General features: G+C 53.7%; 102 protein-coding genes and 1 pseudogene (1 of these 103 running past the window's edge). 56 read left to right on the forward strand and 47 right to left on the reverse strand.

The genetic code is table 11. From position 1 onward, the window contains the following. Positions 1-108: 108 nt before the first annotated feature. On the reverse strand, positions 109-1086 hold the full coding sequence (locus ABGA49_RS00005) for a hypothetical protein (protein WP_347664923.1): 978 nt from the start codon (positions 1084-1086) through the stop codon (positions 109-111). Between the two features lie 113 nt (positions 1087-1199). On the opposite strand from ABGA49_RS00005, the gene rluB reads away from it, so the two are divergent. Then, entirely contained in the window at positions 1200-2078 is an 879-nt protein-coding gene (gene rluB, locus ABGA49_RS00010) for a 23S rRNA pseudouridine(2605) synthase RluB (RefSeq protein ID WP_088237634.1), read from the forward strand. A gap of 62 nt (positions 2079-2140) precedes the next feature. Here the strand turns inward: rluB and cobO are convergent, their stop codons facing one another. Both cobO and ABGA49_RS00020 read right to left on the reverse strand, forming a co-directional pair. Beyond that, positions 2141-2731 carry a cob(I)yrinic acid a,c-diamide adenosyltransferase gene (gene cobO, locus ABGA49_RS00015; RefSeq protein ID WP_061496204.1) on the reverse strand — a complete coding sequence of 197 codons (591 nt, stop codon included), beginning with the start codon at positions 2729-2731 and terminating at the stop codon, positions 2141-2143. Beyond that, positions 2728-3486, reverse strand: a complete 759-nt coding sequence (locus tag ABGA49_RS00020) for a YciK family oxidoreductase (protein ID WP_061496203.1) — start codon at positions 3484-3486, stop codon at positions 2728-2730. The genes cobO and ABGA49_RS00020 overlap by 4 nt, the downstream gene beginning before the upstream one ends. A gap of 226 nt (positions 3487-3712) precedes the next feature. Here ABGA49_RS00020 and sohB point away from each other — a divergent pair, with 226 nt between their 5' ends. Further along, a complete protein-coding gene (gene sohB / locus ABGA49_RS00025) occupies positions 3713-4759 on the forward strand; it encodes a protease SohB (RefSeq protein ID WP_347665126.1) in 1047 nt (348 codons plus the stop codon). A gap of 34 nt (positions 4760-4793) precedes the next feature. Here sohB and ABGA49_RS00030 read toward each other — a convergent pair whose 3' ends face one another. Beyond that, positions 4794-5045: a YciN family protein gene (locus ABGA49_RS00030; RefSeq protein WP_061496201.1), complete on the reverse strand. Its 252-nt coding sequence runs from the start codon at positions 5043-5045 to the stop codon at positions 4794-4796. A gap of 398 nt (positions 5046-5443) precedes the next feature. Between ABGA49_RS00030 and topA the strand changes: the two genes are divergently transcribed. The 6 genes from topA (at position 5444) to acnA (ending at position 12944) form a co-directional block, all read left to right on the forward strand. Next, complete coding sequence (gene topA / locus ABGA49_RS00035; RefSeq protein WP_061496199.1) at positions 5444-8041, forward strand: type I DNA topoisomerase; 2598 nt, start codon at positions 5444-5446, stop codon at positions 8039-8041. A 182-nt stretch (positions 8042-8223) separates the two neighbouring features. Further along, positions 8224-9198, forward strand: a complete 975-nt coding sequence (cysB, locus tag ABGA49_RS00040) for an HTH-type transcriptional regulator CysB (protein ID WP_088237632.1) — start codon at positions 8224-8226, stop codon at positions 9196-9198. Positions 9199-9515: 317 nt separating this feature from the next. Further along, on the forward strand, positions 9516-9677 hold the full coding sequence (locus ABGA49_RS00045; protein ID WP_082794169.1) for a YmiA family putative membrane protein: 162 nt from the start codon (positions 9516-9518) through the stop codon (positions 9675-9677). Between the two features lies 1 nt (position 9678). Further along, the gene (locus ABGA49_RS00050) at positions 9679-9849 is read left to right on the forward strand and encodes a hypothetical protein (protein WP_088237631.1); all 171 of its coding nucleotides are present in this window, start codon (positions 9679-9681) and stop codon (positions 9847-9849) included. Between the two features lie 154 nt (positions 9850-10003). Next, on the forward strand, positions 10004-10084 hold the full coding sequence (gene ymiC / locus ABGA49_RS00055) for a small membrane protein YmiC (RefSeq protein WP_276326309.1): 81 nt from the start codon (positions 10004-10006) through the stop codon (positions 10082-10084). Positions 10085-10268: 184 nt separating this feature from the next. Then, positions 10269-12944, forward strand: a complete 2676-nt coding sequence (acnA, locus tag ABGA49_RS00060; RefSeq protein WP_347664924.1) for an aconitate hydratase AcnA — start codon at positions 10269-10271, stop codon at positions 12942-12944. A gap of 49 nt (positions 12945-12993) precedes the next feature. Here the strand turns inward: acnA and ribA are convergent, their stop codons facing one another. Then, entirely contained in the window at positions 12994-13581 is a 588-nt protein-coding gene (gene ribA, locus ABGA49_RS00065) for a GTP cyclohydrolase II (RefSeq protein ID WP_061496194.1), read from the reverse strand. Positions 13582-13777: 196 nt separating this feature from the next. Between ribA and pgpB the strand changes: the two genes are divergently transcribed. From pgpB to yciH, 5 genes are all read left to right on the forward strand, one after another. Continuing rightward, the gene (gene pgpB / locus ABGA49_RS00070) at positions 13778-14542 is read left to right on the forward strand and encodes a phosphatidylglycerophosphatase B (RefSeq protein WP_061496192.1); all 765 of its coding nucleotides are present in this window, start codon (positions 13778-13780) and stop codon (positions 14540-14542) included. 141 nt (positions 14543-14683) lie between these two features. Then, positions 14684-14992: a LapA family protein gene (locus ABGA49_RS00075; RefSeq protein WP_061496190.1), complete on the forward strand. Its 309-nt coding sequence runs from the start codon at positions 14684-14686 to the stop codon at positions 14990-14992. A 6-nt stretch (positions 14993-14998) separates the two neighbouring features. Next, the gene (gene lapB / locus ABGA49_RS00080) at positions 14999-16168 is read left to right on the forward strand and encodes a lipopolysaccharide assembly protein LapB (protein ID WP_088237629.1); all 1170 of its coding nucleotides are present in this window, start codon (positions 14999-15001) and stop codon (positions 16166-16168) included. A 189-nt stretch (positions 16169-16357) separates the two neighbouring features. Beyond that, on the forward strand, positions 16358-17095 hold the full coding sequence (gene pyrF, locus ABGA49_RS00085; RefSeq protein ID WP_061496186.1) for an orotidine-5'-phosphate decarboxylase: 738 nt from the start codon (positions 16358-16360) through the stop codon (positions 17093-17095). Next, positions 17095-17421, forward strand: coding sequence for a stress response translation initiation inhibitor YciH (yciH, locus tag ABGA49_RS00090; RefSeq protein WP_061496184.1), 327 nt, complete (start codon positions 17095-17097; stop codon positions 17419-17421). Before pyrF ends, yciH begins: the two co-directional genes overlap by 1 nt. 110 nt (positions 17422-17531) lie before the next feature. Here the strand turns inward: yciH and osmB are convergent, their stop codons facing one another. From osmB to ABGA49_RS00105, 3 genes are all read right to left on the reverse strand, one after another. After that, positions 17532-17750, reverse strand: a complete 219-nt coding sequence (gene osmB, locus ABGA49_RS00095) for an osmotically-inducible lipoprotein OsmB (protein ID WP_025263597.1) — start codon at positions 17748-17750, stop codon at positions 17532-17534. A 257-nt stretch (positions 17751-18007) separates the two neighbouring features. Further along, the gene (locus ABGA49_RS00100; protein WP_347664925.1) at positions 18008-18766 is read right to left on the reverse strand and encodes a DNA-binding transcriptional regulator YciT; all 759 of its coding nucleotides are present in this window, start codon (positions 18764-18766) and stop codon (positions 18008-18010) included. A 91-nt stretch (positions 18767-18857) separates the two neighbouring features. Further along, entirely contained in the window at positions 18858-19040 is a 183-nt protein-coding gene (locus ABGA49_RS00105) for a hypothetical protein (protein ID WP_061496180.1), read from the reverse strand. Positions 19041-19236: 196 nt separating this feature from the next. On the opposite strand from ABGA49_RS00105, the gene ABGA49_RS00110 reads away from it, so the two are divergent. Further along, the gene (locus tag ABGA49_RS00110; RefSeq protein WP_088237627.1) at positions 19237-20106 is read left to right on the forward strand and encodes a crotonase/enoyl-CoA hydratase family protein; all 870 of its coding nucleotides are present in this window, start codon (positions 19237-19239) and stop codon (positions 20104-20106) included. On the opposite strand, the gene pdeR is transcribed toward ABGA49_RS00110, so the two are convergent. The 10 genes from pdeR to pspF form a co-directional block, all read right to left on the reverse strand. After that, complete coding sequence (gene pdeR, locus ABGA49_RS00115; protein WP_347664926.1) at positions 20103-22094, reverse strand: cyclic di-GMP phosphodiesterase; 1992 nt, start codon at positions 22092-22094, stop codon at positions 20103-20105. The two genes, ABGA49_RS00110 and pdeR, sit on opposite strands and share 4 nt — an antisense overlap. Positions 22095-22400: 306 nt before the next feature. Further along, on the reverse strand, positions 22401-24335 hold the full coding sequence (locus ABGA49_RS00120; protein WP_061496173.1) for an exoribonuclease II: 1935 nt from the start codon (positions 24333-24335) through the stop codon (positions 22401-22403). A gap of 135 nt (positions 24336-24470) precedes the next feature. Next, positions 24471-25628, reverse strand: coding sequence for a CMD domain-containing protein (locus ABGA49_RS00125; protein ID WP_347664927.1), 1158 nt, complete (start codon positions 25626-25628; stop codon positions 24471-24473). 180 nt (positions 25629-25808) lie between these two features. After that, complete coding sequence (gene fabI / locus ABGA49_RS00130) at positions 25809-26597, reverse strand: enoyl-ACP reductase FabI (RefSeq protein WP_061496169.1); 789 nt, start codon at positions 26595-26597, stop codon at positions 25809-25811. A 122-nt stretch (positions 26598-26719) separates the two neighbouring features. Further along, positions 26720-27526, reverse strand: coding sequence for a putrescine export ABC transporter ATP-binding protein SapF (sapF, locus tag ABGA49_RS00135; protein WP_061496168.1), 807 nt, complete (start codon positions 27524-27526; stop codon positions 26720-26722). A gap of 1 nt (position 27527) precedes the next feature. Beyond that, entirely contained in the window at positions 27528-28520 is a 993-nt protein-coding gene (gene sapD, locus ABGA49_RS00140) for a putrescine export ABC transporter ATP-binding protein SapD (RefSeq protein WP_061496166.1), read from the reverse strand. Continuing rightward, positions 28520-29410 (reverse strand): putrescine export ABC transporter permease SapC, encoded by an 891-nt coding sequence (gene sapC / locus ABGA49_RS00145; protein ID WP_061496164.1) that lies wholly within the window; start codon positions 29408-29410, stop codon positions 28520-28522. Before sapC ends, sapD begins: the two co-directional genes overlap by 1 nt. Then, positions 29397-30362, reverse strand: coding sequence for a putrescine export ABC transporter permease SapB (sapB, locus tag ABGA49_RS00150; RefSeq protein WP_061496163.1), 966 nt, complete (start codon positions 30360-30362; stop codon positions 29397-29399). The genes sapC and sapB overlap by 14 nt, the downstream gene beginning before the upstream one ends. After that, complete coding sequence (sapA, locus tag ABGA49_RS00155) at positions 30359-31999, reverse strand: ABC transporter substrate-binding protein SapA (RefSeq protein ID WP_061500057.1); 1641 nt, start codon at positions 31997-31999, stop codon at positions 30359-30361. Before sapA ends, sapB begins: the two co-directional genes overlap by 4 nt. Before the next feature lie 98 nt (positions 32000-32097). Next, positions 32098-33078: a phage shock protein operon transcriptional activator gene (pspF, locus tag ABGA49_RS00160; RefSeq protein ID WP_061496161.1), complete on the reverse strand. Its 981-nt coding sequence runs from the start codon at positions 33076-33078 to the stop codon at positions 32098-32100. 166 nt (positions 33079-33244) lie between these two features. Here pspF and pspA point away from each other — a divergent pair, with 166 nt between their 5' ends. From pspA to tyrR, 7 genes are all read left to right on the forward strand, one after another. After that, positions 33245-33913: a phage shock protein PspA gene (gene pspA / locus ABGA49_RS00165; protein WP_061496159.1), complete on the forward strand. Its 669-nt coding sequence runs from the start codon at positions 33245-33247 to the stop codon at positions 33911-33913. Positions 33914-33966: 53 nt separating this feature from the next. After that, complete coding sequence (pspB, locus tag ABGA49_RS00170; protein WP_061496157.1) at positions 33967-34191, forward strand: envelope stress response membrane protein PspB; 225 nt, start codon at positions 33967-33969, stop codon at positions 34189-34191. Continuing rightward, on the forward strand, positions 34191-34550 hold the full coding sequence (gene pspC, locus ABGA49_RS00175; protein ID WP_134318118.1) for an envelope stress response membrane protein PspC: 360 nt from the start codon (positions 34191-34193) through the stop codon (positions 34548-34550). The genes pspB and pspC overlap by 1 nt, the downstream gene beginning before the upstream one ends. Positions 34551-34560: 10 nt before the next feature. Then, positions 34561-34788 (forward strand): phage shock protein PspD, encoded by a 228-nt coding sequence (gene pspD / locus ABGA49_RS00180; RefSeq protein WP_061496153.1) that lies wholly within the window; start codon positions 34561-34563, stop codon positions 34786-34788. Between the two features lie 104 nt (positions 34789-34892). After that, positions 34893-36290 carry a YcjX family protein gene (locus ABGA49_RS00185; RefSeq protein ID WP_347665127.1) on the forward strand — a complete coding sequence of 466 codons (1398 nt, stop codon included), beginning with the start codon at positions 34893-34895 and terminating at the stop codon, positions 36288-36290. Then, a complete protein-coding gene (locus tag ABGA49_RS00190; RefSeq protein WP_347664928.1) occupies positions 36287-37348 on the forward strand; it encodes a TIGR01620 family protein in 1062 nt (353 codons plus the stop codon). Before ABGA49_RS00185 ends, ABGA49_RS00190 begins: the two co-directional genes overlap by 4 nt. 145 nt (positions 37349-37493) lie before the next feature. Continuing rightward, positions 37494-39035, forward strand: coding sequence for a transcriptional regulator TyrR (tyrR, locus tag ABGA49_RS00195; RefSeq protein ID WP_061496148.1), 1542 nt, complete (start codon positions 37494-37496; stop codon positions 39033-39035). A gap of 63 nt (positions 39036-39098) precedes the next feature. Here tyrR and tpx read toward each other — a convergent pair whose 3' ends face one another. Beyond that, positions 39099-39605, reverse strand: a complete 507-nt coding sequence (gene tpx / locus ABGA49_RS00200; RefSeq protein ID WP_061496146.1) for a thiol peroxidase — start codon at positions 39603-39605, stop codon at positions 39099-39101. A gap of 117 nt (positions 39606-39722) precedes the next feature. On the opposite strand from tpx, the gene ycjG reads away from it, so the two are divergent. Continuing rightward, complete coding sequence (gene ycjG, locus ABGA49_RS00205) at positions 39723-40688, forward strand: L-Ala-D/L-Glu epimerase (protein WP_088237624.1); 966 nt, start codon at positions 39723-39725, stop codon at positions 40686-40688. Here the strand turns inward: ycjG and mpaA are convergent. Beyond that, positions 40679-41392, reverse strand: a complete 714-nt coding sequence (gene mpaA / locus ABGA49_RS00210) for a murein tripeptide amidase MpaA (protein WP_061496142.1) — start codon at positions 41390-41392, stop codon at positions 40679-40681. The two genes, ycjG and mpaA, sit on opposite strands and share 10 nt — an antisense overlap. A gap of 187 nt (positions 41393-41579) precedes the next feature. On the opposite strand from mpaA, the gene ABGA49_RS00215 reads away from it, so the two are divergent. Together ABGA49_RS00215 and ABGA49_RS00220 are read left to right on the forward strand one after the other, a co-directional pair. After that, positions 41580-43196, forward strand: coding sequence for an ABC transporter substrate-binding protein (locus ABGA49_RS00215; protein ID WP_088237623.1), 1617 nt, complete (start codon positions 41580-41582; stop codon positions 43194-43196). A 439-nt stretch (positions 43197-43635) separates the two neighbouring features. After that, positions 43636-43824 carry a YdiH family protein gene (locus ABGA49_RS00220; RefSeq protein WP_061496138.1) on the forward strand — a complete coding sequence of 63 codons (189 nt, stop codon included), beginning with the start codon at positions 43636-43638 and terminating at the stop codon, positions 43822-43824. A gap of 67 nt (positions 43825-43891) precedes the next feature. Here ABGA49_RS00220 and ABGA49_RS00225 read toward each other — a convergent pair whose 3' ends face one another. Together ABGA49_RS00225 and ABGA49_RS00230 are read right to left on the reverse strand one after the other, a co-directional pair. Further along, positions 43892-45112 carry a sensor domain-containing diguanylate cyclase gene (locus ABGA49_RS00225; RefSeq protein ID WP_061496136.1) on the reverse strand — a complete coding sequence of 407 codons (1221 nt, stop codon included), beginning with the start codon at positions 45110-45112 and terminating at the stop codon, positions 43892-43894. 96 nt (positions 45113-45208) lie between these two features. Beyond that, positions 45209-47344, reverse strand: a complete 2136-nt coding sequence (locus tag ABGA49_RS00230; protein WP_167352648.1) for an EAL domain-containing protein — start codon at positions 47342-47344, stop codon at positions 45209-45211. A gap of 455 nt (positions 47345-47799) precedes the next feature. Here ABGA49_RS00230 and ABGA49_RS00235 point away from each other — a divergent pair, with 455 nt between their 5' ends. From ABGA49_RS00235 to dbpA, 4 genes are all read left to right on the forward strand, one after another. Next, entirely contained in the window at positions 47800-48981 is a 1182-nt protein-coding gene (locus tag ABGA49_RS00235; RefSeq protein ID WP_061496132.1) for a methyl-accepting chemotaxis protein, read from the forward strand. 144 nt (positions 48982-49125) lie between these two features. Next, entirely contained in the window at positions 49126-50109 is a 984-nt protein-coding gene (zntB, locus tag ABGA49_RS00240) for a zinc transporter ZntB (RefSeq protein WP_061496130.1), read from the forward strand. Positions 50110-50384: 275 nt separating this feature from the next. After that, positions 50385-50534: a hypothetical protein gene (locus ABGA49_RS00245; protein WP_167352643.1), complete on the forward strand. Its 150-nt coding sequence runs from the start codon at positions 50385-50387 to the stop codon at positions 50532-50534. A 62-nt stretch (positions 50535-50596) separates the two neighbouring features. After that, positions 50597-51970 carry an ATP-dependent RNA helicase DbpA gene (dbpA, locus tag ABGA49_RS00250; protein WP_088237620.1) on the forward strand — a complete coding sequence of 458 codons (1374 nt, stop codon included), beginning with the start codon at positions 50597-50599 and terminating at the stop codon, positions 51968-51970. A 43-nt stretch (positions 51971-52013) separates the two neighbouring features. Here dbpA and ttcA read toward each other — a convergent pair whose 3' ends face one another. From ttcA to nifJ, 3 genes are all read right to left on the reverse strand, one after another. Continuing rightward, complete coding sequence (ttcA, locus tag ABGA49_RS00255; RefSeq protein WP_061496126.1) at positions 52014-52949, reverse strand: tRNA 2-thiocytidine(32) synthetase TtcA; 936 nt, start codon at positions 52947-52949, stop codon at positions 52014-52016. Between the two features lie 167 nt (positions 52950-53116). Continuing rightward, on the reverse strand, positions 53117-53329 hold the full coding sequence (locus ABGA49_RS00260; RefSeq protein ID WP_061496124.1) for a KTSC domain-containing protein: 213 nt from the start codon (positions 53327-53329) through the stop codon (positions 53117-53119). Positions 53330-53452: 123 nt separating this feature from the next. Continuing rightward, the gene (nifJ, locus tag ABGA49_RS00265; protein WP_347664929.1) at positions 53453-56977 is read right to left on the reverse strand and encodes a pyruvate:ferredoxin (flavodoxin) oxidoreductase; all 3525 of its coding nucleotides are present in this window, start codon (positions 56975-56977) and stop codon (positions 53453-53455) included. 296 nt (positions 56978-57273) lie between these two features. On the opposite strand from nifJ, the gene ABGA49_RS00270 reads away from it, so the two are divergent. Then, positions 57274-57543: a DUF333 domain-containing protein gene (locus ABGA49_RS00270; protein ID WP_347664930.1), complete on the forward strand. Its 270-nt coding sequence runs from the start codon at positions 57274-57276 to the stop codon at positions 57541-57543. Here ABGA49_RS00270 and hslJ read toward each other — a convergent pair. The 3 genes from hslJ to ABGA49_RS00285 all read right to left on the reverse strand — a co-directional run bounded on the left by hslJ (position 57540) and on the right by ABGA49_RS00285 (position 59375). Beyond that, on the reverse strand, positions 57540-57959 hold the full coding sequence (hslJ, locus tag ABGA49_RS00275; protein ID WP_061500051.1) for a heat shock protein HslJ: 420 nt from the start codon (positions 57957-57959) through the stop codon (positions 57540-57542). The genes ABGA49_RS00270 and hslJ overlap by 4 nt on opposite strands. A gap of 106 nt (positions 57960-58065) precedes the next feature. Beyond that, the gene (locus ABGA49_RS00280; RefSeq protein ID WP_061496118.1) at positions 58066-59055 is read right to left on the reverse strand and encodes a 2-hydroxyacid dehydrogenase; all 990 of its coding nucleotides are present in this window, start codon (positions 59053-59055) and stop codon (positions 58066-58068) included. Positions 59056-59189: 134 nt separating this feature from the next. After that, the gene (locus ABGA49_RS00285; protein WP_061496116.1) at positions 59190-59375 is read right to left on the reverse strand and encodes a hypothetical protein; all 186 of its coding nucleotides are present in this window, start codon (positions 59373-59375) and stop codon (positions 59190-59192) included. Positions 59376-59546: 171 nt separating this feature from the next. Between ABGA49_RS00285 and ABGA49_RS00290 the strand changes: the two genes are divergently transcribed. From ABGA49_RS00290 to ABGA49_RS00300, 3 genes are read left to right on the forward strand one after another with little or no spacing between them, the layout of a single operon-like run. Then, complete coding sequence (locus ABGA49_RS00290; RefSeq protein ID WP_347664931.1) at positions 59547-62183, forward strand: YdbH family protein; 2637 nt, start codon at positions 59547-59549, stop codon at positions 62181-62183. Continuing rightward, positions 62180-62371 (forward strand): YnbE family lipoprotein, encoded by a 192-nt coding sequence (locus tag ABGA49_RS00295; RefSeq protein WP_134318126.1) that lies wholly within the window; start codon positions 62180-62182, stop codon positions 62369-62371. Before ABGA49_RS00290 ends, ABGA49_RS00295 begins: the two co-directional genes overlap by 4 nt. A 7-nt stretch (positions 62372-62378) precedes the next feature. Then, positions 62379-62702, forward strand: a complete 324-nt coding sequence (locus ABGA49_RS00300; RefSeq protein WP_088237618.1) for a YdbL family protein — start codon at positions 62379-62381, stop codon at positions 62700-62702. A 191-nt stretch (positions 62703-62893) separates the two neighbouring features. On the opposite strand, the gene azoR is transcribed toward ABGA49_RS00300, so the two are convergent. Next, a complete protein-coding gene (azoR, locus tag ABGA49_RS00305) occupies positions 62894-63499 on the reverse strand; it encodes an FMN-dependent NADH-azoreductase (RefSeq protein ID WP_061496101.1) in 606 nt (201 codons plus the stop codon). Positions 63500-63699: 200 nt separating this feature from the next. On the opposite strand from azoR, the gene hrpA reads away from it, so the two are divergent. Beyond that, positions 63700-67602 carry an ATP-dependent RNA helicase HrpA gene (gene hrpA, locus ABGA49_RS00310; protein WP_347664932.1) on the forward strand — a complete coding sequence of 1301 codons (3903 nt, stop codon included), beginning with the start codon at positions 63700-63702 and terminating at the stop codon, positions 67600-67602. Positions 67603-67659: 57 nt separating this feature from the next. On the opposite strand, the gene ABGA49_RS00315 is transcribed toward hrpA, so the two are convergent. From ABGA49_RS00315 to ABGA49_RS00330, 4 genes are read right to left on the reverse strand one after another with little or no spacing between them, the layout of a single operon-like run. Further along, entirely contained in the window at positions 67660-68319 is a 660-nt protein-coding gene (locus ABGA49_RS00315; protein WP_061496099.1) for an O-methyltransferase, read from the reverse strand. A gap of 25 nt (positions 68320-68344) precedes the next feature. Beyond that, positions 68345-69721, reverse strand: coding sequence for an efflux transporter outer membrane subunit (locus ABGA49_RS00320; RefSeq protein WP_347664933.1), 1377 nt, complete (start codon positions 69719-69721; stop codon positions 68345-68347). Then, positions 69718-70800 (reverse strand): HlyD family secretion protein, encoded by a 1083-nt coding sequence (locus ABGA49_RS00325; protein WP_061496095.1) that lies wholly within the window; start codon positions 70798-70800, stop codon positions 69718-69720. Before ABGA49_RS00325 ends, ABGA49_RS00320 begins: the two co-directional genes overlap by 4 nt. Positions 70801-70825: 25 nt before the next feature. Further along, positions 70826-72478, reverse strand: coding sequence for an MFS transporter (locus ABGA49_RS00330; protein WP_061496094.1), 1653 nt, complete (start codon positions 72476-72478; stop codon positions 70826-70828). A gap of 181 nt (positions 72479-72659) precedes the next feature. Between ABGA49_RS00330 and ABGA49_RS00335 the strand changes: the two genes are divergently transcribed. The 3 genes from ABGA49_RS00335 to aldA all read left to right on the forward strand — a co-directional run bounded on the left by ABGA49_RS00335 (position 72660) and on the right by aldA (position 75766). After that, positions 72660-73139 (forward strand): GNAT family N-acetyltransferase, encoded by a 480-nt coding sequence (locus ABGA49_RS00335; RefSeq protein WP_347664934.1) that lies wholly within the window; start codon positions 72660-72662, stop codon positions 73137-73139. Between the two features lie 189 nt (positions 73140-73328). Next, on the forward strand, positions 73329-74126 hold the full coding sequence (locus ABGA49_RS00340; RefSeq protein ID WP_347664935.1) for an ElyC/SanA/YdcF family protein: 798 nt from the start codon (positions 73329-73331) through the stop codon (positions 74124-74126). Positions 74127-74326: 200 nt separating this feature from the next. Further along, positions 74327-75766 (forward strand): aldehyde dehydrogenase, encoded by a 1440-nt coding sequence (aldA, locus tag ABGA49_RS00345; protein WP_347664936.1) that lies wholly within the window; start codon positions 74327-74329, stop codon positions 75764-75766. A 34-nt stretch (positions 75767-75800) separates the two neighbouring features. Here aldA and ABGA49_RS00350 read toward each other — a convergent pair whose 3' ends face one another. Next, positions 75801-76727 (reverse strand): alpha/beta hydrolase, encoded by a 927-nt coding sequence (locus ABGA49_RS00350; protein ID WP_134318131.1) that lies wholly within the window; start codon positions 76725-76727, stop codon positions 75801-75803. A gap of 118 nt (positions 76728-76845) precedes the next feature. Then, positions 76846-77847, reverse strand: coding sequence for a type I glyceraldehyde-3-phosphate dehydrogenase (gene gap, locus ABGA49_RS00355; RefSeq protein ID WP_134318132.1), 1002 nt, complete (start codon positions 77845-77847; stop codon positions 76846-76848). A gap of 197 nt (positions 77848-78044) precedes the next feature. Between gap and cybB the strand changes: the two genes are divergently transcribed. Together cybB and ABGA49_RS00365 are read left to right on the forward strand one after the other, a co-directional pair. Next, positions 78045-78575: a cytochrome b561 gene (gene cybB / locus ABGA49_RS00360; protein WP_347664937.1), complete on the forward strand. Its 531-nt coding sequence runs from the start codon at positions 78045-78047 to the stop codon at positions 78573-78575. 244 nt (positions 78576-78819) lie between these two features. Next, positions 78820-80112 (forward strand): MFS transporter, encoded by a 1293-nt coding sequence (locus ABGA49_RS00365; protein ID WP_347665128.1) that lies wholly within the window; start codon positions 78820-78822, stop codon positions 80110-80112. 24 nt (positions 80113-80136) lie between these two features. Here the strand turns inward: ABGA49_RS00365 and ABGA49_RS00370 are convergent, their stop codons facing one another. Together ABGA49_RS00370 and ABGA49_RS00375 are read right to left on the reverse strand one after the other, a co-directional pair. Continuing rightward, a complete protein-coding gene (locus tag ABGA49_RS00370) occupies positions 80137-80805 on the reverse strand; it encodes a class I SAM-dependent methyltransferase (RefSeq protein ID WP_088237610.1) in 669 nt (222 codons plus the stop codon). A gap of 54 nt (positions 80806-80859) precedes the next feature. After that, positions 80860-81201: a hypothetical protein gene (locus tag ABGA49_RS00375; RefSeq protein WP_061496077.1), complete on the reverse strand. Its 342-nt coding sequence runs from the start codon at positions 81199-81201 to the stop codon at positions 80860-80862. A gap of 548 nt (positions 81202-81749) precedes the next feature. Between ABGA49_RS00375 and ABGA49_RS00380 the strand changes: the two genes are divergently transcribed. From ABGA49_RS00380 to ABGA49_RS00395, 4 genes are all read left to right on the forward strand, one after another. Continuing rightward, a complete protein-coding gene (locus ABGA49_RS00380; protein ID WP_347664938.1) occupies positions 81750-86255 on the forward strand; it encodes a PAS domain S-box protein in 4506 nt (1501 codons plus the stop codon). Beyond that, positions 86236-87183, forward strand: coding sequence for a diguanylate cyclase (locus tag ABGA49_RS00385; protein WP_347664939.1), 948 nt, complete (start codon positions 86236-86238; stop codon positions 87181-87183). Before ABGA49_RS00380 ends, ABGA49_RS00385 begins: the two co-directional genes overlap by 20 nt. 57 nt (positions 87184-87240) lie before the next feature. Next, positions 87241-87501 carry a hypothetical protein gene (locus ABGA49_RS00390; protein ID WP_061496071.1) on the forward strand — a complete coding sequence of 87 codons (261 nt, stop codon included), beginning with the start codon at positions 87241-87243 and terminating at the stop codon, positions 87499-87501. 377 nt (positions 87502-87878) lie between these two features. Continuing rightward, positions 87879-88343 carry a hypothetical protein gene (locus ABGA49_RS00395; RefSeq protein ID WP_347664940.1) on the forward strand — a complete coding sequence of 155 codons (465 nt, stop codon included), beginning with the start codon at positions 87879-87881 and terminating at the stop codon, positions 88341-88343. Between the two features lie 420 nt (positions 88344-88763). On the opposite strand, the gene ABGA49_RS00400 is transcribed toward ABGA49_RS00395, so the two are convergent. Both ABGA49_RS00400 and ABGA49_RS00405 read right to left on the reverse strand, forming a co-directional pair. Then, complete coding sequence (locus ABGA49_RS00400; protein ID WP_347664941.1) at positions 88764-89225, reverse strand: DUF3828 domain-containing protein; 462 nt, start codon at positions 89223-89225, stop codon at positions 88764-88766. Positions 89226-89263: 38 nt separating this feature from the next. Then, positions 89264-89395, reverse strand: a pseudogene (locus ABGA49_RS00405) (hypothetical protein); the annotation flags it as partial. A 156-nt stretch (positions 89396-89551) separates the two neighbouring features. Between ABGA49_RS00405 and ABGA49_RS00410 the strand changes: the two are divergent. The 3 genes from ABGA49_RS00410 (at position 89552) to ABGA49_RS00420 (ending at position 92833) form a co-directional block, all read left to right on the forward strand. Beyond that, positions 89552-89827, forward strand: a complete 276-nt coding sequence (locus tag ABGA49_RS00410; RefSeq protein WP_347664942.1) for a metal/formaldehyde-sensitive transcriptional repressor — start codon at positions 89552-89554, stop codon at positions 89825-89827. Positions 89828-89859: 32 nt separating this feature from the next. Continuing rightward, positions 89860-90978, forward strand: a complete 1119-nt coding sequence (locus tag ABGA49_RS00415; RefSeq protein WP_061496062.1) for an S-(hydroxymethyl)glutathione dehydrogenase/class III alcohol dehydrogenase — start codon at positions 89860-89862, stop codon at positions 90976-90978. 154 nt (positions 90979-91132) lie between these two features. Further along, positions 91133-92833: a methyl-accepting chemotaxis protein gene (locus ABGA49_RS00420; RefSeq protein WP_088237603.1), complete on the forward strand. Its 1701-nt coding sequence runs from the start codon at positions 91133-91135 to the stop codon at positions 92831-92833. Positions 92834-93043: 210 nt separating this feature from the next. Here ABGA49_RS00420 and ABGA49_RS00425 read toward each other — a convergent pair whose 3' ends face one another. From ABGA49_RS00425 to ABGA49_RS00435, 3 genes are all read right to left on the reverse strand, one after another. After that, on the reverse strand, positions 93044-93724 hold the full coding sequence (locus ABGA49_RS00425; RefSeq protein ID WP_347664943.1) for a DUF2076 domain-containing protein: 681 nt from the start codon (positions 93722-93724) through the stop codon (positions 93044-93046). Between the two features lie 161 nt (positions 93725-93885). Beyond that, positions 93886-96183: an FdhF/YdeP family oxidoreductase gene (locus tag ABGA49_RS00430; protein WP_347664944.1), complete on the reverse strand. Its 2298-nt coding sequence runs from the start codon at positions 96181-96183 to the stop codon at positions 93886-93888. A 140-nt stretch (positions 96184-96323) separates the two neighbouring features. Further along, complete coding sequence (locus ABGA49_RS00435; protein ID WP_061496056.1) at positions 96324-97247, reverse strand: LysR substrate-binding domain-containing protein; 924 nt, start codon at positions 97245-97247, stop codon at positions 96324-96326. Between the two features lie 301 nt (positions 97248-97548). On the opposite strand from ABGA49_RS00435, the gene ABGA49_RS00440 reads away from it, so the two are divergent. Beyond that, a complete protein-coding gene (locus ABGA49_RS00440) occupies positions 97549-98892 on the forward strand; it encodes a VOC family protein (RefSeq protein ID WP_088237601.1) in 1344 nt (447 codons plus the stop codon). A 42-nt stretch (positions 98893-98934) separates the two neighbouring features. Then, on the forward strand, positions 98935-100449 hold the full coding sequence (locus ABGA49_RS00445; RefSeq protein ID WP_347664945.1) for a carboxylesterase/lipase family protein: 1515 nt from the start codon (positions 98935-98937) through the stop codon (positions 100447-100449). Here the strand turns inward: ABGA49_RS00445 and ABGA49_RS00450 are convergent. Further along, on the reverse strand, positions 100436-101287 hold the full coding sequence (locus ABGA49_RS00450; protein ID WP_347664946.1) for a LysR substrate-binding domain-containing protein: 852 nt from the start codon (positions 101285-101287) through the stop codon (positions 100436-100438). The genes ABGA49_RS00445 and ABGA49_RS00450 overlap by 14 nt on opposite strands. Positions 101288-101399: 112 nt before the next feature. Between ABGA49_RS00450 and ABGA49_RS00455 the strand changes: the two genes are divergently transcribed. The 4 genes from ABGA49_RS00455 to rimL all read left to right on the forward strand — a co-directional run bounded on the left by ABGA49_RS00455 (position 101400) and on the right by rimL (position 105882). Beyond that, positions 101400-102569 (forward strand): pyridoxal phosphate-dependent aminotransferase, encoded by a 1170-nt coding sequence (locus tag ABGA49_RS00455; protein WP_347664947.1) that lies wholly within the window; start codon positions 101400-101402, stop codon positions 102567-102569. Between the two features lie 13 nt (positions 102570-102582). Continuing rightward, complete coding sequence (locus ABGA49_RS00460; RefSeq protein ID WP_061496048.1) at positions 102583-103362, forward strand: ABC transporter substrate-binding protein; 780 nt, start codon at positions 102583-102585, stop codon at positions 103360-103362. A 271-nt stretch (positions 103363-103633) separates the two neighbouring features. Beyond that, positions 103634-105289 (forward strand): glucan biosynthesis protein, encoded by a 1656-nt coding sequence (locus tag ABGA49_RS00465; RefSeq protein WP_061496046.1) that lies wholly within the window; start codon positions 103634-103636, stop codon positions 105287-105289. Between the two features lie 47 nt (positions 105290-105336). Further along, positions 105337-105882, forward strand: a complete 546-nt coding sequence (gene rimL, locus ABGA49_RS00470; RefSeq protein ID WP_347664948.1) for a 50S ribosomal protein L7/L12-serine acetyltransferase — start codon at positions 105337-105339, stop codon at positions 105880-105882. Here rimL and ydcK read toward each other — a convergent pair. After that, positions 105874-106854, reverse strand: coding sequence for a YdcK family protein (gene ydcK, locus ABGA49_RS00475; RefSeq protein ID WP_167352645.1), 981 nt, complete (start codon positions 106852-106854; stop codon positions 105874-105876). The two genes, rimL and ydcK, sit on opposite strands and share 9 nt — an antisense overlap. Positions 106855-106968: 114 nt before the next feature. Between ydcK and tehB the strand changes: the two genes are divergently transcribed. Next, a complete protein-coding gene (gene tehB, locus ABGA49_RS00480) occupies positions 106969-107565 on the forward strand; it encodes a tellurite resistance methyltransferase TehB (protein WP_347664949.1) in 597 nt (198 codons plus the stop codon). Between the two features lie 154 nt (positions 107566-107719). Here the strand turns inward: tehB and pepT are convergent, their stop codons facing one another. Further along, positions 107720-108949 (reverse strand): peptidase T, encoded by a 1230-nt coding sequence (pepT, locus tag ABGA49_RS00485; RefSeq protein ID WP_347664950.1) that lies wholly within the window; start codon positions 108947-108949, stop codon positions 107720-107722. Between the two features lie 106 nt (positions 108950-109055). On the opposite strand from pepT, the gene ABGA49_RS00490 reads away from it, so the two are divergent. Then, complete coding sequence (locus ABGA49_RS00490) at positions 109056-110651, forward strand: ABC transporter substrate-binding protein (protein WP_347664951.1); 1596 nt, start codon at positions 109056-109058, stop codon at positions 110649-110651. 100 nt (positions 110652-110751) lie between these two features. After that, positions 110752-111420: a DUF3313 domain-containing protein gene (locus tag ABGA49_RS00495; protein ID WP_347664952.1), complete on the forward strand. Its 669-nt coding sequence runs from the start codon at positions 110752-110754 to the stop codon at positions 111418-111420. Here ABGA49_RS00495 and ABGA49_RS00500 read toward each other — a convergent pair. After that, positions 111407-112321, reverse strand: a complete 915-nt coding sequence (locus ABGA49_RS00500; RefSeq protein WP_061496032.1) for a DMT family transporter — start codon at positions 112319-112321, stop codon at positions 111407-111409. The two genes, ABGA49_RS00495 and ABGA49_RS00500, sit on opposite strands and share 14 nt — an antisense overlap. Before the next feature lie 173 nt (positions 112322-112494). On the opposite strand from ABGA49_RS00500, the gene ABGA49_RS00505 reads away from it, so the two are divergent. Continuing rightward, a complete protein-coding gene (locus ABGA49_RS00505; protein WP_347664953.1) occupies positions 112495-113370 on the forward strand; it encodes an AraC family transcriptional regulator in 876 nt (291 codons plus the stop codon). Here the strand turns inward: ABGA49_RS00505 and ABGA49_RS00510 are convergent. After that, positions 113347-114531, reverse strand: coding sequence for a benzoate/H(+) symporter BenE family transporter (locus ABGA49_RS00510; protein ID WP_347664954.1), 1185 nt, complete (start codon positions 114529-114531; stop codon positions 113347-113349). The genes ABGA49_RS00505 and ABGA49_RS00510 overlap by 24 nt on opposite strands. Positions 114532-114607: 76 nt before the next feature. On the opposite strand from ABGA49_RS00510, the gene ABGA49_RS00515 reads away from it, so the two are divergent. Then, on the forward strand, positions 114608-114953 hold the 5' portion of the coding sequence (locus ABGA49_RS00515; protein ID WP_134318143.1) for an XRE family transcriptional regulator. Its footprint extends 227 nt past the window's final position; the window shows 346 of its 573 coding nt (coding positions 1-346); the start codon lies at positions 114608-114610; the stop codon falls past the right edge of the window.

Below are 114953 nucleotides of genomic sequence, written 5' to 3' on the forward strand. Positions count from 1 at the left end.
GAATACTGATGATCTGTTCGTCAGAAAAACGCTTCTTCATGGGGATGTCCTCACGTTGCTGATGAAGACATTACTAACATCGTCGTGTGTTAATCAATGGGGAGCAGGTCAGACGTGCTCACTGGCGATCAGGTCATCCTCGGGGACATCGTAATCAATGCACTCTACAAGACTCATTCTGGAGTAAGGAAGCCTGGTGCGCGTTGGTAGATTCTCCGCCACCTTGAGAGAATCCCTTATATGCTGTTTCTTAACGCTATCGACAGGGACATCACCAACAACATGGTAGAGGACATCAAAGAAGCGCTGATTCTCGTTGGCTGTCTGTTTCCGCCACTTTTGACCTTTATCCTTTATATAGTCTCCCCACGCTTCCAACAGCCTTGGACCGGATGCTGGTGCAGCCTCAGTAATTGTCTCAATATTTTGCTCTACTGGCGCGGGGTTAACTGGCGGGACTGCATTTTGTAAAGCTGCCCCCATCGAATCAATGATCTGTTGGTATCGTGTCAAATCACGGGAATAGAATGCTTCATAAGCCTGTGACATAAGAGCCTGGTTCATATCTATCTGGCTTGAGACGCGGTTAATCTGGTCAAGATCTGCATCTTTGACATCCAACTTTTTCATTTTCAGCGCAGCGATCATCATTTGGGCTGTCATATCGTCGCCACTGTACATCTTGTCCAAATGGTGGTTAGCGTAGCCTTGCGCTTCGTTTGCTGTATCTGGCGGCGATAAAGGCTCGCCAGTGATTTCCTTGTGATATCGTCCTAATTCTGGCAATCGTTTAGCCTCTTCAAGACCACCTCTAAGCCAGTTCAGTAGGTACTCGTCGAAATCCTTTTTTGTGGCGTCCCGGAAACCTTGAAGGCGCAGTTTGAACACTTCTACGCTCATGGTTCCATTCTGTACAAGGGGGATAAAAGGGCGAACTTGGCTCATCAGCATTTCGGCTTGTTTTAAACTGTCAGTACCGAGTGAAACTCGGATGAAACGAGTTGAATCATTTAATCTAAAATTCGTGTAGTATGTGCGCCCACGAAGCATTGTGTGTGACACTTTGTGTGACATATTGTTTGCCATGCTGTGTACCATGAAATAGTTACATATCAGTGAGTTAGTCTTGTTTTTAGGTTAACTCATTGTTTTTGAAAGTATACCAGACGCCTGTGAAGGCGACACCTGAAGGATGCTCTATGAGCGAGAAACTACAGAAAGTGCTGGCGCGAGCTGGCCACGGTTCCCGCCGTGAAATCGAATCTATTATTGAAGCCGGCCGCGTCAGCGTGGATGGCAAAATTGCGACACTGGGCGACCGTGTGGATGTAACGCCGGGGCTAAAAATCCGTATTGATGGTCACCTTATTTCGGTCAAAGAGTCCGTTGAGCAGATTTGCCGCGTGCTGGCTTATTACAAACCGGAAGGTGAACTCTGCACGCGCAACGATCCGGAAGGTCGCCCGACGGTGTTTGACCGTCTGCCGAAACTGCGCGGTGCGCGCTGGATCGCGGTGGGTCGTCTCGACGTCAATACCTGCGGTTTGCTGCTGTTTACCACAGACGGTGAGCTGGCGAACCGATTAATGCACCCAAGCCGTGAAGTTGAACGCGAATATGCTGTGCGCGTGTTCGGCGAAGTTGATGATAATAAAGTGCGCGAACTGGCGCGCGGCGTGCAACTGGAAGACGGTCCGGCAGCCTTCAAAACCATTAAATTCAGCGGTGGCGAAGGGATTAACCAGTGGTACAACGTGACGTTGACCGAAGGCCGTAACCGCGAAGTACGCCGCCTGTGGGAAGCGGTGGGCGTGCAGGTGAGCCGTCTTATCCGCGTTCGTTACGGCGACATTCCTCTGCCGAAAGGGTTGCCGCGTGGCGGCTGGACGGAGTTGGATCTCGCACAAACGAACTACTTGCGCGAGCTGGTTGGACTGGAAGCGGAAACGCAGTCGAAGGTGGCGGTAGAAAAAGATCGTCGTCGCATGAAAGCCAATCAGATCCGCCGCGCCGTGAAACGCCACAACCAGCCAGCCGGTAACCGCCGTGCTGCGGGTGGGCGCACGAAGAACGATTAAAACAAAAAAGGGGCGAAAGCCCCTTTTTTATTGCAGGAAACGGGAGAGAACCAGGGGTGAGGTTAATAATCGATGCCGATTTGCGCTTTTACGCCCGCTTCGAAGGCATGTTTTACCGGGCGTAATTCACTGACAGTATCAGCGATTTCCAGGATATCCCGGTGGCAACCGCGGCCGGTGATGATCACTGTTTGCGTTGCCGGTCGGTGAGTTAATGCCGTCAACACGGTCTCCAGCGGCAGGTAATCGTAGGCCACCATATAAGTCAGTTCGTCCAGTAATACCAGATCAAGCTGCGGGTCAGCCAGCATACGTTCGGCATGTTGCCATACGGCGAGGCATGCTGCGGTATCGCTTTCGCGGTTTTGCGTATCCCAGGTAAACCCGGTCGCCATGACCTGAAACTCGACACCCAGCGGCTCCAGCAAGTTACGCTCGCCGTTCGGCCACGTCCCCTTAATAAACTGAATGACGCCCACTTTTTTGTTATGCCCAACCGCACGGGTTGCAGTGCCGAATGCGGCGGTGGTTTTTCCCTTACCGTTGCCGGTGAAAACAATAATAATCCCGCGCTCATCCTGTGCTGCGGCAACGCGGGCATCAACACGTTCTTTTACCCGCTGCTGGCGCTGTTGATAACGTTCATCACTCATTGTGAAATTCCTGGTTTGCGCCCGGGTTGTGCATCAAAACTCATGCCCGTTTTGCGGCGGCTGTCATCGCCCATCAGCCACAGATAGAGCGGCATGATATCGGCAGGTGTTTTAAGTTTTTGCGGATCTTCCGTCGGGAAAGCGCTGGCGCGCATACTGGTGCGGGTACCGCCCGGATTAATGCAGTTGACCCGTAATCGGTTCTGGTATTCCTCCGCCAGCACCTGCATCATGCCCTCCGTCGCGAACTTCGAGACGGCATACGCTCCCCAGTTAGCACGCCCCTGTCGACCAACGCTGGAAGAGGTAAACACCAGCGAGCCACTTTCTGACCGCAGTAATAAAGGAAGCAATGCCTGGGTGAGATAAAATGTGGCGTTAACGTTCACCTGCATGACCTCATCCCAGACAGCGGGCACCTGCTCGCTCATGGGGACAACATCGCCCAGCACACCTGCATTATGCAGTACGCCGTCGAGACGCGGCGCATAAGCAGCAATGGCCTCGGCCAACTGCTGGCATGTGTGTGGTGTGCAGGTCGCCATATCCAGTGTGAACCACTGCGCGTGCTGGCCTTCTTGTTCACGGATAGTCTGTGCAACCTGGCGTAATTTTTCTTCATTACGACCCAGTAAGATGACGCTGGCACCGTAACGGGCGTAGGTCAGGGCCGCTTCTTTACCGATACCATCGCTGGCACCGGTTACAAGAATGATTCGGTCGTTTAAAAGATCGCGCTGTGGTTGATAGTGCACGCTGTCTCCTCAGGCCCGGGCCTGTATTTCACATCATATGTTGGCTTTATGCCCTAAACAGAGGGGCATTTCAATCGGTCAAGCGGAGAGTTGGACAAGGTTTACACCGCAGAGTCGTAAAAAATTCAGTCACATGCCGCAAAAGGTCAATCGCTTACGCGAGACGCGCCGAAAGGGCTCATGTACACTGGAGCGATTGTTGAGTGGTGTAATCGAGGTGGTACGCGTGGAATTACTGTCTGAATATGGTTTGTTTTTGGCCAAGATCGCGACCGTAGTTGTGGCGATTGCGGTGGTCGCAGTGCTTATTGTTAACCTGACTCAGCGCAAGCGCCAACGGGGAGAGTTACGGGTCACGCGTCTGAGCGATCAATATAAAGAGATGCGGGAGGAGATGTCCGCAGCATTGCTGGATGACCATCAACAGAAACAGTGGCAAAAAGCCCGCAAGAAAAAGCTGAAGCTGGAGGCGAAAGCTGCAAAAGCGAAAGCCAAAGCCGGGGAAGCGGATGAACAAGGAAAATCCCGCGTTTACGTTCTGGATTTTAAAGGCAGTATGGATGCCGGTGAGGTTAACGCCCTGCGTGAAGAGATCACGGCAGTGTTGACGGTTGCGAAGCCACAGGATCAGGTGATTGTCCGCCTGGAAAGCCCCGGAGGTGTGGTACATGGTTATGGTCTTGCTGCCTCTCAGTTGCAACGCCTGCGTGACAGGCAGATCCCGCTGACTGTCGCCGTGGATAAAGTGGCCGCCAGCGGTGGCTATATGATGGCCTGCGTGGCGGATAAAATTGTTGCCGCGCCGTTCGCCATCATCGGCTCGATTGGCGTGGTTGCGCAGATCCCAAACTTTAACCGCTTCCTGAAAGGGAAAGAGATCGATATTGAACTGCATACCGCCGGGCAGTTTAAACGCACGCTGACGCTGTTAGGTGAAAACACAGAAGAAGGGCGGCAAAAATTCCGTGAAAGCCTGAACGAAACTCACGATCTGTTTAAAGGCTTCGTCAGTCAGATGCGTCCCGGTCTGGATATTGAAAAAGTGGCGACTGGTGAACATTGGTACGGAACACAAGCGCTGGAGAACGGGTTGATTGACGCGATTGGCACCAGTGATGAATTGCTGCTCGGGCTGCTCGAAGACCATGAGGTTATAGGCATTCGTTACCAGCAGCGGAAGAAACTGATGGAGCGCTTTACCGGCAGCGCGACAGAGAGTATTGACCACCTGCTGATGCGCTGGTGGCAGCGAGGGCAAAAACCGCTTATGTAAACAAAAACGCGAGGCTCTGGCCTCGCGTTTTTGTTTAATCAATCAGATGGTATTTGTCAGAGAGTTCGTGGGCTAAGTATTTGAACATATTGAATACCGCCGTGCTTTTCGCCGTCGGCAAACCCTGTTCATCCAGATAGTATTCACCGCTGAACACCAGTACGCCGTTACGCTGGGTAACATGGGTGGCCTCAATACCGGCAAGGGTGTCTTCATGATCGCGGATCAGTTGATTAGCCAGCTCAAGTAGAGCCTGGCGGTCAATAGGCTGAGATGTACCTTGCATTTTCTACTCCTTAAAAATTCCGTTAGTCTACGCCGGTCACCGTTCAGGGGCAAATTTTCCCTGTTTTTGCAAGGGGTTTGCTCATCGGTTGTGCTGGCGTGATTTGATTTTGCATGCTAATAAAGTTGCGTAACAAATTTTATCAGGTACAGTGTGACGCTTTCGTCAATCTGGCAACAGATTTGCTTGACATTCGACCGCAACATCGTCGTGCACCTTCGCCCTCAGGTTAAAAGGCCTGTCAGGTCAGTCACATAAACGCTTTGTTTAACGCGCCTGGCTAAGCGTAGGGGTTGATATCCTGCGACGACGCCGCTATATCTGTGAGGCGCGTCATCAGGCCGTGTGAAGCAAAATGCGATGTATTGCTGGAAGAATTTAATTAGGTAAAGGTGAATATGGGTAAAGCTCTCGTTATCGTTGAGTCCCCGGCAAAAGCCAAAACGATCAATAAATATCTGGGTAATGATTACGTGGTTAAGTCCAGCGTAGGTCATATCCGTGATTTGCCGACCAGTGGCTCAGCACCTAAAAAGAGCGCAGACTCAGCCTCCACCAAAACGGCTAAGAAGCCTAAAAAGGATGAACGCGGCGCTCTTGTCAATCGCATGGGGATCGACCCATGGCACAACTGGGAAGCGCAGTACGAAGTGCTTCCGGGTAAAGAAAAGGTCGTTTCTGAACTGAAATCCCTGGCAGAAAAAGCCGACCACATCTATCTCGCAACCGACCTTGACCGCGAAGGGGAAGCCATTGCATGGCACCTGCGGGAAGTGATCGGGGGTGATGAAAAACGCTACAGCCGCGTTGTATTTAACGAAATTACCAAAAATGCGATTCGTCAGGCGTTTGAAACCCCAGGCGAACTCAACATTGATCGCGTCAATGCGCAGCAGGCGCGCCGTTTTATGGACCGCGTCGTGGGCTATATGGTTTCTCCGCTGCTGTGGAAGAAAATTGCCCGTGGTCTGTCGGCTGGTCGTGTGCAATCTGTTGCCGTGCGTCTGGTGGTTGATCGCGAGCGCGAGATCAAAGCCTTTGTCCCGGAAGAGTTCTGGGAAATTGATGCGACAACGGCGACACCGGGCGGTGATTCACTGCCGTTGCAGGTCACGCACGAAGGTGAAAAAGCGTTCCGTCCGGTAAATCGCGAACAGACCATGGCAGCCGTAAGCCTGCTGGAAAAAGCGCGCTATACCGTACTCGAAAGAGAAGATAAACCGACCAGCAGTAAGCCTGGCGCGCCGTTTATCACCTCTACACTGCAACAGGCGGCCAGCACGCGTCTTGGTTTTGGCGTGAAGAAAACCATGATGATGGCGCAGCGTCTGTATGAAGCAGGCTACATCACCTATATGCGTACCGACTCCACCAACCTGAGTCAGGATGCGGTGAGCATGGTGCGCAGCTATATTACGGACAATTTCGGTAAAAAATATCTGCCGGATCATGCCAATCAGTACGCCAGCAAAGAAAACTCTCAGGAAGCACACGAAGCGATTCGTCCTTCCGACGTCGCGGTTCTGGCGGAATCCCTGAAAGATATGGAAACCGATGCGCAGAAGCTTTATCAACTGATCTGGCGACAATTTGTCGCCTGTCAGATGACGCCTGCGCAGTATGATTCCACCACGCTGACCGTCGGGGCGGGTGATTTCCGCTTGAAAGCACGCGGCCGTATTTTGCGCTTCGATGGCTGGACGAAAGTGATGCCTGCGCTGCGTAAAGGCGATGAAGATCGTACGTTGCCGGCAGTGAATAAAGGCGACGAGTTGTCGCTTGTAGAACTGACACCTGCACAGCACTTTACCAAACCGCCTGCACGTTTTAGTGAAGCGTCTCTGGTAAAAGAGCTGGAGAAACGCGGCATCGGTCGCCCGTCCACCTATGCGTCGATCATTTCTACGATCCAGGATCGCGGATATGTGCGTGTCGAAAACCGTCGCTTTTATGCTGAGAAAATGGGTGAAATCGTCACCGATCGCCTGGAAGAAAATTTCCGCGAACTGATGAATTACGACTTTACCGCTCAGATGGAAGACAGTCTGGACCGTGTGGCCAATCATGAAGCCGAGTGGCGCAAAGTGCTGGACAGCTTCTTTGGCGACTTCTCCCGTCAGCTTGAACAGGCGGAGCAGGATCCGGAAAACGGTGGTATGCGTCCAAATCAGATGGTGCTGACCAGCATCGACTGTCCGACCTGTGGCCGTAAAATGGGTATCCGTACTGCCAGCACGGGTGTCTTCCTTGGTTGTTCTGGCTATGCATTGCCGCCGAAAGAGCGCTGCAAAACCACCATTAACCTGGTGCCGGAAAACGAAGTGCTGAACGTGCTGGAAGGCGATGACGCTGAAACCAACGCCTTACGCGCCAAACGTCGCTGCCAGAAATGCGGCACGGCAATGGACAGTTACCTGATCGATCCGAAGCGTAAATTGCATGTCTGTGGTAACAACCCGACCTGCGATGGCTACGAAATCGAAGAGGGCGAGTTCCGCATTAAAGGGTATGACGGCCCGATTGTTGAATGTGAGAAATGTGGTTCTGAAATGCACCTGAAAATGGGGCGTTTCGGTAAATACATGGCTTGCACCAATGATGAGTGTAAAAACACGCGCAAAATTCTGCGTAATGGCGAAGTTGCGCCGCCGAAGGAAGATCCGGTGCCGCTGCCGGAGCTGGAGTGTGAAAAATCGGATGCGTATTTCGTGCTGCGCGATGGCGCGGCTGGGGTGTTCCTTGCTGCGAATACCTTCCCGAAATCACGTGAAACCCGTGCGCCGTTGGTAGAAGAACTGTTCCGCTTCCGCGATCGTCTGCCAGAGAAACTGCGCTATCTGGCTGATGCGCCACAGCAGGATCCTGAAGGCAACAAGACAATCGTGCGTTTTAGCCGGAAAACGAAGCAGCAGTACGTTGCCTCGGAAAAAGATGGCAAAGCGACGGGGTGGTCTGCGTTCTATATCGACAATAAATGGACTGAAGCTAAAAAATAATAAATTTCAGTCACATACCCTTCAAAAGGCCGGTTATCCGGCCTTTTTTATTCATCCATTATTATTGTTTGTTCGCTGCTATACACAGATGCTATAAATGATATAGTGGTTATAGCTATCTTCTTTTTTATTATGAAATCGTATTAAGCGATTACCCGTTTGCGCACTCCGGATGGTCTGTTATGAAATTACAACAGCTTCGTTATATCGTTGAGGTGGTGAATCACAATCTCAATGTCTCTTCAACGGCGGAAGGACTTTATACCTCTCAGCCGGGTATCAGTAAGCAAGTCCGCATGCTGGAAGATGAACTGGGTATACAAATTTTTGCCCGCAGCGGCAAGCATCTTACTCAGGTCACCCCAGCAGGGCAGGAAATCATCCGTATTGCGCGTGAGGTGTTGTCCAAAGTCGACGCGATCAAATCGGTGGCAGGGGAGCACACGTGGCCGGATAAAGGGTCATTGTATGTTGCAACCACGCATACGCAGGCGCGTTATGCGTTGCCTGGCGTGATAAAAGGTTTTATTGAGCGCTATCCGCGGGTGTCGTTGCATATGCACCAGGGGTCGCCGACGCAAATCGCCGAGGCCGTTTCTAAAGGCAATGCGGACTTTGCGATTGCCACCGAAGCGCTGCATTTGTATGACGATCTCGTGATGTTGCCCTGCTATCACTGGAACCGCTCGATTGTGGTGACCCCTGATCATCCGCTGGCGGCCAGGCAGTCGGTGAGCATTGAAGAACTGGCGCAATATCCATTAGTGACCTATACCTTTGGTTTCACTGGTCGCTCTGAACTGGATACCGCCTTTAATCGCGCTGGTTTAACGCCGCGTATTGTTTTCACCGCCACCGACGCAGACGTTATCAAAACTTATGTAAGGCTGGGGCTTGGCGTGGGTGTGATTGCCAGTATGGCCGTCGATCCGGTATCGGATCCTGACCTCGTGAAACTGGATGCGCACGAGATTTTCAGTCATAGCACGACCAAAATTGGCTTCCGCCGTAGTACGTTCCTGCGCAGCTATATGTATGATTTTATTCAACGCTTTGCGCCACATTTAACGCGGGATGTTGTCGATACTGCTGTTGCATTGCGTTCTAACGAAGATATAGAAGCAATGTTTAAAGATATTAAGTTGCCACAGAAATAATGACGAAGGGTATCTTCGGCATTCAAAAGACATGCTTAACTCTGCCCAAAGTTAAATTAGAATTATCATCATCTAATTTCTCAATCACCCGCGAGGGTGATTGAGCTCACAATGCTAAGTCCGCACTGTCGCTAATTTGTGACAAAAATAGAAACTAAATTGCAGGTCTGCAAATTTCTCACTTCAATTATTTATTTCGGGTCAAAAGATTAAATCTTTCTTTGGAAATGGTGAGTAAATTCACTGGATTTTCGGCTAAAGTTCTTTTAGGATTTGTCTCAACCCATGATTAATTCTACCGATTGTTGGTGTTCAAAATGATAAGTGATGTCGATTGTACGAGGTTAGCAATGCCATCAGGAAGTGAAGAGCCGCAAAGGGACCCTGAGCTGAAGCGTAAAGCCTGGCTGGCGGTATTTCTTGGCTCTGCCGCATTTTGGGCAGTCGTTGCGTTATTGATCTGGAAATTCTGGGGTTAAAATGGCAATAGCAGGCCGATTCGAACCAGTGAAACATGTATGTCAACTTCATGACACGCCTACAAAAGCGAAAAAGAAACCTGTGACCGCTATTCCTGCTTCATGGAAACTGTCGCCGCAGCAACAAGCTTTTATAGATGCCTTTGCAGAAGATACGACCAGGAAACAATAAAAATATCATCAGAATAAACAGGGAGAATTATCTCTTTATTCTATGAATGATCTTTTGTACTCATTGATTAATACACAGCATAAATGAATTGAGTAGCAACTCAGTTTTAATGAATAGATTTTCTGGTAATAGCTTCATGCATAATGGTTACGGAATGAAATATTGGTCGTGGATGGGAGCATTTTTTGTTTCTGTCCTTTTCTGGGGGGAGCTCGTTTGGATGTTCCTCCAGTAATGAAGTAATCTCCTGAAAAACCTCGCATCTGCGAGGTTTTTTTATTTCTGCCCCCGCGGTTCGCTTTTGCCGTATGTAGCAATTTGGGTTGTTATCAAAACGTTACGATAAGTTTGTGTTATCTTTAATTACAGACCCTGAAGACTATCAGGGCTTCGCAATCCCTGTGATTAAGGAGGAGCATATGTCGTCGACCCTACGCGAAGCCAGTAAGGATACATTGCAGGCAGAGAATAAAACCTGGCGTTACTACAGCCTGCCGCTGGCCGCAAAGGAACTTGGGGATATCTCGCGATTACCCAAGTCACTCAAAGTGTTACTCGAGAACCTCCTGCGCTGGCAGGATGATGATTCCGTTACGGAAGAAGATATTCGCGCGCTGGCTGGATGGTTGAAAACGGCCCATGCTGACCGTGAAATTGCCTACCGGCCGGCAAGGGTATTAATGCAGGATTTTACCGGTGTGCCCGCCGTTGTGGATTTGGCAGCCATGCGTGAAGCGGTAAAACGGCTGGGGGGCGATACGGCGAAAGTGAACCCGCTTTCACCCGTCGATTTAGTGATTGACCATTCCGTCACTGTTGACCATTTCGGGGACGACGAAGCATTTGAAGAAAACGTGCGTCTTGAAATGGAACGTAATCATGAACGCTATGTTTTTCTGCGCTGGGGTCAGCAGGCATTCAGCCGTTTCAGTGTGGTGCCGCCCGGCACTGGCATCTGTCACCAGGTGAATCTCGAGTATCTCGGCAAAGCCGTGTGGAGCGAATTACAGGATAAAGAGTGGGTCGCTTACCCGGATACACTGGTTGGCACCGATTCACATACCACCATGATCAATGGTCTCGGCGTGCTGGGCTGGGGCGTGGGCGGCATTGAAGCGGAAGCGGCGATGCTTGGTCAACCTGTTTCGATGCTGATTCCGGATGTTGTGGGCTTCAAGCTGAACGGCAAATTACGGGAAGGTATTACCGCAACAGACCTGGTACTTACCGTGACACAGATGCTGCGTAAGCATGGCGTCGTCGGTAAGTTTGTTGAATTTTATGGTGATGGTCTGGACGCGTTACCGCTTGCGGATCGGGCAACTATCGCCAATATGGCACCGGAATATGGCGCAACCTGCGGCTTTTTCCCCATCGACGGTGTGACGCTGGAATATATGCGACTCAGTGGGCGCAGCGAAGAGCAGGTTGCGCTGGTTGAGGCCTATGCAAAAGCGCAAGGGATGTGGCGCAATCCAGGGGATGAGCCGGTTTTCACCAGCACACTAGAACTGAATATGCAGGATGTTGAGGCAAGCCTGGCCGGGCCCAAACGCCCGCAGGATCGCGTTGCACTCAGTGATGTTCCTAAAGCCTTTGCTGCCAGCTCCGAACTGGAACTGAACACCGCGCAAAAAGATCGTAAACCGGTTGATTATGTCCTGAATGGGCATCAATACCAGCTGCCAGATGGCGCGGTCGTCATTGCCGCCATAACCTCGTGCACCAACACTTCAAACCCCAGCGTACTGATGGCGGCCGGTTTACTGGCAAAAAAAGCGGTAACCCTCGGATTGAAACGTCAGCCGTGGGTAAAAGCATCGCTGGCACCGGGCTCGAAAGTCGTCTCTGACTATCTCGCGCAGGCGCGTTTAACACCGTATCTTGATGAACTTGGTTTTAACCTTGTTGGCTACGGGTGCACCACCTGTATCGGTAATTCCGGTCCGCTGCCGGAGCCGATTGAACAGGCTATACGTCAGGGAGATCTTACGGTAGGTGCGGTACTTTCCGGTAACCGTAATTTCGAAGGGCGCATTCATCCACTGGTCAAAACCAACTGGCTGGCATCGCCGCCATTAGTGGTGGCGTATGCACTGGCCGGTAATATGAATATTAATCTGGCCACCGATCCATTGGGGCACGACCGCAAAGGCGATCCGGTCTATCTGAAAGATATCTGGCCATCCAGCCTGGAGATTGCACGGGCGGTTGAACAGGTTTCGACAGAAATGTTTCGCAAGGAGTATGCGGAAGTCTTTGAAGGTACGCCGGAGTGGAAGGCGATTGAGGTTGAACGCTCGGACACCTATGGATGGCAGAGTGATTCGACGTATATTCGTCTCTCGCCCTTTTTTGATGATATGGGGGCACAACCTGAACCGGTGAAAGACATACATGGCGCGCGGATCCTCGCCATGCTGGGCGATTCGGTGACCACCGATCATATTTCGCCGGCAGGCAGTATTAAAGCGGATAGCCCGGCGGGGCGTTACCTGCAAAGCCATGGTGTGGAGCGGCGTGACTTTAACTCCTATGGCTCACGGCGCGGCAATCATGAAGTGATGATGCGCGGTACGTTCGCGAATATTCGTATTCGTAATGAAATGGTGCCGGGTGTGGAAGGAGGGATGACACGCCACCTGCCAGGGAGCGAGGTTATGTCGATTTATGACGCCGCAATGCGCTACCAGCAAGCGGGAACACCGCTGGCGGTCATCGCCGGGAAAGAGTATGGCTCGGGCTCCAGCCGTGACTGGGCGGCAAAAGGGCCGCGCCTGCTGGGTGTCCGGGTAGTGATCGCCGAATCGTTCGAACGTATCCACCGTTCGAACCTGATTGGTATGGGGATCCTACCCCTGGAGTTTCCGCAGGGGGTGACCCGTAAAACGCTGGGGTTAACCGGTGAGGAGAAACTCGATATCGTTGATCTGACGGATATTCAGCCCGGCGGTACCTTACCTGTGACAGTGACGCGGGTGGATGGCTCACAAGAGGTGTTGCAGTGCCGTTGCCGTATTGATACGTCAACCGAACTGACGTACTACCGTAACGATGGGATCCTGCATTACGTGATACGTAACATGTTGCACTGAATAAAAAGGCCTGCAATTGCAGGCCTTTTTTTGCGCTGTTTGTTACAGATTACTTCAGCAGGTGGCCCATTTTCTCGGCTTTGGTGTCGAGGTAATGCGCGTTTTTGGGGTTACGTCCAACGATCAACGGCACGCGCTCAACAATATTGATTCCTGCTTCAGTAAGGATTTCCACTTTGCGCGGGTTATTGGTCAACAAACGCACTTCATCAACTCCCAAAAGTTTGAACATATCAGCACACAGGGTGAAGTCTCGCTCGTCGGCAGCAAAACCAAGCTGATGGTTCGCTTCTACGGTATCGTAGCCCTGATCCTGTAACGCATAGGCGCGGATTTTATTGAGCAGGCCAATGTTTCGACCCTCCTGACGATGATAGAGCAACACGCCGCGGCCCTCTTCGGCAATATGGTTCAATGCTGCTTCAAGCTGGAAACCACAATCGCAACGTAAACTGAAAAGCGCGTCTCCCGTCAGACACTCCGAATGCACACGCGCGAGAACGGGCAGCTGCCCTGAAATATCACCAAAGACAAGGGCAACGTGATCCTGCCCGGTTGCCAGTTCTTCAAAACCCACCATCAGGAAGTCGCCCCAGGGGGTAGGCAGTTTGGCTTCTGCCACTCGTTTAAGCTGCATGTGAATCTCCGGATTATATTGGCGCACTGCGCACCTGTAGCCTGTTGGCCTTCTGTATAAACGTATTTTGCCACAATGCCTGCATTATCGCCTACTTGTGACCAACATATTGCGCCTTAAGCGCACGAATACGTTGGTTCCTGCGGGAATGCCATTTTTCAGTTATGATTGTGACACTTACATGAAAGGAGAAGACATGCTGTCAATTGCAAAACGAACAACGGCGGGGGCGGCGATGTTACTGATTATGCCGCTGGCAGTGTGGATCTCCGGCTGGAACTGGGAACCGGGTCAATCAACCGTGTGGTTGCATTTTCTGTTCTGGCTTACTGAAACGGTCACTCAGCCTTGGGGGATAATCACTCATGCGGCGCTCTGTGCGTGGTTTCTCTGGTGCCTTCGTTTTCGCCTGAAGCCTGCGCTAATGCTGTTTGCCATTCTCGGCTGCGCAATCTTGTTGGGGCAGGGAGTGAAATCTTTCGTCAAGGAGCGTGTCCAGGAACCGCGGCCTTTTGTCATGTGGCTGGAAAAAACAGATCATATTCAGGCGGAGGAGTTCTATGCGTTAAAGCGCAAGGCCAGAGGTGACTGGGTGAAAAGCCAGCTCTCCAGCCAGCATGATATTCCGACATTTTTACGCAAACATTGGCAAAAAGAGACCGGTTTTGCCTTTCCCTCCGGGCATACCATGTTTGCGGCGAGTTGGGCCTTGTTGGGTGTTGGGCTGTTATGGCCGCGCAGACGCACCTGGACCATCGCGATTTTACTGGTGTGGGCAACAGGCGTAATGGGGAGCCGTTTACTCCTGGGGATGCACTGGCCGCGTGATTTAGTGGTGGCGACACTGATCTCCTGGCTACTGGTGACGGTGGCAACCTGGCTGGCGCAGCGCCTCTGTGGGCCGTTAACACCGCCGGTTGATGAGGTGCAGGAAATCGTCGAGCGGGACCAGGAACCTTGATTTTCGTAGGTTACCCCCCAAATCAGAATTTAACGTCATGCATTACCATTTCGCGCCGGGCGCTAAAATGGTAGTTTATAGGGCTGGTTAGTCGCAGTTGCCCATATATTCATCGCTCGGAAGCACATAACGGGATGTAATGTGAAATATTTACTCATTTTCTTACTGGTGTTAGCCATTTTTGTCGTCTCGATTACGCTGGGTGCGCAAAACGATCAGCAAGTGACGTTCAACTATTTGCTCGCCCAGGGCGAATACCGCATCTCTACGCTGCTGGCTGTACTGTTTGCGGCTGGGTTCGCGATCGGCTGGCTGATTTGCGGCCTGTTCTGGTTGCGCGTTCGCGTTTCTCTGGCGCGCGCTGAGCGTAAAATCAAACGTCTTGAGCACCAGCTTACCCCTGCGACAGATGTCCCGGTTGCTACCGGCGCACCGGCAGTGAAGGAATAATATTCTATGCTGGAGTTGTTGTTTCTGCTGTTACCTGTCGCCGCTGCCTATGGCTGGTATATGGGGCGCAGAAATGCTCAACAGACAAAGCAGGATGAGGCGAACCGGCTGTCACGTGAATACGTCGCCGGGGTTAACCTTTTACTGAGCAACCAACAGGATAAAGCGGTCGACCTGTTCCTTGATATGCTGAAAGAGGACACCGGTACCGTTGAAGCGCATCTCACCTTGGGGAATTTATTCCGTTCGCGTGGCGAAGTCGATCGCGCTATCCGTATCCATCAGACGCTGATGGAAAGCGCATCATTATCCTATGACCAGCGTTTGCTGGCGGTGCAACAGCTTGGACGCGATTATATGGCGGCCGGGATGTACGATCGTGCCGAAGATATGTTTAACCAACTGGTGGATGAAACCGATTTTCGCATTAGCGCGTTGCAGCAGCTATTGCAGATTTATCAGGCGACAAGCGAATGGCAGAAGGCCATCGATGTTGCTGAGCGTCTGGTAAAACTGGGGAAAGATAAACAACGCACAGAAATTGCCCATTTTTACTGCGAATTAGCGCTGCAGCAAATGGGCAATGACGATATGGACAGAGCAATGGCGTTGCTGAAAAAAGGCGCCGCCGCCGATCGCGATAGCCCGCGTGTTTCCATCATGATGGGGCGGGTATTTATGGCCAGCGGGGATTACGCTAAAGCGGCCGACAACCTGTTGCGCGTCATTGATCAGGATAAAGAACTGGTCAGTGAAACGCTGGACATGTTGCAAACTTGCTACCAGCAGTTGGGTAAAAATGATGAGTGGGCGGCGTTTTTGCAGCGGTGTGTGGAAGAGAACACCGGGGCAACTGCCGAACTGATGCTGGCAGAGATTAAGGAACGACGAGAAGGTCCGGATGCGGCGCAGCTGTATGTCACGCATCAGCTTCAGCGTCATCCAACGATGCGCGTCTTCCATAAGCTAATGGATTACCACCTGAATGAGGCAGAAGAAGGGCGCGCGAAAGAGAGCCTGGCCGTGCTGCGTGAGATGGTTGGTGAGCAGATTCGCAGTAAACCGCGTTATCGTTGCCATAAATGCGGTTTTACCGCTTTTACCATGTACTGGCATTGTCCATCCTGCCGAGCCTGGTCGACGGTGAAACCGATTCGTGGCCTTGACGGGCAGTAATTTTTTAAAAGCCTGGACTTTAGTTACAACATACTTGTTTATTAGGTTCTAAGAATGAGGCAGCAGTGCCATTACATTGTCTGTCAGGACGAAAATGGCCGCTGTTATTTGCCACCCTGCACAGGTAGAATGCTCGCCGTTTATTCATTTTGCGCCTGAGCGGGTGCCCTCATTTGAGAAGGTCTGATCATGACGTCTACTGCTTTCCCGACTTCCCGTGCTGTTACCGCTTCGCCGGTTGTGGTGGCTCTCGATTATGATAACCGTGACAAAGCCCTGGCGTTTGTCGACCGTATCGACCCTCGCGACTGCCGACTGAAAGTAGGCAAAGAGATGTTCACGCTGTTTGGGCCGCAACTGGTTCGCGAGTTGCAGCAGCGTGGTTTCGATATCTTCCTCGACCTGAAATTCCACGATATTCCTAACACCACAGCGCATGCAGTGAAAGCGGCCGCCGATCTGGGTGTATGGATGGTGAATGTTCATGCGTCTGGCGGCGCGCGCATGATGACCGCAGCAAAAGAAGCCTTATTATCATTTGGCAAAGAGGCCCCGCTACTGATTGCGGTGACGGTATTAACCAGTATGGAAGCCAGTGACTTACAGGATCTTGGCATTCAGGCGACTCCAGCAGAACATGCTGAACGGCTGGCAAAACTCACCCAGCAATGTGGTCTGGATGGGGTGGTATGTTCCGCGCAGGAAGCGGTGCGCTTTAAGAGCGTGTTGGGCCATGATTTTAAACTGGTCACGCCAGGAATTCGTCCTCAGGGCAGCGAAGCTGGCGATCAGCGCCGTATTATGACGCCTGAACAGGCGCTGGCCGCAGGTGTGGACTATATGGTCATTGGTCGCCCGGTTACACAATCCACCGATCCGGCGCAAACGCTGAAAGCTATCAATATCGCTTTAGGTAAGGGGGCATAATGCACGATGACAATAGCCGTCTGGTGTACTCGACAGAAACCGGGCGTATTGATGAGCCTAAGACGCAACCTGCTCGTCCAAAAGGGGATGGCATTGTGCGTATTCAACGCCAAACCAGCGGACGCAAAGGTAAAGGTGTCTGCCTGATTACCGGCATTGATGAAGATGATGAATCGCTGGTTAAATTGGCGGCAGAGTTAAAGAAAAAATGCGGGTGTGGCGGGGCAGTGAAAGATGGCGTGATCGAGATCCAGGGTGACAAACGTGATTTGCTGAAGTCATTACTGGAGGCCAAAGGAATGAAAGTCAAACTTGCTGGTGGATAAAACAGAAAAGCCGTGGCAATACGCCACGGCTTTATGTTTTACACTGTGTAAAACTCAGACCTGAAAAGAAAGTATCGTTATTTTGCTGTAGTCGCCGTCTCGCTCACCAATTACTTACCAACCTGGTGGCCGATGATCCCACCGACAGCCGCGCCGCCCAGCGTACCGAGCGTACTACCATCAGTCAGCACCGCACCGCCAAGCGCACCCGCACCCGCACCGATGGCGGTATTACGATCGCGTTTAGACCAGTGACCACAGGCGCTCAGGGACATTGCCAGGGTAACTGCCAGTACTGCAGCGGCCATTTTTTTGCTTGTTAACATCATCATACTTTCTCCTGAATAATCGATTCACGGAAAGATGTTCTCTTTTAGTATAGCCATTGAGGGCCGCCTGAAAGCCATTCCGTGAAACCTTGCTGCGCAGGCGTAATACAATCACGTGAGTGATAGTCACTTCCTGTTATATCGCTAATATTAATTTTACGCCGCGGCTCGTTACAGGACAGGTAAATAGTCTTAATCACCCGGTCGGAATACTCTCAGATAAGAGGGTGTTAGCCCGCTTTCACGGGCTGGGGAACTTAGCGGTTCGCGCCAGGTCCGACGATATCGACAATCAGACCCGCTTGCTGAAGTTGGAGATGGGTTTCTGAGGCCAGATTACTGTCGGTGATCACCCGCTGGAAGCGCGCAATCGGACCGAGGGTGTAAGGGTGTACTGCGCCGAACTTCGAACTGTCGGTGAGGACAATAGCATCGCTGCCTTTTTCCAGCACAGCGTTAACGACATCAGTACGCATCATATCTCGCCCGGTAAACCCGGTTTCCGGTTGCCAGCCATCAATACCGATAAACGCCTTGCTGAAATGCACTTGTTGAATGTACTGACGCGTCAGCGGGCCCACCATACTTTCACTTTTTTTCTGGTAGATGCCACCGAGCAGAATCACCTCAGAAAGTGAATCTTTCAGCAAATGCGCAATATAACTGCTGACCGTGATAATCGTGATATCTCGCTGCTCGCCAAGTTTACGCGCCAGTAGGGCATTGCTGCTGCCATTCTCAATAAACACCGTTTCGCCCGGATTAACCAGTGAGGCAGCGAAGTCCGCCAGATCGCGTTTTACGGTGTAATTATTCATCATGCGCGTTTCAACGTCGTCACTGTCGAGCGGTACAGCAAAACCATGCATACGGCGCAGATAGCTCTGTTTTTCCAGTGTGTTCAGATCCTGGCGAATAGTGACTTCAGAGACACCGGTCATGCGCGCAAGATCCGCAACGCTTATCCGGCCTTTATCGATGACGGTCTGTAATATGAGTTGTTGTCGGGAATTCATAGCCACAAATTTCTGATTGTTCGTCGGGATGATGAAATCGCCATGACGGGTGTCGCTTCCCGGCTACCGCGTGATGGCGAAAGGAAGAAATTCAAATTTCCCAGGGCGTCTTAGGTGCACCGGAAGAAGACGTTTTGTCATTGTTGTCGGGATCTAATAATTCCGCTTTCAGAATTTCCAGGTTGCGAATGGCGGATTGATAATCCCCGGCAACCAGAATATCCAGCACGGTATCGATCCGGCTGGCAAGTTGCTTCACATCGATGTCTGCCATACCTTCACCTCAAAATCGAAAAATGAATAAATTCAATGATGCAGAAAACAGTGTAAAAAGAGAAGGGTAAAAAGCGAAATCTCAAAAACTTATAAGCACTCATTATATATTCAGTATGTGATACGCAGTCACCTTCGGGGGTGGATTAGGCTTGCTGTGCGCGCAATGCGCTATTTTCCTACCGGAGGGTAAAGCAATGACGATTATCAACCACGCTACGTGCAAACTGTTTACCGATGATGAACGCTTTACGCAACTTTCTGGCTTTTACGAGGAGGAACGCCGCACAGTCTGGATGATGTTGCGCGCCCGACCACGACCCTGTTTTAACCACGCTTTAATTGAAGAGATCATGAATATCTCGTGGCTGGTCAGGCAGGCGGGGTTCAGCGTCGATTTTTGGGTAACCGGCTCGCTGGTCCCCGGTATGTACAATACCGGTGGCGATTTACAATTCTTTATTGAGTGCATCAAAAACGGTCGCCGTGAAGCGCTAAGAGCCTATGCCCGGGCCTGCGTAGACTGTGTACACGCCGCGTCACGCGGTTTTGACACCGGCGCTGTGACGTTGGCCATGGTAGAAGGCAGCGCCCTTGGTGGCGGTTTTGAAGCGGCGTTAGCGCATCATTTTGTTCTGGCACAACGTGATGCACGCCTTGGCTTTCCGGAAATCGCGTTTAACCTGTTTCCGGGCATGGGCGGTTACTCGTTGGTGGCCCGGCGTTCGGGAATGAAACTGGCGGAGGAACTGATCTACAAAGGCGAGTCGCATACAGCGGAATGGTATGCGTCCCAGGGACTGGTGGATCTCGCCTTTGACGCCGGGCAGGGCTTTATCGCTACGCGGACTTTCATCGATACACTAGTGCCGCGCCTTAATGGCGTTCGGGCGATGCTCCGGGCCCGCCAGCGAGTTTTGCAACTGCCGCGCAGTGAATTAATGGACATCACGGAAGACTGGGTGGATGCCGCTTTTTGCGTACAGCCTAAAGACATTGCGTATATGGAACGACTGGTACAGTTGCAGAACCGACATGTCTCAACCAGTTTCAGTAAAGCCAGTTAGGGCGCTTTTCGTGCCAGATAGCGCTTAAGCCAGCGCTCGAATGCGGCAGCGGGCATAGGCCTGGCAAATAAAAACCCCTGCCGCTCGTTGACGCCGTTCTTGGTCAGAAAGGCGTCTTCTTTTGCACTCTCCACACCTTCAGCAATCACCTGCAAATTAAGTGCTTGCGCCACAGCGACAATCGCCCGCACCAGCGACTGGGATACAGACTGTTTATGAATATCACGCACAAAAGATTGATCGAGTTTGATGGCATCAAGCGGAAAACGCGCCAGTTGCGACAGAGACGAATAACCTGTACCAAAATCGTCGAGGTGAATCTGCGCTCCCAGTTCACTGAACTGGTTAATTACCGATAGAGCAAGTTCCTCATTCTCAATCAGGCAGCTCTCCGTCAGCTCTACATCTATAGGGCAATAATCAAAGTGAACATCCTTCAGCGCCTGCTTAAGGTCGCTAAAAATCGACTGATCGGCCAACTGGCGCGCGGAAACATTCACCGCCACGCGCAAATGAATGCCTTTGTCTCGCCATTCCGCCACCTGACGCACAACGTCAAGCATTACCCAGCGTCCTAATGGCACAATCAAACCAGACTCTTCGGCATACGCGATAAAGTCGAGCGGCGGGATCAGCCCGCGTTCGGGAGATTGCCAACGCACCAGTGCTTCCAGACTGCGTATTTCACCGCGCCAGGTTATTTTCGGCTGATAGTGTATAACCAATTGATTTTTTTCGAGTGCTTTGCGCAGATTGGTATCGAGCCAGAGATATTCAAATACACGCTGGTTCATTTCTGGCGAGAAGACGCAGAATTTACCGCGCCCGTTCTCCTTGGCGGTATACATGGCCGTGTCGGCATTACGAATCACGCTTTCGCGATCGTTACCGTGCTGCGGGGCAAGTGAAATCCCCAGCGAACAGCCGCTATAAATTTCAATTAAGCCAATGCGGAAGGGCTGGCGTAGACGTGTCAGGATCCGCGAAGCCATGGCTTCCAGAGCACTCTGGGAGGTGTCGGTCGCCAGTACGATAAATTCATCGCCGCCAAGCCGTGCCAGCACTTGCCCTTCATCAAGGCAGCTTAAAATTGCCAACGCCACGGCCTGCAACAGCTGATCGCCGAACATATGGCCATAGGCATCGTTCACTTTTTTAAAGTTGTCCAAATCCAGGTAGACGATGCCAATCTGCGTATCGCCACGATGGGCAATGGCATCGCTGATGCGTTCTTGAATGGCGTTGCGATTGGGTAAACCAGTGACGGTATCAGTATTGGCCAGGAGGCGTAAGCGCTCCTGGGCATGGCGCTCTTCCGTAATATCGGTGCCGGAGCAGATAAGAAATATTTCGTTCTTACCGCTACCGCTATGGACGAATTTATTGCGGAACAGGAAGAGGCGCTGACCTTTGCGGGTTTTGATCCAGCGCTCGACTTCGTAGGGGGCACCATTATGAAAAAAACCTGCAATATTACGTTTCGAGGCGGCCGCTTCACTGCGACTCATGAATAATTTAAAGACGTTTTGCCCAATCACCTCTTGCTCTTTCATGCCGGTGTATTCTTCACTGAGGCGATTAAAACGCTGAATGTTGCCGCGACGATCAAGGATCACAATCACCGAATTGGCTTCAGAGACCACTTGCTCAGCAAAAGAGAGCCCCTGTACCAGGTCACGGGCGACGGATTGGGTGTCATGCCACGCGGAGGCACTGCCTGCCCACGCCTTACGGCTAATTTTGCGTCCAACAAGATGTACCGACACGGCTTCGCCATACAAGACAATATTCAGGGTCAGGCTGGATGTGATCACTGTCATTTCGCGGATCTGCCCGGCCTGAGCGTCACTTAGTGTCACCACGAAGCTGGTATCGGACCCTTCGTCCGGAGAAAAGTGCAGGGCATTGCTATCGGCAGTCAATCGCCAGAACGGGCTGTTAGATCCCAGATAACGAAACAGCAAATTTTCTTCCTGTTCGTCTTTCATGCTCTCTCCCAATCCACGTGAAAGCGCAACCGGTACTTATGTAGCGATGGAGAACCACCTGTTAAAGAAGGGGGATAACCAGGCATGAACGCGTTGTTTCTTTTTATGATGCACCGCTAAACGAGCCTGTCAGTCAACCTGACTGAGGAGCATTAATCGCTTAATTACGCAGTAAACGCACAGTGGCCTGTGTTGTTATTGTGGTCGTTTTTTTCAGATTTGTGTGAGGGGGGAGAAAAAAATTCGTGGCGTATCGCAATCAAAAAAGCGCCTTCCGGCTCAGGAAGGCGCTCTATAACGATGCTGTTACATGGCAGGGCGGGCGATCACGCTGCGGGTTTCCATCCGGACTTCCGCAATGGTGACATCAATAACATCAGTCACTTTGAATACGGTTTCGCCTTTAATTTGCACGGTGCCGCTTTCCTGACTGCATACCAGTTCATCACGTACGGCATGAATAAACGGTGCAGGAATAAACGCGACTGCGCCATTATCCACCAGACGAACACGCATGCCGCCGCGGCTGACATCGATAATTTCCGCAGAGAACCGGGTATCAGTACCGGCTTTGTCCTGCAGGAAGCGAGCATACAGCCAGTCACCGACATCACGCTCCGCCATGCGGTTAAGACGGCGGCGTTCAGCCATCTGCACGGTTGTGTCATCCTGCGGACGTTTTGGCGTTTCACCTTTAATAATGGCTTTCAGCAGACGATGGTTGACCATGTCGCCATACTTACGAATCGGTGAGGTCCAGGTCGCGTAGGCTTCCAGTCCCAGACCGAAGTGCGGGCCTGGTTCGATGCTGATCTCAGCAAAAGACTGGAAGCGACGAATACGACTATCAAGGAAGCCCGACGGCTGTGCATCCAGTTCGCGACGCAGTTTACAGAAACCGTCCAGCGTCAACACCTCTTCCGCATCAACGTGCATGCCGTGCGTTTTCAGCATGGCGGCCAGTTGTTCACTGTTAGCCGGGTCAAAGCCCATATGCACGTTGTAAATACCGAAGCCCAGCTTGTCGCGTAATACCTGTGCGGCACAGATGTTGGCGGCGATCATTGACTCTTCAACAATACGGTTAGCTACGCGGCGCGGTTCTGCCACGATATCCAGCACTTCACCTTTTTCGCCAAGGACAAAACGGTAGTCCGGGCGATCTTTAAACACCAGCGCGTGCGCATGGCGCCACTCAGCACGGAGCTGGCTTACGCGGTGCAACAAGCGGATTTGCGCAGCAATGGCGTCGCTTGGCGGCTGCCATTCTCCGCTGTTTTCCAGCCAGTCGGAGACATCATCGTAGGCCAGTTTGGCCTTTGATTCGATGGTTGCGGCAAAAAACTCAATATTGCTGTCGATGGCGCCTTCGCTATCCAGTGTCATACGGCACACCAGTGCCGGGCGAACTTCATTCGCGCGCAGGGAGCAGAGATCGTCGGACAGTTCGCGCGGCAGCATCGGGATATTAAAGCCCGGCAGGTAGTTGGTGAAGGCACGAATTTTAGCCGCATCATCCAGTTTGCTGCCTTCAGCAATCCAGGCTGTCGGGTCGGCGATGGCAACCGTCAGTTGCAGTTTCCCGTCGCGCGTTTCTTCAACGTACAGCGCATCATCCATATCTTCGGTGCTGGCGCTGTCGATAGTGACGAAATCCAGCGCGGTAAGATCCACGCGCTCCAGACCGTCATCCAGCATTTCGGTAGCCACGCCGTTTGGCGCTTCTTTTTCCAGATTGTGGCGTGCGAGTGTCACCCACCACGGTACAAAATGATCTTCTGCGAAGGTAATAAACTGCGTCAGCTCAGCGTAAAAACCGCGATCGCCCTTCAACGGATGGCGACGCATCTCGGCGACAGCCCAGTCGCCTTCTTTAAAATCGTGCTCAACGCCACGGGCCGCGCGGCAAGGAATCGCGTCTTTCAGCAACGGATGGTCAGGCACGATAGAAAGCCGGTCGTCTTTCTTCTGCACTTTGCCGACAAAACGGGTAAGGAACGGTTCAACCAGTTCTTCTGGCTCTGCACTTTCGCGCTCTTTTTCACTGTGGATGACGGCAATGATCCGATCGCCATGCATCACTTTCTTCATTTGCGGCGGCGGAATGAAATAACTTTTTTGCGCATCGACTTCCAGAAAGCCAAAGCCTTTTTCTGTGCCTTTGACGACGCCTTCCGCACGCGGTGTCTGTGAATGAAGTTGCTGTTTTAGCTGCGCAAGCAGCGGATTGTCCTGGAGCATAGTTATGTAGTTTCGTGGCCAAAAGAGCGGCTGACAGTTTTACGCGATTCTGCCTGTCGCAGCAAGCGCTGTTTCAGCAAAACTCTGCGGGTATAAGGGCAAGCTTACGCCACTGCTCCGCACGCGCCACGCGTTTTACACCGTCTGACCGAGCGCGATTTTCAGGCGATTTAACCAGGCACAGAGGGCGCACTCCGCCAGCAAGCTGACAACCGCGCGGCGGCTAAGATCCTGCTCAGTTAACAACGAAAATGATAACGGACTAAACCTGTCTGGCGCGCAGGTCAGCAACTGAACGGCTTGTATCAACGCGCTTTCTTGTGCATTGCTGGCGAATACGCGCTGCAATTCTCGTCCACCTTCACGCAGCACTAATTCCCGTTGTGCTCCGTCTTTCCTGCGACGTAGCTGCTCGGCAAAACAGTGCTCGCTGCCATTAATCCGGGCAGTATAAAGCGCCGTCAATGCCGCGAGTTGCACGTCGGGTCTCTGCTGCGCCACCTGGTCTGCTATCGCGCCCAGCTCGTTAAGGATCAGGTGTTCGTGAGCCAATACAGGTGCCAGTAACCGCAGTTCCGGTAAGGGCTGCCAGCGGGCAAGGGATTCCATTTGCGGAGCACTGGCAATACGTAATTCCACCGCGTCGATACCGGCTTGCCACATCGTTTCTGCCCTGGAAAAACGGTCTGCATCGGCTTCCTGCTGCATATCCATTCCCGGAATAAAACGCACTGGATGACCCAAGAGCGCCTGTAGCATCGCCACGATACGGGCCTGGAAGGCAATAAACCCAATAATCTGGTTAATGATCACCAAATCGTACAACGACAGTCCTACCTCTTCGAGCTGCTGGCGCGCGCGGGCGTCAATCACCGATGGCGACGCTGCAAGTTGGCGGGCGTACTGGGTTATTTGTGCCAGCCGGTAGTTACTTTCCCTTGATGAGTCCGGACCGGGTAACGGTGCAAGACGCGCAGCGTAGTGATTGCATAACCGCTGCACGCCAAATACCTGGGCTGCGGTGAGTGCGGTGCTGAGACGATCATAGGCGCTGAATGTCCGCAAGCGATTAACGGCCACCCGCTGGGGAAACAGCAAGGCATAGAGTTTGCGTGCGGGGATAACGATACTGTCGATGTCGGTTAACAGATCATCCGGCAGGGTCAGATCGAGCAGGAAAGGGTCGTTTACGGTGGCTGCTTCGGGAACCAACGGTAGCGCGTGGGCCCGGCGGGCAGTCGACTGGGTTTCATGATACCAGTGGTTTTTGCCTGAAATCCGGCGTTGTTCCATGGTCGTTCCTTGGTCTGAAAGTGGCGATCCGGATACGACGGCAGGTCTGTTGCGCCGGATCTTTTTTGCTGCTTAATCCTGGCGTAAGCGGAGAGAGGGATGAAAGATTGTTAGGTGATAATAAATATCAGAATGGCATATCGAGGGAAAACGCCCCTTCGCAGGAAGGGGCGAGGAGCATTATTTGATTTCCAGTTCGTTCATGGCAGCAATGTTGAACCCGCCATCTACGTGAACCACTTCACCGGAGATCCCGGCAGAGAGGTCAGAACACAGGAACGCAGCCGAGTTGCCCACATCTTCGATGGTCACGGTGCGACGAATCGGGGTAACGGCTTCGCAATGCGCCAGCATTTTACGGAAATCTTTGATACCGGAAGCAGCCAGCGTACGGATTGGGCCAGCGGAGATACCGTTAACGCGCACGCCTTCCGGACCCATCGCATTCGCCATATAGCGTACGTTGGCTTCCAGAGACGCTTTCGCCAGACCCATCACGTTGTAGTTCGGGATGGCGCGCTCAGCCCCCAGATAGGAGAGGGTCAGCAGTGCAGAACCCGGATTCAGCATCTCGCGGCACGCTTTTGCCATCGCAACGAAGCTGTAGGAGCTGATGTCGTGAGCAATTTTAAAACCTTCACGGGTAACAGCATTCACATAGTCGCCATCCAGTTGATCGCCCGGCGCAAAACCGATGGAGTGGACGAAACCGTCGAACTTCGGCCAGACTTTCGCCAGGTCAGTGAACAGGGCATCGATGCTTTCGTCTTTAGCAACGTCGCACTCCAGCACAATGCTGGAACCCAGCTGGGCGGCAAACTCTTCAACGCGGCCTTTCAGCTTGTCGTTCTGGTAGGTGAAAGCCAGCTCAGCGCCTTCGCGGTGCATAGCCTGTGCGATGCCGTATGCGATGGACAGTTTGCTGGCGACGCCAGTTACCAGAATGCGCTTACCGGAAAGAAAACCCATAGCTCTAATCCTTATATTCATTGTTGTGGCGATCGTCATCGTGTTCGGACGATCGTCGTTAAAACGCGGCGATTCTATCATGAGTCGCCGGATGAGTTAATCCGACCACTGAAACTATTGAATCAACGGTCTTTTCGCCATGCATCGGCTGTTAATGCCTCACCAAAATGCCCGGCAATTAAGCGTTTTGTTAAATCATGCAACGGAGATGCAAGCACATCGGCAGTACTGCCGCGCTCAACCACTTCTCCCTGGTGCATGACAAGAACCTGATCGCTGATATGTTTCATCATGCCAATGTGCTGGGTGACGTAAATATAAGAGATACCCTGTTTTTCCTGTAATTCCAGCATCAGATTGATTAACTGCGAACGCATCGACATATCGAGTGATGCCAGCGCTTCGTCCGCAATAATGACTTTGGGGCGCAGGATCAGCGCTCGCGCCAGCCCCAGACGCTGCTTCTGTCCCGGTGCCAGCATATGCGGATAGTAGTTCACATGATCCGGCAACAGTCCGACCATGCGCAGCGTTTCGAGAATGCGCTTGCGCCGCGCATCAGGGTCGAGATCGGTGTTCAGACGCAGCGGAAAATCCAGGATTTGCGAAAGACGCTGACGCGGATTTAGCGACGTTGTCGGATCCTGAAAAATCATACGAATATGCTGGCTACGAAACGTATAATCCCCGTAATGCAACGGTTTGTCGTCAATCACCAGTTCGCCGGAACTGGGCTCTACCATCCCCGCCAGCATTTTGGCCAACGTCGATTTTCCGGAACCGTTCTCGCCAATAATCGCCAGCGTTTGCCGTTCCCGCAGCGTAAAACTCAACGGTTTCACGGCTTCTACGGTCTGGCGACGGAACCAGCCGGTACGATAACGGAACGTTTTGCTCAGGTTGCGGACTTCAAGCAAGGTTTCGACCATCTCACTCACTCTCCATATTCAGCGGGAAATGGCAGGCATAAAGATGATTTCTTGCCCCCGTAAGCCGGGGCTTCTCAATACATTTACGCTGGGCATAAGGGCAACGCGGCCCGAGGCGACAACCAATCGGTAACTGTTCGAGTAACGGAATTGCGCCAGGCATGGTGTTCAGTCGGCTTTTATGTGGCATGGCGCTGCCGAAATCGGGGATAGCGCGAATGAGCGCCTGAGTATAAGGATGATGCGGTGTCACGATCAGCTCTTCGCTGGGGGCGGTTTCCACCGTTTGCCCACAATACATCACGTTAATGCGATCCGCCCATTTGCTGAGCATCTGCAAATCATGGCTGATCAGCATAATCGTGGTGTTGTTATTCTGGTTCAGACGGGTAAGCAGGCGGAAAATCTGTGCCTGGGTCGTCGGCTCCATGGCATTGGTCGGCTCATCGGCGATCAGCAAACGCGGTTGGTTAGCCAGCGCAATGGCAATCATCACTTTCTGGCATTCACCTTCCGTCAGTTCATAAGGAAAACTGCGCATCGCATCTTTATGATCTTTAATACCGACGCGGTGCAGCAGCTCGATGGCGCGGCGTTTACGCCAGCCAAACCGTTGCAATAAGCTGCCTTTCCACGTCCAACCCGGAATATTTTGCATCAACTGTTTGCCGACACGTTCAGACGGGTCGAGACAGGATTGCGGCTCCTGGAAAATCATCGACACGTTATGACCAAGCAGCTTACGCCGCTCCCGTGCAGACAGGCGGAGTAAGTCGATATCATCAAAACGCATGCGGTCGGCGGTGACCCGCCAGTTCTCTTTGGTGACACCACAAATTGCTTTAGCAATTAAGCTTTTTCCGGACCCGGACTCTCCCACCAGCCCACGAATTTCACCTTCGGCGAGGGTCAGGCTGACGCGATCAACCGCTTTAACCCAGTTTTCACCGGTCTTCACTTCGATGGTCAGATTGCGAATATCAAGTAGCGGCATTATTCCACCCCCGCATTAATCGCGCGGCGAATACCGTCGCCAAGAATATTCACCAACAATACGCTGATCATAATTGCCGCACCGGGCAGCATGACTGTCCAGGGAGCCACATAAATCAGTTCAAGCGCATCACCCAGCATTGCACCCCATTCCGGGGAGGGGAGCTGAGCGCCCAGATCGAGAAAACCGAGGGCAGCGATATCGAGGATCGCCATTGACAGGGCGCGGGTGATTTCCGTGATCATGCCGGAGGTGATATTCGGCAACACCGCAAACCACAAAATATTCATCGTCGAAGCGCCATCGAGTCGCGCGGCCACCACATACTCTTTCTCCAGCTCGTCATGCACCATACTGTAGACCGAACGCACCATGCGTGGCAGCAATGCCAGCCAGACCGCGAACATGGCGTGGGAGAGGTGCGGGCCGGAAAAGGCCACCACAATAATGGCCAGCAGCAGCGTCGGCAGCGATAACAGCGTATCAAGAATATGGTTCAACACCGCCGAGCGCAGACCGTGTGTCGCGCCGGCAAATACACCGAGCACCAGTCCACACAGCGTGGCGGCCAGCGTCACCAGAAATGCGCCACCCACCGTGGGCGCTGCGCCGCTCAGCAGACGGCTTAACACATCGCGGCCGAGATCGTCTGTACCGAGGAAGAACGATACGTCACCGTAGCGCGACCAGGAGGGCGGTAGTAACTGATAGCCGAGGAATTGCTGGTCAAGGCCATAGGGTGCAAACCAGTTGCCGAACACGCACAGCACCAGCAGCGCGCCGCAACCGTACAGACCGATCATCGCCGTCGTGTCGCTGTAGAATTTACGCCACACGGTGCGTAACGCGCCAGGTGGGCGCTTTTCGCTGTAGACGCTATCGTAAGGCATACCATTCCTTATGTTTCAACGGGTTCGCCAGCGCGCCCAGAATATCGGAAATCACGTTAACGATAATGACCAGTGAGCCAATCACCATCACACCGGCGGAAATAGCCGCATAGTCCTGCTGGCGAATGGCATTGATCAGCCAGCGACCGAGGCCAGGCCAGCTAAAGACCATTTCGGTGATCATCGCCAGCGTCAACATGGTGGAAAATTGCAACCCCAGTTTGGGGATCACCGGCGGCAGGGCGTTATGCAGTACGTGTCGGCGCAGGATCGTTAACATTGATTGCCCACGTGTCGCCGCGGCTTTAATGTAGTTCTTGTCAAACACCTCGATGGTACTGATTCGCATCAGGCGGATCACTTCAGTGGTTGGTGCGACTGCCAGCGTCAGCACCGGCAACACCATATGACGCAGGGCGCTGATGATCATCTCTTCGCGCCACGGTGAGTCGGACAGCCAGGCATCGATAATGGCGAAACCTGTAATGGTTTTCACTTCATACAGCAGGTCGAAACGCCCGGAAACCGGCAACCAGCCGAGATTAAGCGAGAAAAAGAGCGTCAACAGTAACGCCAGCCAGAAGACAGGAATCGAAAAACCGAGCAGGGCGATGGCGCTGATGAGCCTGTCCTGCCATTTGCTGCGCATCACGCCCGCCAGCATACCAACCGGGATCCCCACCAACAGCGCAGAGCCAAACGCGAGAATGCACAGTTCCATGGTCGCCGGGAACACCTCTTTTAACTGCCCGGCAATCAATTGACCATCAATGCTGGAAACACCGAAATCCCAGTGCAGGAGCCCGTTAAACCAGAACACCCAGGCGTTCCATAATGTCGCCCCCTGGAGTGGCGCATGCGGCGTGAAATAGCTGAGACTGAACCCGACAAAGGTCAGCAAAAATAACGTCACCAGCAGCAGCAACAAACGGCGCAGGGTAAAAATAATCATGGCGGTGAGACCTCTTGTTTTTCCCGCGAGACACCGGCGAACGAGGCGCTGCCAAACGGACTCAGCACCAGCCCTTTAATATCATAACGGTAGGCCTGCAAGCGCAGGGACGACGCCAGCGGCAGCACTGGCAACTCGCGCGCGAGGATTTGTTGCGCTTCGTCATACGCGTCAATACGCGCAGCCAACTGCTGCGATACCAGCGCTTTTTGCAGTACGTCGTCAAATTCGCGGTTACACCAGTGGGCAAAGTTCGTTTGCGAGGTGATGGCCGCACAACTGAGCATTGGGCGGAAAAAACTGTCCGGATCGTTACTGTCCGTCGCCCAACCCGACAGCGTTAAGTCATGGTTCATGTCCATCAAACGCGCTTCCTGGAAACGGCCTTCAACCGGGACGATCACCACTTTGACACCGACCTGAGCCATATCCGCCTGAATAAGCTCGGCGGTTTTCAGTGGGCTGGGGTTCCAGGCTTGCGAAGTGGTAGGGACCCACAGCTGCAACGTCATATGTTCCAGCCCCAATGCTTTCAGGCGCTCACGCGCTTTTTCCGGGTCATACTCAGTAATCTTTGCTTCGTTATCGTAAGCCCATGAGGCACGTGGAAGGATCGACGCTGCCGTTTCGGCAGTACCGTAATAGATCGATTGCATCAGCCGCTGGTTATTAATGGATAAGGCCAATGCATGGCGCACGTCCGGGTTATTTAGCGGTGGTTTATCGGTATTAAAGGCAAGGTAAGCGATGTTCATGCCTGGGCGCAGCGTCAGGCGCAGACGCGGGTCATCGCGCAGAATGGTCAACTGGCTGGCGGCGGGCCATGCCAGCACATCACACTCACCGGTCAATAATTTGGACAGGCGACCGGTGCCACCGGAACCCTGATCGACAACAACCTGCGGCATCAAGGGCTTGCCGCGCCAGAATTTTTCGTGACGTTGTAACCGAATGTACTGCCCGGCACGATATTCATCCAGTTGATAAGGCCCTGTGCCCACTGGCTGCCGGTCAATCAATTCCTGATGGTCGTCTTTCGCCAGTTGCGCGGCGTATTCGGCTGACATCACAGAAGCATAATGCGTGGCCAGATGCCATAAAAACGAGGCATCCGGTTTTTTCAGCCGGAACTCAACGGTACGGTTATCCAGTTTGCGTACGCTGTCGATGGAGTCAGCAAATTGCAGACTGTCAAAATAGGGAAAGCTGCCGCCGTTAATGTTATGCCACGGATGATTGCGATCGAAAATGCGCTGGAAGGTGAACACCACGTCGTCCGCATTCAACGTGCGGTGCGGAGTGAACCAGGCTGTGGTCTGGAAAGCCACGCCGTCGCGCAGGCGGAAACGGTACGTTGCGCCGTTATCCAGCACTTCCCAGCTCTCAGCCAGATCCGGCACCAGACGGTAGGTGTAAGGATCCACATCCAGCAGTCGGTCATAAAGCTGCGCTGCCAGCGTATCAACAATCAGACCGCTGCTTGCCTTTTGCGGGTTAAAAGTGCTGACCTGGCCATTAACACAGTAGACAAAGCCGCTATCGCGGATATCCGCGTCACGGGCGGGCGGTGCCGCAGCGTGCGTAATGCCTGTCACCAGGCTCGCCGTCAATAACAGGGAAGAGAAAACCAGACGCATGATTTCTTCAACGATTTTAAATTCATGAGCAAAGTGTATCGCACTTGCCATAGCTTCGTACAAATGTCTGCTGACGACTGCTGTTATTGTCGGCGATTTCAGCTTATTTGATGCTTTTTCAATAGCGCTCTCAGTTGGTGATAGGTCAAACCTAATAATTCTGCGGCGCGTTTTTGGTTAAATTTTGCCTGCTGCAAACTGGCTTCCAGTAACTGTTTTTCCTGATCGTGCTGAAATTTGCGCAAATCCAGCGGCAATACGGGAGCGGCGGATGTATCTTGTTCTGCCTGTGGCGTGGCAGTTGCATCGCGGTTAAAGGGATCGATGATAATGGTATCCAGTGGCGTTTCACTGCTGCCGTGCCGGTAGACCGACCGTTCAACCACGTTTTTCAGTTCCCTGATATTGCCCGGCCACGGGTAATGAAGCAGTACGTCGCGGGCACGTTCGGTGAACCCCGGAAACAGCGGCAGCGACAGCTCACGGCACATCTGGATCGCAAAGTGATCCGCCATCAGCATGATATCGCTCTGGCGACGGCGCAGCGGCGGCAACAGCACAACGTCGAATGCCAGCCGGTCGAGAAGATCCGCCCTAAAGGTCCCGTCACGCACCATTTGTGGCAAGTCGGCATTCGTGGCGCAGACCAGCCGGACATTAACCTGTAACGGCTGGCTACCGCCTACGCGTTCCAGTTCGCCATATTCAATGACCCGTAGCAGCTTTTCCTGTACCAGCATAGGCGCGGTGGCCAGCTCATCAAGAAATAACGTCCCGCCATCGGCGCGCTCAAAACGGCCCGGATGGCGTTTTTGTGCGCCGGTAAAGGCGCCTGCTTCGTGGCCGAACAGTTCCGAATCCAGAAGGTTTTCATTTAATGCTGCGCAGTTAAGAGAGATAAATGGTCCCTGCCAGCGGGAGGAGAGAAAGTGCAGACGGTTAGCAATCAACTCTTTACCGGTACCACGCTCGCCGATGATCAGCACGGGTTTATCAATCGGCGCCAGACGTGAAACCTGCTCCAGTACTTCAATAAAGCTGTTGGCTTCGCCGAGCAGGTTATCCTTGTGTTCAGACATGATGAAATTCGCCACTTGTTGGTGTTATTAACCACTCTAGACGAAAAGAATGGCGTGGTAAAATCATTCAACTTCTTAAAAATCAATAAGATAAAAATTGGCACGAAGATTGTAATAGTCCCGTAGCAGGGCTGAGCCCGATTACAGAAATGAAGAGGAACTGACTATGGGTATTTTTTCTCGTTTTGCCGACATCGTGAACGCCAACATTAATTCGCTGCTGGAAAAAGCAGAAGATCCGCAAAAGCTGGTGCGCCTGATGATTCAGGAGATGGAAGACACGCTGGTGGAAGTCCGCTCTACCTCGGCCCGCGCACTCGCAGAGAAAAAACAGCTGACACGCCGGATTGAGCAGGCCACGGCGCAACAGGCCGAATGGCAAGAAAAAGCCGAACTGGCGTTGCGCAAAGAAAAAGACGATCTGGCGCGCGCTGCGCTGATCGAGAAACAGAAAGTCACCGCGCTTATCGACACGCTGGAGCAGGAAATCACATTGGTTGATGAAAGCCTGACGCGCATGAAAAAAGAGATTGGCGAACTGGAAAATAAACTCAGTGAAACGCGCGCCCGTCAACAGGCACTGGCATTGCGTCACCAGGCGGCCAGCTCCTCCCGTGATGTGCGTCGCCAGCTCGACAGCGGCAAACTCGATGAAGCGATGGCACGTTTTGAATCCTTTGAGCGCCGTATTGACCAAATGGAAGCCGAAGCGGAGAGCCACGGCTTTGGCAAACAGAAATCGCTGGACCAGGAGTTTGCTGAACTCCGCGCGGATGACGAAATCAGTGAACAACTGGCGCAACTGAAAGCCAAAATGAAGCAGGATAATCAATAATAAACAGCGGCGGCATCAGAAGATGCCGCGCGTCATCCCTGTAAGGAGTACACATGAGCACGCTTTTTCTGGCTATACCCCTGACGCTATTCATCCTGTTTATTTTGCCTGTCTGGTTATGGCTGCATTACAACAACCGCACCTCGCGCGGCGAATTAAATCAGAGCGAACAGCAGCGGTTAATGCAGTTATCGGAAGATGCAACACGGATGCGTGAACGTATTCAGGCGCTGGAAGATATTCTTGATGCGGAACACCCGAACTGGAGAGATCGCTGATGGCTACCCTCGACCTTAATAAAAAATTGTGGCGCATTCCGCAACGCGGCAAAGTAGGTGGCGTGTGCGCGGGGATCGCGCAGTATCTGGATATCCGCGTCAAAATCGTACGTATTCTGACCATTCTGGCGATGTGTTTCGGCCTGTTTTTTATCGTTGTAGCCGCCTATATCGTGCTGTTTTTTGTGCTTGATCCGCTACCAGACAATTATGCTGAAGGGGACACTGTCCCCAGCAGCAGTGAGTTACTTGATGCGGTAGATGCGCAGCTGGCAGCGGGGGAGGCGCGTTTGCGGCAAATGGAGCGTTACGTCACCTCCGACACCTTTTCCCTGCGTAGCCGGTTCCGCCAGCTTTAAAGAGGTAACCATGAATCATCGTTGGCAACAAACAAGCCGTAAAGTGACGCCAGCGCTGAAGGTCGCCGGGAAACTGGCGTTGCTCACGGCGCTGCGTTATGGCCCGGCAGGCGTAGCTGGCTGGGCGGTTAAATCCGTTGCCCGGCGGCCAGTGAAGCTGCTGCTGGCCTTTGCGCTGGAGCCGTTACTGAAACGTGCAGCCAGTCAATTTTCCCGCCGCTTTATGAACGACAAATGATCCTGCGGGGTCATTTGCTCTTTCGGTTGGTTGATAATCAGTAACCTGCCCACATCTCATACACTCTACCTCTTGTTTTCACTTCAGGGCGACACACAATGGCGATGGATCGATTCAAGAATGAACTGAACGCGCTGGTGAACCGTGGTATGGACAGGCATTTACGCCTTGCGGTGACTGGCCTGAGCCGTAGCGGTAAAACAGCGTTTATCACCGCACTGGTTAACCAGCTCCTCTCTATTCACGCAGGCGCGCGCTTGCCGTTACTGAGTGCGGTGCGTGAAGAGCGGATTCTCGGGGTAAAGCGCGTGCCGCAACGTGACTTTGGCATCCCGCGTTTTACGTATGATGAAGGATTGGCTCAACTTTATGGCACACCGCCCGTCTGGCCGACGCCCACTCGGGGTGTCAGTGAGATCCGTCTGGCACTGCGTTTTCGTTCAAATGATTCGCTGCTGCGCCATTTTAAAGAAACCTCCACGCTCTATCTGGAAATTGTCGACTACCCTGGCGAGTGGCTGCTGGATCTCCCTATGCTGGCGCAGGATTACCTGAGCTGGTCGCGGCAGATGACGGGCCTGCTGCAAGGGCAGCGGCAGGAATGGGCGGCAAAATGGCGGGCAAGCTGCGCTGATCTTGATCCACTGGCACCCGCCGATGAAAACCGACTGGCGGATATCGCCGCCGCCTGGACTGCGTATCTGCATCAGTGTAAACGTGAAGGGCTGCATTTTATTCAGCCTGGTCGTTTTGTGCTGCCTGGCGATATGGCGGGCGCGCCTGCGCTGCAATTCTTCCCGTGGCCGGATGTCGACAACGTGGGCGAAAGCAAACTGGCGCAGGCGGATAAACACACCAACGCAGGCATGCTGCGTGAGCGGTATAACTACTATTGTGAACAGGTGGTGAAAGGGTTTTATAAACACCACTTTTTGAAGTTTGATCGCCAGATTGTGCTGGTGGATTGCCTGCAACCGCTGAACAACGGGCCACAGGCCTTTAATGATATGCGCCTGGCGCTGACGCAGTTGATGCAAAGTTTTCACTACGGGCAGCGCACGCTGTTCCGTCGCCTGTTCTCTCCGGTGATTGACAAATTGTTGTTCGCCGCCACAAAAGCTGACCATATCACGGTTGATCAGCACGCCAATATGGTGTCGCTGCTGCAACAACTTATTCAGGATGCGTGGCAGAATGCCGCGTTCGAAGGGATCAGTATGGATTGTCTTGGGCTGGCTTCGGTTCAGGCGACGCAAAGCGGGCTCATTGAGGTCAATGGTGAAAAGATCCCGGCATTGCGCGGTCACCGATTGAGTGATGGCACGCCGCTGACCGTTTATCCGGGCGATGTGCCAGCCCGCTTGCCGGGCCAGGCGTTCTGGGATAAGCAGGGCTTTAATTTCGAGGCCTTCCGGCCGCAGGTGATGGATGTCGACAAGCCGTTGCCACATATACGCCTGGACGCTGCGCTGGAATTTTTAATGGGAGATAAATTGCGATGAGCGAGCCGATCAAACCAAGAATCGATTTCGCCGGGCCGTTGGAGGCAGAGGTCACGCCCTCTTTCAAAACGGCGCACACGTTCAGTGATGCGCAGGCAGAAAAATTCGCGCCAGTTGCCGTAGAAGCGTTAGCAGAAGAGGGGGCGGCGGAAGCGGTGGTCGAGACTGCGCTACGTCCGAAACGCAGTCTGTGGCGCAAGATGGTCAGCGCCGGGTTGGCACTGTTTGGTGCCAGCGTGATCGGTCAGGGTGTGCAATGGACGATGAACGCCTGGCAGACGCAGGATTGGGTGGCATTAGGTGGTTGCGCCGCCGGTGCGCTGATTATCGGGGCTGGCATCGGTTCGGTCGCCAGCGAATGGCGGCGTTTGTGGCGTCTGCGGCAGCGGGCGCAGGAGCGTGACGAAGCCCGCGATCTCTTACACAGCCATAGTGCAGGGCGTGGCCGCGCGTTTTGCGAAAAACTTGCCCGTCAGGCCGGTATGGATCAGGCGCACCCGGCATTACAACGCTGGTATGCCGCTATCCATGAAACGCAAAATGATCGCGAAGTGGTGACGCTGTATGCCCATCTGGTACAGCCGGTACTGGATGCTCAGGCTCGACGTGAGATCAGCCGTTCGGCTGCGGAGTCTGCGTTGATGATCGCGGTCAGTCCGCTGGCGATGGTGGATATGGCCTTTATCGCCTGGCGCAATCTCCGCTTGATTAACCGCATTGCTACGCTGTATGGCATTGAGCTGGGCTACTACAGCCGCCTGCGACTGTTTCGCCTGGTGTTGCTGAACATCGCTTTCGCCGGCGCGAGTGAACTGGTACGTGAAGTGGGTATGGACTGGATGTCGCAGGATCTTGCCGCTCGCCTTTCCGCCCGCGCGGCGCAGGGCATTGGTGCCGGGTTGCTGACGGCACGTCTGGGCATCAAAGCCATGGAATTGTGCCGCCCGTTACCCTGGCTGGAAGAGGATAAACCCCGTCTGGGAGATTTTCGCCGCCAGCTTATTGGTCAGCTAAAAGAGAGCCTGCAGAAGAGCAAATCGTCGTCCCCCACAGAGTAATAAACCGGCACTGCGCGCGTAGCTTTACAGCGCAGTGGCGGTTTTTCCGTCACGCTGTCAATATTTGTTGACAGACATCTTCCTGGCAGCCGGGAAGTGGCTTATCATCCTTTCATTACGTGAATGAATAAGGGTGACTATTCCCATGCGTCTGGAAGTTTTTTGCGAAGACCGCCTTGGTCTGACTCGCGAGTTGCTGGATCTGCTGGTGTTGCGCAGTATCGATTTACGCGGGATTGAAATTGACCCTATCGGGCGAATTTACCTCAATTTTGCGGCGCTGCAATTTGACGCATTCAGCAGCCTGATGGCGGAGATACGCCGTATTCCGGGGGTGACTGATGTGCGCACTGTGTTGTGGATGCCTTCTGAGCGGGAACATCGGGCGCTGAGTGCATTGCTGGAAGCGTTACCGGAACCCGTTCTCTCGCTGGATATGAAAAGCAAGATCGAACTGGCCAACCCTGCCAGTTGTCAGCTTTTTGCACAGGACATTGATAAATTACGTAATCACAACGCGGTACAACTCATCGCGGGATTTAACTTTCAACGGTGGCTGGACGGTAACCCGCAAAACTCGCATAACGAACATGTGGTGATCGGCGGGCAAAATTTCCTGATGGAGATCACGCCGGTGCATCTGGAAGGGGAAACCGGCGAACCGATGCTGACTGGCGCGGTGGTGATGCTGCGTTCGACCGTCCGGATGGGGCGGCAGTTGCAAAACCTCAGCCAGCAGGATGTCAGCGCATTTAGCCAGATTGTTGCTGTTAGCCCGAAAATGCGTCATCTCATTGAACAGGCCCGCAAACTGGCGACACTGACAGCACCGCTGTTAATCACCGGCGATACCGGCACCGGCAAAGATCTGCTGGCGCATGCCTGTCATCTTGCCAGCCCGCGTGCCGGAAAACCTTACCTGGCGCTGAATTGCGCGTCGATTCCTGAAGAGTCTGTGGAGAGCGAACTGTTTGGTCACGCGCCGGAAGGGAAAAAGGGCTTTTTCGAACAGGCTAACGGCGGTTCCGTATTGCTGGATGAGATTGGCGAAATGTCGCCGCGGATGCAGGTCAAACTGCTGCGTTTTCTCAATGACGGCACCTTCCGTCGCGTAGGCGAAGATCATGAAGTACATGTTGATGTCCGCGTGATCTGTGCCACTCAGCGCAATCTGGTGGAACTGGTACAAAAAGGTCTGTTCCGGGAAGATCTCTACTATCGGCTGAATGTTCTGACGCTGAATCTGCCGCCGCTGCGCGATCGTCCGCAGGATATCATGCCGCTGACCGAACTCTTCGTTGCCCGTTTTGCGGATGAACAAGGTGTACCGCGTCCGAAACTGTCGCAGGATTTGAATCAGTTGCTCAGTCGCTACGGCTGGCCTGGCAATGTGCGCCAGTTAAAAAATGCCATTTATCGGGCACTGACACAGCTGGAAGGTTATGAGTTGCGTGCGCAGGATATCCTGTTGCCGGATTACGATGCTGCAACGGTGCCGGTGGGGGAAGATGCCATGGAAGGATCGCTGGACGATATCACCAGCCGTTTTGAACGCTCGGTACTGACTCAACTTTATCGTAACTATCCCAGCACGCGTAAGCTGGCAAAACGGCTGGGGGTGTCACATACCGCTATTGCTAATAAGCTGCGTGAATACGGGTTAAGCCAGAAGAAAGGCGACGAGTAGAAAACAGAAAGATGAATGAAAAAGCCTCCGAATGGAGGCTTTTTTTAATGCATCAGGAGCAGATCAGGCTTTCAGCACATCCAGCGCGGACGCGTAATCTGGCTCGGTGGTGATTTCATTCACCAACTGGCTGAACACAACGTTGTCGTTTTCATCAATGACGACAACTGCGCGAGCGGCCAGGCCTTTCAGGGCGCCGTCGGAGATGCCCACGCCATAGTCCGCCAGGAACGATTCGCTGCGCAGCGTAGAAAGGGTGATGACATTGCTCAGGCCTTCAGCACCGCAAAAACGGGACTGGGCAAACGGCAGATCGGCAGAAATACACAGTACGACCGTGTTGTTCATTTCGGTCGCTAACTGGTTGAATTTACGGACAGAAGCTGCGCACACGCCGGTATCGATGCTCGGGAAAATGTTCAGCACTTTACGTTTGCCAGCGAACTGCGCCAGTGTGACGTCGGACAGATCTTTAGCCACCAGAGTGAAAGCTTTGGCTTTGCTACCAACCTGGGGAATCGCGCCGGCAACGGGAACCGGGTTGCCCTGGAAATGAACGAGTTGTGACATAGATATCTTCCTGTTTACAAATAGTTAACGTCATCGATAGTGTATGTCATCCGCAGAGAACACGGCAAACCAATTTTCGTATCTATACTGGTTTACAGTGCAGCAGAGGAGTGAGGAATGCGAACCGTTAAAGTGTATGAGGAAACCTGGCCGCTGCATACACCGTTTGTAATTGCGCGTGGCTCCCGTAACGAAGCGCGCGTGGTGGTGGTGGAACTGGAAGAAGATGGCATCAAAGCAGTGGGGGAATGTACACCCTATCCACGCTATGGGGAGAGCGAGGCCTCGGTGATGGCGCAAATCATGACCATCGCGCCACAACTGGAAAATCGTCTCACCCGCGATGATCTGCAAACCTTGCTGCCCGCAGGTGCTGCGCGGAACGCGGTGGATTGCGCGCTGTGGGATCTCGCTTCACGTAAAGCGACGATGGCGCTGGTGGATTATATGGGTGTCACACTGCCGCACACCCTCGTAACGGCGCAAACCGTCGTGATTGGTACGCCGGAGCAGATGGCTGCCAGTGCAGCTGCGCTATGCGAAAAGGGAGCGCAATTACTGAAAGTGAAGCTCGACGATCATTTGATCAGTGAACGACTGGTGGCGATCCGTGCCGCGGCACCCAACGCCACCTTGATCGTTGATGCAAACGAGTCCTGGCATAGCGAAGGTCTGGCGGCACGGTGCCAGCTTCTTGCCGATCTCGGCGTGGCGATGCTCGAACAGCCGCTCCCCGCCGGTAAAGATGATGTGCTTGCCAACTTTATTCATCCACTGCCGATTTGTGCGGATGAGAGTTGCCACACGCGAGCAAGCCTGCCCGCGTTACAGGGGCGCTATGAGATGGTGAACATCAAGCTTGATAAAGCAGGTGGGCTGACCGAAGCGCTGGCGCTGGCCGATGCGGCAGTTGAGCAAGGGTTTCAGCTGATGCTGGGTTGCATGATCTGTACCTCGCGCGCCATCAGCGCGGCGCTGCCGCTGGCAAACCGGGTGCGATTTGCCGACCTCGATGGCCCCACCTGGCTGGCGGTGGATGTCGAACCGGCATTACGCTTTACCACCGGTGAGCTTCACCTTTGAGGATCCCAGTGCAGTAACGCTGTCATCGCGGCGAGGTATTTTTCGCTGGCGTCATCGGCGGAGATCGGTGGGAATTCAACAGTGATGCAGTGCAGGTCAATGTCTGCGCACCAGCTCCCAAATGACCCCGGTGTTTCGTAACCGACGCTGGTCACCAGCGGGAGAGAAAAACGGGCAGATAACCACTGCCCAAGGGGGCTTTCACGTGGGTCTTCCACGCAGGCCAGCGGATCGTGGAAAGTGACCACCCAGGCGGGGTGAATGCGATGAATCAACCGGCACAACGCCTGGGTTTCGGGCTCGGATCCGGGCGAATCGCCGGTTAACAACACCACATCGCGGTCTTCTGCTGCGCTGTTCCAGCGGTAAACCGTCTCGCCCGCTTTCCAGTTCGCGGCTGGGAAGTTGCGATTGAGATCGACCCCCCTCGCGTTGGCCCGCAAACCAAGCTGGCAACCGTCTGGATTGACCGCCAGCACCACATGATGGTGGCGCAGCTCGGGGGCCAGCGTGCGTAAAGCGCAGGAGAGCGTCACGATAGAGGCGTTTTCATCGCCATGCGTCCCGGCAATGATCAGGCCGCTTTCGCGGGTTGCCGTCGGCGCAGGGAACCAGAGTAACGGTGCCCCCAGCTGTGAGCGGCCAAACTCTTCACTACGGTGGGCAAACGCGCCGCGCTGCGGACGTGGTCGTGTGGCAGACATAAGCATCCTTTTTCTGTGGTGGCCTTAGAGCAAGTGTAAACATAAAGCGGGGCGAGGCAAATCATGCCACGCCGGTTAAATTGCTGTCCATCATCAATGTTTCTCCTCTCGCTGTTTGCATTCCTTCGTTTTAAAACAAATAATTACCTAATCTTTCGCCGGGAATGACACATCACAAGGGGATCCTATGACGCATCGACTTTCTATGTTGAGCTGCGCGCTCTGGCTGTGCGGTTTTTCTTCTGTTTCACTGGCCGCAGATGTGCCGCCAGGTACGCAACTGGCGGCAAAACAGGAGCTGGTTCGGCATATCAAAGATGAACCGGCGACGCTGGATCCAGCCAAAGCGGTCGGCCTGCCGGAAATTCAGGTGATCCGCGATCTGTATGAAGGCCTGGTTAACCAGAATGAGAAGGGCGAAATTGTTGCAGGCGTGGCGTCCAAATGGCAAAGCAGCGATAACCGTATCTGGACCTTCACGCTGCGTGATAATGCGAAGTGGTCCGATGGCACCCCGGTCACTGCGCAGGACTTTGTTTACAGTTGGCAGCGGCTTGTCGACCCAAAAACCACCTCGCCATTCGCCGGTTTCGCCGCCCTGGCGGGGATTGCCAATGCTAAAAACGTGACCGACGGTAAAATGACGCCGGACCAGCTTGGTGTCAGTGCAGTAGATGCGCACACCCTACGAGTGCAACTGGATAAACCGCTGCCATGGTTCCCCAGTTTAGCGGCCAGTTTCGCGTTCTACCCGGTTCAGAAGGCCAATGTTGAAAGCGGTGCAGAGTGGACGCGTCCGGGTAATCTGGTGGGGAATGGGGCGTATGTGCTGGCCGATCGTGTGGTCAATGAGAAACTGGTGCTCCAACCCAATAAACAGTACTGGGATAATGGCAAAACGGTGATCCAGAAGGTGACCTTTGTGCCGATCAACCAGGAGTCTGCCGCCACGAAACGCTATCTGGCGAACGATATCGACATTACCGAGTCGTTTCCGAAAAACCTCTATCAAAAATTGCTGAAAGACATTCCGGGGCAGGTCTATACGCCGCCGCAGTTGGGGACGTATTACTACGCGTTTAACACCCAGAAAGGGCCAACCGCCGATGCCCGCGTGCGTCTGGCGCTGAGCATGACCATCGATCGACGGATCATGGCGGAAAAAGTGCTTGGCACTGGAGAAAAACCAGCCTGGCGTTTTACACCCGATGTAACAGCCGGGTTTGAACCGCAACCGTCGCAGATTGAACACATGAGCCAGGCGGAGCTCAACGCACAGGCGAAAACGCTGCTACAGGCAGCCGGATATGGGCCACAGAGACCGTTGAAACTTACCCTGCTGTACAACACCTCCGAGAATCACCAGAAAATCGCCATCGCGGTGGCATCGATGTGGAAAAAGAATCTTGGCGCAGAGGTGACATTGCAGAATCAGGAGTGGAAAACCTACATTGATAGCCGCAACAGCGGGAATTTTGACGTGATCCGCGCATCATGGGTAGGAGACTACAATGAACCGTCAACGTTCCTCTCCGTGTTGACCTCTACCAGCAGCAGCAATATTGCGCGTTTCAACGATGCAGGTTACGACAAAGTGCTTAACCAGGCGTCGCAGGAGACCAACGCCACAGCGCGTAATGCGGATTATAACGAGGCGGAGCATATCATTGCGGAGAAAGCGCCGATTGCGCCAATCTATCAGTACAGCAACGGGCGTTTGATCAAACCGTGGCTCAAGGGTTACCCGATTAATAACCCGGAAGATGTTGCCTATACGCGCACGATGTATTTGCTGAAACACTGACAAAAAAATCCCCTTACATCACGGGAAGTAAGGGGAAACTCATTGATTACGGAATGGTTCCTGTCTAAGCAGGAGTCCATTAATTTTACTTAAGGAATGTGAAGGCACAATGGAGGAAATAAGGAGGCGATAGCGTTAACGTCGGCGATCTGCTTGTTCCTTCAGTAAAAAAAGCCCGCTTCATTGAGCGGGCAAAAAATACTGGAAGCAATGTGAGCAATGTCGTAATCAATACCTGACTGATTCACTCAGGTATTGATTGTTGAGAAAGATAATCTTTATCATTTGATGCTGCAACCCTTTTTTCGTGCGGGTGATGCGTTTGCTGCTTCCTGCCGCCTTTTTGCTGATGTAAAGCCGCCGTCTTTACGATTTTGGTCAAAAAACAAGCATACATTTGTGCTATAGTGGTGAGGTTTTCATCACTTACGAGGACATTATGGAGAGTGAATTAGACCCGACCCGACTGGCTATTGAGTATCTGCGTCGTGACAAAAGCGCATTGACCCCAGCTGAGTACTTAAAAAAACTCAAACAGCTCAGGCTGGAGTTCGAGGATTTGCTTACGCTGTCGCACACGGAACTCAAAGAAGAGATCGATTTTGCCTGGCGGCTGGGTATCCACTAATTTAACGCAAAGCTGTCATTCAGCAAAAAGATGCGCCCGCAGAACGGGCGCTTTTTTTTGCCTGCACTCAGGCGGCAAGCACCTGGTTACGGCCATTGTTCTTTGCGCGGTACAGCGCTTCATCCACCCGTTTAAACAGTTCATCCAGGCTTTCATCTGGCAGATGACGAGCAACGCCAATGCTGACAGTGAGGCCCGGCAGACCCGGCATGGTGATACTCGCCACAGCCTGACGCACCGCTTCCGCCACCGCTAGTGCGACATCAAGGGATGTGTTGGGCAGTAAAAGCAGAAACTCCTCACCGCCCCAGCGAAACACATGATCATCGGTACGACAGGTCGCTTCAAGCGTACGCGCCAGGGCGATCAGTACCTCGTCGCCGCGCTGATGCCCGAACTGATCGTTAATATGTTTAAAGTGATCGGTATCCACCAGCAGTAAAGAGAAATCCGGTGAACCCGTCTGGTTTTGTTCCGCGAAGTGGTAAAACTGTCGACGATTGAGCAGACCGGTCAGCGCATCGCGGTGTGCGGCATACTCCAGCTCCTGTTCAAGGCGCTTTTGCTCAGTAATATCGTGAATGATGCACAGCATCAGCCGCTCACCGTAAATCTCAATCGGCCCGGCGTAGGTCTGAACGTGCCGCGTGGAACCATCTGCAAGTTGGTGAATGAAATTCAATGGTTTATGTCCACCCGGCAGCCGGGATATTTCCGACATAATCGGCAAAACGCTGCGCCCAAGTGTGTTGATTTCCCAGGTATGTTTTTGGCACATCTCTTCGCGATCGTAGCCGTAAAAATGGAGTGCAGCGAGATTGGCATCAACGATTCTGCCATCGCGGGCCGTATCGATAAGCAGCATGGGGGCGGAAGTCGTATAAAAGAAACGAGCGTAAAAGCCTTGTTTACGCGACTGATAAGCCGCAGCACGACTGGTTTTAGGGATCGTGGGCGTCAGTCCGTAAATCCCTTCGAAGATCAGAACGTCGCCAACATCCTCCAGTTCACGCAGCGACGCCCGGCAACTGAGGCTGGTCTCTTCAGATACAGGGCCGATGCTCCAGATTTCGACCACTTCATCCTGATTTTGCAAACCGGGCAGATACATTGACAGGCTGTGTTGTGCATAGGCCGAATAAGTTCCATTACGCATTTCACTGAGTGTGCGGCCTGCCGACAGCTTTTTCGCCTTTTTATTGGCAAACAGCAACGTTTCTGTGTCAGGGATAACCACCCACACTGGGGTATCAAGAATATCCAGGGCTTCCAGGTGATGTTTCAGCATCGTTACTCCCCGTATCGCACATGTTGCCAGGTTGCAACAGACATATCATCGCGGCAATGCAATTACTTTATTGCAACATACCTGAAAAATAAGGTGTTATGCAGGTTTTTTTTGTGACGACTCTGAACATTCCAGTGATAACGCAAACGTTTTTTGATGGAGCAGCGCTGAGATTTTTTCAACAGGTAAGGGACGGGCAAAAAGAAAACCCTGCATGTACGAACATCCCAGGTGAGTCAGTAGCGCATGTTGTTCCTGTGTTTCAATGCCTTCCGCCACTACATGCATATTCATGGAGTGAGCAATATCGATAATGGTCGAGACGATTTTGACATTACGGCTATTATCACGAATGTCCTTCACAAAACTTTTATCGATTTTCAGTTCTGTCGCGGGGAGTTTTTTCAGCATCAACATATTGGAATAACCGGTGCCAAAATCATCAATAGCCACGGTGATCCCCAGTTGCGAAAAACGGTTCAATAACTGCACGCTACGATCGATATTTTTAAGAGCCGTGTTTTCAGTCACTTCCAGTGTTAACTGCGCCGGGTCGATATGATAACGCGCCAGCGAGTCTGCAATCAGATCGTAAATGTCGTGCTGTTCAAACTGCGTGGGTGAGAGGTTGATTGCCAGCTTAAGCTGCGTGAACCCCTGATTGTTCCAGTGATGCAACTGACGACAGGCAGCATCAATGACCCAGTGGCCAACGGAAATAATTAACCCGGTTTTTTCCAGCAGCGGCAAAAACACGCCCGGCAGCAAAATCCCATGCTGCGGATGACGCCAGCGCAACAGCGCTTCGAAACCGCACAGTGTATGACCCGGGGCGGTGTATTGCGGTTGATACCATAGCTCAAACTGATTTCGTGATAGCGCTTGCGACAGATCCTGTAAAAAGAGAGGGGCTTCTGCGGTTTTTTGCGCCATAGCCGTGTGATAGACCGCCCACCCGTTGCGTCCTTCCTGCTTAACGCTGTACATCGCGGTGTCGGCCTTTAATTTCAGTTCGTGCGCTGTTTTACCGTGCTCGGGGAAGTAGCTTACGCCGGCGCTGAGCGAGACATTAATAACATGGCTCAGTTCATAGAAAGGATGCTGTATTGTCGTGACCATACGGCGTATCAACGTCTCAATCTCTGCTTCGCTGGTGTCAGGTACCAGCAACATGAATTCATCGCCGCCAAGACGCGCCAGCGACATTTTTTGACTCAGGCAAGCGGAAAGCCGTGTGGCAACGGCCACCAACAACCGATCGCCGATATGGTGTCCCCAGGCATCATTTACCAGTTTAAAACGATCCAGATCCATATAAATCAGGGCAAAGGTGGTCTGCTCGTCTTTTGCGCGGTTAAGGCAGTTCTCCAGCAGGAGATCGAGCTGAATACGGTTCGCCAGCCCGGTGAGTGCGTCGTAATACGCCTGTTTTTCCAGCTGTTGATTCAACTGGCGCAAGCTGTTGGTCAGGCGGGATGTGCGCAGCTGAGAGTCAATCATCGAGATAAATAGCATAATGCCGAAGATCACGAGCGTCGTGGTGGCAACCCACAGCGAGAGTCCCAGTTCGCCTACGCCCGCGCTCATCAGATGCAGTGCATTACTGCGCACAATGATCCCGGAGCCATCGCTACTGAATGTCGCGGCGCTCATGCCAGTGTAATGCACGACGCAAATCGACACACCCATAACAAACGCAGCGAAAACACGGTTAATAAAGACGCTGTGTGTATTCTGCCGCAGGCTGAATGCCAGCCACAATGCAGCGCCTGCACTGAAAAAAGCGATAACGATGGATAGCACGATGCGAGCGACATTCCAGTAAATTGTCACAAACCCCATCATGGCGGCCATACCGAGGTTGTGCATTGCCACAACGCCTGTGCTCAGAAGCAGTGTGGCGAGCAGCAGACGTTTTTTAGACAGGGGATTGTTACTTACGGCAATATTGATGGTCAGTGTCGCCGCCAGTAAAGCAACCAGGAAAGAGAGAATGGTTAACGGCAGGTCGTAATGCATCATCATAGGGATTTTCATTGCCAGCATCCCGACAAAATGCATTGACCAGATGCCCATGCCCAGCGTGGCACCGCCAGCAACACGCCAGAACATTGCTATCCACGGCTCAGATGACATGACTTTCCCGGCGCTATCCAATGCAACAAAAGAAGCAATGAATGCCACTAAAAAAGAGATGCCGATCAGAATGGGGTCCCACGAAACATAGAGCATCATGCAATCCACACGGGCAAAAGTTGTTAGCTAAACCTGGCACTAATTTTAGCAGCTAACCTGATGAAATTAATGGTCGCGTTCGCTTTATTATTACATGTGCGAATTAAACCCACCTTGCAACTTACTTTATTAATCGACCTGATGGGCAATAACATTAAATAAAATGAAGCGTTTAAGCATTATTTAAATGCATTTAAACGTGCTGAACCGAAAAAATGAACTCCAGGGTGACGAATTCTATATGATATATTTCAGAGGCAGGGCGGGAATTTTTAGCGCAATTCAATTCATACTACTGGTTTCTGGCGCTGATTCAGGTTTATTGTGCTGGATTAGCCGAAATCATGACAATTAAAAGGTGAACATTTTGCTACGTCAATTTCACCGTGTCAAAGTGGAATCCGGATGCTATAAGGATCATAACCCCTCCTGGTGTTTTCGTTGGTGTCATTATGTTAAAGAATATTAGTGTAAGAACATTTATTATTTTATTCCTGATGACGACTTTCATAATTATTGAATTGTTAGTGATCGTTATCTCAAAAAATAGTGTTTTGTTTGCTGCAACCAGCGTCGTTTCACTGACATCCCTGGGGTTATTGTGGCTATATATGACATATTACCTGGTCACGCCAATTAATACCGTCAAAAAAAGTATTGAAGCGGTAACCGCCGGAAATCTTTCTATTGTTATTCCGGAATTCGGTAATAATTGCGCCGGGCGATTGATTCCCGGCATCAACAGTCTTGCCCGCAGCATTGCAGCACTGGTCAAAGAAATTCGTTCCTCTTCGGATGCTGCATTGGATCTGTCGGCGCAGTTGGCCACCCGCAGCGAAGAGCTTTCCGTGAAGACCGAGCAACAATCTGCGTCTCTGGTGCAAACGGCTTCCAGTATGGAGGAGATGGCTTCCAGTACCAAAAATAACGCCGACAATACCCGCCTGGCCAGTAGCCGGGCAAAAGAGGCGAGCGCAAGTGCCCTTAAAGGGGGGACGTTAATGGGCCAGGTGGCGCAGAATATGCAATCTATTACCGACTGCGCCGATCAGATGACAGAAATCATCTCCCTGATTGACGGTATTGCATTCCAGACCAATATCCTGGCGTTGAACGCAGCGGTCGAGGCCGCACGGGCTGGCGATCATGGCAAAGGTTTCTCGGTGGTGGCGGAGGAAGTACGCAATCTGGCACATCGCAGCGCTGAAGCCGCGAAAAACATCAAGACGCTGATCGCCGTAACGACCAACAACGTGACGCAAGGTGCTGCGGTTGTGGGCGAAGCAGAGAAGAATATGCATGACATCGTTTCCGGGGCCAGCGTGGTCAGCAAATTGATGGATGAGATAGCCGTTACCACTCTGCAACAAGAGAAAGGTATTTCACAAATTACGCTGGCGCTGGCTGAACTGGAACAGGTCACGCAGAGCAACGTGACCATGGTTGATGAGCTGGCAGGTTCTTCCGATGTCCTGAAACATCAGGTTGAAGAGTTACAGCACCGTACCGGCAAGTTCCGCCTGGAGGCGGGAGGGCGCGCAGTGGCGACACCTCCGGTGGAGAAACGGCTTGATCCGATACCGGCAGCTGTACCTGCGGTGGGTAATCAGGAACATTTCTGGCACTCATTCTGAGGAGAGGTGTGCTGTCAGACAGGCCCGGGTAACCGGGCTTTTTTGTTTTGTGAAAAAATTTGTTAACAAATTCAGCGTGATGATTGCTTAACGTTTCCATACGGCTAGACTGACAAACAACACCATGTTGATTGTGGAGGCGCTGTGGAAGCCATAACAGGAACCGATGTAAAAGTGCCGGACGCCGTCTTTGCATGGCTACTGGACGGAAAAGGCGGTGTAAAACCGCTGGAAGATGATGATGTCATTACTCAGCGTACGCCGTGCTGGGTGCATCTCAATTATACGAATCCGGAGAGCGCCCAGTGGCTGGCATCGACGCCAGTGCTGCCGAACAGCGTGCGCAATGCGTTGTCGGGCGAAAGTATGCGGCCCAGAGTGAGCCGCATGGGGGAGGGGACGCTTATCACGCTGCGTTGCATCAATGGCAGCACCGATGAGCGACCAGACCAGCTGGTGGCCGTACGTTTATATATGGACGAGCGAATGATTGTCTCGACACGTCAGCGCAAAGTCCTGGCGCTGGATGATGTTGTTAGTGAACTTGAGGAAGGTACCGGACCTGTTGACTGCGGCGGCTGGCTGGTTGACGTTTGCGATGCACTGACCGATCACGCCAGTGAGTTTATCGAGGCGCTGCATGACCGAATTATCGATCTTGAAGATAACCTGCTCGACCAGCAAATTCCGCCGCGCGGTATTCTGGCACTGTTACGCAAGCAATTGATTGTGATGCGCCGTTATATGGCGCCGCAACGTGATGTTTTTGCCCGTCTCGCCAGTGAACGTTTGCCGTGGATGAACGACGATCAGCGCCAACGAATGAAGGATATTGCAGACCGGTTAGGCCGTGGGCTGGATGAAATCGATGCCTGCATTGCGCGTACGGGAGTCATGACCGATGAGATCACTCAGGTGATGCAGGAGTCGCTGGCGCGCAGAACCTATACCATGTCGCTAATGGCGATGGTTTTTTTGCCCAGCACGTTTTTGACCGGACTTTTTGGCGTAAACCTGGGGGGAATTCCCGGCGGTGGCTGGCACCTTGGCTTCTCCATATTCTGCCTGATGTTGGTCGTGTTGATCGGGGGTGTTACCTGGTGGTTGCGGCGCAGTAACTGGCTGTAAAATTTAACGTTTTTAACAAAAATTGAACATAAAAACGCCATGTAACTTGCGCCAGGTCAATATATGACATACCTGTTCAAGGCAATATTTATCTCGCAGGTGAATGCAACGTCAAGCGATGGGCGTTGCGCTCCATATTGTCTTACTTCCTTTTTTGAATTACTGCATAGCACAATTGATTCGTACGACGCCGACTTAATGAGTCGGCTTTTTTTTTGCCTCCGCGCCATGAGCTTCTACCTTTAAGGTGTCACCTGTCCTTTATGGAGGTCAATATGTCGCATCTTACCTTAACGCATCCCGCGAACTCTTTACCCACCGACCCGATCCCGGTCGACCCGGTACCGGTTCCCGATCCGATCCCGCGTCCGCAGCCGTTGCCAGACCCGCCGCCGGATGAAGAACCGATTAAGTTGTCGCGTTAACCGGGTAGATCTGAGAGGATACGCGCCTGCTGAACGTAAGCCTTTTACCACGAGAATATACTGTGACCGCTTTTTCAACGTTGAATACCTTGCCCGCAGCCCAGATCGCTAACCTTCACGAACTGGGCTATCTCACCATGACACCGGTACAGGCCGCCGCGCTGCCAGCCATTCTCGCCGGAAAAGATGTGCGCGTGCAGGCAAAAACCGGGAGCGGTAAAACAGCGGCGTTCGGCCTGGGCCTGTTGCAGCATATTGACGCCAGCTGCTTTCAGACGCAGTCGCTGATCCTTTGTCCGACGCGCGAACTGGCCGATCAGGTTGCCAGCGAATTGCGTCGTCTGGCGCGATTCATGCCGAATATTAAAGTGCTGACACTGTGCGGCGGGCAGCCATTTGGCGCACAGCGTGATTCGTTGCAGCATGCGCCGCACATTATTGTCGCCACGCCCGGTCGTCTGCTGGATCACCTGCAAAAAAACACCGTGTCGCTGGATAACCTGCAAACGCTGGTGATGGATGAAGCTGATCGGATGCTGGATATGGGATTCAGCGACGCCATTGATGAAGTGATCCGCTTTGCGCCGGTCACACGTCAAACCCTGTTGTTTTCCGCTACCTGGCCAGAAGCGATAGCGGCAATCAGCGGTCGGGTACAGCGCAATCCTGAGACAATCGAAATCGACACTGTCGATGCGCTGCCTGCGGTTGAACAACAATTCTTTGAGGTCTCTCGTCACGGCAAAATTAGCCTACTGCAAAAACTGCTCAGCGAGCATCAGCCCGCATCCTGTGTGGTGTTCTGCAACACCCGGAAAGATTGCCAGGAGGTGTGTGATGCGCTGAATGGCGCAGGGCAGGATGCGCTGGCTCTGCATGGCGATCTGGAACAGCGCGACCGCGACCAGACGCTGGTGCGTTTTGCCAATGGCAGCGCTCGCGTGCTGGTCGCCACCGATGTGGCGGCGCGGGGCCTGGACATTAAATCGCTTGAGCTGGTGGTCAACTATGAGCTGGCGTGGGATCCGGAAGTCCACGTTCACCGCATTGGTCGTACTGCGCGTGCGGGAAATAGCGGTCTTGCCATCAGCTTGTGCGCGCCGGAAGAGGCGCAGCGCGCGAACATTCTCAGCGAAATGCTGCAACTGAAGCTGAACTGGCTTACTGCTCCGTCAAATGTCAGGATCGCCCCGCTTGAAGCGGAAATGGCGACGCTGTGCATTGACGGCGGTAAAAAGGCCAAAATGCGTCCGGGGGATGTGCTCGGTGCACTGACCGGAGATATGGGGTTAAACGGCGAGGATATCGGTAAAATCACCGTCCATCCGGCTCACGTTTACGTCGCAGTACGCCAGAGCGTGGCGCGCCAGGCATGGAAACAGTTGCAGAACGGGAAAATCAAAGGCAAGGCCTGCCGTGTGCGGTTACTGAAGTAAATCGGAAAGCCTCTCTGACTCACACATCAGAGAGGCCAGAGGATCACTTCACCTCAATAACGTTAAGTCGCAGCTCGTCCAGTTGCGCGTCGTCATCTTCCGGCTGCCAGCCTGCGGGCTGCAACGGGATCTCTTCGCGATCGAACGCCAGGTCGCCGCCGTTGACCACCTCAGAGTCGTGGTTGATACCTTTAAAGTCGAACAGATTAATGTCGCTCAGGTGTGACGGCACCACGTTCTGCATCGCGCTGAACATGGTTTCAATCCGGCCTGGGTAGCGTTTATCCCAGTCGCGCAGCATATCGGCAATCACCTGACGCTGCAGGTTCGGCTGCGAACCGCACAGGTTACAAGGAATGATCGGGAACCCTTTGGCCTGCGAGAAACGCTCAATGTCTTTTTCGCGGCAGTAAGCCAGCGGGCGGATCACGATATGTTTGCCGTCATCACTCATCAATTTAGGCGGCATGCCTTTCATTTTGCCGCCATAGAACATATTCAAAAACAGTGTTTGCAGGATATCGTCACGGTGATGTCCCAGCGCGATTTTGGTCGCGCCGAGTTCCGTCGCGGTGCGATACAGAATACCGCGACGCAAACGGGAGCAGAGAGAGCAGGTGGTTTTCCCCTCGGGGATCTTCTCTTTAACGATACCATAGGTGTTTTCTTCGACGATCTTGTACTCAACACCCAGCGTGTCCAGATACTGCGGCAGAATATGTTCCGGAAAACCGGGTTGTTTCTGGTCGAGGTTCACCGCCACCAGCGAGAAGTTGACCGGCGCGCTCTGTTGCAGATTGCGCAGGATCTCCAGCATGGTGTAGCTGTCTTTACCGCCGGAAAGACAGACCATGATGCGATCGCCTTCTTCAATCATATTGAAGTCAGCAATGGCTTCGCCCACGTTACGACGCAGACGTTTTTGCAATTTATTCAGGTTGTATTGTTCTTTTTTGTTAATTTCTTGATTTTGCGACATGAAAAAGGCTCAATTCCGGTTTTTAGCGCCAGCCGGTACGGCACCGCTGACAGACATACGCTATTAGGGCAGGATTGTAGCAATGATTTGCGCCGGAGGCAGGCTTTTATCACACTGTGGGAAAGAAGGCGGGGTGGATCCCGCGTGATAGTCTGGCTGCTCCTTTTTCAGGCGAGTTTCTTTTCCGGAAATTTGCCCTTAACCACGCCATCATAAAAGCGACCTTTGGACACCACCGTTAAAAACACCGAGAAAATACGTTCCGGTACGTCGCGATACTGGTAAATGCTGTTGTCATGAAAACGAATTTCGAGGATGCGGTTCAGGCTGTCATAACCTACAGAAGCGATTCGTGACGATGTAACGGAATGATGATGCATAAACGTCGCTCCTTGCAGGTGGCATGAATGCTGATTATTAGTCAGCTTTTTGCCGCTGTCATGCGAAATCCGTGCGTTAAAAAAGCCACCGGCGTTAACCGGTGGCTTTTTACACACTGATGGTTACTCCGCTTGGTTTTTCTCCGCTTTTCCGGCCAGTTGCGCCAGGAAGTCATAGCGTTTTTGCAGATCAACCGCGGCATCTTTCCACAACTGCTCCGCCACGTCCGGCTGTTGTGCGTTCAGGCGACGGAAGCGCTGTTCATTCAGCAGCGTCTCCGCCAGTGCGTCAGATGGCGGGCGGGAATCTAACGCCAGCGGAATTTTACCTTCCTCTTCACGGCGCGGATCGTAGCGGTACAGTGGCCAGAAGCCGGTGGCAGTAAGCTGGCGCATCTGATCATGGCTCAGTGCCAAATCATATCCATGCTCTTCACACGGGCTGTACGCGATGATGAGCGACGGGCCTGGGTACGCTTCTGCTTCCTGAATGGCTTTCACCGTCTGGTTTAGCTGTGCGCCGAGCGAAATCTGCGCGACATAGACATGGCCGTACATCATCATGCTGACGCCAAGATCTTTCCGCGCTTTACGTTTCCCGTGCTCGCCAAACTTGGTTACCGCACCCAGCGGCGTGGCTTTGGAGGCCTGACCGCCGGTATTGGAGTAACACTGGGTATCCAGCACCAGAATATTGACGTTTTCGGTCAGGCTCATTACATGATCCAGACCGCCAAAACCGATGTCATAGGCCCAGCCATCGCCACCGATAAGCCAAATCGATTTCTCAACCAGCGCATCGGCATCCCTGAGCAATTGCTCTGCGCCAGCGACATTCGCCAGTATTGTGCGTAATTGCGCAACTTGCTCGCGTCTGACCTCCGGTGTGGCATCCGCATGCAGCGCCTCATTCAGCTCCGCCGGAAGGGCATCAGCGAACTGATCGATCAGTCGCATAACGCGCTGGCGATGCTGATCGACACTAAGGCGGAAACCCAATCCGAACTCGGCATTGTCTTCAAACAGCGAGTTCGCCCATGCCGGGCCGCGGCCATTGGCATCGGTGGTATAAGGCGTGGAAGGCAGGTTACCGCCATAAATCGACGAACAGCCGGTGGCATTGGCGATCATCATCCGGTCGCCATACAGCTGCGTCAGCAGCTTGATATACGGTGTTTCACCGCAGCCAGAACAGGCACCGGAGTATTCAAACAGCGGCGTAATCAGCTGCGAGGTACGGATATCGATGCGCTCCAGTGTGTTGCGATCGATTTCCGGCAAGTTGAGGAAGAAATCATAATTTACTTTCTCTTCTTCAACATGCTCAAGGCGCGACATCATATTGATGGCCTTGATATCCGGGTTCTGGCGATCTTTCGCCGGGCACACTTCAACGCACAGGTTACAGCCAGTGCAATCTTCCGGCGCCACCTGCAAGACGTATTTCTGCCCACGCATATCGCGGGATTTCACGTCCAATGCATGCAGGCTATCGGGTGCATTTTCCATTGCTTGCGGTGACACCACTTTGGCTCGAATGGCCGAGTGCGGACAGGCGGCGACGCAGTGGTTGCACTGGGTGCAGAGATCCTCTTTCCAGATGGGGATCTCTTCGGCGATATTGCGTTTTTCCCAGCGGGTCGTGCCCACCGGCCAGGTGCCGTCCGGCGGCAGAGCGGAGACCGGCAACGCATCGCCAAGACCGGCCAGCATGGCGGCGGTCACGGTTTTCACAAAGTCCGGCGCAGCATCAGAAACCACCGGCGGACGATGTGCGCTGGTCGGGTCGACGGCTTGCAGCGGAACGTTGAACAACGACTCGCGCGCCAGCGCTAACGCCTGCCAGTTACGCTCCACCAGTTCCTGGCCTTTACTGCTGTAGCTTTTGGCAATGGCCCCTTGCAGTTCCGCCAGCGCGCTATCACCCGGCAACACATGGGTCAGATGGAAGAACGCCATTTGCATTACGGTGTTGATACGCGCCGCCAGACCGCACTCGCGGGCAATTTTTGCCGCATTAATGACATAGAAGCGAGCATTTTTCTGATTAAGCACCGCCTGGACTTCCTGCGGCAGGCGCGCCCATACTTCGTCTGCACTGTAAGGTGTATTCAGCAGGAAGATGCCGCCTGGTTTCAGGCGTTCGGCCATCAGGTACTTATCAATAAACTGTAACTGATGACAACCGACAAAATCCGCCTGTGACACAAGGTAGGCGGAATTGATGGGTTGCTCGCTGACGCGCAAATGCGAGACCGTCAGTCCGCCAGCCTTTTTCGAGTCGTAGACAAAGTAACCCTGGGCATACCACGGCGTGGCGTTGCCAATAATCTTAATATTGTTTTTGGTGGCCGAGACGCTGCCATCGCTGCCCAGCCCGTAAAACAGGGCTTCCAGTTTGGCGCGTGAGGGAAGGGTGTTCTCCGGCAGCGGCAGCGACAGGTTTGTTACATCATCATAAATACCGACAGTGAAGCGGGCTTTGGGTTTGGCGGCGCGCAGTTCGTTGAACACGGCCAGTACGCATTCCGGGCCAAACTCTTTCGACGACAAACCATAGCGACCGCCAATCACGCGCGGCAGCGTTTCGCGCTCGCCATTATTAAAGGCTTCCGCCAGGGCGGTCATCACATCGAGGTACAACGGCTCCGCCTGCGCACCGGGTTCTTTGGTGCGATCGAGCACGGCAAGGGTTCGCACGCTTTCCGGCAGGACAGCGAGCAAATGCGCGGCGCTGAAGGGGCGATACAGGCGCACTTTCAGTACGCCGACTTTTTCGCCGCGCGTCAGCAGTTCATCCACCACTTCTTCGCAGGTGCCAATAGCGGAACCCATCAGTACCATTACGCGATCGGCCTGTGGATGTCCGTAATATTCAAACGGCTGATACTGGCGGCCCGTGGCAGCAGCGAAATCGTTCATCGCCTGTTCAACATGTGCATACACCGCGTTGTACCACGGGTTGGTGGCTTCCCTGGACTGGAAGTACGTGTCCGGATTTGCCGAGGTTCCGCGGATCACCGGATGTTCCGGATTCAGCGCACGTGCGCGGTGTGCATCGATTTCCTGCTGCGGCAGCAAACTGCGGATCGTGTCATCCGACAGCGGCATGATCTTATTGATTTCGTGTGAAGTACGGAAACCATCAAAGAAATGAATAAAAGGGACGCGACTTTTGAGGGTCGCCATGTGCGATATCAGCGCGAAATCCTGTGCTTCTTGTACGCTACTGGCGGCCAGCATGGCGCAGCCGGTCTGGCGGACGGCCATGACGTCCGAATGATCGCCAAAAATAGACAATGCATGTGTAGCAACAGTGCGCGCAGCGACATGCAGCACAAACGGCGTCAGTTGCCCGGCCAGCTTATACAATGTGGGGATCATCAGCAGTAAGCCCTGCGATGACGTAAACGAGGTGGAGAGCGCGCCGGTCTGCAATGCCCCGTGCACGGCGGCAATAGCACCTGCCTCAGACTGCATCTCCACCACCCGGGGCGTGTCCCCCCAGACGTTTTTCAGACCGTTACCCGCCCAGGCATCCGCCTGTTCAGCCATGGTTGAGCTGGGGGTAATGGGATAAATGGCGATAACTTCACTGGTGCGAAACGCAACGGAGGCGACCGCGCCATTACCGTCAATCGTGATCATAGACGATCCTTACATTGCTAAAATAAAAGGGACGCGTATAACAGCGACGAGTCCTGTAATTATTCCTCTATTTTAGCAAACCGCCTGCCGCGCAATTTTCGCTTTTGTGTCCTCAGACATAACGCTAATCAATGAATTGTTTTATTCACCGGCGTTGCAGTGTCAATAAATCGCAAAAAATGTACTCAGGTCGCATAAATACGCATTTCAGCTCTCGACGTATTGCGCTGCGCTGCCTATCATGCATGGGTTTCGCGTTAATAAGAGCCAATTCCATTTGGGCAAGGGGAAGAGAAATGCGTGCTGCGTTTTGGGTAGGATGTACCGCGTTATTGTTGTCGGCGTGCAGTAGTAATGAACCTGTTCAACAAGCCACTGCCGCGCATGTTGCGCCGGGGCTTAAAGCTGCGATGTCGAGCGGTGGACAGGCGAATTGCGCAATGGTTGGCGGTGCATTATCTGCAGCACGTCAGCTCGACGGCACGATGGTTGGCATGTGCGCATTACCCAATGGCAAACGCTGTAGCGAACAGGCGCTTGCCACCGGGAGCTGCGGCAGCTACTAAGCTTTGTTCGCGCGCTTATAGACCAGAGACTGATTGGCGGTCGCCAGCGTCAGTTGATTGTTGGTGAGATCTACCTGCACACCGTTGCTGAGAAGCTCATTGATGGTGTGATCCAGTTCGTTGCGCTGCGGCTCTGCACACAACATCATGGTCATACCCATATGCTTAACGGTCAGCTCGCCGCCGGAGAGTTTCCCCTGGCCGGTAAAGCCGTTGCACATTTTGCCGGAAACACGTAAGTCCTTATCAAAACTGATTTCCGGCAGTTGCCCGGTTAACTGCACCGGTTGGCCGTTAACGGTTTCCAGCACAAATCGCTGGTTCGCCAGTTGCTCTGGTTTCAGGGTATCGCTGCGTGAACTGACGCAGCCAGAAAGCACCGCGCTCAGTGCCACTAAGGTCATGATCTTTTTCATCTCGTCCTCTAAGGGCTTTTCCATCAAAACGCGGCAGTGTATCAGGCCGCGTTGGTGTGTCATCGGGGATTTTCTTAAAGCCGCCCCGTACTGAGGGGCGCGGCAATCAGACCAGTGCGTTCGGGCAGGTTTCGCCGTCACGTAACTGGCGCAGGTTTTCCAGCGTCGTTTCGGAAATGCTGATCAGCGCTTCGGCGGTAAGGAATGCCTGATGGCCGGTAAACAGCACGTTATGGCACGCCGACAGACGACGGAAAACGTCGTCCTGAATCACATCATTAGACTTATCTTCAAAGAACAGATCGCGCTCGTTTTCATACACGTCCATTCCCAGCGCGCCGATTTTCTGCGTTTTCAGCGCATCAATCGCCGCCTGCGAGTCAATCAAGCCGCCGCGGCTGGTGTTGATGATCATTACGCCATCTTTCATCTGCGCAAAGGCGGCGCGGTTAAGCAGATGGAAGTTTTCCGGCGTCAGCGGGCAGTGCAGGGAGATCACGTCCGCCTGGGAGAACAGGGTTTCCAGGTCGACATACTCGACGCCAAGCTCGAGCGCGGCTTCACTCGGATACGGATCAAACGCCAGCAGCCGCATACCAAACCCTTTCAGAATGCGTAATGCGGCAACGCCGATCTTGCCCGTGCCGATCACGCCAGCGGTTTTGCCGTACATGGTAAAACCGGTCAGACCTTCAAGAGAGAAGTTAGCATCACGTGTGCGCTGATAGGCACGGTGAATACGGCGGTTCAGCGCCATCATCATGCCAATGGCATGTTCTGCAACGGCTTCCGGCGAGTAGGCGGGGACACGCACTACCCGGAGGCCCAGTTCTTTGGCTGCCTCTAAATCGACATTATTAAAACCGGCGCAGCGCAGAGCGATAAACTTCACGCCGTGTTTCTTCAACTCTTCTAACACCGGGCGGCTACCGTCATCGTTAACGAATATACAGACGCCATCGCTGCCGTTGGCCGTTTTCGCCGTCCTCTCGGTTAACAGAAAGTCGAAAAATTCAAGCTCGTAGCCATAATCTTTGTTAACATGCTGCAAATACTTTTTATCGTATTGCTTTGTGCTATATACCGCGAGTTTCATAAGACTTTCTCCAATGGTTTACTACCCTTATTATCACGTTTTAAAATTATTATGTAAACATTCAAATTTAATTGATAACGCCAGGTAGGGTTAATGTGCCTGAATTCAGTATAACGGCTGAACCGGGGTCATCCTTAACGGAGATGTCTGAGTGAACTGCGCGCGCCCCAGCAGATGAAAAATGCAATAAACACGCTGATAAGCCAGGGGATTTTCGAACCGTGGAAGTCCTGTTCACCGACATAACTGCCCAGACTGAAACAGGTAAAAACCGTGGCTCCGGCAAACCAACCACGAATCAGTGACGCTTTGGTAAACATAATCAACATCCATAAATAAATGAAACGTCGGCACTATCTGCTTGCGCTACTGAAAATGCAACAGTCAGCGTATTATTAAAGCAGACCGCTGCTTCAAAGGCCTGGCCAGACGTGCCACAATAACGGGCAGAATCGGCTTAATCATAGACAACATCAGGATATTCCCTGCCCATGAAGGGTAAATACAAAGCCGCCATCGCACTGGTTTTATTGTTCATACTGCTGCCGTTAACGCTGCTGCTGACCCTTGCGTACTGGGTGCCGACACTTGCCGGTATCTGGCTACCCTCAGGGACGCGCATCGCGATGGAAACCAGCCCGCGACTGACCCGCCATGCCCTGAAAATCCCTGATTTGCGCTATCTGGTTGGTGACTGCCAGCTTGCACAGATAAAAAATGCGGAGCTTACGCACCCCAGTCGCTGGCAACTCCACATTGCTTCGCTGGACATTGACAGCGCCTGTCTGAACGCACTGCCGGACTCTGAATCCTCTTCCGCACCCCGCACCCTCGCGCAGTGGCAATCGATGCTGCCTTATACCTGGCTGACTGTTGATCGCGTGACGCTGAGCCCGTGGCAGACGTGGCAAGGTAAGTTACAACTCGCTCTGACGCCTGCACTCCAGACGCTGAACTACACCGGGGATCGTGTGGAGGTCAGCGCACGCTTGCGTGGCCAGGCACTGACGGTGAAACGGCTGGCAGTGCGGTTGTTTGACGATCAACCCCCGTTGACGCTCGGCGGCGAGTTTACGCTGCCTGAGATCCCGCAGGGGGTGCCGGTCAATGGCCATATACAGAGCACGTTAACGCTGCCACAGCAGCCAGGGCTGGTGGATACCGATCTGGAGTGGCGAAATAATGAAGGGCAACTGGTGGTGATGGCGCGTGACGGCGGTGATCCGCTGCTGGATCTGCCCTGGCAATTGACCCGCCAGCAACTCACCATTAGCGATGGGCGATGGAACTGGCCCTATGAAGGGTTTCCGCTCAGCGGTCGTGTAGGTTTGAAGATCGAAAACTGGCAACAGGGGCTGGAGAATGCCCTGTTCAGCGGCAGGCTGAACGTACTCACGCAAGGCGATGCGGGCAAAGGCAATGCCGTTCTGACCATCGGGCCGGGCCGGTTAAGCATGGACAACAGCGAGATGCCGTTGCAATTAACCGGGGAAGCAAAGCAGGGCGATCTGGTGTTTTATGCGGTACTGCCCGCCCGGTTGAGCGGTGCGCTTGATGACCCACAGCTGGCGTTCACCCCTGGCGCACTGCTGCGTTCGCGCGGGCGCGTTATTGACTCACTGAATATTGATGAAGTGCGCTGGCCGCTCGCGGGCGTAAAGCTGACACAGCGGGGTATTGACGGGCGTTTACAGGCCATTTTACGCGCCCACGAAAATGCGATGGGCGACTTCCGGCTGCACCTGGACGGTCAGGCGAGGGATTTCTTACCAGATGACGGTCTTTGGCGCTGGCGCTACTGGGGTGATGGGCATTTTACGCCAATGAATGCACGCTGGGATGTCACCGGGCACGGCGAGTGGAAGGATAACGCCATTACCCTGACCGCTCTGTCGACCGGTTTTGACCAGTTGCAATATGGGGGCATGCGCATGACCACGCCAAGACTGGCGTTGGATGCGCCTGTTCGCTGGATCCGTGATGCCGAAAACCCACAATTTGATGGCGCGCTGACGCTGGATGCCGGGCAAACCACCTTTAGCGGCGGTAGCGTGTTACCGCCGTCAAGGTTGAAGTTCCGCGTTGAAGGTACCGAGCCGACGCTGTTCCAGTTCAAAGGTGATCTTCGCGCCGATACCATCGGTCCGGTGCAGGTTAATGGACGCTGGGATGGCGAACGTCTGCGCGGGCAGGCGTGGTGGCCTCGTCAGTCATTGACGGTGTTTCAACCGTTGATCCCCCCAGACTGGAAAATGAAATTGCTCGATGGCGCTTTGAATGCGCAGGTGGCGTTCTCCGCCGCTGCTGGCCAGGGATTTGCTGCGGGCGGCCATGGTGTACTGAAAAGCGGCAGTGTATGGACGCCGGATAATGAGATACGCGGTGTCGATTTCGTGCTGCCGTTTCGCTATCGCGACGCGACCTGGCAATTAGGCACACGCCGCCCGGTGTCGCTGCGTATCGGCGAAATTGTTAACCAGGTGACAGCGAAAAATTTCACTGCGGATTTGCAGGGCGCCTGGCCGTGGAGCGAAGAAAACCCGCTGATCTTAAGTGATGTCAGTGTCGATGCCCTCGGTGGCAAAATCACCATGCAGCAGTTGCGGATGCCGCAGCATGATCCAGCGCTGTTGCGCCTTAACCATATCTCCTCCAGTGAACTGATAAGCGCAGTGAATCCGAAACAGTTTGCTCTCTCCGGGCCGTTCGACGGCGCGCTGCCGTTGTGGCTTGATAATCCGCAGTGGATTATCAAAGATGGCTGGTTGCATAATCCCGGTCCGATGACGCTGCGTATTGATAAAGACACGGCCGATGCGGTGGTCAATGACAATATGGCGGCGGGTGCGGCCATTAACTGGCTGCGTTATATGGAAATTTCCCGGTCGTGGACCAGGATAAACCTCGACAACCTGGGCGTGTTAACCATGCAGGCCACCCTTGGTGGCACCAGTTTTGTCGAAGGGAAGAGCAGTACGGTAAATTTGAACTATACCCATGAAGAGAACGTCTTCACCTTATGGCGTAGTTTACGTTTTGGCGACAATTTGCAGTCATGGCTTGAGCAAAATGCGGCGCTGCCTGAAGCCCGTTGCGCGAAGGGCGAAGTGTGTGAGGAAAGAAAATGAAAACCCTGATAGCCGTGCCGGGCGCTCTGCTGGCGATGCTGCTTTCTGGCTGTACGCCGCGCATAGAAGTCGCGGCACCGAAAGAGCCAATCACCATCAATATGAATGTGAAGATCGAACATGAAATCCACATCAAAGTGGATAAAGACGTTGAAACCCTGCTGAAATCACGCAGCGATCTGTTCTGAGGCCATGATGAAAAAAAGAGTCGTAATGGCATTACTGGCTATGAGCTTGCTCAGTACAACCGCACAGGCGCTGACCCTTGAGGAAGCCCGCACACAGGGGCGGGTGGGTGAAACGCTTACTGGCTATGTGGCGGCCATCAGCAAAGATAAAGAGACGCTGGCGCTGGTTGACCGGATCAACAAAGCGCGAACGGAAAGCTACCAGCAACTGGCGGATCGCAACAACATTCCGGTCGATGATGTGGCAAAAATGGCCGGGCAGAAACTAGTTGAGCGTGCCAAACCCGGTGATTATGTCCAGGGCATTAACGGTAAGTGGTTGAAGAAGTAGCCAGAAGTATCGACCCTATAATGCACCGTTATTGACGTGTACCCTGCGCTGGCGGGGAACGGTGCGCTTTGCGCAGTCGCCGCAGTTTGATGCCATACTGGAAAGCATTCGCGCGGTAGCGAAAGCGTCGATGGCGTGGGAGATGGAATGTCGGGGAGATCCCTCCCACCGGGGGGTGAGAGGGAGAAATATCAGGCGGCGACGAGGCTGTCGATCGCTGCTTTCGCATCGTTTTGCGCTTTGGTCGCCACTTCCGGACCGTAAGCAATGCCTTCGGCGAACACAAAGTTCACGTCGGTGATGCCGATAAAGCCGAGGAACAGTTTCAGGTACGGTGCGACGAGGTCAGACGGAGTATCTTTGTGGATACCGCCGCGGCTGGAAACCACCACCACGCGTTTGCCTTTCACCAGACCTTCAGGACCCTGCTCGGTGTAGCGGAACGTCACGCCAGCACGGGCGACCAGGTCAAAATAGTTTTTCAACTGCGTTGGGATGTTGAAGTTATACATCGGCGCGTTGATAACGATCACGTCATGAGCTTGCAGTTCGGCGATCAGCTCGTCGGACAGCGCCAGCGCTTCCTGCTGACGCGGCGTCAGAGGCGCATCGCTCGGGCGCAGCGCACCAACCAGTTCGCCATCCAGCACCGGGATTGGGTTCGCGGCCAGGTCGCGAACGGTAATCTGATCGGCAGCATGTTTTTCGCGCCACTGTTCAACGAAATAATCTGCCAACTGACCTGACTGTGAGTACCCTGCCAGAATACTGGATTTCAGAACTAATACTTTGCTCATTGGGTGTTTCCTTTGTTGTATTGATGTGGGTTGCCCCGTTTCTTCGTGACACTCTATGCACAATTCGCCCGTGTGAATAGCGCAATATATCGATTCCTATGTTCAAATTTCTTGAACAAGAAAAGGCATGCCGCGATGTGGTATTCTATCGTGACTAAAATCTTAAGATGTTTACCGGCAGTGCTCTGCCCAATAACGCCATGACAGAACAAAATAAAGTAACGATTACCGATCTCCACCATCAACTCGATACGCTGATGCTGCGTGACAGGCAGCGCTTCGCCCGTCGGCTCCAGGGCAGTAAGAAAGTTAAAAATCCTGAATCTCAGCAAGCGCTGTTCCGCCAGATAGCCGGGGAGATGGCCGAGGCGGCAGGGAAAGTCCTGCTGCGCGAAGCAGCGCGCCCGGTCATTGATTATCCGGACAATTTACCGGTCAGCCAGAAGAAGCAGACCATCCTTGAAGCGGTACGTGACAACCAGGTGGTGATTATCGCCGGGGAAACCGGTTCCGGTAAGACCACGCAGTTGCCGAAAATTTGTATGGAGCTGGGGCGCGGAATTAAGGGGCTGATTGGCCATACGCAGCCGCGCCGTCTGGCGGCGCGCACCGTAGCAAACCGTATTGCCGAAGAGCTGAAAACCGAGCCGGGCGGTTGCATCGGTTATAAAGTGCGCTTTAGCGATCACGTCAGCGATAACACCCTGGTCAAGCTGATGACGGACGGGATTTTGCTGGCAGAAATCCAGCAGGATCGCCTGCTGATGCAGTACGACACCATCATTATTGATGAAGCGCACGAACGCAGCCTGAATATCGACTTCCTGCTGGGTTACCTGCGTGAACTGTTGCCACGCCGTCCCGACCTGAAAGTGATCATCACGTCGGCGACCATCGATCCGGAGCGCTTTTCTCGCCATTTCAATAATGCGCCCATCATTGAAGTGTCCGGTCGCACTTATCCGGTCGAAGTCCGTTACCGCCCGATTGTCGAAGACGCGGACGACACGGAACGCGATCAGTTACAGGCGATTTTCGACGCTGTAGATGAATTGGGGCGCGAAAGCGCGGGCGACATTCTGATTTTCATGAGCGGTGAGCGTGAAATCCGCGATACCGCCGATGCACTCAGTAAGCGTGATTTGCGCCATACGGAAATCCTGCCGCTCTATGCGCGGTTGTCCAACAGCGAACAGAACCGGGTATTCCAGCCGCACAGTGGTCGACGCATTGTGCTGGCAACCAACGTGGCGGAAACATCGCTCACCGTACCGGGCATTAAATATGTGATCGATCCCGGAACGGCGCGTATCAGTCGTTACAGCTACCGAACGAAAGTGCAGCGTCTGCCCATCGAGCCGGTGTCACAGGCCTCTGCCAATCAGCGTAAAGGTCGTTGCGGCCGTGTATCGGAAGGGATCTGTATTCGTCTCTATTCCGAAGATGATTTCCTGTCGCGCCCGGCATTTACCGACCCGGAAATTTTGCGCACTAACCTTGCTTCGGTCATTTTGCAGATGACCGCGCTGGGGCTGGGCGACATTGCCGCCTTCCCGTTCGTGGAAGCGCCGGACAAACGCAATATCCAGGATGGGGTTCGTCTGCTGGAAGAGCTGGGTGCCATTACCACTGATGAGCAGCAGGTGGCCTATAAACTGACGCCGATGGGGCGCCAGTTGTCGCAGTTGCCGGTGGATCCGCGTCTGGCGCGTATGGTGCTGGAGGCGCAAAAACACGGTTGCGTGCGTGAAGCAATGATCATTACCTCTGCGCTGTCGATTCAGGATCCGCGAGAGCGTCCGCTGGATAAAAAGCAGGCGTCAGATGAGAAACACCAGCGCTTCCACGATAAAGAGTCCGATTTCCTCGCATTTGTGAATTTGTGGAACTACCTCGGCGAGCAGCAAAAAGCGCTCTCTTCGAATCAGTTCCGCCGCCAGTGCCGGGTTGATTATCTTAACTACCTGCGCGTGCGCGAATGGCAGGATATCTACACCCAACTACGTCAGGTGGTGAAAGAGCTGGGAATACCGGTGAACAGCGAACCGGCGGAGTACCGTGAAATCCATATCGCCTTGTTGACTGGTTTGTTGTCGCACATTGGTATGAAAGATGCCGACAAGCAGGAGTTCACCGGTGCGCGTAACGCGCGTTTTTCTATCTTCCCGGGCTCCGGATTATTCAAAAAGCCGCCAAAATGGACGATGGTCGCAGAGCTGGTGGAAACCAGTCGTCTGTGGGGGCGCATTGCCGCGCGTATCGATCCGGAGTGGGTTGAACCGGTGGCGCAGCATCTTATCAAGCGTGCCTACAGTGAACCGCACTGGGAGCGGGCGCAGGGCGCCGTGATGGCCACGGAGAAAGTGACTGTCTACGGTTTGCCCATTGTTGCTGCGCGCAAGATCAACTACAGCCAGATCGATGCGGCGCTGTGTCGCGAGTTGTTTATCCGCCACGCGCTGGTTGAAGGCGACTGGCAAACCCGCCATGCGTTCTTCCGCGACAACCTGAAACTGCGTGCGGAAGTGGAAGAACTGGAGCACAAATCCCGCCGCCGTGACATTCTGGTGGACGACGAAACGCTGTTTGAGTTTTACGATCAGCGCATCAGCCATGAGGTGATTTCCGCCCGTCATTTTGACAGTTGGTGGAAAAAAGCCAGCCGTGAGACGCCGGACCTGCTCAACTTTGAGAAGAGCATGCTGATCAAAGAAGGCGCGGAGAGCGTCAGCAAGCTGGATTACCCCAACTTCTGGCATCAGGGCAACCTGAAACTGCGCCTCAGCTACCAGTTTGAACCGGGTGCGGACGCCGACGGCGTGACGGTGCATATTCCCTTGCCGCTGCTTAACCAGGTGGAAGAGAGCGGGTTTGAATGGCAGATCCCCGGCTTGCGTCGTGAACTGGTCATTGCGCTGATCAAATCATTACCGAAGCCGACGCGGCGAAATTTTGTGCCGGCACCCAACTACGCCGAGGCGTTTCTCGGGCGGGTTACGCCGCTGGAACTGCCGTTGCTGGATGCCCTGGAACGTGAACTACGCCGCATGACCGGCGTTACCGTTGATCGCGATGACTGGCATTGGGATCAGGTGCCTGAGCACCTGAAAATCACATTCCGTGTGGTGGATGACAAAAACAAAAAGCTGCTTGAAGGGCGTTCGCTGGCTGAACTGAAAGAGAGCCTGAAAGGCAAAGTGCGGGAGACGCTCTCCGCCGTTGCCGATGACGGTATCGAACAGAGCGGGCTGCATATCTGGAGCTTTGGCACGCTGGCGGAAAGCTACGAGCAGAAGCGCGGCAACTATAAGGTCAAAGCCTGGCCCGCGCTGGTGGATGAACGTGACAGTGTGGCCATCAAGTTGTTTGATAACCCGCAGGAGCAGCAACAGGCGATGTGGCGCGGTATCCGCCGTTTGCTGCTGCTGAACATTCCTTCACCCATTAAGTATCTGCACGAAAAACTGCCCAATAAAGCCAAACTGGGGCTCTACTTTAACCCGTACGGCAAAGTGCTGGATCTGATTGATGACTGTATCTCCTGCGGTGTAGATAAGTTGATTGATGATGCGGGCGGCCCGGTGTGGACGGAGGAGAACTTCGCAGCGCTGCACGAGAAAGTTCGAGCAGAGCTGAATGACACCGTGGTGGAGATCGCTAAACAGGTCGAGCAGATCCTGACGACGGTTTTTAACATCAATAAGCGGCTGAAAGGGCGCGTGGACATGACGATGGCGCTGGGGCTGTCTGACATCAAAGCGCAGATGAGCGGGCTGGTGTACCGCGGATTTGTCACCGGGAATGGTTTCCGCCGCCTGGGTGATACGCTGCGTTATTTGCAGGCTATTGAGAAACGCCTGGAGAAACTGGCGGTTGATCCGCACCGCGATCGTGCGCAGATGTTGAAAGTCGAGCAGACGCAGCAGGCATGGCAGCAGTGGCTGAATAAGCTCCCGCCAGCACGACGTGAAGAGGAAGACGTCAAAGCGATCCGTTGGATGATCGAAGAGTTGCGCGTCAGCTATTTTGCGCAGCAACTTGGTACGCCGTACCCCATCTCCGATAAGCGTATTTTGCAGGCAATGGAGCAAATCAGCGGATAGCGACGCTCTGTTTTCCCTGGCCGGATGCGGTATCTGCCGCTATCCGGCGTTATTTTTTCAGGCGTTGACCCATGCCAGAGTAAAGCCATCCCAGCCTTTAACGCCCACCGTTTGCATGGCGGTGGCGGTCAACCGTGGCTCTGCGCCCATCATCTCAATAAAGGTTCGTACGCCCTGTACGCTGGCATCGGTGGTCACCGGGTTGGTGACTTCACCGTTGCGCACCACATTATCGCCAATAATCAGCGTACCCGGATGGGCATAGTGCAGTGCCCATTTGAGGTAATTCGGGTTATTGGGTTTATCCGCATCGATAAACACCAGATCAAACGGTGGGTGGTCGCCGAGATTTTCCAGCGTATGCAATGCCGGACCTTCTGCGACGGTGACCCGGTCCGCCACACCGGCGAAATGCAGGTTTTCCCTGGCGATGGCGGCATGTAACGGATCGGCTTCCAGTGTTAACAATTCACCGCCAACGGGCAACTCTCGCGCCATCCACACGGTGCTGTAACCGCCCAGTGTGCCAATTTCCAGTATGCGTTTTGCCTGCACCATACGTACAAACAGTGCCAGTAGCTGCCCCTGCACCGGCGAAACATCGATGCCAGGGAGACCGGCGCGCCGGTTGTTCGCCAGTACCTGCGCCAGAACCTCATCCTCTGCAATTAACTGTTTTTCTAAGTATTCATCAACCATGGACCACTTTTGCTGCATAGCATTACCTCTGGTGTTTGATAACTTAATTCAGCCCGGACCACCCTCCGCCCAGTGCGCGGTAGAGATCCACCTGCGCCAGCAACAGATTATTTTTCACCTGCACGGCGTTAAGCTGGGTGGAAAACAGCGTGCGTTGAGCATCCAGTACCTCCAGATAAGAGGAATAGCCGTTGCGATAACGGTTTTGTGCAATCCGCAGTGTCTCCTGCGCTACCTGCTCCTGCCCGGTCAGCTCATGCAGTTGTTCGCCGAGACGGGTGATGGCATCCAGGCTGTCGTTCACTTCTTTGAATGCGCTGCGCACGGTTTTTTCATAGGTGTAAAGCGCCTGATTCCGCTGGGACATCGACACATCTACCTGCGCATTTAATGCCTGTCGGTTAAGCAATGGTGCCAGAATACTGCCGCCCAGACTCCATAATCGCAGTGGGTTATCAAGCAGACCGGGCAGCGTATCATCCTGCACACTACCGGACGCGGTCAGATTGATAGAGGGCAGTAACTTCGCCTGTGATGATGCCAGTGTTGCATCGGCGGCAACCAACTGGTGCTGAGCCTGCACGATATCCGGTCGTCGGTTTAGCAAGGTTGATGGTAACTGCGAAGGCACGGCGAGCGGCGTGAGTCCGGCAAACGCGCTGCGTGCAATAGCCCCTGGATTACGGCCCAGCAACAGGCTCAGCGCGTTCTCCTGCTGATTGATTTGATGCGCTAACACCGGCACCTGCGCCCGTGTTGCCCGCAGTTCTGAATCGGATTGCATCAACTCCAGTCGTGAAGTATAGCCTGTTTCATACTGGTGACGGGCGAGCTGCAAGGCGTCTTCCCGCGCTTTCAGTGTCGCGCGGGTGACGCGAAGTTGTTCGTCCAGCGACAGTAAGGTCAGGTAACCCGTTGCCACGTTTGTGGCAACCGTCAGATCCGCCGCCGCGGCCGCTGCTTTTTGCGCGTCCAGCGACGCATCCGCTGCGCGTGCTGCGCTGCGATTCGCGCCCCACAGATCCACCGTATAACTGGCGGTCAGGTTGCCTTTATACAACGTACTGTGGACAGGCAATCCCGTGGCGGCCGACTGCGATCGGGCGCGCGTAGCGGAAAATCCTGCGTCCAGCTCCGGAAACAGCGCGCTGTCGGCCGCATAAACCCGTGCCTGATACTCGTTAACCCGTTCGCGGGCAATCAGCACATCACTGTTATAACGCAATGCCTGATCGACAAACTGATTGAGCTGATTGTCGTGAAACTGACGCCACCAGACGCGGTCTGCTTTACTGAGCGGGCCTGCGTCGCTGCGCCAGGCCGCAGGAATGTGCAGTGTCGGCTGCGCCGGTTCGATCTGCGCGGACTGGCACCCGGTAAGCGTGACGGTCAGCGCAACAAGGGCGCTGTGCAGCTTCATTTCTGCTTCTCCTGGGTATCAATATGCACCTGTACAGACATTCCCGGGCGCAGACGCGCCAGCATGTCGGGTTTTGCGTCAACGGCAATGCGTACCGGAATGCGCTGGGCGATCTTGACGAAATTGCCGGTGGCGTTGTCCGGGCTGACTGCACTGAACTCGCCCCCGGTTGCCGGAGAGAGACTTTCCACGCGCCCCTGATACGTTTCGTCATCCAGCGCATCGACGGTGAAATGCACGGGCTGTCCGACCTGCACGTTCGCCAACTGTGTCTCTTTCAGATTGGCAATCACCCAGCGTTGCGCCGGAACCAGTGACGTCAAATGCGTCCCCGCGCTGACATAAGCGCCTAAACGGACGCTGATCTGCCCGAGTTGCCCGTCTCGCGGCGCGACAATACGCGTGTTTTGCAAATCTATTTGCGCCAACTCCAGCGCCGCCTTGGCATTTTCGACGTCGGCCTGCAACGAGGCACGGTTAATAATGGTGGTTTGCAAATCCTGACGGGACATCTCCAGCGTGGCCTGCGCCTGAGCGATAGAGGCCGTGTTTTGCGCGGCGGTCGCCAGTGCCGCATCGCGTTCGCGAATCGACAGCGAACCGTCTGCCGTGAGTTCTTTCACGCGCTTAAGGTCTGCCTGCGATTTCAAATCCTGCGCTTTCGCGCTGGCTAACGCCGCTTCATTGCGTGCGATCACCGCCTGGGCGCTTTTTCGTTGCTGGAGATTGTTTTCCAGCGCCGCGGTTTTCATCGCCAGCGTCGCCTGCGCCTGGTGAACGCGCTGGCGGTAGATGCGGTCATCGATCTGCATAATCAGATCGCCTTTTTTCACGTTAGCAAAATCCTGTACCGGGACGTCCGTGATATAGCCGTTCACCTGTGGACTGATAAAGGTCGTCTGGCCACGCACATAGGCATTATCCGTAAACTGTGAATGGCGGGTAAAAGGGGGCAGATGCCACGCGTAAAGGATCACAAGTACGCCGACCAGACCGATCGCGGCGGCGGCAAAAATGGAGACCACACGCAAATTACTACGGGTATTTGCCTGCGCTTTGGCGGCATCCTGCTGACTCATAAACACTCCGGAAATAATAACGACATTATTTGGTTCCTGTTGCCCGTCGCAGTGCAAGACGGGCAGTTATACGCAGGCGCAACAAGCGCCACAAAATCCAGATCAGCGTGGCGGTAGCCACCGAAGCCGTTAACAGATAAGTATCGTTGTACGCGAGGATATTTGCTTCCAGCGTTGAGACGTTTTGCAACTGCGTCACGGCCTGCGTACTTAACAGTGTGCTATCACCGATCATGCTCTGGTAAAGCTGGCTGTAGAGTTGCAGTCGCTCATTGACGAGCGGGTTTAATGTGGTGAGCTGATCCGCCAGCAGACTGGAATGGTATTTTTCCCGCCAGGTTTGAAAGGTGCCTAAAATCGCCGAGCCAAGCAGACCACCAATATTCTGGCTCATACCGAACAGCACCGAGAAGCTGACCAGGTTGCGCGGCTCTGCAACAACGCCGCCAATCCCTGCCAGCATAGCCGGGGCGATAAAAAACGCACTGGCGAAGCCGAGCAAAAACTGGCTGACCAAAAGCTGGTCGGGGCGCGTCAGACTGGTGGACTGGCTGTCCATCAGCGAAGCAATAATCATCAGCGCCAGAGAGGTGATAATTGGCCAGGCCAGACGCTGCGGTTTGATAGTCAGGCAACTGGCCACGATACCGCAAATGATCCCGGCGAGAATCGACCAGGCAAGGTGAGTCATTTGATCGTTTTGCAAACCGACATACTGCAGCCAACCAAACACGCCGGTATTCTGTTCTGCCAGCACAATACGGATCAGCAGCATAATCAACCCGAGGCGAACAATACTGCCGCTGGAAAGCCAGCGGGTATTGAGCAAGGGGTTGCTGCGGTTATGTTCGAACACCATGGCACTGACGATCAGTACCACAGCCCCGGCGAGAGACCAGCCAATCCACGGCGCTTCAAACCACCAGTCCAGACGCCCCAGCGATAGCACCGCACAGACGAGTGCGATACCCGGTGCCAGCAGGAAAAACGTAATAAAGTCCTTCTTTTCAAACACCTTTCTGCGATCGCCAGGCGGCAGTTTCAACGCAATCACGCAGCCCAGCGAAATCAGCGCCAGCCCCAGTTCAAAAAAGTAGAGGCCACGCCACTCGTCGAGTTGCAACAGTTCGGTGGAGAAGAGACGCGCGACCGGGATCGCCAGTGTGGAACCGGTGATACCGATGGTCAGCGCTTTTAAGCGGTGTTTCGCAGGCCAGGCCTGGATCTGGTAATAGATGCCTAATGAGCTGAGCGCTGCCGCGACCATGCCATGTGCGGCGCGGACGATCAGCGCGGAACTCAGATCGTTAACGAACAGATGGAAAAAGGTCACCAGCACGTACAGCACCAGAAACCCTTCGGTAAAGGCGCGCAAACCGTACTGCTGGCGAAACTTGACCAACAGCAGGTTAATGGAGACGTTGGTCATCACGTACACTGCGGGTAACCATGCAATCTCGGTAGACCAGGCGGCAAAGGTGCCTTGCAGATTTTGCAGGTTCGCAGTGACCATAGCATTGCCCAGCGCCCCGGTCATGCAGACCAGAAGACCAACAATGCCGTAGGCGATACGCCGTGGCGTACTGTGAAACGGCGTGGAGGGCGAACCCAGCAGTACCGGTTTTTCATGGGGCGCCCATTCACGCGGTGCGTACGGATCGCGTTTCGGTAAACGCATCAGGTCTCCTCAACCTTGCGCAATAGCAATAAGATGTTGTCAATGGAAATAGTTAGGGTGCTAATGATTCTACGTGCGCAGGTAAACAGAATGCAAGTGCATAAGAACATGATAGATTACTCACAGTAATCAATCTGCTTAAGTGATAAGAAATAACCTCACATAAGGTGACAGTGTCACAATGAACCGTATCACTATTACTGTAACGACACCTTCTGATCCGGCATGTCTGCAATTGCAGGATGCGCTTTCGAACACGCTTCAGGCGTTAACCGGGAGTAGCGGCAGGGCATCTTTTGATACCCAGGCCTGGGGGGAAAACGATTTTTTTCTATTGGCGCAGGACGACAACCAGTATGCCGTAGGTTGCGTGGCGGTGCGTTACCTGGCCGACTCGATTGGCGAAATAAAACGTATGTATGCCCGACCGGGTACGCGCGGGGTTGGCGCGCAATTGCTACACGCGCTGGAAGCCAAAGCGCTGACGCAGGGATATCGCAGCCTGTGGCTGGAAACCCGCCAGATCAATCAACGGGCGCTCGACTTTTACCTGCGGCATGGTTACCGCATTCGCGAAAATTACGGGCGCTATATCGGTAATGCGGAAGCGGTCTGTTTTGAAAAAACGCTGGTATCGCCAGCCCAGGCAGACCGCGAGTAAATCACACAGGGATATTTGTGTAATCAGACAGACCTGGCTGTAACCCGCTATGGTGGGGGGTTTTTGCTTATTTCAATTTTTGTTACAGAAACTTACGTGAACGACCACGAACAGGATTCGGAGTGATCCGCTATTCAGCTCGCGCCAGCGCGTTAGGCTGTAAAAAGATTTACGAAGGAGGTTTAGCTCATGTTGACAACGTTTCCCGCTTTGCCTGAACAGACGCTGGCGGCCGCCAATGCGTTAGGCGCGTGGCTGGCGCAGAATGATTTTGTCGGCAAACCGACGCCCGTACGGGCGGATGTGGTGATCCTTGCGGGCAACGCCGTGATACCCACCATCAATGCGGCCTGTGCACTGGCGGCGGCGCAGGGGACACCGCTGCTCATCAGCGGCGGCATTGGCCACTCAACGACCTTTCTCTATTCCGCCATTGCCCGCCACCCACGCTATAACGTGCTGCGTACGACCGGGCGCAGCGAGGCGGCGATCCTTGCAGACATCGCCCGACAGTTTTGGAAATTGGATGACAAACAGATCCTGGTAGAAGAAAAATCTGCTAACTGTGGTGAAAACGCACGGTTCAGCATCGATATGCTCGTCAACCGGGGGATGACGCCGAAGACGGCAATGGTAGTGCAAGACCCGACCATGCAGCGTCGCACCATGGCGACCTTTGCCCGCGTTAGCCAGCAGTGCGCTAACGCCCCACACTGGCTGAGCTGGCCCGGCTTTACACCGCGACTGGTCAACACGGCTAAGGGTGTAACTTTCCAGCCGCGACAGAGAGGCTTATGGTCGGTGGAGCGTTATCTTTCCCTGATCCTCGGCGAAGTTCCGCGTCTGCGCGATGATGCCAATGGTTATGGCCCTGGCGGGCGTGATTTCCTGGTGCATATTGATTTTCCTCAACATATTGAAGATGCATGGCAGGTTCTACTGGCCGATCGCACGCTGGCTGATGCCTTATCAAGCCGTTCTCTCTAAGCCTGATGCCCGTTTGCGTAGCCCTTGTCGCAAACGGGCATTCCTGTCCGCGATAATGTAATTTTTTTGTTTCTTTTTCGCTGTGCTTTTATGAGTTCTCTCACAAAAGTTCGCTTCCTGTCTGGGAAATGCCCTGTGCGGATATAGATTTTTAACAGCAAGTTCACTTGTTAAAAACAATATCATTACAGGAGCGAGTCATGACAGCACCGGTACAACACCCAATGTTTATCGACGGTCAATTTGTAAGCTGGCAGGGCGACAAATGGCTGGATGTCGTTAACCCGGCAACGGAAGAGATACTGGCGCGCATTCCCGATGGCAGGGCGGAAGACGCCCGCCGGGCGATAGACGCGGCTGAACGCGCCCAGCCCGCCTGGGAAGCCCTTCCCGCCATCGAACGTGCAGGTTGGCTGCGTAAGATTGCCGCAGGTATTCGCGAAAAAGTCAGTGAAATCAGCGCGCTTATTGTTGCAGAAGGTGGAAAAATTCAGCAACTGGCAGAGGTGGAAGTGTCATTCACCGCCGATTACATCGACTATATGGCCGAGTGGGCGCGGCGCTACGAAGGTGAGATCCTGCAAAGCGATCGTCCAGGCGAGAATATCTTTGTATTCAAACGCCCGCTGGGCGTCACCACCGGCATTCTACCGTGGAACTTCCCGTTCTTTCTGATTGCTCGCAAAATGGCGCCTGCGCTGATCACCGGTAATACCATTGTGATTAAACCCAGCGAATTTACGCCGAATAACGCCATCGCTTTCGCGAAAATCGTTCACGATGTCGGGCTGCCGAAAGGTGTTTTTAACCTGGTGCTTGGCCGTGGGGAAACGGTCGGACAGGAGCTGGCAGGCAACCCGAAAGTGGCGATGGTCAGTATGACTGGCAGTGTCGGTGCGGGTGAGAAGATCATGGCCGCAGCGGCGAAAAGCATCACCAAAGTGTGCCTGGAACTGGGCGGAAAAGCCCCGGCGATTGTGATGGACGATGCCGACCTGGAGCTGGCGGTCAAAGCCATTGTCGACTCCCGCGTGATTAATACCGGGCAAGTGTGTAACTGTGCTGAGCGTGTTTATGTCCAGCGCGGTATTTATGACCGCTTTGTTAATCGCCTTGGCGAGGCCATGAAGGCTGTGCAGTTTGGCGATCCCTCTCAGCGCAACGACATTGCTATGGGGCCGCTTATCAACGCAGCGGCGCTGGAACGCGTAGAGCAGAAAGTCGCGCATGCGGTGTCCGAAGGCGCGCGGGTTGCGCTCGGGGGTAAACCGGTGATCGGTAAAGGCTATTTCTACCCGCCCACGCTGCTGCTGGATGTGCGCCAGGAGATGGCGATCATGCACGAAGAGACATTTGGCCCGGTGCTGCCGGTCGTGGCGTTTAACACGTTGGATGAAGCGCTGGCGATGGCCAATGACAGTGATTATGGTCTGACATCATCGATCTATACCCGGGATCTCAATACGGCAATGAAAGCGGTGCGCGGGCTGAAATTCGGGGAGACCTATATCAACCGTGAAAACTTCGAAGCGATGCAAGGCTTCCATGCAGGCTGGCGCAAATCCGGGATCGGCGGAGCGGACGGTCGCCACGGCCTGAACGAATACCTGCAAACCCAGATGGTCTATCTGCAATCCTGATAAGCGCTGCCCCCGACGCGTGTGGGGGCACGCTTCACACTTTGGTGGCGATCCACCCCATCATCAGCTCCGGCCAAATGGCGACCGGCAAACCCAGCGCATCGCGAATGCCGAAACCGTGCGCACCCTGTTCGAACAGGTGCATCTCCACCGGTACACCCAGGCGGCGCAGGGCGGTAAACATCACCACGCTGTTTTCCACTTTGACTGCGGGATCGTCAACCGCATGCAGTAAAAACGTCGGTGGTGTGTGTTCATCTGCCATTTGCTCTGCGGAATAACGGCGAATTTGATCTGCCGTTGGCGTCTCACCAATGAGTTGCTGGCGGGACTGCGGGTGATCAATCTCCTTTTGCATGGTGATCACCGGGTAGACCAGCGCCATAAACGCCGGACGGGCGCTTTGCTGATCAATGGCGTCAAGCGGTGCGTAAACAGATTCGTTATAACGTGTGCCCAGACTTGCTGCGGCATGGCCCCCGGCAGAAAACCCCATCACACCAATGCGCTCAGGATCAATATGCCAGGTGCTGGCATTGGCGCGAAGCGTACGCATGGCTCGCTGAACATCCGCCAACGGCGCATCAGCGCCTTCCGCATGCCCGTCTCCCGGCAGGCGATAGGTCATCACAAACAGGGTGTAGCCTTTGGCGTTAAAACAGGATGCCAGTGCGCTGCCTTCTTTATCCAGTACCACGCGGCGGTAGGAGCCGCCTGGCGTCACCAGAATGCCCACGCCATTCGGGTTTTGCGGGGCGTAAACGGTGATCTCCGGGGCGCGTACACCGGTCACTGAACGATCAAAACGGGACGGCCCTGTGTAGCGTTCTTCCAGTTGGAAATGCACCGGGCTTACCTGTGCGCCGGGGGCTTCTCCCTGCGGCCAGACGGGGAAGGTAGTGGAATGCTGCACGGCGACATCCATCAGCGTTAGCAGATCTTCCCGACTCATATTTCTCACACCTGCACTCCTTTTACATCGTATCTGCTGTATAGCATAGGCGGATTGTGAGCGGGTTGGGGGACAGCGAGATCAAAGAGATGCCGGGTAGCGGGAACCTACCCGACAGGATTGCGGATCAGAGCGTACGGTATTTTTCCAGCACGCGCACAAGCTGGGTAACGAAGCCGTATTCGTTATCGTACCAGGAGACGGTTTTCACCAGTTGCAGATCGCCCACTTCGGTGATTTCCGTCTGGGTGGCATCAAATACCGAACCGAAATGACTGCCAATCACATCGGACGACACGATCTCTTCGTCGGTGTAGCCAAAGGATTCGTTATTGGCGGTGGCTTTTTTCAGCGCGGCGTGGATCTCATCCACGGTCACTTTTTTCTCGAGTACCGACACCAGTTCTGTGACTGAGCCGGTTTTCACCGGTACGCGTTGGGCATGGCCTTTCAGTTTGCCGTTGAGCGCCGGGATCACCAGGCCAATGGCTTTGGCCGCGCCGGTGGTGTGCGGAATAATATTCTCCGCCGCTGCCCGCGATGCGCGCAAATCTTTACCGCGTGGCCCATCAACCAGCGCTTGTGTACCGGTATAAGCGTGGATAGTGGTCATGGTGCCCGCTTTAATGCCGAAACTGTCATGCAGGGCTTTTGCCATCGGTGCCAGGCAGTTTGTGGTGCAGGACGCGACGGAAATAAGGGTGTCCTGGGCGTTGAGCGTGTCGTCGTTGACGTTATAAACCACGGTTTTCATGTCGCCTGCCGGGGCAGAGATCAGCACTTTTTGGGCACCGGCATCGAGATGTGCTTGTGATTTTTCTGCGGAGGTATAGAAGCCGGTACATTCAACAATGATCTCTGCACCTGCGCTACGCCACGGAATATGTTGAGCGTCTTTCTCGGCGTAAACGGTGATGGTTTTACCGTTGACGATCAGCGCGTCTTCGCTGAAGTCCACACTCCAGTTAAACGGGCCGTAATTGGAGTCATGCTTTAAGAGATAGGCGAGCACTTTCGGTGAGGTCAGATCGTTGATCGCGACCACTTCTGCGCTGCTGTTGGTTTCCAGCAGACGACGTAGAACCAGACGACCGATACGGCCAAACCCATTGATGCCAATTTTACTCATGATTTTCTCCCTCAGGATTGAATGAATCACAGCATTGCACTCGTCCAGTGATAGCCTGGGGAGGAGGTTTGGGCAACTGAATCACATTCATGTAACGATAAGTGATTGAAAATTGATACAGTAAAGTTAATGAATTTTTAAGAAAAGCCAGGTATGTTGAACGCCGGTCCGTTCTCCGTTTGTTGTGGGGTGTCGTTATGCGTAGCAACTATTCCGGCTTACAAATCGCTATTCACTGGCTGGTATTTCTGCTGGTGGTGGCCGCTTATTGCGCCATGGAGTTTCGCGGTTTTGCGCCGCGCAGTTATCGTCCGGCGTTTAATATGGTGCATGTCTCCTGTGGCATTTCTATTCTGGTGTTGATGGTTGCGCGGTTACTGGTGCGGCTGAAAAACCCGACACCGCCGATTGTGCCAAAACCATCCGCGATGATGACCGGGTTGGCGCACCTTGGCCATCTGGTGATTTATCTGCTGTTTATCGCATTGCCGGCGATCGGCCTGCTGATGATGTACAACCGTGGTGGTCCGTGGATGGCGTTCGGCATAGCGATGCCGTATGCGGCTGAAGCCAATTTCGATCTTGTGGATATGCTAAAAGAGCTCCATGAGCTGCTGGCGAATCTGGGATATTTTGTGATTGGCCTGCACGCGGCGGCTGCGTTGGCGCACCATTACATTTTTAAAGACAATACGTTGCTGCGAATGATGCCGAAAAAACAGGCATAACGCTTCGCGGCACGTAAAACCCAATCTCTGAGCCTCGTTATACTGCGGGGCTTTTTTATTTTCCCGACGGCTAAAATGTGATCTTGTCTGGTTTTTACGGCAGAAAAGCCGGGGGGAATCACATTTTGCGCCATCTGTGCTGTGCTGAATTCGTACAAGCGGTGTAGATAGTATATCTATTATAGAAACACTATCGTGAGTGGAGGGGGATATGACACAGCCAGTACAGGGGTCTCTCGATCGGATGGCGTCGCAGGAAGAGGCCTCCGGGAGCCGTAAATTACGTAAAGTGCTGCTGGCCACCGGTATTGGCCATTTTGTTGAGTGGTTCGACTTCGGTTTGTACGGCACACTGGCCGCGATTATCGGTCTGCAATTCTTTCAGGCGGGTAACCCCAGTGTGGCATTGCTCTCTTCCTTTGCAGTCTTTGGCGCCGGGTTTGTGATGCGCCCGCTGGGCGGGCTGTTCTTCGGATCACTGGGCGATCGCAAAGGGCGGCAAAAAGTGCTGGCAACTGTGATTCTGCTTACTTCCGGCGCCACGTTCGTGATGGGGTTATTGCCAACCTATCATCAGATTGGCATTACAGCGACGGTGTTGTTGGTGATCACCCGTCTGGTTCAGGGCTTTGCTGCCGGTGGCGAAAGTTCCGGGGCGACAACGTACCTGGCGGAATATGCGCCTATGGCGCGCCGTGGCTATTTTACCTGTTGGATCGATAACTTCGGTTTTATGGCCTTTGTCGCCGGTTCAGGGTTAGTGTTTCTGCTGACCGCAACGCTGGGTGAAAGCACCATGAACGACTGGGGCTGGCGCATTCCCTTTTTGATCGCCGGGCCGCTGGGCTGGGTAGGGCTCTATTTACGAAAACACCTCGAAGATTCGCCGGAATTTGTTGAAGCCATGAAAAACGGGCAAACAGAGAGCGCACCGCTGCGTAAAGCCGTCACCACGGCATGGGCGGCATTGCTGTTTTGCGTTGGTTTTGTGGTCATCAAGGCGGTCGGGCACTGGACGCTACAAACCTTTATGCCGAGTTACCTTTCCACCGAACTGAACTTTTCCAGGCTGAATGCCTATGCCATTACCACCATTGGGCTGTTTTCCGTTGCGGTACTGGTGCCTTTTATGGGTTATCTGTCGGATAAATACGGGCGTAAGCCATTGATGCTGACCGGCTGTGCCGGGTTTATTTTGCTAAGTTATCCGGCGATGATGGTGATGGCGAATGGCGATGTGCTCTCGGCGGTGCTGGCAATGGTAATGTTGGGGGCTTTCATTGCGGCGTTTGACGGGGCTTGCACTGCGGCGATGGCTGAACTGTTCCCGACCCGTATTCGTTACGGCGGGCTGTCGATTGCCTATAACTTTGCAGTGGCGTTTTTTGGCGGCATCACGCCGTGGTTCTCTGTGTGGCTGATCACCAACACGGGCGACAAATTCTCGCCCGCCTACTATGTGATGGGCGCGGCACTGATCACTTTCCTGACGGTCATGCGCGCGCGTGAAACCGCCGGTAAGCCACTTAAACGATAACGCTGAAGCCTGCACGGCGGGGCATTAGCGGGCTACAACACACAGTGTGACGTGATCCCACCAGGGATTATTCGTCACCTGTTGGTGTTGAATAATAAAACCTTGCTCGAGGATTTCTTGCCGTAATAATGGCAGCGGCAATAATGTGCGCCAGGGTTGACCATCCCGATAAAGGACATACTCCGCCGGGTTGTAGTGTCGGCGATCTTCTTCTTTTCGCGGCTCTCCGCACATGCTACTCAGCACAAAGTGGCCATCGACCGCGAGCAGGCGCTTGATTTCATGCCAGGCCTGCTCGCGCTGTTTTCCCGTCAGGCAGTGCATGCAGCTCCCGTCAAAAATTAACGCAAATGGGTGTTCAGGCAACTGATTGAGATGGCAAACATCGGCTGTCTGAAAATCGCCGCAGAGTCCTTGCCGGAAAAAATTCTCCTGTGCCCAACGGATTGCGGTTGGGGAAATATCCACGCCGCTTACCTGATAGCCCTCTCTGGCAAACCACAACGACGCCATGGATCCGTTACCACAACCCAGTTCAAGGATCCTGCTGCCCGGTGCGGGTAACAATGCGGCGTCTTTCAGCGTTGTCAGATTTTCATGCAAATTATGCCATGCGCGCGGGTAACCGCTGCCGGTCCAGGCTGGCTCCCCGCTGGCGTACAGCCGCTGATATATCTGTTCGTAAATATCCATCTTATCGCGTTATTTAATGAGAACGGAGTTGATAAATATACGCGCAATATTAACTCAGGAAATCATTTTTATTCCGTAAGGGCAAAGTTCAAATAAGCAGTCCTGTTGCTGGTCACAATTTCTTAAAGAAACATTATCATTGCCGGGGCAGTTGCAACTGTTTTTTATCGTTCGCCAGACGGAAGGAAAAAAAGGCATCGTATGGACAATGTTAAAGTTTCGTGATTTGCCATCAACAATAACGCCCTGAGCGTCCGTCTTTAACTTGTTGTTTGGACGTAAAAAATAGGAGCCTTTATACCATATGATAACAGACAGTTCCGATGTATTTCGCGCCAGGGCGAAAGCCGTGCCGGTGGCGGGGGATACCAGCATATCCGTAATATTCCAGTGCATAACGCCTCCTTCTTTTGAACATATTCCCTGTGAGAAAAATCCTAACAAATAAGAAAGTCTGCGCCTATGGTTAATAACAATATTTAATGTCGCTGCGTAAAACCTAAAGAAATTTTCAAAAGTTTACTGAGTAATTTTTATATGGTTGCTCGGGTTCATGCTCACCAGCCTGACCCGCAAAATGCCTCACCATTTTGAGTGCCCTGGGGCGGTGAGGTAGGGGGGCTGCTAAGGTTTGAAAAATTACTGGCAATCCAAAGAGTGTTGCTATTATTAATTCTGTATCACTCACAAAACCCCTAAAGGCTGGTGCGACAGTCTGTTCCATGCACGGTCAGTTTTTATGCAAGGCGCTGAAACACCAAAAACTTCAGCCTGAAATAGCGCTTAAGTAAAATCTGTGATGGCGAAAATGGTCGCGGTGTGGCGGCGAAATGGGTGTTCGGTTCTGGCGATAAATGATTTAAGTAATGGTAAAGGGCGTTAACGTTACCATCGGTATTTCTGGTGCGCGAAGACCCACCAGAGAATATATTCCGGGACACTGTATGCAGCCATCGGGAAATAACTATCAGATTCAAGAAAAGCGCCGCCCACAACTGGTAACGATAATCACCCTGGTGGCAGGGTTGCTGCTTACATTGGTGGCCGTTCTGGTGGTGCACCGGCTGAATGAACAGCATATCCGGCAATCGGTCATTAAAAATGCAGAGCCACAATTCAACGAGTTAATGGAAAGAGTCAACCGATATCGGTATGGCCTGTACGAAGCCCGCACGGCAGTCCTCAGTAGCGGTGGCCGCGAGGTGACAGACCAGGGTTTTGTCGGTTTTGCCCAATCGTTAGATTTGAGCAGAGACTTCCCGGGGGCAAGAGGCTTTGGGTTTATTCGCAGGGTACCTCACCTGAAACTTGCTGATTATCTGGCTGAAGAACGCAAAGAAGGTCGCCCCGATTTCCGAATCTACTCCATCGGGCTGAACCAGCACGAACATTACATTATTGAATATATGGAGCCTGCTGCCGTCAGCAGTAACGCGAATATCATAGGCCTGGATATTGCGTCAGAATATATGCGCAAGCTGGCGGCGGATAACGCCATGCTGAGCGGCGATGCCGTTATCACATCACCCTTAACCCTGAAATATTCTTCACCCCAGCAGCTGGATGCATTTTTAATTCTGCTGCCCATCTATGACGGCGCAAAAACCCCCGCCACCGCCATGGAAAGAATGCAGCGCGGTTTTGGCTGGGCTTTTGCGCCATTAAATGTGCATGAAATTCTCGCGGGCTCCGGCATTCGTAATGACCAGCTCATTTTGTCGCTGCAGGATGCAACCAATCCACAGGATGTTGAGGAGTTTTACCGCAACAGCAGTGAACAGGGGCTTTATCCCTACAGCAAAGATATTCCGGTTCTGGGCAGGATCTGGCGTTTTACATTGACCGTTACACCCGCCTGGGTCGCCGGGCTGAATCTGCTTTCCCCAGTGTGGATCGCGCTGCTGGGCGGGGGGATGACGCTGATCCTCGTTATGCTGGTCAATATTGCCGTCTCTCGCAATGCCGATCGTAAACGGCTGCTCATTGAGCAAAATAAGCTCACGCTGATTGTGGAAAGCTCCGTTGATGCAATTATCGGGAAGGACACCACCGGAACAGTGATTAGCTGGAATAAGGGGGCCGAACGCATGTTTGGCTATACCCGCCAGGAAGCTATCGGGCAGAAGATGGTGGACTTGATTATCCCCGCACGGCTGAAAGAAGAAGAGAGCCAGATCCTGCAACGGGTGATGTCCGGGCAGCCTATCGAAAGCCTGGAGACGGTGCGCCATCGCAAAGATGGCTCGGAGCTGACTGTCGCCACAACGATAGCCCCCATCTGTTCCGCTGACGGAAAGGTCATTGGCGCATCGAAAAGTGTGCGGGACATTTCACTCCAGAAAGAAGCAGAGCAGCGCATCCGCGATCTTAATATCAATCTGGAGCAGCAGGTCAGGCAGCGTACTGAAGAGTTGGCCACCGTCAACGCAATGCTCAGCACGGTGTTATCCGCCACCTATGAATTTATGATCATTGCCACCGATCTGGATGGCACCATCCGTCTGTTTAACCGTGGCGCGGAGCGGATGCTGGGCTACTGCGAGGCGGATATGGTGGGGAAAGCGACGCCGGAAATACTGCATGTGCCAGAAGAAATCCTCGCGCGGAGTAAACAACTCAGTGAACAATATAATGAAGATATTCAAGGGTTTGATGTCTTAATTTACCATACGCGCAATGGTCGTCCGGAACATTTTGAGTGGACCTATCAGCACAAGGATGGTACGCGTTTCCCCGTCAATCTGGTGGTCACGGCGATGCGCGATGCTAACGGCGCGATCATTGGTTATCTCGGTATTGCGGCGGATATTACGCAACAGCGCCAGGCCCAGCAAGCGCTGGAGGCCGCCCGCGATCAGTTATTGTCGACCACACAAACCCTGCTGATTGCTTCGAAAACGGCGGAGCTGGGGATCTGGAGCTGGAATATAGCCACCGATGCGCTGGAGTGGAACGACAAGATGTATGAGCTTTATGATTTGCCGCCATCGCTGGCGGAAAACGGGTTAACATTCCAGCGCTGGGCCTCGCGTATCCATCCGGAAGATGTCGACATTGCGGTCAATGATCTGCGCCGCGCCATTGTCACGCACGATGAGTATCTTCCGACATTTCGCATTCTTCGTAGTGATAACTCGCAGCACTTTATTCAGGCTGCCGCCAACATTGAATACGACAGCAACGGTCAGCCGGTTCGCGTGACCGGAATAAATCAGGACATTACCGAAGATCGCTTACTGAAATTGCATTTAATTGAAGCCAAAGAACAGGCCGATGCGGCGAACGCCGCGAAATCCCTGTTCCTTGCCAATATGAGTCATGAAATCCGTACGCCGATGAATGCTGTGTTGGGTATGCTGCAGCTGCTGCTGAAAACCGGGCTAACGCAAAAACAGCATGATTTCGCTTTCAAGGCGCATGTCGCCGCAACGTCGCTCCTTAGTTTGCTGAATGATGTCCTGGATTACTCAAAAATTGATGCCGGTAAACTGGAACTGGATCTGAATCCGCTCGATTTGCACAGTCTGATGCAGCAACTGGCAATCATTCTTTCCGGTAATTTGCGTAACAAATCCGTGGAGCTGCTGTTCGATCTCGATAATTCCCTGCCGCCGAACATCATTGGTGATGCACAGCGATTGCAGCAAATTCTGATCAACCTGGTCAGCAATGCGATCAAATTCACTGAGAAAGGGGAAGTGATTGTACAAACCCGACTGCTGGCGTTATCTGAGCAGAGCGTTGATGTGCGTATCAGCGTGTCTGATACCGGCATTGGCATCAGCGAAGCGCAGCAGAAACGGATATTTGATGTGTTTACTCAAGCCGAAACCTCGACCTCACGGCGCTATGGCGGAACCGGACTGGGGCTCGTTATTAGCCGTCGTCTGGTTGAGCAAATGGGCGGCATACTCACCGTTGACAGTGAGCTTGGGCATGGCAGTACCTTCGCCTTTGAACTGCACTTCCCGCGCGATACCCGCGTCACCTGGCAGCCTCTGCACATTAGCGGTGACACACCGCGCGTACTGGTGGTGGACGATAATCTGATTGCCCGAACGCTGATCGTGGACATGTTGCGCGCAATGCATGTCCAGGCCGACAGCACGCCCAGCGCCGCCGAGGCTATCCGGAAAGTGAAAGCCGCCTCCGATGCCGGTACGCCTTACGATACTGTGTTGTTGGACTGGATCATGCCGGAGATGGACGGCATTGCGCTGGCAGAGCATATTCGTCATGACATGCAGTTGCCGCGCATACCCTCGTTGATTTTACTCAGTGCAGCGCACCATGAAGATCTGCCGGATACCGGTGCGCACTCGCCGCTGGATAAAGTCCTGTCGAAACCCATCACCCCGCAGCAATTACTGGACGCCATAAGCACAGCGTCTGCCAGCGATAAATCTCACACCAGCCCTGACCCGGCCGCGAGTCATATGCTGGCCGGTTTGTCTTTACTGGTGGTGGAGGATAATGCGTTTAACCAGACCGTAGTCAGAGAGCTGCTGATGAGCGAAGGCGCGCTCGTGACTATTGCCTCCGGGGGAGAAGAGGGGGTCAATACGGTGATTCAGGGGCGCCAGAGATTCGATATGGTACTGATGGATTTGCAAATGCCGGACATCGATGGCTTTGAAGCCACCCGAAGGATACGCGCGAATCCGGCATTCGCAACGTTGCCGATTGTGGCGATGACGGCGAACGTAAGCGAATCAGATAAACAGAATTGCCTTGCTGCCGGTATGGACGGGCATATCAGTAAACCGCTGGTGTTCACGGATGTGATTGCCGTGATCCTGCAAATTAGCGGGCGGCAGACCCACGCCGTCGAGGCTGCCGCTGATGTAAAACCGGCCTCGAACCAACTGTTACAGCGTTTTGGCGGAAACCTGATCATTTATCAAAAATTACTGCGCGCATTTATGCCATCGTTTTCCGAACTGGTGACCGCTTTACGAGACGCGCGCCGCAATGAAGACTGGCCAGCCGCGATGATGGCGCTGCATACCCTGAAGGGAACCACTGGCTCCGTCGGGCTGGATAATCTCTATCACTATGTTGTTAACAGCGAGTCGGCATTAAAAACTGCCCGTGAGCAGGATAAAGCCCGACAACTGGATGAGATACTTGCACAGATTGAAGACCTGGCGCAGGAAGAGCACCGCAATATCAGCCAGTGGGTGGCAGGCATGATGCCCGCCCCGGATGTACCTGAACCTGCTCAGGTTGAGTTGGACAGGCTGATAGATGACCTGTCGCAGAGTCTTAACAGCAGCAATATGAAGGCCGTCGATCAGGCAGAACAACTCGCCTGGCAACTGAGTCAGAACCCGGCATGGCAGTCATTCGCGGAGGCGCTTGTTCAGGCGACCGAAAATCTCGACTTTAACAGGGCGAAGCAGGTGCTGGAGCAGATTAAGGAGGTGCGGGATGTGGAAAAAAATGCTTGAGGAGCTGAACCAGCAAGGCATTAAGCCTCGTGTGCTGATCGTTGATGACCAGCCTATCAACATTCGCCTGTTAAACGACGTCTTTACCGAACAGTTTGATGTGCTGATGGCGACAACCGGTGAGAAGGCGCTGGCGCTGGCAAAAGAGCAGCAACCCGATCTGATCCTACTGGATATTATTATGCCGGAGATGGACGGTTACGAGGTCTGCCGACGTCTGAAGGCCGATCCCCTGACTGAGTTTATCCCGGTGATTTTTGTGACCGCAGAGACCGAAGCGGACGTTGAAGCCTATGGCTTCGAAATTGGCGCAGTGGACTTTATCGCTAAACCGATTAACCCGGCGGTGGTTCGGGCCCGAGCCATTACCCATCTGACGCTCAAGCTGTATATGGACAATATGCGTAATATTGCCTGGCTTGATGGTCTGACGGGCTTGCTCAATCGCCGCCGGTTCGATGAGTTACTTACTAAAAACTGGCTGCTCTGCCGCCGGGAACAGCGCCCCATTGCGCTGCTGATGATGGATGTCGATTTTTTCAAACGCTATAACGATCATTACGGACATCTGGCCGGGGATGACTGCTTGCGAACCATTGCGTCCACCCTGAAAGCCACGCTTCATCGCCCGGCGGATCTGGCATTTCGTTATGGTGGCGAGGAGTTTGCCTGCCTGTTGCCGTTCACGGATGAAAAGGGTGCAATCTTCTGCGCAAACGCCATACTGGAGGCGTTAAAAGCGCTGGAACTGCCTCATGCCACGTCTGATATCGGCCCGTTTGTCACCCTGAGCATTGGTATTGCTTGGACTATCCCCACACAAGCCGGTAGCTGGACCCAATTGCTGCACGACGCCGACACGGCGCTTTATCAAAGCAAATCCGCCGGGCGTAACCGGGTGTCGAGTCTACATACAATGGATGGGTGACCTGCTGAAAGGCGCAGACAGCACCACCCAATGATAACGATGGAATAAGAGACAAAAATGAATAAATACGTTTTTTATGCAAATGATATCGCGATTAACGTTTACGCCAGGGACAGCGTGACGCCTGAAATTAAAAGCAAACTGAAAGCGGACGGTTTTTATAAACTGCCTTTTGACACCACGGCGGAAAATGAATCCGTCGCGACGGATAAGATGATCACGCACTTTAAGGAAAATCTCCAGGCCCTTGAGGAGTTCGCAAAGGATTACGCTATCTCGTCGACGATATTTGCCACTATTTATGCGTTATCCTCGTAAAAGGTATTTTTACGTTCTGGACGGAAAAGAGCGGTGAGCGACTGGTGGTATGATTCAACGAAAAAACTCGCCGCTGAGATTACGGAGAACTGTGCGTTTTCGGAGAATGGGGCGAATATCAGTAGATTATTAGTGCCCTCAAGAAGAGATCAATTGGGTTACACTGGTTAACGTTGTGTATTACCCAAAGACACAGTGACGGGAACGGTGAGGTGGGGAAGGCTGCTGAGTGCAAGGCGCGGATGTAACCAATTGCGCCGAATGGCAATGACTAATAGCGGTTCAGAACAGGAAAATGGCAGCCTAAACTGGTACAAGGATGTCATCGACACTAACGTTGCTCATGATGAACATGGAAACCAATCAGGGAATAGTCAATGGCTCGTCGACGTGAACTTCAAGGTATAGCTAACGCTCTTACAGGGAGCTTTGTTAGTCGAAATAACGACTTTAAAGGATACTGGTCTATTGGTCAGTTAAAATCATTAGCCATCAATAACGGCCTCACATCAATAACTTTTTCTCTTAGCACTCTTAAGATCAGTACCGTCTGTGATCTGCTCAGTTTTATTACGCATCACTACGCAGACATGCTCGAGAGCTTACTGATTAAACAGCAAGTACCTGAACGCTGGGTAAAAGAGGCTAGCATTACGATCGACTTTAACGCTGATGCTGAGCATATCCAGTTGCATGAATGCTTAACCGCTGGGGAGCCTTTCCAGTGCAGTTGTCAGATAATAGATGATAATTTCCGTAATTACTCTTCGATCATTTATGGTCTGTGCGCGCCTCATTCCGCTGCGAAAGAGTTAAAATCGACGCGGAAATTCACTTTGTAGATCATAATATTAACTTAAGAACCACGACTCATAGCCGCCTGTCGTGTATTACAGATGGCTGCTATGTGCAAGGAGCAGGCGTCACCGGCGGTATACGAAACCCAATAATTGCAAAACGAGGCTTAAGGCTTTCATATTAATCACAGCTGTAGATTTTAAAGGAAGGATGACGCCTTCTGTATGCGATTCTTGGGTACATTCCATGGAGTTGAACAAAATCACTGACCTAAACTTTTCCATCAAAAATGCAGATATGTCCTGCGGAGCTTTCCGGATAGCCTGAAATCCCCAAGCCATTCTTATCCTGTCAGGATCTATTTCATGTCGGATTATCCCTAACTATCTGTCTGTTCAGTGGGTAAATAAGCAGTAATAAAGCCCGTGCCGGCACGGACTTTATTAACCGAATAATATATGAACTCAATAGAGCTTCTGCTCGATATGGTTTCCGGCATCAATCACCCGCCAGATTTTCCATTCTCCATCTTCCTTATGGGTCCAGACCTGCAAATGCTTCAATTTATTGTCCTGTATACCCAACCAGACATCCAGCTTCATACTGTCACCATCACGATAAGCAGGGGATACTTTCATACGTGGTATCCATGCAGGATCATAATCCTGAGCATAAATAAAATAATCCGCCTCAAGTAATTCCTGCTCAGGCATTTCATAAATAGCGGCCATACGTGCCAGTAATTTTTTTGACACCCACTGATGCATTTTATCCATTTTGATAATGTCATCTGATGGTGTCTTATCATATTCATGTAAATAGAATGAGTAAAAATCAGTCACACTTTTCTGAATATCCGTCTCAGTATTTGCGTTGGCGAAAGGAATATAAATAGCCAGTAACAAGGTAAGCAGGTAACGCATCATTTTTTCCTGTAAATAACATAAGGTGGGCGGAATTGCCGCTACTTAGGTCCCGGGTACATATCCCTTTGTTTGAAATCAGCATACCCTGTTTTACCCTCAAACATCGTCATATGGCCGATTCCGTTCCCGCCTTGGTAAGGCTGAATAATCGCAACATCACCTTTCTCTGGCGTTGCTGACTGTGGCAATGCAAGGTACTGAAATGTAAGCCTTATGAGGTCACCGATAAAGACCTTGTGACATTCACAATACCCACATAAAACCTGACGTTTACAGCAAAACCACCTCCCATGTAGTATACCCCCCTATAGTATGCAGGAGGTTTTATGCCACATTCACCTGGAGACAAAAAACGGGCGTTGACGCGTGTGCGTCGTATCCGCGGGCAGGTTGATGCACTGGAACGTGCGCTGGAAAGCGGTGAGCCTTGCATCGCGATTTTGCAACAAATCGCCGCCATTCGCGGCGCAGCCAACGGCCTGATGGGCGAAATGGTTGAAATTCACCTCAAAGATGAACTGGTCGCTGGCGACACCACAGCCGATCAACGTGCGGTGCGCATGGCGGAAGTCGGTCATCTTTTGCGCTCTTATCTAAAATAAACATCAAGGTACTCACAAAAAGGAACAGACTTATGAAATCACGTGCAGCTGTAGCGTTCGGACCGGGTCAACCGCTGAAAATCGTTGAAATCGATGTTGCACCGCCAAAAAAAGGCGAAGTGCTGGTGCGTATTACCCATACCGGCGTCTGCCACACGGATGCATTTACCCTCTCTGGTGACGATCCGGAAGGTGTTTTCCCGGCGGTGCTCGGCCATGAAGGTGGCGGCATCGTTGTGGAAATTGGCGAAGGAGTTACCAGTCTGAAACCTGGCGATCATGTTATTCCGCTCTACACGGCAGAATGCGGCGAGTGTAAGTTCTGTAAATCCGGCAAAACGAACCTTTGTCAGGCCGTCCGTGCGACTCAGGGGAAAGGTCTGATGCCGGATGGTACGACCCGTTTCTCGTATAACGGCGAACCGATTTTCCACTATATGGGCACCAGTACCTTTAGCGAATACACCGTTTGCGCAGAAATCTCGCTGGCGAAAGTCAACGAACACGCGCCACTGGATAAAGTCTGCCTGCTGGGGTGCGGTGTGACTACTGGCATCGGCGCGGTACACAACACGGCGAAAGTGAAAGAGGGCGACACTGTAGCGATTTTTGGCCTCGGTGGTATCGGTCTGGCGGCGATCCAGGGCGCAGTGCAGGCGAAAGCCGGGCGCATTCTCGCTATCGATACCAACCCGGATAAATTCCCGCTGGCAAAAGAGATGGGCGCGACGGATTTTATCAACCCCAACGATCACGCGCGTCCGATTCAGGATGTGATCGTGGAAATGACCGACGGCGGCGTGGACTTTAGCTTTGAGTGTATTGGTAACGTCAACGTAATGCGCTCGGCGTTGGAGTGCTGCCATAAAGGCTGGGGCGAAAGCGTGATTATTGGTGTTGCGGGCGCCGGTCAGGAGATCAGCACCCGTCCATTCCAGTTAGTGACGGGCCGTGTATGGCGTGGCTCCGCCTTCGGCGGTGTGAAAGGGCGTAGCCAGTTGCCGGGCATGGTGGAAGACGCGATGGCGGGCAAAATTCGCCTCGATCCGTTTATCACGCACCGCATGCCACTGGAGCAGATCAACGACGCGTTTGATCTGATGCACGAAGGGAAATCCATCCGCACCGTTATTCATTTCGGCGAGAACTGATCCCGCCTCACGCCAGCGGTGTAACCGCTGGCGTCATTAATCTCCAAATCTGTGACCGCTGTATCGCTTTTCGCCATAAGAATAATCCAATTATTGCCGATGCCTATATATCATCCCTGATGTACGTATCAGATCAATATGAGAGTCGATAGCCATGGATAACAAAGCAGCAATGCAAAAAACACAAGGCATTGGATTTATGCACAATATTCGCCTGGTTCCCCTGTTTTCAGCTATTCTCGGCGGCATCCTGATGCTGTTTGCATTAAGTTCAGGCCTGGCAGGCTACTTCCTGATGCAAGCAGACCGCGACCAGCAGGATGTGACGAAAGAAATTCAGGTGCGCATGGGATTATCTAACAGCTCTAACAACTTACGCATCGCACGTCTCAACCTGATCCACGCAGGTGCGGCCAGCCGCATCGCCGAAATGGATGATATGAAAAAAAACGTGTCTGACGCCGAAAAGCGTATCCAGCAGTCGTCGGATAGCTTTAAACAATATATGGAACGTTCGGTAAAAACCCCGGCGGACCAGGCGCTGGATGATGATCTGACCACCCGGTTTAATGCCTACATCGCGGGCATGCAACCGATGCTGAAATATGCCAAAAACGGCATGTTCGAAGCCATTATTAACCACGAAAGTGAACAAGCCCGCGTGCTGGACAACACCTATAACGAGGTGTTGCTGAAAGCCATTCAAATTCGTACTGAACGTGCGCAGCACTTGACCGAAGAAGCGCACAGCCGCACACAGCTTGGTCTGATGTTTATGGCGGCCGCGTTTGCCTTTGCGCTGGTGCTGACCGTGATCACCTTCACCGTGCTGCGCCGCGTGGTCATTAACCCGCTGCAACGTGCCGCACAGCGCATTGCGCGCATTGCCTCCGGGGATTTGACCGTCGCGGACGAAGCGGCAGGTCGCAGTGAAATTGGTCGTCTCAGCAGTGACTTGCAGGCAATGCAGCATTCACTGGTAACGACTGTCTCTACGGTTCGTCAGGGGGCAGAAGAGATCTACCGTGGTACCAGCGAAATCTCTGCCGGTAATACCGATCTTTCCTCCCGTACCGAGCAGCAGGCGGCGGCTATTGAAGAGACGGCAGCCAGCATGGAGCAACTGACGGCAACGGTGAAACAGAACGCCGACAACGCCCACCATGCCAGCAACCTGGCACGCGATGCTTCCGGCAAAGCCACCAAAGGCGGGCAGATTGTGTCTGGCGTCGTGCAGACGATGGGCAATATTACCTCCAGCTCCCGCAAAATCTCTGAAATCACCGCAGTGATTAACAGTATTGCCTTCCAGACCAATATCCTGGCGCTGAACGCCGCCGTTGAAGCCGCGCGTGCGGGTGAGCAGGGGCGTGGCTTCGCCGTGGTTGCGAGTGAGGTGCGTACGCTTGCCAGCCGCAGTGCGCAGGCCGCGAAAGAGATCGAAGCGCTGATCAGCGACTCCGTCAGCCTGATTGAACAAGGGTCGGGTGAGGTGGTTGCGGCAGGTGAAACCATGGAAGAGATCGTGACGGCCGTCAAACGCGTGACCGATATCATGCTGGAGATTGCCGCTGCCTCTGACGAACAGAGCAAAGGTATTACGCAGGTCAGCCAGGCGATCACGGAAATGGATAATGTGACGCAACAGAACGCCTCGCTGGTGGAAGAAGCTTCTGCTGCTGCGGCATCGCTGGAAGAGCAGGCTGCGCGCCTGACCGAAGCGGTGGGGGCATTTCGTCTGAGTGGTGCTGCGCCGCAGCGTAGTGCATCATCATCATCATCGTCGTCAACGCCGAAAGCCCTTAAATCGCAGCGTCCTGCGCTGGTGAACGGTGAGAACTGGGAAACGTTCTGATTGCCAGACCCGAAACACGAAAGAGGCCGTAAGGCCTCTTTTTTTGGGGCCTGAATCTGGGGGATCCGTATGCCCGTGCTTTCGTCAGAAACGGGGCAGCGTGAAGCTATTTGTCAAATCCACTGACGGGTTTCCGGCGGCGGAAAGAGAAATGCCACCGGGCATCACTGCCAGGTGGCATCGCTATTTTATCCTCAACGCCAGGGATGATTAAATAAAGCTGTCATCATCGTTGCTATAGTCGCTGTCATCGAAATCATCATCCTGATAGTTGTCGTTATCCGTCTGGTACGGATCGTTACTGTCGAGGAAATGCGAGTCAGAAACATCGTTAAAACGGTCGTTCTGTCCTGCATCAAACGCCGTACCACCTGTGGTCGTCGCGGGCTCTTCAATGATGTTGACGATCTCTTCCGGACGGGACTGATGGAACATACTGGTCAGCATCTCGGCAAGCACCACGCCGCCCGCGACGCCCGCAGCCGTTTGCAATGCGCCAGCCATAAAACCGCCGCCGCGAGGCGTGGACGCCGCCTGGCGCGCATAGTCAGGCGCGGGTTGCGGTGGTGGGGTCCAGTTATTTTCCGGCTGTGCGCTCTGGCTCTTACCGCCACCGAACAACCCGCCAAGGAAGCTGCCGCCTGTTGATGTCGCTTTGCTTTTTTGTGCCGCCAGCTCGCTTTCCAGCTCCTGGACTCTGGCTTGCAGACGTTTCAGTGCGGCTTCCTGAATCAAAATGGATTGCGCCATATAGTAGGGCGCAGCAGGTTGCTGCTTAACGAACTCCGCAATTTGCCGCTCTGCGTCAGCATCCCGTTGGCTGTTCTGCTGCTCAGTCTGTTTCAGACGCTGAAAAAGGCTGTTGATAAGCTGCTGTTCTTCATATTGCATGGCAATAACCTTCCGGTCGCTATGATGGATATGATTGAGTTTATCAGTGCCACGAATACGTGTCTGGCGAGTGAAATGTTTGTTTAAGATTGGTTGCAGCGATGACGTAAAAAAGGCCCGAATCGGGCCTTTTACATCCATGACGACGTACCGGGTCAACCTCAGGCAATTCGCAGGGTGTCGCGAGGTCGGGACGGGGTGATAACGACCGGAATCGATTTGGATGTCGGGGTGCCGGTCCCCTCGCCAAAACGGGTCAGGGGAACCAGTGGGTTCGTTTCCGGGTAGTACGCTGCCAGATTCCCGCGCGGGATGTTATAAGCAACGAGACGGAAATCTTCTACCCGGCGCACAATCCCATCGGTGGAGCAGGTCTCAATGTTAATCCGATCGCCGTCCGCTAACCCCAGCGACTGAATGTCGTCCGGGTGCATAAACACCACATCGCGCTGCCCGTAAACGCCACGGTATCGATCATCAAGTCCATAAATGGTGGTGTTGTACTGATCGTGAGAGCGCAGGGTTTGCAGAACAAATGGCGCGTCCGTTTCCGGGCATACCGATTGCGGCAGCGGTGCTGCACTGAATTCCGCTTTCCCGGAGGGCGTGTTAAAGCGCCGATCGGCTGCGGCGTTCCCCAGCCAGAACCCGCCTGGCGCTTCGCAGCGGGCGTTGAAGTTCTGAAAACCGGGCAGTGTGGCGGCAATGTGATCGCGGATCAGGTTGTAATCGTCTGCCAGCGCCAGCCAGTCCAGCTTTTCTGTACCGAGAGTGGCATGCGCGATCCCGGCGACAATGGCCGTTTCAGAGCGTTGCGTTGCCGCCAGCGGTTTACCGATCCCTTCCGAGGCATGGACCATGCTGAAGGAGTCCTCCACCGTCACAAACTGGCGGCCGGTTGCTTGCACATCCTCTTCTGTGCGCCCCAGCGTTGGCAGGATCAGCGACTGTTTGCCTGGCACCAGGTGGCTGCGGTTCAGTTTGGTGCTGATATAGACCGTCAACCCGCAGCGGCGCAGCGCTTCGCAGGTAAGTGGTGTGTCCGGTGCGGCGGCGGCGAGGTTACCGCCTAAGGCGATCAGCACTTTCACCTCGTCACGCAGCATCGCCTGAATGGCATCCACCGTATGGTGGCCGCGTGCGCGCGGGGGTTCAAAATTGAAATGGCGGGCGAGGCTATCCAGCAGCGCTGCCGGGGGCTTCTCATCAATGCCCATTGTGCGGTTACCCTGCACATTGCTGTGGCCGCGTACCGGGCAGAGCCCCGCACCAGGTTTACCAAGATGACCGCCCAGCAGTTGCAGGTTGGTGATTTCACGCACCGTGTCCAGCGAGTGTTTATGCTGGGTAATGCCCATTGCCCAGGTGCAGATCACCCGTTCTGCCTGCTGCCAGACGGCAGCAGCATCACGCAGTTGCTGTTGATGTAAACCGGATTGCTGTTCAATGGTGCTCCAGTCGGTGGCGTCGATTTGCGCAAACCATGCCTCAATGCCCTGAGTGTGCTGTGCAATAAACGCGTCGTCGAAGATCCCTGTTTCACCGGCGGCAAGGCGCTGGCGCTGGGTCTCCAGCAACGCTTTGGCGATCCCGCGTACGGCAGCCATATCACCGCCCAGATTCGGCTGGTAGTAAGAGGAACTGATCACGCCCGCCATCGGCGTCACCACTTCCAGCGGTTTTTGCGGGTCGGCAAAACGCTCGAGGCCCCGCTCACGCAGGGTATTAAAGGTCACGATCCGTGCACCGCGATCGGCGGCATGGCGCAGGCTGTGCAGCATACGCGGGTGGTTGGTTCCGGGATTTTGCCCGAACACAAAAATGGCATCCGCTTTGTCAAAGTCGGCGAGATGAATCGTACCTTTACCGACGCCAATGCTGCGTTTTAGCCCTGCACCGCTTGCTTCGTGGCACATATTAGAACAGTCAGGGAAGTTATTGGTGCCGACCATGCGGCCAAATAACTGGTAGAGATAAGATGCTTCGTTACTGGCGCGGCCGGAGGTGTAGAGTTCCATCTGATCCGGGTTATCCATCGCCCGAATATGCTCAGCAATCATCGTCAGGGCATCGTCCCAGCTCACCGGCTCATAGTGATCGGTTTGTGGGTTGTAACGCAGCGGTTCGGTCAGTCGCCCCTGGTACTCAAGGAAGTAGTCACTTTGACGGGTGAGGGCGCTCACGCTGTGTTGCGCAAAGAAGGTGGCGTCAATCTGCCGACGGGTGGCTTCCCATGTCACGGCCTTGGCGCCGTTTTCACAAAAACTGAAGGTGCTTTTATTGTCGTCGCCCCAGGCACAGCCAGGACAGTCAAAGCCGCGGGCTTTATTCATGCGCAGCAGGTTGCGCATATTCTTGAGGGCATTTTTGCTGTCAATAACGAAGCGTGTGGTTGCTTCAAGCGAACCCAGACCACCGGCAGCAGCGTGGTAAGGTTTGATAGCCGTTTTGAATTTCATCTGTTCTTCCGGAGACGGATTGTTACAGCGTTAGTCTAATTTGCGTAACAACAACCCTTAATTAACAACTCCTTTTATCACACAAGCAACGCAATGTTTACTCTTTGCGCAACAAGACGCACAGATCGCCATGCCAGGGATCACCCCGGCATGATTTTCCGAATGGCGCTAATCAGCGTATGCGCGGCCGGGGGAAGTGGCGTATCGACACGGGTGATAATGCCAATCGGATCGCCAACACCCGGTGGGGCAATCGGCAACTCCACAAGCGTACCCACACGCAGATCGTCTTTTACTGCACCGGACGGCACAAACCAGACATAGTCATGATCGACAGTCAGCTGGCGCGACAATGACGCCGAAAGGGTCTCAATACAGCCAGAGGGTAACCGGCAGTTTTGACTACTGAGCAGATCTTCCGCGTTTTGCCGTGGTACCGTGCCTTCCGGTAAGACGACGACCGGCCACTCAAGGACGCGGCTTAGCGTCACCGTGGTTTGCAACAATGGGTGACGAGGGCGCACCACCAGTTTCAGCGACTCCAGAAACAACAACTCATAATTCAGCCCGGTCATCAGTTCCGGATCGGACATGCGTCCGATGCCGAGATCCAGTTCGCCGGACTTCAGCCCGGCCAGCAACATTGGATTGTTAGCGGTGGCCACCTGAATAGTGAGATCCGGTTGCTGCTTATGTAGTTGACCAATCACGCCGGGCAAAATACCCAGCGCGGCGGTGGGTAGCGCACCGATACGGATCACATCTGTTTTTTGCTCATATTTGTAGTTCAGCGATTGCCCGGCGATATTCACCGCGTCCAGCACGCGCACTGCATGGGTGAGAAACTGCTCGCCCACCACCGTCAGTTGCGCCCCCATGCGCCCCCGTTCAAATAACCGTTTACCGGTCAGTTGTTCCAGTTCGTTGAGGGTCTTTGACAGTGCTGGTTGGCTCAGGTTAAGGGTTTCAGCCGCGCGCCCCAGAGTTCCCTGCTGAGCGACGGCAACGAAAGTATGTAAATGGCGCAGACGTATGCGCTGTGAAAACAGGCCGTTTTTTTCCATAAGATGATGTTAAAAACTGAGCGGAGCCGGTGACAAGTAAGTTTGTTTAATTTTGATAACTTGATAGCAAACTATTATTAACATTTAATCTCTTTGAGTTACAAACGGATTTTCTCTGCAATGTGACGTAACCAGCAGGTTGGTGTGGTTTTGTCCGAATTGTTTTTCATAAGCGGAGGTTATGCTCGTGGCTGCGCAAACCGTGTGCGTTTTCAGCCACGATCACACTTTGTAAATTTCCCGACACGGTGGCGAAAGGCCTTTCTACACTCCAGAGAGAGACCTCTGGAGGACGAGTAATATGACGTACAGCATCACGGCTGATGATATTCGCGAACAATTTTCACAGGCCATGTCGGCAATGTATCAGCAGGAAGTTCCACAGTACGGCACCTTGCTGGAGCTGGTAGCTGATGTGAACCTGGCTGTGCTGGAGCACAACCCCCGTTTACACGAACAACTGGCCAATGCCGATGAGCTGTCCCGACTGAATGTTGAGCGTCACGGTGCGATCCGCGTGGGTACAGCGCAGGAGTTATCCATGCTGCGGCGGATGTTCGCCATTATGGGCATGTATCCGGTCAGCTATTACGATCTCTCGCAGGCGGGTGTGCCGGTGCATTCCACGGCGTTTCGCCCGGTTGACGACGCGGCGCTGGCGCGCAATCCGTTTCGCATTTTTACCTCGCTGCTGCGGCTGGAGCTGATTGAAGACCCGGCGTTGCGCAACAGAGCCGCCACGATTCTGGCAAAGCGCGACATTTTTACCCCAGCCTGTCGGCAACTGATTGAATTGCATGAGCTGAATGGTGGGTTTACCCCACAACAGGCACAGGCATTTGTGCAGGAAGCGCTGGAAACTTTTCGTTGGCATCGCCACGCCACCGTGGATGAGCAAACCTACCTGGCGTTGCACCGCGAACATCGGTTGATCGCCGATGTGGTCTGCTTTCCCGGCTGCCATATTAACCACTTAACCCCGCGTACGCTGGATATCGACCGGGTGCAGGCGCTGATGCCGGAATACGGTATTGAACCCAAAATCCTTATCGAAGGGCCACCGCGTCGGGATGTGCCGATCCTGCTGCGCCAAACCAGTTTTAAAGCGCTGGATGAACCGGTGCTGTTCAGCGGCGAACATCAGGGAACGCATACCGCGCGTTTTGGCGAAATCGAACAGCGCGGTGTGGCGCTGACGGAAAAGGGGCGGGCGCTGTATGACCAGTTATTACTGCAGGCCGGAACAGGGAAAGACAACCTGACGCACCAGCTTCATTTGCAAGAGGTATTTAAAGCGTTTCCGGATAGCGAAATGTTACTGCGCAAACAAGAACTGGCATGGTTTCGCTATCGCCTGACGCCGACTGGCGAAGCTCATCGCAAGGCGATCCGCCCTGGCGATGATCCGCAGCCGCTGATTGAGCGCGGGTGGGTGGTCGCTCAGCCCATCACGTATGAGGATTTTCTGCCGGTGAGTGCTGCCGGGATCTTCCAGTCTAATCTCGGGAATGAAACGCAGGCACGCAACCACGGCAACGCCAGCCAGGCACAGTTTGAGGAAGCCCTGGGGTGCCCGGTGCTTGATGAGTTCACGCTTTACCGCGAGGCCTCCGAACGGAGCAAACGACGTTGCGGACTTCTGTAAAACAGGTACTCTGCCAGAAATCAGTTCCTTCTGGATGTTGTTATGGAAAATCCTTCAGCCCCACTGGCGCAGACCCGTCAGGGCCTGGTAATGGGGCGCAGTGAAAACGCCTGTCATGTCTGGCGCGGTATTCCCTTTGCCGCACCGCCTGTCGATGCCTTGCGCTGGCGTGCGCCGCAACCCGTTGAACCCTGGCAGGGGGTGCGCCTGGCAGACCGTTTTTCCCCCGCCTGTTGGCAGAACAGTGACGACTGTCAGCAGATTGGCGGCGGCGATCCGGGGCAGTTCTCTGAAGATTGCCTCTATCTGAATGTCTGGTCGCCTGCCCGCCGTGACAAACGGTTGCCGGTCATGGTCTGGCTGCATGGCGGCGGCTTTACCATCGGTTCCGGTGGGTTACCGCCTTACGACGGTCAGCAACTGGCGGCGCGTGGTGTGGTGCTGGTCACCCTCAATTACCGGTTGGGGCATCTGGGTTTTTTCGCGCATCCGGCGCTGGAGCAGGAGCAAGCGCCGGATGCACGTATCTGCAACTTCGGTCTGCTCGATCAAATTGCCGCGCTGCGATGGGTCCAGGAGAACATTACGGCTTTTGGCGGTGATGCCAGCAATGTCACGCTGTTTGGTGAATCCGCCGGGGCGCGCAGCGTCATGGCACTTATGGCCTCACCGCTGGCGGAAGGGTTGTTTCACAAAGCCATCATTCAGAGCAGCTATACACTCCCGGATACGCCGCGGGCGAGCGCGTTGGCAAAAGGTGAGGCGATTGCCGCCCATTTCGGGCTGGAAAATGCCAGCGCGGAACAGTTGCGGGCAATCCCGGCGCAGGCGTTCTGGCCGCTGGTTGCGCCACTGAAAATTGCCCCGGCGCCCATTGTGGGGGATGCGGTTTTACCGGACCCAACCCTGGATGTCTTCTTCGCTGGTCGCCAGCACCCACTGCCGGTGATTATCGGTTCCAACAGCGACGAAGCCAGCGTGATGGCAGAGTTTGGCGTTGATCTTGCCGGGCAAATCGAGAAGATGCGTCGCGAACAACGGCTCGGCCTTGGGCTGATCCGTTTACTCTATCCGGGCGTGAGGGGCGATGCTGAACTCGGCCGGCAGGTATGCCGCGATATGGCTTTTACCACGCTGGGCCTGGTGGTGATGCAAGCGCAGCAGCGGGTCAGACAGCCCTGCTGGCGTTACTGGTTTGATTATGTTGCTGAAGCCGCACACGATACCTATGCCAATGGCGCGTGGCATGGCAATGAAGTGCCGTATGTCTTCGATAACTTGCACTTGTCGGAACCTGCGTGCGCCTATGTGAACGATCGCGACAATGCATTTGCCGCACACATCGCCGATTATTGGGTGCAGTTTGCGCACGTCGCCAGCCATAAGACAGAGGTATTACAGGGGCCGGTTCGCTGGCTGGCCTGCGTGCGTGGACGCGACCGTCTGTTACGTATCGGGTTGAATAAACATGCAGGATTTCGCCTGGTTAATCGCTTTATGCGTGCCCGTTTGAGCTTCTTTCGCCGGGTGATGCGCCACCACGTTAAACTGGATTAATCCCCAACAATCCTTCCCGGAAAGCCGCCAGCCCGGCGGCTTTGTTGTGTGATTCGCGCAGGACCAGTCGGTAACTGGCCCCGGTTTTTACACTGCGGGAAAACGGCCGCACCAGCCGCCCGGCGAGAATATCTTCCTCGACCAGTGTTTCGTCGGCAATGGCCAGTCCTAACCCCTGAATGGCGGCAGTGATCGCCAGATCCATCGTGTCGAAGTGTTGATTTTTTCTCATGGCGGGCTGAAAAACCTGTTGCTTCGCCAGCCACAATGACCAGTCGGTTTTATCCCGCGTCGGGTGCAGCAGCGTCGCTTTTTCCAGTGCATCGTGATGTGAATAGTCCGCGCTCATGACCGGGGTTAACGCCTCTTCAAACAGCAGATCGCCCGCGCTTAATTGTGTCCCGAATACGATAGCGGCGTCATAAGGTTCTGTTTTGAAGTTAATGGTGTGATCGGTGGTGGTAGTCAGCGCGATCTGCAATTCCGGATAACGGTGTTCCAGCTGCACCAGACGCGGCACCAGCCAGCGCATGGCACAGGTGGGGGATTTCAGCCGCACCACCGTTTGCTGGGCCTGTGCCTGATCTGCCACCTTCAGCAGATGATCAAATGCGCTGCGCAACTCCGGTAACAGTGCGCTGCCCTGTGGCGACAGGTGCAGCCCGCGGGCATGGCGCTCAAACAGTGGAAAGCCAAACCAGGCTTCCAGCGTGGCAATTTTGCGGCTTACTGCCCCTTGCGTCAGGCAGAGCTCTTTGGCGGCATGGGTCAGATTCAGATGGCGCGCGGTGACCAGAAACGCGTCAATGGCGTTGAGCGGCAGGGTACGGTGCGACATGGCGGCTCCAGCTATGCAATTTATTCATGGCTATTATGACAACAATTCGCTTGTCGGCTCAATGCTGTTTTGGTTTGAATGGTTATGCACTTTTAATGAGAAAGGATTGAACATGACGTTGCGTACCCCGGTAAAATTTCGCTCCAAATTACCCGATGTTGGCACCACCATTTTTACTGTAATTGGCCAGCTTTCCGCGCAGCATAACGCCATTAATCTTTCTCAGGGCGCGCCCAACTTCCCGTGCGATCCGCAACTGGTGGCCGGTGTTACCCGTGCGATGCAGGATAACCATAACCAGTATGCGCCGATGACCGGCTTGCACGCGCTGAAAGAACGTATCGTGCAGAAGATAAGTGACCTGTACCACACTGACTATGACGTTGATAACGAAATCTTGATCACTGCCAGCGCCAGCGAAGGGCTCTACTCTGCGATAAGCGGGCTGGTGCACCCTGGCGATGAAGTTATCTATTTTGAGCCGTCGTTTGATAGCTATGCGCCGATTGTCCGTTTGCAGGGCGCCACGCCGGTGGCGATTAAACTGACAGTGCCGGATTTTGCCGTCAACTGGGATGAGGTGCGCGCCGCCATCACGCCGCGTACTCGGATGATCATCATCAACACGCCACACAATCCGAGCGGGCAGGTGTTCTCCCGCGAGGACCTGGAGCAACTGGCTGCAATCACCCGCAATACGGATATCGTGATCCTCTCCGACGAAGTGTATGAGCACGTGGTCTTTGACGGTGAACCGCATCACGGCATGGCGACGCACCCGCAACTGGCGGAGCGTAGCGTCATTATCTCCTCGTTTGGTAAAACCTACCATGTGACCGGCTGGCGCGTAGGGTACTGCGTTGCGCCTGCTGAACTGATGGAGGAGATCTGCAAAGTGCATCAGTTTCTGATGTTCTCTGCCGATACGCCGATGCAATATGCCTTTGCCGATCATATGCGCGATCCACAAAGCTGGCTGTCGCTATCGGCTTTTTACCAACGCAAACGCGACCTGCTGCACACTCTTCTGGCTGAATCGCCATTCCGTTTATTACCCAGCGCAGGCTCGTTTTTTATGCTGGCGGATTACAGCCATTTCAGCGAGGAGAGCGACAGCGAAATGGTGAAACGACTGATTACCGATTACGGCGTCGCCACGATCCCGTTGTCGGCGTTTTACACTGATGGTACTGATAACAAATTGATTCGCCTCTCTTTTGCGAAAGATGAAGCGACGTTAAGGGCAGGTGCGCAGGCCCTGTGCCGTGTTAAACCACGCTAAAGGAGCGTTAATAATGAAATTAAAAGCACTCTGTCTGGGCATGGGGTTGCTCTGCTCACTCTCTTCGTTTGCCGCCACGGAACTGCGTTATGGCGTGGAAGCGGAATATCCGCCGTTCGAAAGCCGCAACGCCTCTGGCGAACTCGAAGGGTTTGATATCGAACTGGGGAAAGCGATTTGTAAAGCCGCGCAGTTGAAATGCAGCTGGGTGGAAACGTCATTTGACGCGTTGATCCCGGGGCTGGTGGCGAAGAAGTTTGATGCTATCAACTCAGCAATGAACATCACCGAACAGCGCAAAAAGAGTATTGACTTCACGCAGCCGATTTACCGTATCCCTTCACAGTTAGTGGGAAAAAGCGGTGACGGCATGCAAGCAACGGCGGAAGGTCTGAAGGGCAAAACCATTGGCGTATTACAAGGATCTATCCAGGAAACCTACGCCAAAGAGCATTGGGAAAAGCAGGGTGTCACGGTGGTGTCTTACAAAGATCAGAATATGGCGTGGGCCGATTTGCTGAACGGTCGCATTGACGCCTCGCTGGTGATGTCCGCAGCAGGACAGGCCGGTTTCCTGAGCAAACCACAGGGCAAAGGGTTTGGCTTTATTGGCAAACCCGTGTCGGACGATACCATTCTCGGCAGCGGCATCGGTTTTGGGTTGCGCAAAGGGGATGACGCCACCAAAAAACAACTCGACGCAGCGATTGATAAAGTGCGTGCTGATGGCACCATCAACACGCTGGCGGCAAAATACTTCCCGGGTATTGACGTCAGCGTCAACGCACAGTAACGCCTTACTATTCTGGCCCCAGCCGTTTGATCTCCGGCCGGGGCTTTTTTTATTCCGCTGTATTTACCCGCCGCTATCCTTATCTTTACGTTGTTTTCGGGCTGATCCGATCGACAGGAAATATTTCACGGTTTGCGCAGATAATCAGCGCCCAACAATTGGATTCTCAATGAATTTTGTCTAGAGTGTGCGTTCATCAACAATCGCTTTTGCCGCTGTTTCGCGACACCGCGAAATGTCCATTTACGACCAGAAGGACGTGTTACCAGGCATGAACCGCAGACGATTTATTCAGGCATCCATGGCGCTCGCAGCAACGTACGGTACGACCGGCGTCGCTTCGCTTTTCTCCCGCGCGGCATTCGCGGCAGACTCCGATATCGCCGATGGCCAAAGCCGTCGTTTTGATTTCTCCGTGTTGCAGTCCATGGCGCACGATCTCTCGGCACAACCGTGGGGCGGCGCGCCGAAAGCGCTGCCGAATACGCTGGCAACGCTCACGCCGCAGGCTTACAACAGTATTCAGTACGATGCGAAACACTCGCTGTGGAATAACATCGACGGTCGCCAGCTTGATGTGCAGTTCTTCCATGTCGGCATGGGGTTCCGCCGCCGTGTACGCATGTTTTCGCTCGATCAACAAAGCCACCAGGCGCGTGAAATCCACTTCCGTCCGGAGCTGTTTAACTACCACGATGCTGGTGTAGACACCAAACAACTGGAAGGGCAAAGCGATCTCGGTTTCGCCGGTTTCCGCGCATTTAAAGCGCCGGAACTGGCGCGCCGCGATATTGTCTCCTTCCTTGGTGCCAGTTATTTCCGCGCGGTGGACAGCACTTACCAGTACGGCCTTTCCGCGCGCGGCGTGGCGGTTGACACTTTTACCGATACGCCGGAAGAGTTCCCGGACTTTACCGCCTTCTGGTTTGAAACCGCGAAACCGGCGGATACCTCATTCACCGTCTATGCGCTGCTCGACAGCCCGAGCATTACCGGTGCGTTTAAGTTCACCATCCACTGTGAAGCCAGCCAGGTGATCATGGATGTGGAAAACCGCCTGTTTGCCCGTAAAGCGATCAAACAGCTGGGCATTTCGCCAATGACCAGTATGTTTAGCTGCGGCAATAACGAGCGCCGCGTGTGCGACACCATTCATCCGCAGATCCACGACTCCGATCGTCTGGCGATGTGGCGAGGTAACGGCGAGTGGATTTGTCGCCCGCTGAACAACCCGCAAAAACTGCAATTCAATGCGTTTCAGGATACCAACCCGAAAGGCTTTGGCCTGCTGCAACTCGACAGGGATTTTTCCCATTATCAGGATGTGATGGGTTGGTACAACAAACGTCCAAGCCTGTGGGTTGAGCCGCGTAACAAGTGGGGCAAAGGATCCGTTTGCCTGATGGAGATCCCGACCACCGGTGAAACGCTGGATAACATTGTCTGCTTCTGGCAGCCGGAAAAACCGGTGAAAGCGGGGGACGAATTCACCTTTGAATATCGCCTTTACTGGAGTGCTATGCCGCCGGTGCGTTCACCGCTGGCACGCGTTTACGCCACCCGCACCGGCATGGGCGGTTTCCCGGAAGGCTGGGCTCCGGGGGAACACTACCCGGATAAATGGGCGCGTCGTTTCGCCATTGATTTCGTGGGCGGAGACCTGAAAGCCGCCGCGCCAAAAGGGATTGAACCGGTGATCACCTTGTCTAACGGTGAAGCCAAACAGGTAGAGATCCTCTATGTTGAACCGTTCGACGGTTATCGCATTCTGTTTGACTGGTATCCGACCAACGATTCCACCGACCCGGTTGAGATGCGTCTGTTCCTGCGCTGCCAGGGCGACGCCATCAGCGAAACTTGGCTGTATCAGTATTTCCCGCCCGCCCCGGATAAACGTAATTACGTTGACGACAGAGTGATGCGCTAAGCTTAAATTCTCCCCCGCAAGGGGGAGAATGCGTTGGGGAGGTCTAAATGGAAGATGCCCGGATTACCGTAAACGAACACATCATCCTGCATGCGGTGAATGACCGTTTTGTTCACGATCTCTACCAACTGGTGGTGAAAAACCGCGACTGGCTTCAGCAGTTTCTCGACTGGCCGCAGCATGTGCATTCCGTGGAAGACACCCGTAAAACCGTGCAAAGCAACATGATCCTGCATCAGCGCGGTTACGCCAAGACGTTTATGATCCTTCGCGATGAGGTACTGGTGGGGGTGCTGGCGTTTAACGCCATTGAACCGTTAAATAAGACGGCCTACATCGGCTACTGGATGGATGAAAATGCCTGCGGGCAGGGTATGTTGTCGCAATCGATGCAAGCGATGATCGATTTCTATGCCCGTCGCGGCACGGTTCGCCGCTTTGTCATCAAATGTCGTGTGGCAAACACGGCCAGCAACCAGGTTGCCAGGCGCAATGGTTTTACGCTGGAAGGCTGCCTGAAGCAGGCGGAATTTCTGAATGGTCACTATGATGATCAACATATCTGGGCGCGTATTGTCGACGGGTTACAGTGAACCAACAAGCGGTGTGCGGGTGATCATTTGCCCGTCATTAATTACTTTCGGCCCGCGCAGTAAAATACGTTCTCCGTCCCGCGCGTCCACCACGGCGTTATCGGTAATTTCAATCTGATGCTCGATCAGCACATCTCCCTGGATGCGCGCATTTCCCTGAATCACCACTTTTTCGTCCAGCTGTAATGGCCCGCCGCGCAGCCAGGCGTGACCACCGACCAGCACATGGTGTTTCAGGATGCAGTTTCCTTCCACGACAGCGTGTTCAGCCACTTGCGAGCTGTAGCGCAACGTGGGGATCTCATCGTCCTGTGTTCCGGCCACAATGCGGGCATTCCCGTAAACTTTGGCACAGTCACAAATCCAGACATCATTCAGTTCGTTGCCGTCAAGTAGGGCAAAATCGAACACTTCAGCCCGATGTTCAATAAACGCGTAATTGACGATGGCATCGCCGTAGATTTGCGCCTGGTGTACTACGCGGGAGTGGCTGACCGTTGCACGATCGTAGATTTGTAATAGCTGCTCGTTATCCGGAGTGAGCCCACGCGCAGCAATAATGGCGCAACCGCTGAGAATACGCGCATTGCCGTGTAGACGGCATACGCCGCGCACTGTTGAGGATTGTACAGTGACGTTGTCACTTAATTCGGCACCGTGGCTGATTTCACTGCCATCAACCCAGGCGTTATCGCGGATTTTTACCTCATGGCAGATAACGCACGGCTGGGTAATGCGTGCGTTATCCCGTACGGTACTGCCATAAAACACCATGCTATTTTCGTCGTAAATCCAGCAGTTTCCCTGTTGATCGAGGACATTTTCGCTATCGACCCAGCCACCGGCAGTTCCTGCGGCGACATCGCTAAAATCGCGCATAGCAATAAGCTGGCGCAGCGCGACCGTTTTTTTCTCTCCGCCCATCAGGTAACTCAACACCCGTTGCTCATCACTGAGCCGATACTTATTCATGTTACAGTTCTCCCATCAGCCTGAATTAACCGTAGCAAATTTTACGGCGCTGGCGATCCGGCGACGAAAACCATAAAATGCATTTAATATACATGTTAAAGTTTGAGGACCATAATGACGACACGCACCGACACCTGGTTTACTGAAAAATACAACATGACCCCGACGCACTCTGAAGTACTAAACGCCATGAACTACATTGCGCCGGGTAAAGCGCTGGATCTCGGCTGCGGCAATGGCCGCAACAGTCTGTATCTGGCGCACAAAGGCTTCGACGTTACCGCGTGGGATAAAAATCCCAACAGCCTGAGTAATCTGCAAAGCATCCGTGATGCGGAAGGGCTGGACAATCTGCAAGTGGCAGCGGCCGATCTGAACAACCTGCGTTTTGACGGCGAGTACGATTTTATTCTCTCAACGGTGGTGCTGATGTTCCTGGAAGCGAAGACCATTCCGGGGTTGATCGCCAATATGCAGCGCTGCACCAAACCGGGTGGCTACAACCTGATTGTTGCGGCGATGGATACGGCGGACTTTCCCTGCACGGTCGGCTTTCCGTTTGCTTTTAAAGAGGGGGAGCTGAGCAATTATTACGCAGGCTGGGAACAGCTGAAATACAATGAAGACGTCGGTGAACTTCACCGCACTGACGCCAACGGAAACCGCATCAAACTGCGCTTTGCCACGATTCTGGCACGCAAATCTGCGTAACGCGACTCCCGTGCGGGCCGCGCTGCCCGCATAATCCATTTTTTATCGGCATCGGCCATTTCGTTTTTCCCTTTTTACTTTGCTACTGTGCGGAGCACCGTACAAGCGCGCTCTTTTGCCATCAGTTGTACGGTGCCAATCCTGCAGGTATAAATCAGCGCACGGCCAGCAGGCAGAGTTGCAGCGCCACACGGTAAGCGTCTTCAAACGCGCTCAGGGGTAAAAACTCAAAACGGGAATGGAAATTATGCGCGCCGGTAAAAAAGTTCGGCGTTAGCAGACCCTTTGCCGACAGTGCCGCGCCATCCGTACCGCCGCGCATCGGCGTGGGTTTAGGCGTAATACCCAGCGATTCCATTGCCTGAAACAGCAAATCAATCGCCCGGCGATCCTCGCCAATGGCATTGCTGATATTGCTGTAGGTGTCGCTGATGCTGTACTCCACTTTGGCCGTCGGGTATTGCGCGGCGATAATCGCGGCCACATCGGCAATCTGCTGTTTACGGCGGGCAAAATTGTCGCTATCGAAATCACGAATATTGGCATTCAGCGTGGCATGCCCTTGTACCGCATCAAGGGCGTTAAACCAGATATACCCTTCGCGGCCTTCAGTATGTTCCGGTGTTTGCTGGCGATCAAAATGGCGGATGTAGTCCATGGCCATCAGTAGCGGGTTGACCAGCACGCCTTTTGCCGACATTGGGTGTGCAGTCACGCCGGTAAAACGGATCTGCGCGCTGGCGGCGTTAAAATTCTCATAGACGATTTCACCCCGCTCGCAGCAGTCGATAGTCCAGGCAAAATCCACATCAAAGCGTTTTAAATCGAGCGCTTTTGCCCCCCGCAAACCCACTTCTTCATCCGGCACAAATGCCACCACGATATCGCCATGCAGATGCGCTGCGGTGAGGTTCTCCAGCAGCGTCATCACAACCGTTACGGCGGATTTATTGTCCGCACCGAGTACGCTGGTGCCGTCACTAAAAATAATGTCTTCGCCAGGATAGGCGAGGATTTCCGGATGCTCGCTTACCCGTAGCCAGATATCTTTTGACGGATTCAGACAGAGATCTTCACCCTCAAAACGCAAAATTTGCGGATGAATATGCGGCGACAAACCGACATCTACGGTGTCAATGTGGGTGATAAAACCAATGCGCGGCGCGCCGGGAACCGTGCCTTTTTTTACCGCCGTCACGGTGGCGTGATCGTCGAGGACAACCTCGTCCAGCCCAAGTGATGTCAACTCATTCGCCAGTTCACGCGCCATATCGAATTGCCCGACGGTCGTCGGTAACGTGGTGGCGGCAGCATCGCTCTGGCTGGTGATGGCGAGATAACGAAAGAAGCGTTGCGTTAATTGACTGGCAAGCGACGACGGCATAGTGATTCCTTCTTTATTTGTAATATCAGGTGTTTGCACATTCGCTTTAATGTTATTTATGAGAGGGCAAACAACAAGCATTTACAATAAAACAACAGGAAAAACTATGATTAGCAAACCGACAACACTTGCTCTGGTGTTGGCCGCGCTGACAGTGAGTTCTACTGTGGCGGCAAAAACACTGGTCTATTGTTCAGAAGGTTCACCGGAAAATTTCAACCCGCAACTCTATACCTCCGGCACCAGCGTCGATGCCAGCGCCGTGCCTGTCTATAACCGACTGGTGGACTTTAAAGTCGGCACTACCGAGTTGCAACCGAGTCTGGCAGAACGCTGGGAGGTCAGTGAAGATGGCAAAATCTATACCTTTCACTTGCGCAAAGGGGTGAAGTTTCAAAGCAATAAATATTTCACGCCAACGCGGGATTTTAACGCGGACGATGTCATCTTTTCGTTTATGCGCCAGAAAGATCCGCATAATCCCTATCACAATGTCTCTAACGGCACCTACTCAAACTTTGAAAGTCTGGAATTCGGCAGCCTGATCACCGCCATCGATAAAGTCGACGACAATACGGTACGCTTTACCCTCGCTCACCCGGAAGCGCCGTTTGTTGCTGACCTGGGCTGGTATTTCGCCTCGATTCTGTCGGCGGAGTATGCCGACGCGATGCTGAAAGCCGGCACACCGGAACGGGCGGATAGTGATCCGATAGGCACCGGGCCGTTCCGCCTGGCGCAGTACCAGAAAGATTCGCGCATTTTGTTCACCGCGTTTGATGACTACTGGCAGGGTAAAGCGAAAATCGATCGACTGGTTTTTAGTATCACCCCGGATGCTTCCGTACGCGTGGCAAAACTGGAAAAGAATGAGTGCCAAGTGATGCCTTTCCCGAACCCGGCAGATCTGCCACGGCTGAAAGAGAACAACGCGATCACGCTGATGAGCAAAGCCGGGCTGAATACCGGCTTCCTCGCGTTCAATACGCAAAAAGCGCCGCTGGATAATGTGAAAGTACGGCAGGCGTTGGCCATGGCAATCAACAAACCGGCCATTATTCAGGCTGTGTTTCAGGGTACGGGTACTGCGGCGAAAAACCTGTTGCCGCCCGGCGTCTGGAGCGCTGACAGCACGTTAAAAGATTACGACTACGATCCGGAGAAAGCCAAAGCGTTGCTGAAAGAGGCCGGCGTCGCGCCTGGAACCACCATCGACCTGTGGGCAATGCCGGTGCAGCGCCCCTACAACCCGAATGCCAAACGCATGGCCGAGATGATCCAGGCGGACTGGGCAAAAGTGGGCATTCAGGCGAAAATCGTCACTTACGAATGGGGTGAATACCTGAAACGTGTGAAGAGTGGTGAGCATCAGGCGGCTTTAATGGGCTGGACCACCGCAACCGGCGACCCGGATAACTTCTTCGGCCCGTTATTTACCTGTACTTCCGCCAACGGTGGCTCTAACTCGGCAAAATGGTGCTATCAGCCGTTTGACAAGATTATAGCAGAAGCTAAAGCCACGACCGATCATGATAAGCGCGTCGCGCTGTATAAACAGGCGCAGCAGATGATGCACGATCAGATGCCTGCGGTAATGATTGCCCATTCGACGATTTTTGAACCGGTACGTAAAGAGGTGCAGGGGTATGAAATCGATCCGTTCGGTAAACATATTTTCTGGCCGGTCGATCTGAAAAAATAAACCGCCGCCGCCTGGTTTCCCGGGCGGCCTTTTCCCTCCGGCGTAGTGCCCCTTCGTTTGCTATAACTTAATGGCAATTCTGCACTCAAGGGACATGCCTATGCGTACTCATGCGTTAATTAGCGTTGCCGCTATTACTGGCCTGCTGGTGTTGTCAGGCTGCGCGTCAAAAGTGACACAACCGGAGAAGTACTCCGGTTTTTTAAAAGACTACTCTGGGTTACAGGAAACAACCTCGGCGACCGGAAAACCCGTGCTGCGCTGGGTCGCGCCAGGTTTTGATCCGGCGAAATATGACTCGATTGTTTACCATCCGGTGACATACTACCCGGTGGCAAAACCGACCAAACAGATCACTCAACAGGTGCTTGATGGTGTGCTCACTTATACCAACACGAAATTGAAAGCCGCAGCCGCGGCGCGAAAACCGTTGGTGACCTCGCCGGGCCAGCATAGCCTGATCTTCCGCGGTGCAATAACCGGTGTGGACGCCAGCAAACAGGGATTGCAGTTCTATGAAGTGGTGCCGGTGGCAATGGTGGTCGCGGGCACGCAGATGGCGACAGGTCATCGCACCATGAATACACACCTCTATTTTGAAGGCGAACTGATAGATGCACAAACGAACGCCCCGGTGCTGAAAGTGGTGCGTGAAGGCGAGGGGAAAGATCTCAGTAATGAAAATGCGCCGGTCACTGTCGATGCCATGAAACAGGTCATTGATGGTATGGCGACCGACGCCACCCTGTTTGATATCAGCAAACGTTAGCTTTTCGCCGCAGCAGACGCCCGCTCAGCCAGCTTTCCGGGCGGGCAAACATCACCAGATTGCCGGTCAGAATCAACAGCAGGCCGGCAATGCCATTGATATGCCAGACATAGCCTTCATAGAAAGTCGAAATGGTCAGCGCAACCAGAGGAAACAGCAGCGTACTGTAGGCGGCTTTGCCGGGGCCGATTCTGCCGACCAGCGTAAAGTAGGCACCAAAGGCGACAACCGAACCGAACAACGCCAGATAGACCAGTGCGCCCAGGTAGCTGACCGTCCACTGCGGGGAAAAATCATCGCCGCGCAACAGGGCAATCATCCCCATGATCAGCGTCCCGTACAGCATGGCCCAGCTATTGGTGGTCATGGTCTGCAACCCTTTGCGCTGATGGCGCAGGCTTATCATATTGCCAAACGAAAAACCCAGCGTGCCCAGCGCCGAAAGGGCAATGCCCATCAACAGTGTACTGTTCCAACCGCTGGCAACCAGATCCTGCCAGAATAGCGTCACGATACCCGTTAACCCCAGCAGGGCGGCGACAAAAAAGCGCGCCGGGGGTTTCTGACCAAAAAACAGGAAGCTGTTTACCGCGTTAAACAGTACCGCCATGGAGAAGATCACCGACTCCAGCCCGGTATTGATCCATGCAGCAGCAGTATAAAAACACCAGAAGTTAAAGCCAAACACGCAGCAACCTTGCAGCAGGCAAAACAGGTGATCGCGGAGCGGCAGGGCGCGCAGCTTGCCGCGAACGGCCAGTATCAGCATCATGGCAGCGGTGGCCAGCGCGAAGCGCCAGAAAATTGACACCGGCGCGGGCACCGGCCCCTGTTGTAAAAAAATCGCAATCCAGGTTGTCCCCCAAATCACCACCACCAGGCCATAAAGCAATGCGTTCATGTTGATTCCCTATCGATAAAACGAACGCTGAGTGTGGCAAGAAAGGGAGGCGCGGGCTTGCACGGATTTGCCGCAGACTTGCATATTCTTGCGCTTTTGTTTGCACAATGCTGGTATCCGCTGTCCGCTATTTATAGACTGACTACCTGGTTACTATTAGATAATTTCTGTGAATGTCTGACCATTACGACGCTTTTGAAAACCTGCGTAAACACAACGCCGTGCTGCACAACTCGGTGTCGCTTCACTCTGGGATCCAGCTGGCGGCGTGGTCAAATAAACGCGATAACATCACGCAATATTGCGATCACCATACCCTCAGCCTGTATATCGCCGATGGCTACGAGAGCTATCACAAAACCGCATACGGCTGGAAAAATGGCGGGGGACCGGACCGGTTTTGTCTGATGCCGAAAGAGAGCGAATCGGTATGGGATATTCGCGACGACCTCTCCTTTGTGCATCTCTACTGCACCGATGAACATTTGCGTGAGGTCGGTGAACGGGTGTGGGATCGCAGCCCGGCCACCTTCACCCTGGACGAAAAAACCTTTGCCCAGGATCCACGTATCACCACGCTTTATCGCCAGTTTCTGCTGGACTGCGACTGGCAACAAAACGCCAACCAGCTAACGCTGAGCACCGCCTCAACGCTGCTCCTGACGCACCTGGTGCAGCACTACAGCAATGTGCAGTGGCAATTGCCGACGGTTACGGGCGGCTTAGCGCCGGTCGCGCTGCGCACGGTGCTGGAGTATATCGATGCGCACTTGTCGCAACCGTTGCTGTTGTCGGATCTGGCGGCACAGGCTGCTCTCAGCGAATATCACTTTGCGCGCATGTTCCGCCAGTCGATGGGGGTTGCGCCGCATCAGTTCGTCATGCAGCGCCGAATGATGCATGCCAAAACGCTGTTAACCAGTAGTGACCAGCCGTTGACCGCCATTGCGCTAGCCTGTGGGTTTAACTCCGCCAGTCACTTTAGCAACCGGTTTAAAGCCGCGACGGGGTTCACGCCTTCGCAATTACGTGCGGCGCGCCAGCGTTAATACGCCGTAGCACACACCTCCGATCGCTAATCCCCAGAATGCTGAACCGATCCCTAACAATGTGACGCCGCTGGCGGTCACCAGGAAGGTGACAATGGCAGCATCACGATCGCTCTCTTTCGCCAGCGCCTGCTGCAGGCTACCGCTAATGGTCCCCAGTAACGCCAGTCCGGCCAGCGTCTGGATCCAGCTTAGCGGCAATGCGGCCAGAACAGCGGTAATCGCACCGCCAAACATACCCGCCAGTACATAGAAAACCCCAGCAGCAGCAGCGGCCAGCCAGCGTTTACCCGCATCCGGGTGGGCATCCGGACTTTGACAAATGGCGGCGGTAATGGCGGCAATGCAAATAGAATAGACCCCGAACGGGGACAGCAGCAGCGCCAGCGCACCGGTAAAGATGATCAAGGGCGACACCGGAACACGGTAACCAGCGGCCTGCATGGTGGCGAAGCCGGGGGCATTCTGCGATGCCATGGTTGCGAGAAAAAACGGAATACCGATGCTCAGCAGCGTGGTCCCGTTGAATGCGGGCGCGATAAACGTTGGCGTGACGATGGCAAGTGAAATACTCTGCGTGACAACGTCACCACTAACGATTGCCACCAGTGCGCCAATCATTAATGTTGCAACAATAGCATAGCGCGGCGCGAGGGCTTTACAGACAAGCCAGGCCAGTAGCATACTGCCGCACAATGCAAAATGGTCCCCCAGATTGCTAAATGCCTGCAGGCCAAAACGGAGTAGAATCCCCGCCAGCATGGCTGCCGCCAGCGTATGAGGAATGACTTTCATAAGCCTGGCAAATAACCCGGTCACACCGCACACCACAATTAGCCCATTGGCGAAGATAAATACGCCAACGGCCTCGTTCAGGGAAACACCCTGCAAACTGGTGGCGAGAAGCGCCGCGCCGGGCGTTGACCAGGCGGTCAGCACAGGCACACGGTACCACAGTGTTAATGCCAGTGTACTGACGCCCATGCCAAGGCCAAGTGCGGTCATCCAACCGGCAATCTGCCCGGGTGTGGCACCGGCGGCAGAAGCAGCCTGCCAGATAATGGCGGCAGAGCTGGCGTAGCCCACCAGTACGGCAACGAACCCCGCCAGCACGCTGGTAAAGGGGATGGACGTGTTAAAGGGCAGAGTGGTAAGGCGCATAAGGTTTCCTTGTGCGTTATAGCATCCGACTAATTTATCATCGAGCGTTATAGCGCACAAGTCATCAGGAGGAGTCATGGATCTCACGCTTTATCTGGCGGCAACGCTAAAAAATTTACGCCAGGACCGCGGCTGGAGCCTTTCTCGTTTAGCAGAAGAAACAGGCGTGTCAAAAGCGATGCTTGGGCAGATTGAGCGCAGCGAATCCAGCCCGACGGTGTCGACCTTATGGAAGATCGCCACTGGCCTGAATGTGCCGTTCTCGACCTTTATTGCCCCGCCGGAAGGGGAAACGCCGCTGGCGTACGATCCCGAAAGCCAGGCGATGGTGGTCACTCCCATTTTCCCGTGGGATGAACAACTGCATTTCGACATGTTCTCGATTACCCTGGCACCGGGTGCGTTAAGCGAGTCCACTCCGC

It is taken from the genome of Kosakonia sp. WA-90 (assembly GCF_039871955.1).
Classification (GTDB): domain Bacteria; phylum Pseudomonadota; class Gammaproteobacteria; order Enterobacterales; family Enterobacteriaceae; genus Kosakonia; species Kosakonia oryzendophytica.

What these genes read in the sequence shown, in the direction of transcription:
- ABGA49_RS00120 (WP_061496173.1), bottom strand. Translation starts at nt 24,335, where the DNA reads ATGCTCCAGGACAATCCGCTGCTTGCGCAGCTAAAACAGCAACTTCAT.
- pspD (WP_061496153.1), top strand. Translation starts at nt 34,561, where the DNA reads ATGAATCATCGTTGGCAACAAACAAGCCGTAAAGTGACGCCAGCGCTG.
- ABGA49_RS00100 (WP_347664925.1), bottom strand. Translation starts at nt 18,766, where the DNA reads ATGAATTCCCGACAACAACTCATATTACAGACCGTCATCGATAAAGGC.
- ABGA49_RS00420 (WP_088237603.1), top strand. Translation starts at nt 91,133, where the DNA reads ATGGATAACAAAGCAGCAATGCAAAAAACACAAGGCATTGGATTTATG.
- ABGA49_RS00280 (WP_061496118.1), bottom strand. Translation starts at nt 59,055, where the DNA reads ATGAAACTCGCGGTATATAGCACAAAGCAATACGATAAAAAGTATTTG.
- ABGA49_RS00385 (WP_347664939.1), top strand. Translation starts at nt 86,236, where the DNA reads ATGTGGAAAAAAATGCTTGAGGAGCTGAACCAGCAAGGCATTAAGCCT.
- ABGA49_RS00375 (WP_061496077.1), bottom strand. Translation starts at nt 81,201, where the DNA reads ATGCACTGGAATATTACGGATATGCTGGTATCCCCCGCCACCGGCACG.
- pdeR (WP_347664926.1), bottom strand. Translation starts at nt 22,094, where the DNA reads ATGAAAGACGAACAGGAAGAAAATTTGCTGTTTCGTTATCTGGGATCT.
- ABGA49_RS00370 (WP_088237610.1), bottom strand. Translation starts at nt 80,805, where the DNA reads ATGGATATTTACGAACAGATATATCAGCGGCTGTACGCCAGCGGGGAG.
- ABGA49_RS00365 (WP_347665128.1), top strand. Translation starts at nt 78,820, where the DNA reads ATGGCGTCGCAGGAAGAGGCCTCCGGGAGCCGTAAATTACGTAAAGTG.
- lapB (WP_088237629.1), top strand. Translation starts at nt 14,999, where the DNA reads ATGCTGGAGTTGTTGTTTCTGCTGTTACCTGTCGCCGCTGCCTATGGC.
- ABGA49_RS00285 (WP_061496116.1), bottom strand. Translation starts at nt 59,375, where the DNA reads ATGTTTACCAAAGCGTCACTGATTCGTGGTTGGTTTGCCGGAGCCACG.
- ABGA49_RS00225 (WP_061496136.1), bottom strand. Translation starts at nt 45,112, where the DNA reads ATGCTGAAACATCACCTGGAAGCCCTGGATATTCTTGATACCCCAGTG.
- ABGA49_RS00215 (WP_088237623.1), top strand. Translation starts at nt 41,580, where the DNA reads ATGACGCATCGACTTTCTATGTTGAGCTGCGCGCTCTGGCTGTGCGGT.
- ABGA49_RS00030 (WP_061496201.1), bottom strand. Translation starts at nt 5,045, where the DNA reads ATGCAAGGTACATCTCAGCCTATTGACCGCCAGGCTCTACTTGAGCTG.
- ABGA49_RS00450 (WP_347664946.1), bottom strand. Translation starts at nt 101,287, where the DNA reads ATGTCGCACCGTACCCTGCCGCTCAACGCCATTGACGCGTTTCTGGTC.
- ABGA49_RS00110 (WP_088237627.1), top strand. Translation starts at nt 19,237, where the DNA reads ATGACGATTATCAACCACGCTACGTGCAAACTGTTTACCGATGATGAA.
- ABGA49_RS00045 (WP_082794169.1), top strand. Translation starts at nt 9,516, where the DNA reads ATGATAAGTGATGTCGATTGTACGAGGTTAGCAATGCCATCAGGAAGT.
- ABGA49_RS00340 (WP_347664935.1), top strand. Translation starts at nt 73,329, where the DNA reads ATGTTGACAACGTTTCCCGCTTTGCCTGAACAGACGCTGGCGGCCGCC.
- pspA (WP_061496159.1), top strand. Translation starts at nt 33,245, where the DNA reads ATGGGTATTTTTTCTCGTTTTGCCGACATCGTGAACGCCAACATTAAT.
- ymiC (WP_276326309.1), top strand. Translation starts at nt 10,004, where the DNA reads ATGAAATATTGGTCGTGGATGGGAGCATTTTTTGTTTCTGTCCTTTTC.
- ABGA49_RS00260 (WP_061496124.1), bottom strand. Translation starts at nt 53,329, where the DNA reads ATGCATCATCATTCCGTTACATCGTCACGAATCGCTTCTGTAGGTTAT.
- sapF (WP_061496168.1), bottom strand. Translation starts at nt 27,526, where the DNA reads ATGGTCGAAACCTTGCTTGAAGTCCGCAACCTGAGCAAAACGTTCCGT.
- mpaA (WP_061496142.1), bottom strand. Translation starts at nt 41,392, where the DNA reads ATGTCTGCCACACGACCACGTCCGCAGCGCGGCGCGTTTGCCCACCGT.
- aldA (WP_347664936.1), top strand. Translation starts at nt 74,327, where the DNA reads ATGACAGCACCGGTACAACACCCAATGTTTATCGACGGTCAATTTGTA.
- ABGA49_RS00295 (WP_134318126.1), top strand. Translation starts at nt 62,180, where the DNA reads ATGAAAACCCTGATAGCCGTGCCGGGCGCTCTGCTGGCGATGCTGCTT.
- ABGA49_RS00330 (WP_061496094.1), bottom strand. Translation starts at nt 72,478, where the DNA reads ATGCGTTTACCGAAACGCGATCCGTACGCACCGCGTGAATGGGCGCCC.
- cybB (WP_347664937.1), top strand. Translation starts at nt 78,045, where the DNA reads ATGCGTAGCAACTATTCCGGCTTACAAATCGCTATTCACTGGCTGGTA.
- tehB (WP_347664949.1), top strand. Translation starts at nt 106,969, where the DNA reads ATGACGACACGCACCGACACCTGGTTTACTGAAAAATACAACATGACC.
- hslJ (WP_061500051.1), bottom strand. Translation starts at nt 57,959, where the DNA reads ATGAAAAAGATCATGACCTTAGTGGCACTGAGCGCGGTGCTTTCTGGC.
- ABGA49_RS00395 (WP_347664940.1), top strand. Translation starts at nt 87,879, where the DNA reads ATGGCTCGTCGACGTGAACTTCAAGGTATAGCTAACGCTCTTACAGGG.
- ABGA49_RS00105 (WP_061496180.1), bottom strand. Translation starts at nt 19,040, where the DNA reads ATGGCAGACATCGATGTGAAGCAACTTGCCAGCCGGATCGATACCGTG.
- ABGA49_RS00500 (WP_061496032.1), bottom strand. Translation starts at nt 112,321, where the DNA reads ATGAACGCATTGCTTTATGGCCTGGTGGTGGTGATTTGGGGGACAACC.
- osmB (WP_025263597.1), bottom strand. Translation starts at nt 17,750, where the DNA reads ATGATGTTAACAAGCAAAAAAATGGCCGCTGCAGTACTGGCAGTTACC.
- ABGA49_RS00440 (WP_088237601.1), top strand. Translation starts at nt 97,549, where the DNA reads ATGACGTACAGCATCACGGCTGATGATATTCGCGAACAATTTTCACAG.
- ttcA (WP_061496126.1), bottom strand. Translation starts at nt 52,949, where the DNA reads ATGTCGCAAAATCAAGAAATTAACAAAAAAGAACAATACAACCTGAAT.
- pgpB (WP_061496192.1), top strand. Translation starts at nt 13,778, where the DNA reads ATGCTGTCAATTGCAAAACGAACAACGGCGGGGGCGGCGATGTTACTG.
- ABGA49_RS00435 (WP_061496056.1), bottom strand. Translation starts at nt 97,247, where the DNA reads ATGGAAAAAAACGGCCTGTTTTCACAGCGCATACGTCTGCGCCATTTA.
- ABGA49_RS00390 (WP_061496071.1), top strand. Translation starts at nt 87,241, where the DNA reads ATGAATAAATACGTTTTTTATGCAAATGATATCGCGATTAACGTTTAC.
- ABGA49_RS00300 (WP_088237618.1), top strand. Translation starts at nt 62,379, where the DNA reads ATGAAAAAAAGAGTCGTAATGGCATTACTGGCTATGAGCTTGCTCAGT.
- nifJ (WP_347664929.1), bottom strand. Translation starts at nt 56,977, where the DNA reads ATGATCACGATTGACGGTAATGGCGCGGTCGCCTCCGTTGCGTTTCGC.
- pepT (WP_347664950.1), bottom strand. Translation starts at nt 108,949, where the DNA reads ATGCCGTCGTCGCTTGCCAGTCAATTAACGCAACGCTTCTTTCGTTAT.
- ABGA49_RS00230 (WP_167352648.1), bottom strand. Translation starts at nt 47,344, where the DNA reads ATGCTCTATGTTTCGTGGGACCCCATTCTGATCGGCATCTCTTTTTTA.
- ABGA49_RS00425 (WP_347664943.1), bottom strand. Translation starts at nt 93,724, where the DNA reads ATGCAATATGAAGAACAGCAGCTTATCAACAGCCTTTTTCAGCGTCTG.
- ABGA49_RS00510 (WP_347664954.1), bottom strand. Translation starts at nt 114,531, where the DNA reads ATGCGCCTTACCACTCTGCCCTTTAACACGTCCATCCCCTTTACCAGC.
- ABGA49_RS00460 (WP_061496048.1), top strand. Translation starts at nt 102,583, where the DNA reads ATGAAATTAAAAGCACTCTGTCTGGGCATGGGGTTGCTCTGCTCACTC.
- yciH (WP_061496184.1), top strand. Translation starts at nt 17,095, where the DNA reads ATGCACGATGACAATAGCCGTCTGGTGTACTCGACAGAAACCGGGCGT.
- ABGA49_RS00235 (WP_061496132.1), top strand. Translation starts at nt 47,800, where the DNA reads ATGTTAAAGAATATTAGTGTAAGAACATTTATTATTTTATTCCTGATG.
- ABGA49_RS00495 (WP_347664952.1), top strand. Translation starts at nt 110,752, where the DNA reads ATGCGTACTCATGCGTTAATTAGCGTTGCCGCTATTACTGGCCTGCTG.
- rimL (WP_347664948.1), top strand. Translation starts at nt 105,337, where the DNA reads ATGGAAGATGCCCGGATTACCGTAAACGAACACATCATCCTGCATGCG.
- gap (WP_134318132.1), bottom strand. Translation starts at nt 77,847, where the DNA reads ATGAGTAAAATTGGCATCAATGGGTTTGGCCGTATCGGTCGTCTGGTT.
- ribA (WP_061496194.1), bottom strand. Translation starts at nt 13,581, where the DNA reads ATGCAGCTTAAACGAGTGGCAGAAGCCAAACTGCCTACCCCCTGGGGC.
- ABGA49_RS00185 (WP_347665127.1), top strand. Translation starts at nt 34,893, where the DNA reads ATGGATCGATTCAAGAATGAACTGAACGCGCTGGTGAACCGTGGTATG.
- tpx (WP_061496146.1), bottom strand. Translation starts at nt 39,605, where the DNA reads ATGTCACAACTCGTTCATTTCCAGGGCAACCCGGTTCCCGTTGCCGGC.
- ABGA49_RS00005 (WP_347664923.1), bottom strand. Translation starts at nt 1,086, where the DNA reads ATGGCAAACAATATGTCACACAAAGTGTCACACACAATGCTTCGTGGG.
- sapD (WP_061496166.1), bottom strand. Translation starts at nt 28,520, where the DNA reads ATGCCGCTACTTGATATTCGCAATCTGACCATCGAAGTGAAGACCGGT.
- ABGA49_RS00490 (WP_347664951.1), top strand. Translation starts at nt 109,056, where the DNA reads ATGATTAGCAAACCGACAACACTTGCTCTGGTGTTGGCCGCGCTGACA.
- ABGA49_RS00050 (WP_088237631.1), top strand. Translation starts at nt 9,679, where the DNA reads ATGGCAATAGCAGGCCGATTCGAACCAGTGAAACATGTATGTCAACTT.
- cysB (WP_088237632.1), top strand. Translation starts at nt 8,224, where the DNA reads ATGAAATTACAACAGCTTCGTTATATCGTTGAGGTGGTGAATCACAAT.
- sapB (WP_061496163.1), bottom strand. Translation starts at nt 30,362, where the DNA reads ATGATTATTTTTACCCTGCGCCGTTTGTTGCTGCTGCTGGTGACGTTA.
- hrpA (WP_347664932.1), top strand. Translation starts at nt 63,700, where the DNA reads ATGACAGAACAAAATAAAGTAACGATTACCGATCTCCACCATCAACTC.
- ABGA49_RS00325 (WP_061496095.1), bottom strand. Translation starts at nt 70,800, where the DNA reads ATGAGTCAGCAGGATGCCGCCAAAGCGCAGGCAAATACCCGTAGTAAT.
- ABGA49_RS00125 (WP_347664927.1), bottom strand. Translation starts at nt 25,628, where the DNA reads ATGGAACAACGCCGGATTTCAGGCAAAAACCACTGGTATCATGAAACC.
- ABGA49_RS00430 (WP_347664944.1), bottom strand. Translation starts at nt 96,183, where the DNA reads ATGAAATTCAAAACGGCTATCAAACCTTACCACGCTGCTGCCGGTGGT.
- ABGA49_RS00455 (WP_347664947.1), top strand. Translation starts at nt 101,400, where the DNA reads ATGACGTTGCGTACCCCGGTAAAATTTCGCTCCAAATTACCCGATGTT.
- ycjG (WP_088237624.1), top strand. Translation starts at nt 39,723, where the DNA reads ATGCGAACCGTTAAAGTGTATGAGGAAACCTGGCCGCTGCATACACCG.
- pspB (WP_061496157.1), top strand. Translation starts at nt 33,967, where the DNA reads ATGAGCACGCTTTTTCTGGCTATACCCCTGACGCTATTCATCCTGTTT.
- ABGA49_RS00445 (WP_347664945.1), top strand. Translation starts at nt 98,935, where the DNA reads ATGGAAAATCCTTCAGCCCCACTGGCGCAGACCCGTCAGGGCCTGGTA.
- ABGA49_RS00270 (WP_347664930.1), top strand. Translation starts at nt 57,274, where the DNA reads ATGCGTGCTGCGTTTTGGGTAGGATGTACCGCGTTATTGTTGTCGGCG.
- sapC (WP_061496164.1), bottom strand. Translation starts at nt 29,410, where the DNA reads ATGCCTTACGATAGCGTCTACAGCGAAAAGCGCCCACCTGGCGCGTTA.
- rluB (WP_088237634.1), top strand. Translation starts at nt 1,200, where the DNA reads ATGAGCGAGAAACTACAGAAAGTGCTGGCGCGAGCTGGCCACGGTTCC.
- acnA (WP_347664924.1), top strand. Translation starts at nt 10,269, where the DNA reads ATGTCGTCGACCCTACGCGAAGCCAGTAAGGATACATTGCAGGCAGAG.
- ABGA49_RS00245 (WP_167352643.1), top strand. Translation starts at nt 50,385, where the DNA reads ATGTCGCATCTTACCTTAACGCATCCCGCGAACTCTTTACCCACCGAC.
- sapA (WP_061500057.1), bottom strand. Translation starts at nt 31,999, where the DNA reads ATGCGTCTGGTTTTCTCTTCCCTGTTATTGACGGCGAGCCTGGTGACA.
- ABGA49_RS00315 (WP_061496099.1), bottom strand. Translation starts at nt 68,319, where the DNA reads ATGCAGCAAAAGTGGTCCATGGTTGATGAATACTTAGAAAAACAGTTA.
- topA (WP_061496199.1), top strand. Translation starts at nt 5,444, where the DNA reads ATGGGTAAAGCTCTCGTTATCGTTGAGTCCCCGGCAAAAGCCAAAACG.
- fabI (WP_061496169.1), bottom strand. Translation starts at nt 26,597, where the DNA reads ATGGGTTTTCTTTCCGGTAAGCGCATTCTGGTAACTGGCGTCGCCAGC.
- ABGA49_RS00335 (WP_347664934.1), top strand. Translation starts at nt 72,660, where the DNA reads ATGAACCGTATCACTATTACTGTAACGACACCTTCTGATCCGGCATGT.
- ABGA49_RS00190 (WP_347664928.1), top strand. Translation starts at nt 36,287, where the DNA reads ATGAGCGAGCCGATCAAACCAAGAATCGATTTCGCCGGGCCGTTGGAG.
- cobO (WP_061496204.1), bottom strand. Translation starts at nt 2,731, where the DNA reads ATGAGTGATGAACGTTATCAACAGCGCCAGCAGCGGGTAAAAGAACGT.
- ABGA49_RS00415 (WP_061496062.1), top strand. Translation starts at nt 89,860, where the DNA reads ATGAAATCACGTGCAGCTGTAGCGTTCGGACCGGGTCAACCGCTGAAA.
- pspF (WP_061496161.1), bottom strand. Translation starts at nt 33,078, where the DNA reads ATGTCTGAACACAAGGATAACCTGCTCGGCGAAGCCAACAGCTTTATT.
- pspC (WP_134318118.1), top strand. Translation starts at nt 34,191, where the DNA reads ATGGCTACCCTCGACCTTAATAAAAAATTGTGGCGCATTCCGCAACGC.
- ABGA49_RS00290 (WP_347664931.1), top strand. Translation starts at nt 59,547, where the DNA reads ATGAAGGGTAAATACAAAGCCGCCATCGCACTGGTTTTATTGTTCATA.
- ydcK (WP_167352645.1), bottom strand. Translation starts at nt 106,854, where the DNA reads ATGAATAAGTATCGGCTCAGTGATGAGCAACGGGTGTTGAGTTACCTG.
- ABGA49_RS00380 (WP_347664938.1), top strand. Translation starts at nt 81,750, where the DNA reads ATGCAGCCATCGGGAAATAACTATCAGATTCAAGAAAAGCGCCGCCCA.
- ABGA49_RS00320 (WP_347664933.1), bottom strand. Translation starts at nt 69,721, where the DNA reads ATGAAGCTGCACAGCGCCCTTGTTGCGCTGACCGTCACGCTTACCGGG.
- ABGA49_RS00220 (WP_061496138.1), top strand. Translation starts at nt 43,636, where the DNA reads ATGGAGAGTGAATTAGACCCGACCCGACTGGCTATTGAGTATCTGCGT.
- ABGA49_RS00410 (WP_347664942.1), top strand. Translation starts at nt 89,552, where the DNA reads ATGCCACATTCACCTGGAGACAAAAAACGGGCGTTGACGCGTGTGCGT.
- azoR (WP_061496101.1), bottom strand. Translation starts at nt 63,499, where the DNA reads ATGAGCAAAGTATTAGTTCTGAAATCCAGTATTCTGGCAGGGTACTCA.
- ABGA49_RS00505 (WP_347664953.1), top strand. Translation starts at nt 112,495, where the DNA reads ATGTCTGACCATTACGACGCTTTTGAAAACCTGCGTAAACACAACGCC.
- pyrF (WP_061496186.1), top strand. Translation starts at nt 16,358, where the DNA reads ATGACGTCTACTGCTTTCCCGACTTCCCGTGCTGTTACCGCTTCGCCG.
- ABGA49_RS00400 (WP_347664941.1), bottom strand. Translation starts at nt 89,225, where the DNA reads ATGATGCGTTACCTGCTTACCTTGTTACTGGCTATTTATATTCCTTTC.
- tyrR (WP_061496148.1), top strand. Translation starts at nt 37,494, where the DNA reads ATGCGTCTGGAAGTTTTTTGCGAAGACCGCCTTGGTCTGACTCGCGAG.
- ABGA49_RS00465 (WP_061496046.1), top strand. Translation starts at nt 103,634, where the DNA reads ATGAACCGCAGACGATTTATTCAGGCATCCATGGCGCTCGCAGCAACG.